This window comes from Roseobacter sp. HKCCD6576-2, assembly GCF_013179285.1.
Classification (GTDB): Bacteria; Pseudomonadota; Alphaproteobacteria; order Rhodobacterales; family Rhodobacteraceae; genus Rhodophyticola; species Rhodophyticola oceani.
In genome coordinates, this window is sequence record NZ_WVNW01000004.1 from 163,914 (window position 1) to 275,262 (window position 111,349).

The window sequence follows — 111,349 nt, forward strand, 5'->3', positions numbered from 1 at the left end:
ACCTCATCAATCCCTTGAGACATCAGATATCCCGTTGATTTCTCGCAGCGGATTCCCCCGGTGCAGAACATCGCGATCCTTTTGTTATGGAACCGATCCGCATTCTTGGCCCACCAAGCCGGGAAATCGCGGAAGGTCTCCGTGCCGGGGTCGACCGCACCCTCGAAGGTCCCGATGGCGATTTCGTAATCGTTCCGCGTATCGATCACCGCCACATCCGGCGCACTGATCAGCGCGTTCCAATCGGCCGGCTCTACATAGCGGCCCACCGCGCAGGTTGGGTCCACATCCGGCTGGCCCATCGTCACGATCTCGCGCTTCAGACGCACCTTGAGCCGCCCAAAGGGCATCTCGGCCGCGTGGCTCTCCTTCCACTCCAACCGGTCGAAGCCCGGCAAGCCGCGGATATGCGCCAACACCGCGTCGATCCCCTCCCGAGGCCCCGCAATCGTGCCGTTGATCCCCTCATGCGCCAGAAGCAGGGAGCCTTTGACCCCGCCAGCCTCGCAAAGCGCAAGCATGGGGCCACGAAACGCCGCCGGGTCGTCGACTTTCGTGAAATGATAGAGTGCAGCAACCGTAAACATGCGGGGCAGATACGCCGTTGTGTCCTCCGGTTCAACGGGTAGGCTGGCCGCACGCAAGCAAAGCGGAGGCCCATATGCGCGATGCAACCCATGCCCTGATCGTTATCGACGTCCAGAATGACTTCTGTCCCGGCGGCGCACTGGCCGTCCCTGGCGGAGATGAGATCGTCCCCGGGATCAACACCCTGATGGATGAGTTCCAGGCCGTGATCCTAACGCAAGATTGGCACCCCGCCGGTCACTCCAGCTTCGCCAGCGAACATGATGGCCAAGAGCCCTATTCTGTCGTCGACTTCCCCTATGGTCCACAAGTCCTATGGCCGGATCATTGCATCCAATCCTCAACAGGCGCCGCGTTCCATCCCGATCTTCGCACGACCCCGGCGCAACTCATCATCCGAAAGGGCTTCCGACAGGAAATCGACAGCTACTCGGCCTTCTTCGAAAATGACCACCAAACGGCAACTGGGCTCGATGGGGCTCTCCGGTCCCTCGGCCTCACACAGCTCACATTGGTCGGTCTGGCGACAGATTTTTGCGTCAATTACTCCGCCGTCGACGCCGCGAAATTGGGGTTTGGCGTGACAGTCCGACAAGACTTGTGTCGGGCGATTGACCTAGACGGCTCTTTGGCCGCAGCGATTGATGGCATGCAGGATGCTGGCGTGACGATCCAAAGCTAGGTCGAACGACCGAAACCCAAGGCAATTTGGGGATGCTCCTCAAAACGGTCATGCAGCAATCCGGCGGCTTGGAAGAATCCATCGCGCCCATCGGAAAAGACCGTCCAGACAGCCGCTTAGGATCCATCCTCGCTAAAAAACGGCGTCATCTGCGCGACAATCACGGCGTTCTCCGCCAAGGCGCGCGCCATCAGCTCACGTTCCTCCGCCTCGATCTCATGCCCTTGGGCAGCCCGTTCCTCGGGCGTGCCATAGCCGGTCACATCCAGCGGCGCCAATTCCGCCTGTTTCAGGATCGCCACGGTTTCACGCACCGCCTCGGCCTCATCAACGCCGGAGGCGTAGCAAAGCAACGCCGCCCCTGTCGCGTTTTCGGGCAATCCGTCGCCCTCTTTCCGACCGACCTCCACAAGCAGGGTAAAGACTTGCTGGCGGCGCTTTGGTTTCTTTTCATCGCTCATGGCCCGCGTGGTGCGCCGAGGGGCGAAACAAGTCAAGCCGGATACCGGGGCAGAAAACCGACCGCCGGGCAGAGACGGGTTTTGGCCTGTCGCTCGCATAAGACCTGCGCCCTCAGCGCAGCGGCGAGATCAGGGTGGGCCGCTGTTCGGACCAGGTGCAAAGCTGATCTCCACCCCGCGCGCCTTGCATTTGGGTCTCAGAGGCATCGGCCTTTTGAGCAAAAATCCCCAAGCTGATCGCCAAGATCAACAAGACTGCCCGTATCATCGCTTCAATCCTCTCTTTGCCGGTGTCGCAACGTCACACGCGGCAAATCGAAGACTCCGTCGCATTATTTTGGCACAGCGTCAGCGGCGCCGAATGGCCCGCGCCGCCCAGATCAAGATGCATGCGCCGATCAACCCGACAATTCCCTGGCTGATCAATGTCGCCGAAGCGGTGATTCCAACCAGCCCCAGCAGGAAGTTCGCCAGAATCGCACCGACGATTCCCAAAATTACATTCATCAAAAGACCGGTCCTGGCCTTCATGATCGAACTGGCCACCCATCCGGCCAATCCGCCAACGATGATGGCCGAAATCCATCCCAATCCTTGCATACTCAGAACCTCCTCAAGCTGTCGCTCAAAAGCTTATCACGCGGCGTCTCAGCGGCAACCGAAGAAGGCTCTGACATAGGCTCTGTGATCGGCTAGGCTCTGCTCAAACGATCCGCTCGGAGACGCCAGCACCATGGCTGAACAAGAAAAATTCAGCATCGCCCGCGCGGCAGCCTCGCTCCCCACCCTACCGCCGCCAGACCCGATCCGGGGGCCAGACCTCCACCAGGCACAGTTCGGCAATTGCACGGTGAGCTTGCTGAGCGATGGGTCGATGTCCCTTCCCTTTCGCGCCCTCGCCCCCGCCGCGCCGCAGGATGCCCTTGCAACGCTGTGCGGGTTGCGCACCGCGCCGGAGCTTGCGGCGGGCGAGATGAGCCACACGCTGATCCGGGCCGGTGACGACCTCATCTTGATCGATACAGGTGCGGGCGCCGGCTGGCAAAGCGGCACGGGGCGGTTGCGCAAGCACATGCAGCTTTTGCAGATCGATCCAAACGCCATCACGAAAGTGGTGCTCACCCACCTGCATCCCGATCATGCCTGGGGCACGCTCGATCCGGCGGGCGGGCTCGTCTTTCCCAATGCGATCTACAGTGTCGGTCGCACGGAGCGCGACTTTTGGGGCGCGCCCGACCTTGCAGACCGTCTGTCGCCGATCGCCCGCCCCGCTGTCGATGGCGCACAATCCGTGCTGCGCGCCATCGGCGACCGGTTGCAAACCGTTCGGGACGGGGACGAGATCGCGCCGGGCATCACGGTGCTTGAAACGCCGGGCCACACGCCGGGGCATATCTCGATCTTGCTCAACGACGGCGACGGCCTGATCGTCACCGGCGATGCCCTGGTGCATGACATTGTCAGCTTCGCGAAACCCGATTGGGCCTTCGGATTCGACATGGATCCAGACACCGCGATCCGATCACGCCGCAGGCTGCTCGACCTCGCAACGCGGAAGGGCCATGCCATGGTCGGATATCATTGGAATTGGCCCGGAATTGGATATGTCGATCAGGACAAAGACGGCTATCGCCTGATCCGTCGGCAATAGGTCGCCTATGCCTCCCAAATTGGCCGAAAGACGGATTCTCTCTTGAGTCTCCATGCGTTAGGGCTATCTCGAAATTTAACTCTCGTATTACAGACTTGATTGGAGATTGCTTTGTCCGCTTTGGTGTATCGCGTCGCGACGGCCGCTGTTTTTACCTTCGTAGCTGTAGCCGCCCATGCGCAAGACGGGCCGCAGGGGTTTAGCGCGGGTTTGGCCGCTGGCATCTCAAGCTCGCCCTATGTCGGCGAAGATGATGAGTTGGGGGCGGTGCCATTTCTCTCTTACCAGGGAAATGGGTTTTCTGTCGGCACCAACGGCGTTTTCGTGACCGTGTTGAACCAGCCCAACGGACAGTTGGAGGCGGTCCTTACGCCGCGCTTCACCGCCTTGTCCGATCCCGACTCGAGCGCCCTTCAGGGGATCGATCGCGATATTACCGCCGATATCGGCCTGCGCTACACTTGGTCATTGGCGCCCGAAACGGAGGTTCGCGCCACATTGCTGCAAGAAGTGACGGGAGAGCATGACGGCCAAGAAGCGGATCTGCAGATCACGCAAAGCCTCATCGCGGGCCGTCTGCCGATGCAAGTCTTCGCGGGCGCAACCTGGCGGAGCGAAGAGTTGTCCGAATACATGTATGGCGTCCTGCCCGGAGAAGCCCAGGCCGGTCGGCCCGCTTATGCGCCGGGTTCGACGGTCGTGCCCTATATCGGGGCCTCGGCGGCTTTCCCACTGTCTGACAGCACTTCGCTCTTCGGCGCGGTGCGGGCTGAATTTCTACAAGATGCGATCACGGACAGCCCGATTATCGACGACAGCGCGTCGGTCGGCGTGCAACTCGGTCTCCGCTTCGCGTTCTGATCCCTGCGCGCGAAATCCGGTCGCGCTGCGCAGCATGCGACCAGGCACGACCAATGCCGCAAGCTCTGAAATGATGAAGGCCGCCACCTCTGGCGGCCTCAACTTTGTCCCAAGGTTTGGGCCGCGGGACCCCTCCCGTCAGTCGCGCAACAACTCGTTGATCGAGGTCTTCGCGCGGGTCTTCTCATCCACCCGTTTCACGATCACCGCGCAATAGAGGTTCACGCCGTTCTTCGACGGCATCGAGCCTGCGACCACGACCGAGCCGGATGGCACTTCGCCATACATGACCTCGCCAGTCTCCCGGTCCACAATCTTGGTCGATTGGCCGATGAACACGCCCATGCCCAAAACCGAACCCTCGCGGACGATGCAGCCCTCGACCACCTCAGAGCGCGCGCCGATAAAGCAATTGTCTTCGATAATTGTCGGCCCCGCCTGCATCGGCTCCAACACGCCGCCAATGCCAACGCCGCCGGAAAGATGCACATTCTTACCGATCTGTGCGCAGGACCCAACCGTGGCCCAGGTATCAACCATCGTGCCCTCGTCGACATAAGCGCCCAGGTTCACAAAAGACGGCATCAGCACCACACCGGGCGCGATAAAGGCGGATTTCCGAACCACGCAATTCGGCACCGCGCGGAACCCCGCGGCCTGCCACTGGTTCTCGCCCCAGTCTTTCCACTTGCTGTCGACCTTATCCCACCACGCGCCGCCTTGGGCCGAACCGCCCTGCATCTCCATGTCTTTCAGGCGGAAGCCCAACAGCACGGCTTTTTTGGCCCATTGGTTCACATGCCAAGAGCCATCCGCCTGCCGCTCCGCCACACGCAAGCCGCCGCCATCCAGCGCATTCAGCGTATCTTCAATCGCCTCGCGGGTCTCGCCTGTGGTCGCGGGCGTGATCTGATCGCGGCTTTCCCAAGCGGCCTCGATGGCGGTTTCAAGTTGAGCGTTCGACATGGGCGTCCTCCGAGGGTCCGTATTGGCCCTCGCCTATAGGCAAGGCGCGCCGGTTTCGCAATCCGATCACAGGCATTCCATTGGCACCGCCCGCCACAGGTCGCTAGGGTTGATCAAAAGATTGCGCCAAAAGGACATTGAACCCAGATGAAAGACGACCAGCGCCAAGGGCCATTTCGCGACGCCCATCAAGACATCGAGTCGAGCCAGATCGTGGCCGACAGCCCACAGGCCCGCTCCCCCGCCTATCGCCTCGCCTTCGCCGACCCGGATTTTCTCTGCCGCGACGAGTTGCGCCCCGTGCGCCTGCAATTGGAGCTTCTGAAGCCGCAACTCGAGATGGATGAACGCGGCATCGAATCCACTGTGGTGATGTTCGGCGGCGCACGTATCCCCGCGCCAGGGCAAGCCGCCCGCTCCGCCGCGCTGCAAGACATGAGCCGATATTACGAAGAGGCGCAGAAATTCGCACGTCTAGTGACCGAACGCTCGGTCGCGACCGGCTGCACCCATGATGTGGTCGTCACCGGCGGCGGCCCCGGCGTGATGGAGGCTGGCAATCGCGGCGCATCCGAGGCTGGCGGCTGCTCCATCGGGCTCAACATCGTGCTGCCGCATGAGCAGGTGCCCAACGCCTATATCACCCCCGAGTTATGCTTCAATTTCCACTATTTCGGCATTCGCAAGATGCATTTCCTGATCCGTGCCAAGGCGGTCGCGGTCTTCCCCGGCGGCTTCGGCACGCTGGATGAGCTGTTCGAAAGCCTGACCCTGATCCAAACCGGACGGATGGAACAGGTGCCGGTGATCCTCTTTGGCGAGAGCTTCTGGCGCGAGGTGGTGAATTGGGACGCGCTCGCAGAGGCGGGCACCATCGCCCGCGATGATCTCGACCTGTTCCGCTTTGTCGAAACCGCCGAAGAGGCGATGGCGGTGATCGACGGCTGGCGTCTCACCGGCAAACGGGGTGAAATCCCAGGGCGCTAAACTTAGTCCTCTGCCAGACGGTATTCTTCAATCTGGGTGCGAAACAGTGCCCGGAAATTGTCATCGGAGACCAGGGTCGCGACCAATCCGCCCGCCGCATCCCGCCATAGACCCAGCCCCTCGAAATTCACCCGGGCGCTGGTGCCAAACTCCAGCAGAGTCTGCGCCGCCTCCATACCTGCCTCGCCAATTTCGAACCGCCTGAGCCGGGTTGTGAAGCCGCTCAGACCATTAAACCGGCGTTCCAAGACGTAGAGCCGCCCGCGATCATCCATATCCAGACCGACCGGCGCAAAATCGTCGCTGCGCGGGAACTGCAAAGACAAGTCCCATCCCTCCGCCCGCAAGCGATAAAGCGGCGCGGGTCCATCCTCCCCATCTTCCGTCAAGGTGTAGAAGGTCCCGTCTGGTCCCTGGGCAAGCCCTTCGAAAGAGCCATTGTCCGCAAGCCGTGATGTCTCTGGCGGCGCAGGGAACTGGTCAAGCTCAACACCATCAGCACCATGTTCCGAAATACGGTGATGACCTTCATAAGAGATGAAGATCCGGCCATCGGCCGTGCGGACCAACCCCTCGCTGTCGCGCGCCGCCCGTCTCCCCGCGCGCTGACCTTGCGTATCCAGCAGCGGCACGACATCCGTAATCTGGAGCCGCGAGATCGCGCCACCGAGGCGCAGAACATCCGCCGTGATCAAAAACCCACGATCCGAAAGCACCCAAAGCTGGCTGCCATCCTCCGAGATTTCCAATCCTGACAAGCCGCCCAACTCCGGCGCGTCATCCCGCCAGGTCAGGGCGCTCAGCCTCTCGGCGCTGGCCGGAGACCCAACCAGCGCGAGACAGAGGAAGATGAAACGGATCAGGGCGACAGAAGCGCGGCGCATTGCCGGGGCAAATCGCCCAGGGTCAGTTCTCGGCGTGGCTGAGGTGGCGGGGCGTTCGGGTCAGGCGGCGGCGGGTTCAGGATATTTTGCACCCATTCGCGCGCCTCGGCGCAGCCATCGCCAGGCGGTGGTGCGGCCTGATCTTCGCAACCCGCCATGCCCGCCGGGCAGGACAGCCGCACGTGGAAATGATAGTGATGCCCCCACCAAGGCCGGATATTGCGCAGATAACTCCGGTCGCCGGTCTCGTTATCACACATCCACACCTTGGCCCCCGGGAATACGAAAATCCGCGCGACACGCGGGTCCGACGCGGCGGCGCGCATCACGCGCCAATGATCCGCAGTCCAAGCGTCGTTGACATAGGCGCCATTGGCCCGCCGCATGGAGATCGAAGACAGATTTTCGCGCTCGGTCACACTGAGGTTCAGGTTGGTCGCAGGTCGCATCCAGATGTCGATATCCAGCCCGGATTGATGGCTCCGGTGCCCGGTCAGCATGGGCCCCCCCCTCGGCTGGCTCATATCGCCCACATAGATCCCGTTCCAAGAGGTCGTGCGCGCCACCTCACGGCTCAGATCGCGCACATAATCCAACGTGACCGGCAGCGCCCAATTCCGGTTCCGGGAAAGCCGCATCGCCTGCCATGTCGGGCCGGTCTCGGCCAACTGCTCCGCCCCCGCGACGCAGCCGCGCGCATAGCCGCCATAGGCCTCAGGTGTTCCGGTCGAGCCCTGATCCTCCGCACCGAAAAGCTGCCGCGCTTCTTGCCGGGATTGGGTGACATCCAAGGGTGGCAAAGCCGGCCCACTCGCGGCCCGATCCGGCGCGGCACTGTTGCACGCGGCCAAGAATACAAGGCCAAGCGCGGCCAGGGTTGAACGGGTCAGGGTCATGCACGGGACTCCTCGCGGCCATTCGGATTGACCCAGAGTAGCAGAATGAGCCCGATCAGGAATAGGCCAATGAGCGGCGTGATCCCCATTTGCTGGCTGCCGGTTATCTGCGTCGTCACCCCGATCAACAGGGGCGCGATGAAGGACGTCGCCTTGCCCGCCAGCGCATAAAGGCCAAAGCCCTCGGTGATCCGATCCGAATGCGCCTGGCGGACCAGCATCGTCCGGCTGGCCGATTGCAACGCGCCACCGGCAGCCCCGATCATCGCGCCAAAGATATAGAACGCGATATCGGGCAATGCCGACTCGGGTCCGGTCGGGATGCCAAACACGCTCTCGCGCGAGATGAACACGATCCCGATCCCGACCAGCGTCAGAACCAGTACATTTACCGTGATCACCGGCTTCGGCCCAAACCGGCTATCGGCCTTGCCGCCGAGCCAGGCAAAAAGCGCGCCTGTGAGTACCGCCAGGATGCCAAAAATCCCCACATCGACAACCGACCAGCCCAAAACGCCCGCCGCATAGATGCCGCCAAAAACATACATCCCGTTCAACCCGTCGCGATAGAACATCGACGAGCCGAGATAGGCGAAGAGGCTCCGCTCCTGCGGCAGCGCTTTCAGATGCCGCATCAGTTCCGGCAAGGCCGTGCGCACCGCGTGACCCATTGGCACGGCGTCTGGCATCCGCGGCTCCCGCACCCAAAGAAAGAACGGGATCATGAAGACCGCAAACCAGATCGCGGTCAACGGACCGACAGCGCGGGTGCCCTCACGGGCCGCTGCATCAAGCCCGAAGATCGGATCAATCCCGATCAGGGTTTTGCCCGTCTCGGCATTCTCCGCCAAGAGCAACAACATAATTACCAAGGCGAGGAACCCGCCCAGATACCCAATCGCCCAACCGGTGCCCGAGATCCGCCCAAGATCCTGGCGCGGCCCCAGTGAGGGCATCAGCGAATTGGTGAAAATCGTCGCAAATTCCATCCCAATTAGGCCGATGGCGAAAAAGCAGAGAGTGAAGACCAGATTGAAATCATCCGGCGCCGCCAGCCACAGCCCCGCCGAGCCCAGCACATACATCCCGGAAAACAGCCAGATAAACGGCATCTTATGCCCGGCCCGATCAGCAATCGCGCCCAGGATCGGCGCGAGCAGCGCGATCAGAATGCCAGCCGCCCCAATGCCATAGCCCCAGGCGGTCTGCGCCTGGGTGCCATCCCCCAACAAATCATTGATATAAGGCCCGAAAATGAAGGTCAGCAGCAACGTGTTATAGGGCTGACTGGCCCAATCAAACGCCCACCAGCCCCAAATCCGCTTGCGCAGTACGGTTTCCGCCATACACGTCCCCTTGGCCAAAATTGCGCGCAGCATCGGTCGCCTGGGGCGATTTGGCAATGAAAATGGCGGGCGCGCCTACATCTTTGGCGGCCAAGGCCGCGTCGCATCGGCGTCTATCCAGGCTTGCGCCCAATCGGGCATATCGGGCGACGAGGCGGTCTCACCCAGCGCGTCCAACACCTGATCTGTCGGTACAATACTGCCATGCTCGGTCACTGCCGTGCGCAGCAGGATATGGTTGCAGCAGGTCTCACCCCGCCACATCGACTGCTCGATATAGATAAACCGTTTGTCCCAGGCGAGCGCCCGGCTCCGAATCTCAAACTTCTGAAACGGTCGGATACGGGCCCGATACCGAACCGACGCCCCGGCGACGACCAATCCCCAGCGCTTTTCGCGCAACACCCGGATCAATCCCATCCGGGCGGCCAACCCGAACCGGCCAATGTCGAAAAGCGACAAGGTGCGCCCGTTGTTCAGTTCCAGAAACAGGTCGATATCCCCGGGCCAGCAGCGCATCGGCGTCTTATGCAGACCCAACAAAGGCAATGGCGCGGCGCGGCGAGCGCGTAACAATTCGGCGGCGGTGCGGAGGATCGGTGTCATGACGGCGCAGATGGCCCGGACGCGTGTCAGCGTCAAGCGAGGCGTCGCGTCACATGGCTTGCAGTGGCCAAGCTTCGCGCTTAGGTCTGTGCCCTAGCTGAAATCATAGGCAAAAAGGCCACGCCCCATGACCTCGCTCTTTCAAATCCTGATGCTGCTGATCGACGTGGCGTTCTTCATCGTCATCATCCACATCATCATGAGCTGGCTGATCAATTTCGGCGTGCTGAACATGCGCCAACCGATCGTTGCGCAAATCTGGGACGGGCTGAACCGGTTGCTGGAGCCTGTCTATGCCCCGATCCGGCGCATGTTGCCGCAAATGGGTGGGCTTGATCTGGCGCCGCTGATCGTGATCCTCGGGCTTTATGCGCTTGAGATCATCTTGCGGAACAATGTGGCGCTGTTTCTCTAATGGGTGAAGGCGGCGGCGCTGCCCCAAACTTCCTGCACCCGCGCATCGCGACCGCAAGACTGCCGATAAAGCTGATAGGCCACTGATTTCCGGCGCGGGCCGAACCGCGTCACGATCAGATCCTCGCTGCGATAATAATCCTGGTGATACGCCTCGGCAGCGTAAAACGGCGCCGCATCCAGGACCGGCGTCACCACAGCCCGCCCCAAATCCGCGCTCGCTTGCGCAATCGCCGCTTCGGCAATGGCGCGTTCCTGCGCATTTTCGACAAAAATACCCGTGGTATAGCTATGCCCCCGGTCGCAGAACTGCCCCCCCGCATCCAGCGGGTCGACCGAGCGGAGGAACATGTGCAAAAGCTGGTCATATGGCAGCCGATCAGCATCATAGGTAATCTCGACCACCTCCAGATGCCCAGTGCCGCCACGCACCACCTGCCGATAGGTCGGATTGGCCACCGTGCCGCCTGCGAATCCCGAGACGACCTCGATCACGCCCGGCACGCTCTCAAAATCCGATTCCACGCACCAGAAACAGCCGCCTGCAACAACGGTGGTCTGAATGTCGCGGGCATGGGCTTTGCCATGTTGCAGCGCGACGCCAGCCAAGATTGCAAAGCGCAACAGCACGGTTTTCATCGTGTGGCGGATCGGAAGTCGGGACATGGGATCGGTCTCCTTCTGCACGTGATCCATTTTTGTGATGCAAGGGCATTGAAATACAACGCACATGGGTGTGAGGTCACGCGGCGGTGAACAGGAGGTGAGGCCCATGGATGATGCAGTGACGACCCATCAGGCGGAAGAAGATGCGCGCAATGACGCCATCCTGATTTGGGTGAATGGGGCGTTGAAACCGCGGGCCGAAGCCTTGGTCAGCGTCTATGACAGCGGCTTCATGCTCGGCGATGGGGTTTGGGAGGGCTTGCGGCTCTATGACGGAACCTGGGCTTTCCTGGACGAGCATCTCGACCGGTTGTTCGAAGCCGCGAAAGCCATCGATATGGATATCGGCATGGATGCCGTCGCGCTCGCGGCCGCGTTGGAAGACACCCGCGCCGCGAACGGGATGGAAACGGATGCGCATGCCCGGCTGATGGTGACGCGCGGCGTCAAGCAGCGCCCGTTTCAGCATCCGGCCCTCTCGGTAACGGGCCCGACGGTTGTGATCATCATGGAGCATTCGCGCCCGTCCTTGCCGCGCCCGATCCGGCTGGCCACCGTGCCGCATCTGCGCGGGATGCCGATGACGCAGGACCCGAAGCTGAACTCGCATTCCAAGCTGAACTGCATCCTCGCCTGTATCGCGGCGGAGAAAGCCGGGGCGGATGAGGCGCTGATGCTCGATGTCCATGGCTTTGTGAACACCACCAATGCGTGCAACTTCTTCATTGTGCGGAAAGGCGAGGTTTGGACTTCCACTGGTGATTATTGCATGAACGGCATCACGCGGCAGAAGGTGATAGATGTCTGCCGCGCCGATGGCATTCCGGTATTTGAGAAGAACTTCTCGCTGGTCGAGACCTATGGCGCCGAAGAAGCTTTTTTGACCGGCACGTTTGGCGCGCAGACCCCCGTGGGCGAGATCGATGGCCGGAGGATCGGTGATGGTCAGATGGGGGAGATGACCAAGCGGATTCGCGGACTCTACAAAGACCTGGTGGCGCGTGATGTGGTTGGATGACGAAGGGGGCTTTGCCCCCCGGCCTGCGGCCTCCCCCCAGGATATTTGTGAAGCAGAGAAGCAGGCGGCACGCCGGTCTGCGTATGTATCATTTCCATACCGGTTCCATACGGAGTCCATATCATGAAAATCGCTATGTGGTCTGGCCCCCGCAACCTTTCGACAGCCATGATGTATGCCTTCGCCGCACGCGGCGATTGCGCGGTTTGGGATGAGCCCTTTTACGCCGCCTATCTCCGCGAAAGCGGTTCCGCTCACCCTTTGGCCGCCGAAATCATCGCCGCCCATGAGGCCGATCCAGCCAAGGTCGCGGCGCGCTGCGCGGGGGTGATCCCTGACGGCAAAGCGCATTTCTATATGAAGCATATGCCGCACCATATGCTGCCTAGCTTCCCGCTCGATTGGGCGGATGATTGCGTCAACATTCACCTGATCCGCCATCCCTCCCGGGTGATCGCGAGCTATGCGGCCAAGCGCGAGACAGTGACGCTCGACGATATCGGCTTTCGGCAACAAACCGCGCTTTATCAAAAGCTTGGCGGCGTGATCATCGACAGCGATGAAATCCGAAAGGCCCCCCGCGCGGTTCTGGAAGCGCTCTGTGAGACCATTGGGCTGCCCTTTACCGGCGCCATGCTGCACTGGCCCAAGGGCGGTCATCCGAGTGACGGGGTTTGGGCGAAACACTGGTATGCGGCGGTTCATGACAGCACCGGGTTTGCCGGGGCCGAAGGGCCATTGCCGGTGACGGCGGAGGCCCATAAGCCGCTTCTGGTTGCCGCCTTACCGCATTACGAGCGGATGCGTGCCGAGGCGCTGACCATCTGAGCCACCGTCATGGAAATGTCGCTTGAAGCCCGCCAGTTAGGGTGGGAAACTGCGCCATGGAAATGCTGAAGACTTGGGCCGACTGCGCCGCTGATCTGATCGCCGTCGCCGCTGGCCGAAAACCCGCAGATTTGGTGTTGAAAAACGCCCGCCTAGTGAATGTGCAAAGCCGCGAAGTGCTCGATGGCTGGGATGTGGCCGTGGCCTGTGGCCGCTTCGCTTATGTCGGCCCTGATGCGGAACACACCATCGGACCCGACACGCAGGTCGTTGATCTCCAAGGGCAATATCTAATCCCCGGTCTCTGTGACGGGCATATGCATATCGAGTCGGGCATGTTGACACCGGCGGAGTTCGCCCGCGCCGTCATCCCGCATGGCACCACAACCATGTTCACCGACCCGCATGAAATCGCGAATGTGTTTGGCTTGCGCGGTGTGAAGCTGATGCATGACGAAGCGATGCTGCAGCCGGTGAATATCTGTACGCAAATGCCGTCCTGCGCCCCCTCTGCACCTGGCTTGGAGACCACCGGTTTCGAGATCGGCCCCGAAGATGTGGCCGAGGCGATGACCTGGCCCGGCATCATCGGGTTGGGCGAGATGATGAACTTCCCAGGCGTGGTTGCGGGCGACGACATGTTGCTGGCCGAAATGGCGGCGACCGCGCGGGCCGGCAAGGTGATCGGCGGGCACTATGCCTCCCCCGATCTCGGGCCCGATTTCCACGCCTATGCGGCCGGTGGCCCGGCGGATGACCACGAAGGCGTGGCCGAAGACGACGCGATTGCGCGCGCGCGCCAAGGGATGCGGGCGATGCTGCGGCTCGGCTCCGCCTGGTATGACGTCGAAAAACAGATCACTGCGGTGACAGAACGTGGGCTCGACCCACGCAATTTCATTCTCTGCACCGATGATTGCCATTCCGGCACGTTGGTCAACGAGGGCCATATGAACCGGATCTTGCGCCATGCAATCGAATGTGGCTGTGACCCGTTGATCGCGCTGCAAATGGCCACGATCAACACGGCGACCCATTTCGGGCTTGAGCGCGAATTGGGCTCCATCGCGCCAGGGCGGCGGGCCGATATGATCGTGACCTCCGATCTGCGCAGCCTGCCGATTGAGACCGTCTACGCCCGTGGTCAGAAGGTCGCGGAAGACGGTGCCTGCCTCGTCGATTGTCCGCATCTGGACTGGCCCGCCGACACCCGCGCCTCGGTCCATCTTGGCAAAGAGATCACGGCGGCGGACTTCGAGATTGCCGCACCCGACGGGGCCAATCAGGTGAAAGCCAAGGTCATTGGTGTGGTCGAAAACCAAGCCCCGACGCAGGCGCTCACCGCTGATTTGCCGGTGCGTGACGGGATCGTCGAAGGCCAAGGCCCGGTCTGCCAGATTGCCCTGGTTGAGCGGCACAAAGGCACCGGCGGCGTCGTCAATGGCTTCGTTTCCGGCTTCGATTACAAGGGTCAGATGGCGATTGCATCGACCGTCGCCCATGACAGCCACCATATGATTGTCGTCGGCACAGACCGGGAGAACATGGCGAAGGCTGTGATGCGGCTGGCCGAGATCGGCGGCGGGGTCAGCGTCTTCAAAGATGGCGAAGAACTGGCGCTTGTGGAACTGCCCATCGCAGGTCTGATGAGTGATGACCTTGCGTCCCGTGTGGCCGATAAAGCGCAAAACATGGTCGAGGCGATGGCCGCCTGTGGCTGTACGCTCAACAATGCCTATATGCAGCATTCGCTGCTGGCGCTCCCTGTGATCCCGGAACTGCGTATTTCCGATCTCGGCCTGGTGGATGTCACCCGGTTCGAGCTCACCGAATTATTTGAAAAGGATAGCCTATGACCGCCCCGACACTGCATCTTCCGGTGGATACGCCCGCCGATGCGGGCGCGAAAAGCTTCACCGACGCAGCCGAGGCCGTTGCCTATCTGCAAGAGCTCTATGAGGGCGCAACCGGATTTCTCAGCAAGCATTTCGCCGAAGTGATCCTGGGCGAGATGCCCGACAAACGCTTCCGCGCCTTCTACCCCGAGATCCGGATCACAACGACCAGTTTTGGCCAGATCGACAGCCGCCTGTCCTTTGGCCACGTGTCGGAACCCGGGACCTACGCCACGACGGTCACACGCCCCGATCTGTTCGAAAACTACCTCACGCAGCAGATCGCTTTGTTGCTCGAAAACCACCAGGTGCCGGTGACAATCGGCCCGTCGACCACGCCGATCCCCGTGCATTTTGCGGTTCTGGGCGATGCCGAAATGCAAGTGCCGCAAGATGGCGCATTGGCATTTCCGTTGCGCGACGTGTTCGACGTGCCCGATCTCGGCACCACAAATGATGAGATCGTCAACGGGTTTGGCTATCACAACGAAGATGGCTCCGGCGCGTTGGCGCCCTTTACGGCACAGCGGATCGACTACTCCCTGGCGCGTCTGGCGCATTACACGGCCACCGCGCCCGAGCATTTTCAGAACCATGTGCTCTTCACCAACTACCAGTTCTATGTCGAAGAGTTCGTCGCCTTCGGCCGCGCCGCGCTCCGCGACCCCGAAAGCGGCTACACGGCCCTGGTTGGCCCCGGAAATGATGTGATCACCGACCCGGAGCAGCCGCTCAACACGCCACTGAAACTGCCGCAAATGCCAACCTATCACCTGAAACGAGAGGGCGGCGGCGGCATCACTTTGGTTAATATCGGGGTTGGTCCGTCGAACGCCAAAACCGCGACCGATCATATCGCGGTTCTGCGCCCGCATGTCTGGCTGATGGTCGGCCATTGCGCGGGGCTGAGAAACTCGCAGAGTCTGGGCGATTTCGTCCTGGCTCATGCCTATCTGCGCGAAGATCACGTGCTTGATGACGACTTGCCGGTTTGGGTGCCGATTCCGGCGCTGGCCGAGGTCCAAATCGCGCTTGAAGACGCGGTGGCGGATGTGAGTGATGTGGAGGGCTATGACCTGAAGCGCATCATGCGGACCGGCACGGTTGCCACCATCGACAATCGCAATTGGGAGCTGCGCGACCATAGCGGCCCGGTGCAACGCTTGAGCCAATCGCGCGCCATCGCGCTTGATATGGAAAGCGCCACGATTGCCGCCAATGGGTTCCGATTCCGTGTGCCCTACGGCACGCTGCTTTGCGTTTCGGACAAGCCGCTTCATGGCGAGTTGAAGCTGCCCGGGATGGCCAGCGCCTTCTACAAAACCCAAGTTTCACGGCATCTTTTGATCGGAATCCGGGCGATGGAGAAGCTCCGCGAGATGCCTCTGGAACGTTTGCATTCCCGCAAATTGCGGTCATTTGAAGAGACTGCCTTCCTCTGAATCGGCAAAAAAGCCCGTTTTTCGGGCTGAAATTGCAGAATTCGGCACACTAAGCGTTGTGTGTTCCTACAATATTCGGGTAGTTTTGCCGCAACGAGCCCTAGGGTTCGGGCAGTATAGGAGAATAAGACCATGGCACAGAAACCCATGACCAAGACCCAACTGGTTGCCGCACTGGCCGATGAGATGGGCAGCGACAAGAAAGCCGCAGGCGCGGCGCTGGACGCGATTGCCAATGTGATCACCAAAGAGGTGTCCAATGGCGGTGCCGCCACCATCCCCGGTGTGGGCAAAGTCTATTGTCGCGAGCGGCCCGCACGTATGGTGCGCAACCCCGCCACCGGCGAGCAGATCCACAAAGACGCCGACAAAGTGGTCAAGGTGACCATTGCCAAGGCTCTGAAGGACAGCGTGAACGGCTAATCGCCCACGTTTGCAAAGACCAAAGAGGGTCGCCGATGAGGCGGCCCTTTTTCATGTCCCGATGTTCCGTTTCTTGCGCCTAGTGCCACTGTGCATGTGAGTCTCGCAAGAACCGGGTCGAGCCACCCAAAGCGCGCTGCCATAGCCCCCTGATCATTCATCCTTCAGGAGGCTTTCATGCAACTCGAAAACAAAACCATCCTCATCACTGGTGCCAGCAGCGGGATCGGCAAAGCCGCCGCGCATCTCTTCGCTCGTCAGGGTGCGCGACTCGTCCTGGGTGCGCGGCGCGCGCCAGAACTGTCAGAGATCGCCGATGAGATTTGCAAAAACGGCGGCAAAGCCGTTCCGCTGGCCGGCGATGTGACCGATGAAAGCTACGCTCAAGCCCTCGTAAGCTTGGCTCAATCTAAATTTGGCGGACTCCATGGCGCATTTAACAACGCGGGCCTGATGGGCGAGATGGGTCCGGTTGCCAAGATGGCGACGGCCACTTGGCACACTGTTCTCAACACCAATCTGACGAGCGCGTTTTTCGCGGCCAGGGCCCAGATCCCGGCCTTGCAATCGCAGGGCGGCGCGATTCTTTTCACCTCTTCTTTCGTTGGGGTCAGCAATGGCGGAATGCCGGGAATGGCCGCTTATGCCGCCTCGAAGGCCGGATTGATCGGGTTGGTCAAGACGCTCGCCATGGAACACGGGCCCGAGGGCATCCGCATCAACGCCCTTCTTCCAGGTGGCACGCGCACGCCGATGGCGGGCGATGACCCGGACGGTCATGCCGTCGTCGCAAGACTGCACCCCCTCAGACGTCTGGCCGAACCGAAGGAAATCGCCGCGACGGCCGCTTTTCTGCTCTCCGATGACGCTTCATTCATTACAGGCGCCCCCATCTTGGCCGATGGGGGTGTGTCGACCCAACTCCTCTGATCTCGGGACGCGTTGCATCTCCGGCGCAAATCGGAAAGGGTCGCCACATCAGGCGGCCCTTTTCACGAGACAGATCATAAGATGGACATACGCGCGATCCTGCTTGGGCTGAGCTTTGCCATCATTTGGTCCTCGGCTTTCACATCGGCGCGGATCATCGTCGAGGCGGCCCCGCCCCTGACCGCGCTCGTGCTGCGCTACGCGCTTTCCGGTGCGGTCGGCGTCGCTATTGCGTTTTGGCTCGGACAAAACTGGCGGATTACACGCGGGCAGTGGCGCGCCGTGCTCATCTTTGGCGTCTGCCAGAATGCCATCTATTTGGGGCTGAATTTCGTTGCCATGCAGTGGATCGAGGCCTCGCTCGCCGCGATTATCGCCTCGACCATGCCGCTTATGGTGGCCGCCGCCAATTGGATCGTTTTCCGCGAACGCCTGCCGATTATGGGCGTTTTGGGCCTTGGGGCTGGGTTCGGCGGCGTGGCATTGATTATGGGGGACCGGCTGACGGTTGGTGCCGATGGCCTTGGCATCGCCCTTTGCTTGATCGGCGCGGCGGCACTCACGATCGCAACACTGGCGGTGCGCAGCGCCTCGTCGGACGGCAAGAATCTGTTGATGATCGTGGCCCTGCAAACCCTGGTTGGCGGCCTGGCCCTCTTGCCCTTCGCGGTTGCCCTAGAGCCTTGGGACGTGACCTGGTCCTGGCAGTTGGTCGCAGCGTTCCTTTACACCAGCTTCGTGCCGGGCCTTTTGGCCACCTGGATTTGGTTCATCCTGGTGGGCCGCATCGGTCCGACCCGCGCGGCGACCTTCCACTTTCTCAACCCGTTTTTCGGCGTCGCCATCGCCGCACTTTTGCTCAGCGAGCGGTTGACCTTGGCCGATGTGATCGGCGTGGTGATCATCGCGGGCGGCATCCTAGCCGTGCAACTGGCCCGTCAGCGATCGTAACACGGCCTCACGCAAAGGTTGGGTGACTTTAGCCACCACCTGTCGCAGATCAGGTTTATGGAGTTTGTCTTCGCCTTCGGCGCAGGCCTGCTGACGCTGATCAATCCTTGCGTTTTGCCGGTTTTGCCCATCGTCCTGGCCAGCGCGCTGCAAGCCAGCCGTTGGGGACCTTTGGCTTTGGCTGCGGGTATGGGGCTGACCTTTGTCGGGCTTGGTATGGCCGTCACGGCCGCTGGTCATCTGATCGGGTTGACGGTCGAGACTGTGGCACAGGTTGGTGCTGTGATGATGATCCTCTTTGGCCTCGTCATGCTGGTCCCACGCTTTTCCGAAAGGTTCGCAACCGCCACCGCCGGGTTTTCCGCCCGCGCCGATACCGGGATGGATCAGATTGACCGCCAAGGCTGGCAAGGTCAGTTTCTGGGCGGCATGTTACTGGGCGCAGTGTGGTCGCCTTGCGTTGGGCCGACCCTTGGTGGGGCGATCTCTATGGCCAGCCAGGGCGAGAGCCTCCTTCGCGCCGGCGCCATCATGCTGGCCTTTGCTTTCGGGATCGGGGCTGTGATCGTGGCGCTTGGCTATGGCGCCCGCTCGGTCCTGCAAAGACGCCAAGCGCTGATGCGCCGTATTGCGACCAGCGCCAAACCCGTTCTCGGCGCGGCCTTCCTCTTTGTCGGTGTCGCGATCCTCATGCGCTGGCATTACATAGCTGAGGCTTGGCTTTTGGATATTCTACCGATTTGGCTGCAAGACCTATCGGTCGCTTTGTGAAGGAGAACAATTATGAACCGTCGAGAATTGTTGATCATGGGTGCCGCATCTGCGGTGATGTTCCCCAACCTGGGCCACGCCACCACCTTAAATTACACACCTGGTCTCGCTCAGGAACGCCTCGCTGCCGGAGAGACAGTGCTGTTGGACTTCGCGGCCCATTGGTGCACCACCTGCCGCGCGCAGGAACGGGTGATTGGTCAATTGCGCGGTGACAACCCTGCCTATGAAGATGCGATCACATTCATCCGGGTCGATTGGGATCAGTATAGCGGCGCGGAAATTACCCAACGCCTTGCCGTGCCTCGCCGGTCAACACTCATCCTGTTGCGCGGGGATGAAGAACTTGGCCGGATCGTCGCGGGCACCCGTACCGCCGATATTCAGGCTTTGCTGGATTTGGCGCTGACCTAACGCGGGGCGTCCGTCGAGATAATTTGAACATTATCGACAGCCCAACTGGCGGTTTCGATCCCGCCCGCGAGGGTAGACCCGAAGCCGATCCTGAGAGTCTCGCCCGGGGTTTCTGCCGTGATCCGCACGTGAACCGTTTGATCTTCGGTCGCGGGTCCGCCATTGACGAAGCCGCGGTGGCGGCTTGAGGTCTGGTCCACTGTCATCTCGACGTCGACGTGCGCAAGCTCTTCCACATGCAGCATTTGATCCGCCATCAAATCTGGACGGGTCGAAAAACTGCGTCGTGTGACAGGCGTGCCATTGATGAAGACGACGATCTCCTCCAACGCCCAGTCATCTATCGCATGAAGATCAAAGCTGATCACCACATGCGACCGCGCAGGATCGATTTCATAGGTTCGGGACACGGCTTCTTCGCCACCGGTGCCGCCAAAGCGACCAAGTATCCCACCGAACCCAACAGCGCTCTCATCGGTCGCGCCGCCGATCCACCCCGGGGCGCCACGCGCAAAATCCTCCGATGAGATCAAGCGATCTGCCTCGGTGAGAATTGAGACGCCTTCCAAGCGTAATCCCATGGCTGGACCGGTCTCACCAAACCCAGATTTGATGAAGGCCCCCGAAGCCAAACCCAAAGCGATCAGTGCGGCGATGGTCAAAGACCAGTCAACCGAAACGGACCGAATGCGCCAAGCAAGGCCGCTGAAAAACGACATAAGACATCCTTTAAATTTCCCCAATTTCGACGTTTTTCGTCGAATTATGGCAGAAAAAAGGCAGCTTGGTGAAGCTTTCGAAGCACTGTCTCCGAATTGGAAACCGTCCGCCATTCGCACGCGAACTGTTCCGATTCAGACAGGGAATGATGCATTTTTGATCAGGCCGAACCTCAAGTCGCCCCTAAATGGGCACCAGAATCGGATCGCCTGATTTCGCTACAATACTTTGTTTTTCAGTGGAATTGTTGACTTGAAATGAGGACCGTCCAGATCACGCAGGCGTCGGTTTTGGATCAGCCGATGGGTCCGACCGTTGTGCCGACCTGTCCACGATGAAGCAACAAATGGTCCAAAACCACGCAGGCCACCATCGCTTCACCCACCGGAACAGCTCTGATTCCGACACATGGGTCGTGCCGTCCTTTTGTCACAATCTCCGCCGCCTCGCCCGATTTGGTGATGGTCTTTCTGGGCGTCAAAATGCTCGATGTCGGCTTCACCGCGAAACGAACGATCACATCCTGACCGGTGGAAATTCCACCTAGAATACCGCCTGCATGATTGGAGCTATAGACCGGACCATTGTCGCCCATGCTGATCTCATCTGCATTCTCGCTCCCGGTAAGGGCCGCGGCCGCCATCCCGTCGCCAATCTCGACGCCTTTGACAGCGTTGATCGACATGCAAGCGGCGGCAAGATCGGTATCAAGCTTGCCATAGATCGGCGCGCCCAACCCTGCAGGGAGGCCCGAGGCGACAACTTCGATCACAGCGCCCACGCTATCGCCCGATTTACGAAGCCCGTCGAGATATCCGGCCCATTCTTCAGCGGCCATCGCGTCGGGCGTCCAAAACGGGTTCTTCTCGATCTCCGCCAGGTCAACCCGCGACCGATCAATCTGATGCGGTCCCATCTGCACCATATAGCCGGTGATTTTGACGCCGGGCATCAAGGCATCCAACGCCGCCCGCGCCACGCCGCCCGCCGCCACACGCGCCGCAGTCTCCCGTGCCGAAGACCGGCCACCGCCGCGGGGGTCGCGGATCCCGTATTTCTGCCAGTAGGTGATATCCGCATGCCCGGGCCGGAACTTCTCGGCGATATCACCATAGTCTTTCGAGCGCTGATCGGTATTGCGGATCATCAACTGGATCGGCGTGCCGGTGGTTTTCCCTTCATAGACGCCAGAGAGGATTTCCACCTCATCGGCCTCGCGCCGCTGCGTGGTGTATTTGTTCTGGCCGGGTTTCCGCCGGTCGAGCCAGTGCTGCAACCCGGCGGCGTCAATCGGCACGCCTGGCGGGCAGCCATCCACCGTCGCGCCAAGCGCGGGACCGTGGCTTTCACCCCAGGTGGTGACGCGGAAGAGATGGCCGAATGTATTAAATGACATGGACCGCAGCCTTTCTATGGTCCGGGCGGGTTAGCCCGATCCTACGCGATTGCCAAGGCTTGTCACGAAGCAGGCCGCGAACGCTCATTTTGTTTAATGCTAAACTATTTCCCAATAGCCCATAATTTACCTTGCAGCCTGTCGGCTCACCAGATAGGCCTAGCGCTACCTCGGGGTGGTCCATTGGACCTGAGATGCATGATGCGGACCCGTAGAACCTGACCCGGTTAAGACCGGCGGAGGGAAGGTAAAAGACCAACGGTCTCAGCCTCACTTCGCCCGTCGCAATGGAGGCGTGAGATGAGACACACCATCATGGCAACGGCGTTTTCCCTGATCGCAGCATCGGCTGCGGCAGACACACCCGTTTTGTCGATTTATACCTATGACAGCTTTGTTGCCGATTGGGGGCCTGGCCCGCAGATCGAGGCGGCCTTTGAAGAAACCTGCGAATGTGACCTACAGTTCACCGGCGCGGGTGATGGCGCGGCGCTTTTGGCCCGCATCCGGCTTGAGGGTGCAAATTCCGATGCCGATATTGTTTTGGGCCTCGATACCAATCTGACCCATGCGGCGACCGAGACCGGCCTTTTCGCGCCGCACGGTATCGCCGATCCCGCACTGACGTTGCCCATCGCCTGGGACGACGAGACGTTCCTGCCCTTCGATTGGGGCTATTTCGCTTTCGTCCACAACACCGACATGGCCGATGTCCCGACCAGCTTTGCCGCATTGGCGGAGAGCGACGCAAGAATCGTCATCCAAGACCCTCGATCCTCAACCCCGGGTCTGGGCCTGCTGATGTGGGTCACCGCTGCCCACGGTGATGAGGCAGGTACGATCTGGGAAGGTTTGGCTGATAACATTGTCACCGTCACCCCCGGCTGGTCGGCGGCCTATGACCTGTTCTTGGAAGGAGAGGCCGATATGGTCCTCTCTTATACCACCTCGCCCGCCTATCACCTTATCGCGGAGGAAGACCCAAGTAAGGCTGCCGCCGCGTTCGATGAAGGGCATTACATGCAGATCGAAGTGGCTGGCATGCTCGCCAATAGTGATCAGCCCGAGTTGGCACGGCAATTCCTGGCCTTTATGCTCACTGAAGAATTCCAAAATGTCATCCCCACCACCAATTGGATGTATCCTGCGGCACTCGCACCCGAGGCCTTGCCCGATGGGTTCGACACTTTGATCAGACCCAACCAGGCCCTGCTTCTGGCCCCAGAAGAGGCCGCCGCCCTCCGCGCATCGGCCCTGGACATATGGCTGAACGCGCTCAGCCAGTAACTGGCCTGCAAAGCCTAGGGGCCGGGATCGCCACATTGGTGGCCCTGGCCCTTTTGGCGCCACTTGTCGCCGTCGCGCTGCGGGCAGAGGCCGCCTCGGCCCTTAACAGTTCCGATTGGGCCGCGATCCGCTTCACAATCCTGCAAGCGCTTCTCTCAGCGGTCCTCAGCGTCGCGCTCGCGATCCCCGTGGCCCGCGCCCTCGCGCGCCGCCGCTTCCTGGGCCGCCGCGTCTTGATCACGCTCATGGGTGCGCCATTTCTCCTCCCGGTGATTGTCGCGGTGTTCGGCCTGCTCGCAGTCTTTGGCCGAAACGGCTGGATCAGCCAAGCGCTTGGCGCCTTCGGCCTGCCACCTCTGGAAATCTACGGCCTCCACGGTGTGGTTCTGGCCCATGTCTTCTTCAACTTGCCCCTGGCAACACGGCTGTTCCTACAAGGCTGGCAAGCCATCCCGTCGGAACGGGTCCGCTTGGCGGCGTCGCTCGGCTTCACACCGCGCGATATCTGGCGCCATTTCGAGATGCCGATGTTGCGCGCCACCGCCCCGGGGGCCTTTCTGGTGATCTTCCTGATCTGCACCACCAGTTTCGCGGTGGCGCTCACCCTTGGCGGTGGTCCGCGTGCCACGACGGTGGAGCTCGCGATCTACCAAGCCTTTCGCTTCGACTTTGATCTCAGTCGCGCCGCGATGCTCGGAGCCGTCCAGGTCCTGATCTGCGCCAGCGCAGCCATCCTGGCCTTCCGCTTCGCCGTGCCCCGTGTTTTGGGCAGTGGGCTTGATCGACCCGCGATGCAGTGGGAGGCCTTTGCCGAACGCGCCAGGGTCACTGATGCCGCCTTTCTGACCATCGCCGCTTTGTTCTTGATCCTGCCGATGGCCGCGCTTGTGGCCAAAGGTTTGCCGGCGATTTGGTCCCTGCCACCATCCGTCTGGCAAGCCGCGCTTCGCTCAATCCTGCTGGCCGTTAGCTCGGCCATGCTGGCTTTGCTCGTGGCTCTGCCGATGGCGGCTGTGATGGCCCGCAGACACCAAACTGGGCTTGAGTTGGTCGGCACGCTTAGCATCGCCATTTCACCACTTGTGCTCGGCACGGGTCTGTTCCTGATCTTGCAACCCATTGCGAACCCGGTCGCTCTGGCGCTGCCTGTCACGGGGTTGGTCAACGCCCTGATGAGCCTGCCGTTCCTCCTCCGCGCGCTGACTCCGGCTTTCGCAGAGGCAGAAGCCACGCAAGGGCGACTCGCGGACGCTCTAGGCCTGCAAGGGATGCACCGGCTTCGGCATGCGATTCTGCCCCGCCTCCGCGCGCCCCTTGGGTTTGGCGCGGGCTTGGCCGCTGCGCTTTCGATGGGCGATCTGGGTGTCATCGCCCTCTTTTCCTCTCCCGCGCAGGGCACCTTGCCGCTGGAGATGTATCGCCTGATGGGCTCGTACCGCACCGATGATGCCCAAGGCGCGGCTCTTCTGTTGCTGTTTCTGAGCCTCGGGCTGTTCTGGATCTGTGATCGTGGAGGCCGTCGCCGTGTTGGAGCTTAAATATCTCACCGTTCAGGCGGGTGACTTCACCCTTTCCGCCGATCTCACCCTTGCTGCCGGGCAGCGGCTCGCGGTCATCGGCGCATCCGGTGGCGGGAAATCGACCCTTTTGAACGTCATCGCCGGGTTTTTTCTGCCCGATAGCGGCCAAGTCATCATCGACGGGGTGGATCGCAGCCGGGCCAGGGTCGCAGAGCGCCCGCTCAGCATCCTCTTCCAAGACGGCAATTTGTTCCCGCATCTGAGCGTTTTTGACAACGTGGCTTTGGGGGTCCGGAGCAATCTGCGGCTGACGGACGCCGAGCACGCGCGTGTGGAGAAGAGCCTTATTCAGACAGGGATGGGCGGCATGGGTGCCCGGATGCCTGCCTCCCTCTCTGGTGGGCAGCAATCGCGCGTGGCGCTTGCGCGGATGCTGGTGCGCGATACGCCTCTCGCGCTGATGGATGAGCCGTTTTCAGCCCTCGACCCTGGGCTGCGGCGTGAGATGCTGGATCTGGTGACGCAGCTTTGCGACGAGTCGGGCCTGACCCTCGTTTTGGTCACCCATGACCTACGCGAGGCCGCGGCCCTCTGCACCGACTTGTGTCTCTTGGAAGATGGCCGGATTACAACTCAGGGCCCGATCAAGACACTGCTCACTGATCCGCCAGCCACCCTGACACCCTGGCTCTAACGAAAAACGCGCCCCGGAGGGCGCGTTTTCCAGATTGATTTCGGTGATGCGTTATTCCGCAGGCGTCCCAGATTTGGCGCGTGCCTTGACCGGCGCCCAGATACGCTTGTTGGTCAGGTACAACAGCACTGTCAGGAAGCTGAGAATAATGATCGCGGTGAAGCCCATATTCTTGCGCGCCATCATCTGCGGTTCGGCGGTCCACATCAGGAAGGCGGCGACATCCAGAGCCATCTGCTCTTCGGTCGCAACGGTGCCATCGTTATACTCAACAGCCCCTTCCCAGAGCGGCGGCGCCATCGAGATCAAGCCGCCAGAGAATGTCTCGTTTTCGTAGAAAATCGTCCCGGCCTGCTCAACCTCTTCACCGGTGTAATAGAGCAGGAGCGACGTGATGTATTCCGCACCACCGATCCCCCGGAAGAGCTGGTTCAAGCCCAACCCATAGGGCCCATGGAACCCGGCGCGAGCTTTGGCCATCAGGCTCAAATCAGGTGCCGTGTCCAGGTTCGAGCCCGGGAAATTGTCGTTCGGTGTGGCCGCGCGCCAATCATCCAAATCGGGGTCGAACACCTCGAAGAATTCGGCATAGGCCCGCACTTGGTCCTCAGGCATGCCAAGGCCGTTTTCATCCGACAGGGTGCGGATCGGCACATATTGCAGCCCGTGGCAGGCGGCGCAGACCTCGGTATAGACCTGCAGCCCGCGTTGCAGCTGGTTCTGGTCATAGGTTCCGAACGGCCCCTCGAAAGAGAAGCTGTAATCGGTCACATGACCGTCTCCGCCGGCCGCCATCGCCCCTCCAGTCGAAAGGGCCAGCGCGGTCAGGGTGCTTAGAGCAAGGTTCCTGAACATGTCAGTATTGTCCTTTCTTCACTCAGCCGGGTTCGAAACAGGAGCGGACGCGCCGCCTTTGCCTGCCTCGGGGCCGTAATGGGCGTTGAAGTCGTCTTCGATGGTCTCGGGCTGAGGCAGCGGTTTCTCGATCACGCCGAGGATTGGCAAGACGACCAAGAAATACGCGAACCAGACAGCAGAGCCGATCAGCGCGATATAGGGGTAGATCCCTTCCGCCGGTCGCGCGCCCACCCACATCAACACGAAGAAGTTGACGATGAAGACCCAGAACCACCATTTGAACATGGGCCGGTAGCGACCCGAGCGGACCGAAGAGGTGTCCAGCCACGGCACCAGGGCCATGACCAGGATCGCACCAAACATCGCCAAGACGCCGAAGAACTTCGCGTCGATGATGCCGCCGGTGATCCAGCTTGTCGCAATCACGACCCAAACCTCACCATCGAAGGCGCGCAGGATCGCGTAGAACGGCAAGAAGTACCATTCGGGCACGATATGCGCCGGCGTGGCCAGCGGGTTGGCCTCGATATAGTTATCGGGGTGGCCTAGATAGTTCGGCATAAAGCCCACAACCGCGAAGAACGCGACCAGGATCGCCGCCAGGGCGAAGAGGTCCTTCATCACGAAATAGGGCCAGAAGGGCAGCGTATCCGCATCCGCCTCTTTCCGCGAGGTCCGACGTACTTCAACACCGGTCGGGTTGTTGTTGCCCGTGGTATGGAACGCCCAGACATGCACGATCACCAGACCCAAGATCACGAAGGGCAGCAGATAGTGCAGCGACAGGAAGCGGTTCAGCGTGGCGTTGTCGACCGATGGCCCGCCAAGCAGCCATGTCTGGATCGCATCGCCCACGAAGGGGATCGCGCCGAAGAGGCCGGTGATCACGGTCGCACCCCAGAAGGACATCTGACCCCAAGGCAGAACGTAACCCATGAACGCGGTGCCCATCATCATCAGATAGATCAGCATGCCGACGATCCAGGTGATCTCACGCGGGGCCTTGTACGACCCGTAGTAGAGACCCCGGAAAATGTGCAGATAAACCGCGATGAAGAACAGCGATGCGCCGTTTTGGTGGATATAGCGCAGTGCCCATCCGCCGTTCACGTTGCGCATGATGTGCTCGACCGAGGCAAAGGCCAGGTCCACATGCGGTGTGTAATGCATCACCAGGATTATGCCGGTGATGATCTGCATCACCAAGCAGAACACCAGAACGATGCCCCAAATCCACATCCAATTGAGGTTCTTGGGGGTCGGGATCATCAATGTGTCATACATCAACGAGACAATCGGCAGCCGCTTATGCAGCCACTTTTCGCCGTTCGATTTCGGTTCGTAATGGTCGTGGGGAATTCCAGACATGCGCGCGTTCCTCCTTAACCCAATAGGATTGTGGTTTCGTCCACGAAGGACGCGGTGGGGACCGGAAGGTTCTCCGGCGCGGGTCCACGACGAATGCGGCCCGAGGTATCATAGTGAGAGCCGTGGCAGGGGCAGAACCACCCGCCGAAATCGCCAGCGCCATCACCAAGCGGAACGCAGCCCAGATGGGTGCAAACGCCCCACATCACCAGCCACTCGCCCGTGTTCTCGCCGTCGCCGAAGGGCGCCAGGGCCCGGTTCTCATCGGCGGCGTCCAACTCTTCGGCGGAGTTCGCGTTCCGCGCGATGGGGTCCATCAGGTCGGAAATCTCGACCGCACGAGCCTCGTCGATCTCTTCTTGGCTCCGGTGGCGCACGAAAATCGGCTTACCCAGGAACAAAACCGTCAGCTGCGAGCCGACCGGCAAATCGCCGACATCCACGCGAAGTGTCGATGCGGCTTGCACATCGGCTGACGGGTTCATCTGGTTGATCAGTGGCCAAACAGCGGCACCAACCGTGACAGCACCCATACCCCCTGTTGCGTAGTACAGAAAGTCGCGGCGCGAGCTGGGATGATCTTCTGCGTGTGACACCGAGCACGTCTCCCTCATCATTGGTTCAGGATCTCTGAACCGTAAAATCCCTCAAGGCCGCGGAATCCCCCCGCAGCCGATCTCGGGCGTGTTTATGAAATGGAAGGGTAGGCGTCCAGTGGACAATCGCCCGCAGTCAGGCCGAAGTGTCGCAGGGAAAACTGCGCGATTTCCCGCGAAATACGATCCGAAAGGGGGAATGTGATGGCGAATTGTCTTGTTGATGCGCTCTTGGCCGGCGCCGAAACCGCGCCCAAGACACCGTTTGCGACGGCGGCGGATGGCACGGTCTATGACCGCGCAGCGCTTGCGCTTGGGGCGCGAAAAATGGCGACCGCCTTGATTGATCAAGGCATTCTGCCCGGGGATCGGGTCGCTGTTCAAGTTGGCAAAAGCCTTGCTTCGCTTGAGCTTTATCTTGGCACGGTCATGGCGGGTGGCGTCTTTCTACCGCTCAACACGGCCTATACCGCGGCCGAGGTCTCCTATTTTCTTGGCAATGCCACGCCCCGCGTATTCGTCTGCGACCCGGCGGAGCAGGCAGGTCTGATCTCCGTCGCTGAAGCCGCTGGCACCCAGACCGTTCTCACCCTTGATGGTAAGGGCGAGGGCACACTGGCCGACGCGCAGTCACGGGCAATCCCCTTAGAGCAGTCCATTCCACGCCGTCCCGACGATCTAGCCGCGATTCTGTACACCTCGGGCACCACGGGCCGTTCCAAAGGCGCGATGCTCAGCCATCACGCGCTTCTGTCGAACAGCCAGACCCTGACAGATCTCTGGCGCTTTACCGAGGCGGATGTGCTGATCCACGCGCTGCCGATCTATCACACTCATGGGCTTTTCGTGGCGACCAATGTCGCGCTGCTCTCCGGTGCATCGCTGGTCTTTCTGCCCGGATTCGATGCGGATGCGATCTTGGAGGCCATGCCGCAGGCGACCGCGATGATGGGCGTGCCGACATTCTACACGCGCCTCCTCGCTGATCCGCGCCTGACACCTGACCGGACGGCCAATATGCGCCTGTTCATCTCCGGATCCGCGCCGCTTTTGGCAGAAACCCATCGCGACTGGGAAGCGCGCACCGGTCACCGCATCCTCGAACGCTATGGGATGACGGAGACCAATATGAACACCTCCAACCCTTATGAGGGGGAGCGGCGCCCGGGAACCGTGGGTTTTCCGCTGCCAGATGTGACGTTGCGGATTATGGGTGAGGATGGGGTTGAGGTTGCGCCGGGCGAGATCGGTGTGATCGAGGTGCGTGGCCCCAATGTCTTCTCGGGCTATTGGCAGATGCCGGAAAAAACCGCCGAAGAGCTGCGCCCCGATGGGTGGTTCATTACAGGCGATCTTGGGCGGGTCGATGCCGACGGGTATGTCACCATTGTCGGGCGCGCCAAGGATTTGATCATCTCAGGCGGCTTCAACGTCTATCCGAAAGAGGTCGAGAGCTTGATTGACGATCTTCCCGGTGTGTTGGAAAGCGCGGTGATCGGTGTGCCGCATCCGGATTTTGGCGAGGCTGTCATCGCCCTTGTCGTGCCGGACGGCTCAGGGGCCGTATCGAGAGACAGCATCCTAGCAGGCATTGCCGATCAACTGGCGAAGTTCAAACGGCCCAAAGAGGTACTTTTCCTCGACGCTTTGCCGCGCAACACGATGGGCAAGGTACAAAAGGCCGCGCTTCGCGCCGACCATAGTGATCTACTCAAAGACTAAAGCGGGCGTGTCATATAGCGGTGCATGATCCCCGCATCCTCGAACTCCGGCCCTTCGGCGGCGAAGCCGAGACGCTCATAAAACGGAATCGCATAGGTCTGCCCGTCTAACGCGGCGGTTTTGAACCCCTCCGCTGTCAGGTCCTCCAGTACCGCTTGCATCAGTTGCATGCCCAGACCCGTCCCGCGATGCGACGAGAGCACCGCCACGCGCTGTATCTTCGCCACGCCATCGGCCAGCGGCAAGACCCGCGCGGTTCCCGCCGGGCCGGCCTCATCTTCGGCCAGGAAATGCAGGCATTGGTCGTCCAGGCCGTCCCATTCCTCGGCCGCAGTCACGCCCTGCTCTCCCATGAACACGGTCTGGCGCACCAAATGGCACCCGACCATCCCATCGGCATCCGCGACCCGGAAGATTCTCATGCCGCGGGCGGCATCGTCGACTGCATCGAGGGGCGTTTTGAGATTTTGCCACACCACGCCGCAAGGCTATCCCGCCCGGCGCGCCAATCCTTGTCGCCATGGCGGAAATCGAGATAGCTGAGCGCGCATCCAACCGCGAGCTGTCCCATATTAAGCGGCCCGTGGAGATGGCTCATCCAACGGCTCTCCAAGGCGTCCAATGCCCCATTAACCTTGCCCCATTGCGCGTCGAGCCAGGGCTCGTACCAGAATTCTTCGGGCCGCACGCGCTTCTCATAGACCATGAGCACGGCTGCCTCCATGATCCCATCCGCCGTTGCCTCCAGCGTCAGCACATCCCAAAGCCGCTCTTCTGGGTAGAGGCCAGCTTGCGCCCGATGATCCAGAAACCGGGTGATGACTCGGCTGTCATAAAGCGCAGGGCCACCATCGCGCAGAAGCGCCGGGATCTTGCCAAGCGGATTGGCCGCCGCGGCTTCGGGCGCGGTGTTCACCGGCGTGGTGCTCACATCGATGATCTCCACATCATCCTGACCGGTCTCGGCCAAAACCACACGGCATTTCCGCACGAAAGGAGAGGGCGGCGAACCCACAAGCTGCATCATTTCAAACGTCTCACTTTGATCCGGGCGAAGCCCGTTGCATCGATTTCTACCCCCGGCCCACGCCGACCAATCCGGTAGACGCGCCGCCAACGGGCACTCGCGTTCATCTGTTCGGGGTCGCGCCGGAGGGTCAAGCCCTCTGGTGTCTCATCCATCGCATCTTCCACCCGTTGGTCGCGGCGTCCGGGCAATGCATAACGAGTTGCGGTATAGACCAAAAGCGCCACCGCGCCATATCGAAGCGCTATCCCGGCAACCGGGGCAAGTTGGATCGGCATCGCGTCCTCCCACGCTGATCTGCTCTTAGAGATAGGAAGCTGCATCCGGCCTGTCTATTCCGGGTCGCTGATTGCCAGCATCAGGGCGGATAACAGTGTGGTCTCCTGACCGATGGGCGACATATTCATATGTGACGCCGCTGCTTCGCGCATCTCGCCGGTTTTGTTCTGGTTCAGCTTCCAGGTCCCAGTGATCTCGGCGACCTCAAAGCGAAATGGCAAGATCATCCGCATAATCCGGTCAAGGGCATCGGTGGGCATCTTCTCCGCCGTCCAGGGCAGTTTCGGCGCAAGTCGCGTCTCGAAACTCTCTGAAAGCCGGTCCAAATGGGCCCTCAGCGTTTCTGGCGGCGCGGGGCAAATCTGTCCTCGCAGATGCACCGCCACATAGTTCCAGGTCGGTACCTGCGCCGGATCGCCATACCAATCGGGGGATACATAACCATCGGGGCCCGTCACAGCGATCACCGCCGGGGTCGACGCGGTCACCGCGCGGGCAATCGGGTTCGACCGGACCAGATGCAACTCCGCTTGCGTGCCCACCGCATCGATCACGAACGGCACATGCGAAATCAGCGGCGCGGGGTCGGCATTGATCGACAACACGCCGAAGCCGCGCTCGCGGGCAAAGGCCAAATTGCGGTCTCGGGGTTCGCCGCGAAAAGCTGGATTTGGATGCATCTGGCTGGTCTCCGGTTAGCGTCCTGTGACCATGCCCATCGGCATAGGATTGACAAGAGATACGACTCTAAGGAAACCGTGTCTCCGCATCGCCAGGAGCCCATGGCGGGTATTTTGTCATCACGGCGGCCAGTCGATCAGAGACCAGGAACCGATCCAACCAACCGACAACGCTTTCCCCCGCTTCCGCGTCGAACCGCGCCTTATCGATCATCGCAAATTGCCGGACGAAGGGCAGGATTGCGAAATCCGCCAGTTTTGGCGCGGCCCCAAACAGCCAATCTCGCCCGGCGATCTGCGCATCCAGCTTAGCAATGAAGGTCATTGCCCTGGCGCGCTCCACCTCGGCATCCAATTCCGGGTGCCGGCTGGCGTATTTCGTGTGATCAAGCGCAGCTTTGAACGGTCCATCCGCCTCGGCAATCAGCCCTTCGCCCATATTAACCATGTCCAGAAGCCCCTCAGGATCATTCTGGCCGAGCGCCCATCGCATCACATCATAGCTTTCGTCGATGCTCTCGCCCCCAACCGTTGCCAAACACGGCACGGTGGCCGAAGGCGATACGGCAAGAAACGCCTCCGGCTTATCCCGCAGCAGAATCTCGCGCAGCGTCACCTCGACCCCGGCGCTCGCAATCGCCAGGCGGGCGCGGATCGCATAAGGGCAGCGGCGGAAGGAATAGAGGATCGCGCGGGTCATGCGCCTAAGCCGTCAACTGCGTGCCCGCCACGCCGGTGATCTCAGCGGTCACGATCTGGCTCTCGGGCTGATTGCTGGCAAACCCCACCTCGGTGAATTGCGCCGTGCGACCCATGCGGGGCGATTCCATCAAAATCTGATGGGTCTTGCCGATCTGCGCCTGCAAATGCGCTTGAACTTGCACCTGACCCAGAGCACGCAGTTTGGCGGCACGCTCCTTGATCGCGGCGCCATGAACCTGCGGCATCCGCGCGGCAGGCGTGCCCTGGCGCGGGGAGTAGGGGAAGACGTGCAGCCATGTCAGATCGCACTCCTCGACCAGGCGCAGCGAGTTTTCAAAATGCGCCTCGGTCTCGGTCGGGAACCCGGCGATGATATCCGCGCCATAAGTCATATCCGGCCGGAGCCGCCGTGCCTCTTCGCAGAACGCTATGGCATCATCGCGCAGATGACGGCGCTTCATCCGCTTCAGGATCAGGTTATCGCCATGCTGCAGGCTCAGATGCAGATGCGGCATCAGACGTGGCTCGGTTGCGATCGCCAGCATCAGGTTCTCATCCACCTCGATAGAATCGATTGACGAAATCCGCAGGCGCGGCAAATCCGGCACGAGTTTCAAGATTCGCATCACCAGATCGCCCAGCTTCGGCTCGGACGGCAGATCGGCACCCCAAGAGGTCAAATCGACCCCTGTCAGCACGACCTCATTATAGCCGCGATCCACCAGGCGTTTGATCTGATCAACCACCACACCGGCGGGGACGGAGCGCGAGTTGCCCCGACCATAGGGAATGATGCAGAAGGTGCAGCGGTGGTCGCAACCGTTTTGCACTTGCACATAAGCGCGGCTCCGCGTGCCGAAGCCATCGATCAGATGACCGGCCGTTTCGGTGACGGACATGATGTCATCAACCTGCACCTTCTCGGTCGCGCCAATGAAGTTCGCGCCGGCCAGATTGCGCCAGGTCTCCGGCTGCATCTTCTCGGCATTGCCGATGACCCGATCGACCTCACCCATCTGGGCAAAGGTCTCGGGCTCGGTCTGCGCCGCGCAGCCGGTCACGACCAACGTCGCGTCCGGGTTCTCACGGCGGAGCTTGCGAATTTCTTGCCGCGCCTTCCGCACGGCCTCGGCGGTCACGGCGCAGGTGTTGACGACCACCGTGTCGCCCAGCCCTGCACTGGCCGAGAGCTCTTTCATTGCTTCGGTTTCATAGGCGTTCAGCCGACAACCGAGCGTATGGAAAACGGGTACGCGGCGGTCCATTAGGTGAGGTTCCTTAAGAAAGTATCGGTCAGAACGCCCGAGAACACATGCGCGCTCGGCCCGGTCATCCTGACCCCATCCTCGCGCCACTCGACCTCAATCTCGCCGCCATCCAGCGTCAACCGCACCTTGCGCCCGGTCAATCCCCGCCGCGCGGCGGCCACAGCCACAGCGCAGGACGACGAGCCCGATGCCAGCGTGATGCCCGTGCCCCGCTCCCAAACCCGCATCCGCAGATGGTCCGGCCCAATCACGTGGCAGAACTGGACATTGGTCCGTTCGGGGAACAACGGGTGATGCTCCGTCTCCGCTCCGCGGACTGCCAAATCCACTGCCTCAGCGTCGTCGACAAAAAACGTGCAATGTGGGTTGCCCATGCCTGTGGCGACAGGATCGCCGTCGATCGGCAGATGATCCGTTTCCATCGCCTCGGCCAGAGGTATGTCGGGCCAATCCATCTGCGGCTGGCCCATATTCACTGATGTCAGCCCGGCGCCCATATCGCGGGCCTCCAGGAGGCCGCGCTCTGTCTTCAGTGTCATCTCGGTTTTGCCGGAAACATCCATTTCATAGCGCGCGATACAGCGGGTGGCATTACCGCAAGCCGCAGACGGGGAGCCATCTGCGTTGAAAAACCTCAACGCCAGATCGGCCTCGTCATCGGGCGAGATGACGGCCAGTTGATCAAACCCAACCCCGCGATGCCGATCCGCCAGCGCACGCGCCAAAGGCGCAGTGATCTCCGCCACGGCCACCCGCGCGTCGATCACCACGAAATCATTGCCGAGCCCATGCATTTTCATGAAGGGCAGGCCGGAAGGGGCAGCCGTGTCAGACATGGGACGGGCATATAGCGCCTCATTGACCACAATGAAATCCCCACGGGTCCGATTTCCGCTTGACGCCTCCGGCAGGCATTTATACTGAGACGTCCTCGAGTGGGCCCTTAGCTCAGTTGGTAGAGCAACTGACTTTTAATCAGTGGGTCGCAGGTTCGAATCCTGCAGGGCTCACCACTTCAGCCGATTTGTGACGACAATTGACCATTCGGGTCATGTTTTCGGTCATTCGCGCGATGCATGAAATAGGGATGTTGTCTGGCACCGGGATCAAAGCTCTCTCTAAGGTATGGCCTTTGATGAGGGGCACTGCTGCCTAAGCTCATTGCTCAGAGGCAGGGCAGCGCTTCACGAAATCTACCGCCCAGGCGATCGGGTCGGCGACATTCCTTTTTGATTGGCTGTCGCTGCCTGGGGCTAAGGTCTTCGGCTGCGTGGGCCTGTTTCTGATCTCGCTTCGATGCCGTCACTATGTGAACTCCGCCTATCTGAAGCGGTTGGCTCAACCAGGTCGCGCAGTCGACCTTTAGAACGGAGTCGGACCTGGCGATGGGGTCGAGGTCATCTTTCGTCCCCGGCGGCGTCTAATGCGGTTGCTGCTTGGGCGAATTATAGCGGTGCGAATGCTGGCGCGATATAGGTGGTAATCGGAACGGTCATGATCTCATCCGCCATCACCATGGTTTTGATTTAGACATACGAGGCTCTGCGCGGCCCGAGCAGCGCGCCGCCGGCACGCACTGGCTCCGCGGCAGGGCTGAGGTGCTGAATATGGGTGCTCCTGCTGAACCGTTTCGACGCATTTTTCGCCTGGCTCAAAGTGATCCGGGTGGTCTTCGTTGAAACGCATGGCGGCGCGTTTGGTCGCTGGTTTGAGACGCGCTTCAAATCGCCGCATCGTTGACCATGCTGTCCGCCAGTTGATCTGGCCGCAACGAGGTCGCGCCAATTTGCGCAAGGGTGATGCTCGTCTCATCACAAAGAACCTCCCATAGCCGGTGCAGCCCCTCTTCACCGCCGGCTGCGATGGCGAATTGAAGGACGCGCCCGAGAAAGGTGAACATCGCGCCGCTGGCGTAGGCTTTCACCACATCTTCCCCGGATCGCAGGCCCGTGTCGAAGAACAGCGGCATCTCTTTGCCAACGGCGGACCTGATCTCGGAGAGAACATCGATCGGCGCAGGTGCACTTTCAAGCTGCCGGGCCCCATGGCTTGAGACCTGTATGGCATCGACGCCCGCTTGCTGCAGAAGGACTGCGTCTTCGGTATCCAACACGCCTTTCACGACCAGACGGCCCGGCCACATGTCGCGCAGTTTTGCCAACGCGCCCCAATCCGCCCGCGCGCGGCTGGCGGTTCGGTCGAAGGCGTAGCCAGGCATCTGGAAATTAGCCATCTCTGGCCGCCCTTTGACCAGCGTCGACAGCGACCATCGCGGGTGTAAAGCGAAATCGATGAACTGTTTCGGACCGATCCGGAACGGCATAGTGAACCCGTGCTGCAACTCGCGCGGACGGCGACCGACTTCGGGGACGTCTACCGTTAGGATGATCGTTTCATAACCAGCGGCCTTAGCCCGCTCGACGAGTTTGAATGTGCCCGTCCCGTCGCCCGTGAAATAAAGCTGGAACCACGCGTTGCCCTCGGCCGCCTCGATCAGCGGCTCCATCGCGGTTGACGCAACCGTGGACACTCCAAGTGGAACCTTCTCACGGGCGGCCAGACGGGCCAGCATGAGATCCGCACCTGGCCCGGACAGATCGCATAGTCCCATCGGGCTGATTCCAAACGGGGCATTGGTCTTTTTACCGAAAACCGAGACCGAGATATCCCGCGCGCTGACATCCCGCAGAATCCGAGGCCGAAGGGTCAGCGCGTCAAAAGCGGCCCGGTTGCGCGCGGCTCCGGTCTCCCGACCAGCCGCGCCATCAATGTAATCGAACACCATCCAAGGCAGACGCCGCCGCGCAAGACGGCGTGCGTCTTCACTAGAGTGAATGCTCGGTGGCATTCTAGCTCGCGACAGCATTCATGAAGCGGTCGCGGATGACGACGGGGTCCATCGTGATCACCGGCATCTTGGCGTTGCCGCTGTCACATTTGACCACGATGATATGCATCTCTCCGCTCTCAAGGGCTTTTTGCAGTACCGCGCCGGTGTCTTTGTCCTGGCACTCGATCACATTCTCACAACCGCAGGCCTCCGCCACTTTGCTGAGCGAGGTTTTCTTGCCCGTGTAGGTCGGCTGATCGCCAGTCGAGCCATAGGAGCCGTTGTCGATGATCATCAGGATGAAATTGTCGGCCACATTGTTCGCGATGGTCGGCAAGGTGCCCATATTCGTCAGGATCGAGCCGTCGCCATCGATCACGATGACCGGCTTGGGCTGCGCCAGGGCCAGGCCAAGCCCAATCGAAGACGCAAGCCCCATCGTTCCCAGCATGTAGAAATTCGTCGGTTGGTCATCGATAGCGTGCAGTTCTTGCGACGGGATGCCGATGTTACAGACGACAAGCTGGTCACGCAGGATCGGGGCGATCTCTCGCAGGATTTCGGAGCGGATCATTGGTCGCCATAGCCTCCCCAGAAAGACGCATCCGTCAGGATCGCCACAGGTTTGTTGCACATGAAGGTGTATTTCAGAATCGTGTCGAGCTCGTCAGCATCGCTTTCCGTGTGGAAATGATAGGTCGGGATATGCAGTTGGTTCAGCAGTGCCTTCGTATGCACGGCCATTTCCACCTGACATGCCACCGGTTCGCGCAATTCGCCGCGATAGCTGATCAGCATCGGCAAGGGCATCCGGTAGTATTGGGTCAGCGTCACAAGCGTGTTGATCGTCACACCAATGGCAGTGTTCTGCATGATGATGGCGGGGCGCTTGCCACCCATATAGGCCCCGGCGCAGAGACCCATGCCCTCATCCTCTTTGTTGGACGGGATGTGGTAAATCTCGGGCCGGGTGTCGACCTCATCAATCACACCGGCCAGTTGTTTGCAGGGCACGGTTGTGATGAAGGACACGTCATTGGCGACGAAATCATCAACAATCTTCTTTGAGATACTCACGGGCTGAAGGGCTCCTGTATTTGGCAACCGGTTGCCGGTTGCGGATGATGGTATGTTACGTTTCCGGCGGGGCTATTCGGCGTCGCGCAGGACATGCACCGCACATGGGGCGTGACGGACAACCCGCGCAGCGGTCGAGCCGAGCAGATAGTCGATTAGACCAGGTTTGTGAGACCCCATCACAATGCAATCGGCCCCTTGAGCCGTCGCGTAATCGATGATGGTGCGGCCGCTATGCCCCTTCTCGACGACGGGTGTCACATTCGCTTGCCCGGCAACCCGCTCGCTCAGCTTCGCTTTGGTGGCAGCAAAGGCTTGGCGCACAACCTCTTCGTCCAGATAGGCGCTGACCGAGCCTTGCGGGGCTTCGTAGACATGGAGCGCGGTGATTTTGCCGTTCTCATTCAAGAGCTTGTTCGCCAGGGCCAGGGCGGTTTTGCCAAACCCGTGGTCGAGCGCCATCGGAACGATGATATGGTCATACATGGCGGGGTCCTTCCAAGGAATATGCGTCTTCACGCATGAGGGTTCAGAACAATCTTCGGCGCGGCGGAGCGCCCGGCGCGTATATCAGCGAAGGCCGATGCGCCATCAGCCAGCGGCCGGGCCTCGGTCCAGTGCAGCGACCCTAGGCGTCCGTCGAAGATGGCCGCCGCCGTCTTGCGGAAATCCTGCGCCGTGTAGGTATAGGTGCCGAAAAAGGTGATCTCTTGCAACGTCATGCGACGAATATCGAGGCCGCCTGTCGCCTCACCGAGGCCAATATGGGCGATCACGCCGCCGGGCCGGGCATGGGCCGAAGCGGTCGCCCGGGTGGCGGCATACCCTACCCCATCGACAACAAGATCGAACTGGGCGCCGCTGGACAGCTTATCGGGTGCCAAGGCCGTTTGGTTCCCGAGGCCGGTCAGGACCTCGCGCCGCGCCTCATTCGGCTCCAAAATCGTCACTTCTGGCACGCCTTGCGCCGTCAGAGACAGGGCCGCGCCCAATCCGATCGCGCCGCCACCAATCACCAGCGCGGTCTCTGCCACGCCCGCCAACGCATGTTTCGCGAGCCGCACCGCGTGCCAGCCACAGGCAATGGGTTCGGCAAGCGCGGCCATATCGAGCGTCACATGGTCGGGCACAGTCACCAGATTCTCATCACGCATGGCGACATATTGCGCAAAAGCGCCTTCCCGGGGCGGCATCGAGATGATCGAGCGCGCGGCGCAGAGATTATCATGACCGCTGGTGCAGGCCGCGCAAGTGCCGCAGGTTACGAGAGGGTTCAACGTCACCCGTTCGCCATCTCGCGCCCCGCCGACCACAATGCCCGCAGCCTCATGGCCTAAGATAAGCGGCGCGGGGCGGCGCTCGTCATGGCCCAAGAAGGCATGCATGTCGGAGCCGCAGATCCCGACCGATAGGATCTTGATCAGCTGTTCGCCCTGCCCCGCCACCGCGTCTGGCACATCGCGAAACGCAAGCGTCTCGGGGCCGTCATAGACCAGCGCTTTCATTTTGCGGTGTACCCTCCGTCAACCATCAGAACATGACCCGTCACATAGGCCGATGCCTCCGAGCAGAGGAACAGGAGCGGTCCGTCGATATCCTCAAGCGTGCCATTGCGCCCGATACAGGTTTGCGCCGCATTGCGCGCCGCGCGCTCCTCATCGACGAAGACTGGTCCGGTCAGTTCCGTCGGAAAAAAGCCCGGCCCGATGGCGTTTGCGTTGATCCCATTGCCCGACCAGGCCTCGGCCATGGCCCGGGTCAATTGACCGATCCCGGCTTTCGACGTGCCATAGGCAATGCCGCCCGGGAAAGCGCGCGTGGTTTGTAGCGAGGCGAAATTGACAATTCTGCCCCACCCTTTGGCCTTCATCGCGGGCACAAGCGCTTGGGTCAGGAAGAAGGGGGCGGCAAGGTTAAGCGCCATGGTGACATCCCACCCCTCTGGCGACACATCATCCGCCGGTTCGCGTGTGTTGATGCCTGCGGCATGGACCACGATATCGGGGGCGCCAAACGGCTCAGCAACCTGTTGCGCAATCTGTGAGAGGCTGTCCCTCTGGGATAGATCTGCCGCCACGACGGCCGCATTGGCGCCGGTTTCCTCGGCCAAGGCACGCAAGGCGTCCGCGCGCCGCGCGACACCAACCACGCGCGCCCCTGCAGCGGCCAGGGCCATCGCGGAGCGACGTCCGAGGCCAGAGCTGGCCCCGGTGACACAGGCCACCCGGCCTGCCAGATCAAACATGCCGCGTGGGTCAGCCATCGGCAGTGAGATCAAACTGCTCGTCCGGGAAGTACTTGGCCAGGCGCGCGTCGGCGGCCCGTGCATGGCCTTCCATCCCCTCCAAACGCGAGATGCGCGCCGTCGCCTCAGCCACGTCTTTGGCGCCTTCACGAGTCGCCTGCTGCCAGGTGACGATCTTCATATATTTATGGACCGATAGGCCGCCGGTATAAGACGCCGCCCCCGATGTGGGCAGCACATGGTTCGTGCCGCTGGCCTTATCGCCATAGGCCACGGTTGTTTCCTCGCCCAAAAACAGCGAGCCATAGCAGCTCAGCCGGTTCTTCCACCACTCCAGATCTTCCGCCTGCACGGTCAGATGTTCGGGTGCGTATGCGTCGGAACAGGCGGCCATATCTTCGCGATCGGCGCAGAGGATCACCTCGGCATAATCGCGCCAAGCAGCAGTCGCGTTTTCGCGGTTCACCTCAGGCAGATCGTCGATCAGAGCCGGAATCCGGGCCATCACGTCTTCGGCCAAGGCCCGGTCATCGGTCACCAGCCACACCGGCGAGTTATAGCCATGCTCGGCCTGGCTCACCAAATCGGTGGCCACGATATGCGGATCGGCCGTACGATCAGCGAGGATTAGGCTATCGGTCGGTCCGGCGATCATGTCGATGCCGACGCGCCCAAAGAGAATGCGCTTGGCCTCGGCCACGAACTGGTTGCCAGGGCCCACGAGGATGTTGGCTTCTGGCAATCCGAACAGCCCGTAGGTCATCGCCGCGACGCCTTGAACGCCGCCCAAGGCCATGATCGTGTCTGCGCCACAGATATGGGCGGCATAGACGATGGCCGGGGCCACGCCGACGCCCGGACGCGGTGGAGATGTCGCCATGATGTGCTTACACCCGGCAACCTTCGCGGTCGTCACTGTCATGATCGCGCTCGCGATATGGCTGTAGCGCCCACCGGGCACGTAACAGCCCGCCGCATTCACCGGGATCGCCTTCTGCCCTGCGATCAGGCCTGGCACCACCTCCAACTCCAAATCACTAACCGTCGCCTTTTGCGCCTCCGCAAAGCGGCGCACATTGTCATGAGCGAACTGGATATCGGCCTTGAGCTTATCGGGGACCAACGCGCTGGCGGCCTCAATCTCCGCCGGTGTCAGGATGATATTGCCGTCATATTTGTCGAACTTCGCCGCATACTCGCGCGCCTTCTCATCTCCGCCGGCTTCGATATCGGCAAGGATGTCACGCACCGTTGCATGCACATCCGAGGCATCCGATTTCGAGGTGAGTGGCGCTTTCTTGAGGTACTCTCGTGTCATCTTTAGGCGGTCCTATCGGTAGATCTCTGGAAGGAGGGAGGTGGAGATGGCTGGGATATAAGCGATCATCAGTGTCACGATCAGCATGAAGAAGACGAACGGAACAGCCCGCGCCGCGATTTTGAGGATGGATTCGCCGGTTATCCCGGACACAACGAAGAGGTTCAGCCCAAGCGGCGGTGTGATGAAGCCCACCCCAAGCGCCGTGATCATCATCACGCAGAACTGGATTTCGTTCATGCCGATGTTCTGAGCCAGCGGGAACAAGATCGGCGCGAGGATCACGATATTGGGTGTGGTTTCCATCACGCAGCCTGCGGCGATCAAGATCAAGATCATCATCAGGATCAGGACCCTCGGATCTTCGCTCACCGATGTGGCCGCCGCGACGAAGCCTTGCGGCACGCCCAAGATCGCCAGCGCCTGGGCCAGCGGCAGGGAAAACGCGATGATCGGCAGGATCACCCCATTCACCTTGGCCGAGCTAACCAGCATCGCGGGGAAATCCGAGAGCTTCAGTGTGCCGATGATGAAGCCGATGATGATGGTGACAACAACGGCGACCGCCCCCGCCTCGGTCGGCGTCAAACGGCCAGAGAAGATGCCGTAAAAGATGATGCCGGGTACAAGAAACGCGTACCAGCCGGAGCGGATCGTCTTCCACAGGTTCGCACCCCATTCGCCGACGGTCATCAGCCCGCCACCTTCATAAGCGTGGCGGCGATTAACGATCGTGTTGGTGATCAAGATCGCGACAAGCACCAGAAGGCCGGGAATGACGGCGGCCAGGAACAGGATCGAGACATTCACACCCAGAACCAGGCCGATGATGATATAGGCGATCGAGGGCGGGATCAGGATGCCGGTACAGGCCCCCGCCGCGACCAGGGCGCAGGCATAGGGGCGCGGATAGCCACTTTCGACCAGCCGGTCGATGGTCATCCGGCCAACGGCGGCCGCCCCCGCCGCATCGGAGCCCGAGATCGCGGCGAACATGCCGCAGACCAGCACCGTGGCCGAGCCAAAGCCGCCTTTGGCCCAACAGGTGATCGCTTCGGCCACGTCGAGGAATTTCTTGCTGAGACCGGTTCGAACCAGCACGTCGCCGGTCAAGATGAACAAGGGCACGGCGGTCAGGGCGAAGTGGTCAATGCCGTGAAACAGGCTCTCGCCCACAAGCGAAAGAGGCAAGGCGCCCGACAGCATCAGCATCAAGATCGCGGCTGAACCGATGGCGGCCCAGACCGGCACCGCAAGTGCCACGAGGATTACGAACGCGATGATCGGAATGTAGAAATCCCACCCAAGCACGACTGTCTGGTTCTGGAGTTGTTGCCAAAGCATGATCTGGCCCCCTCAGTCGAAGAGCTTGTCGCCTTCGTAAACGGGGCGCCCGTTACGAAGGTCGGAAACATCACGAAGGAAGGACTGGATCAGCCGGAACAGAACCAGGGCGAAGCCAAACGGGACGGCAAACAGGAAAAACACCTGGCTGATCCGCAACCCATGCGTGACCGAACCGAAGGTCCAGGAGACATGGACCGCCTCCCAAGACCAATAGAGCGCGATGATCGCGACTACGAACATCACGATATCGCCAAAGATATAGAGCAGCGCTTTGGGGGTCTGCGGGACGTAATTCATGATCACGTCGATCCGGATATGGCCCCGCTCTTTCACTGCCGAGGCGGCCCCGATCCAGGCGAGATAGATGAAGGAATAGCGGACGATCTCTTCGCCCCAGATCGAGGAATAGGAAAACACCTCGCGCCGGACGACTTCGATGAACATCGTTCCGACCAACATCACATAGAACACAAGCAGCAACCAACGCTCCGCGTTCCGATCCAGGTTTTGGTAGAATTTCGACATGATATCCCTCCCCACGGGTGCCCGGCGATGTCACTGGGGTTGCACGCTGTCCGCATGGCTGGCGGTGTCCGGCGCCGCCAAAAGACAGCGCCGGTGTGAGTACGCTTAGGCGTCGTGGACGTAGTAGCGACCCATCGTGCCAGCGGCTTCTTCAAGACGCGCGAAGGTGTCCATGGATCCCGCAAGATCGGTCTTGAACTCATCCCAATCGCTGAGTTGATAGCCACCAGCAGCCTGCCACTCCGCAAGTTGATCATCGCTGAGCGAATGGAACTCGACCCCGTTCGCGGTCAGTTCAGACATCGCATAGCCACGCGCGGCGGGCACTTTGGCCAGGTTCTGCGCCTGGGTGATCTCGCCTGCGAACTCAATGCCTTCCTGCACGTCCATCGGCAGCGAATTGAACCACTCCAGATTGACCGAATAGACCTGACTGTCCGGCACGGCCTGGGTGAAGGTCACATGGCTAAGGATTTCGCCGAAGCCAAAGACATGCAGCGCGCCGACCGAGGGGTCGAGCGCGTCGGCCACGCCCTGCCGGATCGCCGAGGGCGTCTCGCCCCAGGCCACTGGCGTCGGGTTGGCTCCAACCATGCGGTAATACTGCTGCAACATCGCCGAGCCCGGCACGCGGAACTTCACACCCGACATGTCAGCAGGCGTGATGATCGCATTGCCGCCCTGGCGCACGGCCACAACCCGCGGGTCGATCACGATATAGAACAGCGCTTTAAAGCCGGAGTCGGCAATCCGCGGGTCGACCTCCTGCTTCCAGGCTTCCGACGAGGTCAGATTGGTGAAACGCTGATTGGAGCCGCAGAAATAGGGCAGATTGATCAGATCGACAACCGACGCAAAGGGCGCGAAGTTCGACAACGAGTGCTGCGCGCACTGGATTGTGCCCGACTGCACCGCTTGCGCCAATGCACCGCCCGCGCCAAGCTGACCGCCCGGGGCCAGACGCACATAGACCTTGCCGTTGGTCATGTTCTGAATGTTCTCTTTCAAATCCAGCTGCATGATCGGATAGCTGCGCGAGGCGCCAAGAACATAGGCCGTCGCCAGCGTCATGATGTGATCTGCGGCGGCTTCGCGCGCGTTTTCTTCCTGCTGCGTTTGGGCGGCCGCTTCGCTTGACCACAACGTCCCGGCGGCCCCCGCAACCATGGCGGCGGTAAAGCTGCCGCTTCCCGCGAGCTTAAGGAAGTTTCGGCGCTCTGCCGACTTCAACTCCTGAGTATCATTATCCAATGTTGTGTCCTCCCTGGACGTTGTGGTGCCGCCTATTTCTTTGCGTCGGCTTCTTTTTTCAGAATCGCGATGACGAAGAGAATTGAGGCAGACAACAGCAGAAGCATCTCGCCTACATCGCCTAGAAACGCGCTGTTGGACGTCGCACCCAATGCAACGTTCAGAACGAAAACAGCGAGCAAAATCACCGATCCAATGAGTGCCATCGTTCGTCTGCCCCTCCCGACATACGATTCCAATGTGATGATGTAAGCCTTTACATGCATCAAATGCAAGCCTTTACATTCGATGGTTCAAGCAACGATGATAGGCGCGGGATTTTTTTTCGTGTAGTCGAGGAGCCACGAACACACCGGAAGACAGATGAAAGACAGCCGACCATCGCCAACCCTTCACGATGTCGCCAAACAGTCGGGATTTTCGACAGCGACCGTTTCGCGCTGCCTGAATTTTCCCAAGCAGGTGTCGGAAAAAACGCGCGAAAAAGTCATGGCGGCAATCGAGGAGCTTGGCTACACGCCCAATTTCGGGGCGCGCGCCATGGCCTCACAGCGGACCAACACGATTGGCGCGATTATCCCGACGATGGAGAACGCGATCTTTGCGCGCGGCATTCAGGCCTTCCAGGAGGAGCTTGACGCCCATGGCTATACTCTCTTGGTGGCAAGTTCTTCCTACAGGCCCGATCTAGAGGAACAGCAGATCAGATCTTTGGTGGCACGGGGGGCCGACGCCCTACTGCTGATCGGGCATGAGCGGGACCCGGCTGTCTATAAGCTGTTGGAGGCCCAGAACATTCCAGCGCTCGTCACTTGGGCGTTCGACCGCACTCAATCGCGCCCGTCAATCGGCTTTGACAACCGATTGGCCATGCGAGAGATGGCCCGGGAGGTCTTGCGGCTCGGCCATAGGAGACTGGCGTTGATTTCCGCCGATGTCAGTTCAAATGACCGGGCCGCAGCGCGGTTGGAGGGCATCTGCGAAGCACTCCGCGAGGCCGGTTTGAATGAGAGCGATCTCGCCGTGATCGAAACGCAATATGGCATTGAAACCGGTGCCATCGCCTTTGAAACGCTGATGAGGGCACCGGCCCAACCGACTGTGGTGTTTTGCGGCAACGATGTTTTGGCCGTGGGCGCGCTTGGCCAGGCACGCGAAATGGGGTTTGACGTGCCGGGCGACGTTTCGATTGTCGGCTTCGATGACATTGAACTGGCGCAGGTCGCTTATCCGAAGCTGACGACTGTTCATGTCCCGCATCGCGAAATGGGTCGGCACGCAGCGCGGGCACTGATTGATGCGGTACAGACTGGACGGCAAATCGAATCGCGCGAGCTGAATGTGGAGTTGCGCTTGCGTGACTCTTTGGGGCCGGTGCCAAAGACCAGCGACAATTGAGCAACTCGCGCGGCAGGAACTGGTCGAGCGCTTCAACCATCATCACATAAGGGCGAAGATGGCCTAGATGGTTTGGCGCGCCGCTTCAGTGCAGTCGCCAGTTCGACGCCGTATTATGCCACCGATGGGCATCTGGCTGACAGCCACGATCCGTGTTGTTATCGAGACGTCGGGCCGGACTGACAGTGACGTCATTCAACAGCTTAACGTAATGTGTTCGGCCCCAAAGGCAAAACACAAAGCCGGAGGAGACTTAGGTGCCTGTAGACATTCTTGCGCTCGGCGAACCCCTTGCCGAATTTGTTGCGCAACCCTCCGACGAAGATGCGTCACCGCTTTACCGGCAGGGGTTTGGGGGTGACACATCGAATGCGCTCGTCGCCGCTGCGCGCCAAGGCGCGTCTGTCGGGTATTTGAGTGCGGTCGGCGATGATCCGTTTGGCCGGGGCCTGCGCAAGCTATGGGCGGATGAAGGGATTGATGACCGCCATGTAATCACCCGGCCAGACGCGCCAACGGGTGTCTACTTCGTGCGGCCACACGCCTCCGGGCGGGAGTTTTGGTACGCCCGCCGCGGGTCAGCCGCGAGCCTTTATGGACCTGATGATCTTCCCGAAGCTGCGATAGCCGAGGCGAAGATCTTACATGTCACCGCGCTGAGCCAGGCGATCAGCCCGAGCATGCGCGCCGCCGTAACCCGCGCTGCCGAGATTGCCCGCGCACATGACACGCTTGTTTCTTATGACACAAACCTTCGATTGAACCTCTGGTCTCTCGATGACGCCCGCGCGGCAATCGACGCCTTCTTGCCGCTTGCCGATATTGTCATGCCCAGCGATGACGAAGCCGAGCTTTTGACGGGGCTGCAAGATCCGGAGGCATTAATCGCGTATTTCCAGGCGCAGGGGGCAAAGATCGTCCTCCTGAAACGCGGCGCCTCTGGTGCGATCTTGGAGGAAGGTGGCGGCCCTATCTGCATCGCGCCCGGCTCCTCGTCACCGGTCGATTCTACGGGGGCGGGTGACAGTTTTGCGGGCGCGTTCCTCGCCTATTTCCTCGAAACCGGCAGCGCGGAAGTAGCCGCCCGGCGCGCCGCACTCGTGGCGGCCCAAACAGTGAGCGGATATGGCGCGATATCCCCGATACCTCGGAGAGACGAGCTTATCGATTTGTTATGAAACAGGCACTGCCTGGACCTGAAAAACGCTCCGGCAAGCCGCCGGTGCTTTGAGCGATGCACCGATGTCAAATGCGTTTCACCAAAGGATGTGCCGCATCCCTCCTGATCGTCTTGCTCAACAAGGAATAGCCAGCAAGGCCGTCATAATGAGAAGGAGAAGCATCGAAAGACTGATCACGATTGTTCTTTCATCGCCGCCGCCATCACGCGACGGAGCTTGGCAAGCTTTGGGTCGATATAGGTCTGGCAGAATGGGCGCGTCGGATCGCGTTGGTAATAATTGTGGAACCGCGTGTCGGATTCTTTGAAGTCGCGATGGGGCAGCACACGGGTGACAAATGCCGCGCCTGTGCCTGCGGCGAGGCGCGCCAAGATCGCTTCGGCCTGCGCCGACTGATCTGGGTCGAATGTGTAGATCGCGCTGCGGTATTTTCCCCGCATTTTGTGATCGGCCTCACTGGCATGGGTGATCAAATGAGCCGATATCAGCGTCTCAAGAGAAAGAGCAGCGGTGTCAAACGTGACGATAACGGCTTCGGAAAACCCGTCATCCGGTGCCAGTGACGCAATGAACCCCTGCCGAACATCCGCGACACCGCGCAGAGCTTGAAACACCGCTTCGGTACACCAGTGACAGCCGCCGCCAAAGCCGATCCGGGCATTCATTTCGCCCTGCCTGAGAGCGGTGGCTTTGATCCGAACCGCAGCGCACCCTCTGCCGAAGCAAGGACGTTGAATTCCGTTGTAGACCCATCCATCTGCCGCATTCATGACCCTCCCATCACTGTATGGGGCAGATGGGCAGCCGCGCAAACCAATGCGATGGGTTAGGCAATCAGAGCCACATCACTCTCTCGCGATCACGGGCGGGTTGACCCTCGGACGAAACCACATCAGGGTCGGCATTCTGCGACAGAGCCGCCACACCGCACGGCCAACGCAGACAGATAGCTCAACAAGCAAGACTGATAGCGAGATGACCGCGCCATTTCACATCGAGGGGGAGGCCCGACCAGGCCGGTGGGTGATCACCTGCGATCATGCGTCAAATCGCATTCCACCCGAGGTGAATGGGGGCGATTTGGGGCTGCCAGAAGCGGATATGAACCGCCATATCGCCTATGATGTTGGGGCGCTTGGGGTGGCGCGGGTCTTGGCGGAGGCCTTGGACGCACCGATGATCGCGTCGGATTTTTCGCGCCTTGTGATCGACCCGAACCGGGGCGAGGATGATCCCACGCTCTTGATGAAAATCTATGACGGCACAATCATCCCGGCCAATCGCCACGCCGATACGGCTGAGGTCGAACGTCGGCTAAACCGCCTCCACCGGCCTTATCACACCGCACTCGACCGGCTTATCCAAGCCCGCCCGGACCCGGTCGTCTTGGCGGTGCACTCCTTCACCAAACAATTTGTCGGTCGCCCGCCGCGCCCCTGGCACGTGGGCGTGCTTTATGCGGGTGACACGCGCTTGGCGTTACCTTTGGTGGCACGGTTGAACGCCGAGCCAGACCTCTGCGTCGGCGATAATGAACCTTATTCCGGGCATTTGCCGGGCGACAGCATGGATCGCCATGGCGTGGGCCCGCACCGGCCGCATGTGTTGATCGAAGTGCGCAACGACCTGATTGAAACAGAGGTCGATCAAGCAGCTTGGGGCCGTCGCCTGGCCCCGCTTCTTGACGCCGCACTGCGCATTGCACAGGTATGAGATCAAATGGAGGATGCATGATGGATGACCAAACCCGGATCGAATTAGAGGCCGCCACCTTCCGCCGCCTTCTGCAACATCTCGATGAACGCAAGGATGTGCAGAATATCGACCTGATGAACCTCTCAGGCTTCTGCCGAAATTGTTTGAGCCGCTGGTATGGCGAAGCCGCCGCCGAAAAGGGTCTTGAGATCGACAAAGAGGCCGCGCGCGAAGTGGTCTATGGCATGCCTTATGCCGAGTGGAAGGCGGCCTATCAAACCGACGCCACGCCAGAGCAGAAAGAGGCTTTTGCCAAGTCGCATCCCGACCATTAACGCCATCAGGCGGCAACAGCCTCGGCGCGCAGAAAGGCCGGTTTCTCCGGTGTGCTAAGATCGGCCGCATAGCGATAGCCACCGAGGCTGAAATCGCTCAGATGATTGGGCGTGGTGAGCCGGTTTTCGATGATGAACCGCGCCATCGCGCCCCGCGCCTTTTTCGCAAAGAAACTGACGATTTTCGGGCCACCAGGGCGATCTTCAAGGAAGTTTGGCGTGATCACGGGCAGTTTCAGCGCTTTCGGGTCCACGGCAGAAAAATACTCGACCGAGGCGCAGTTGATCAGCGTGTCCGCACCCAACATCTCCGCTTCGTCGTTTAAAGCCTGCGCCAAACGATCCCCCCAATAGGCATAAAGCGACGGCCCTTTTTCGGTCTTCAACCGGCTACCCATCTCCAAACGATAGGCCTGGATCGCATCCAGCGGGCGAAGCAAGCCATAAAGACCCGAAAGAATGCGCAGCCGATCTTGCGCGAAACGCAAATCTTCCGCATCCAGGCTCCCCGCCTCAAGCCCGGCATAGGTATCACCCGCGAAAGCGAGTGCCGCAGGACGCGTGTCGTCTTTCTCCTCAGCGAAACGTTGAAACCGCTCATGGTTCAGCCTGCCCAGATCTTCGGAAATCGCCATGAGCTTGCGCAGGTCCGGCACGCTCAACTCGCGCGCCACGCTTGCCAAATGATCGGCATCGGATTGGAACACCGGTGTCGTCACCTCGACATCGCGCGCATTCCAATCCAGGCGTTTGGCGGGAGAAATCACAGTGAGCATAAGCGTGTCCTATTTATCAGAGCCATGGTGAAATCTAGGGGGAGATGTGTCAAAGTCACCCAAGTTTTGTCTACCGCGAGGGCGTCATGGTGACCGACTATTCTCCTTGGTTCCTTGAGCCAAGTTTCGTTCTCTATTTGGCGATTGATCAACCTCTTCTGGGCACGGTCTTCTTCGCCAGTGCCTTCGTTCTGGGCGTCTAGCTCGCCTCTCGCAACACCTCCAGAAAGGCCGCGCCAAATCGCTCCGCATGACGGTCGCCCAAAAGGCGTGTGAGCGCACTGAGGTCGTCTGGCCTGACCTCCGCCACCTTTGCCAATTGTGATGAGGAACAGCTCATCGGCTTATCGGCCCCCTCCGGTCCGCGGGTGAGATCCGTCTGCACGGCCAAAAGCTGGTCATAGAGCGCACCGGCCTCCCGACCCGCCAATTTCCGCCGCGCCGGATGCGCTGGTGCGGGTGTCTCGCCGGTTATGACGGCCAGAAAGGCCGCGCCAAAACTCTCCAGCTTCTTCGCGCCCACACCGCTGATCCGGGCCATGTCGTCCAGCGTCTGCGGTCGGGTCTCGGCCATCTCGATCAAGGTGCGGTCGGTGAACACCACATAGGCCGGCACGCGCGCCTCCTCTGCCAAGGCGCGGCGTTTGGCCTTCAGCGCCGAGAGCAGCGGCGCATCTTCTTCGCTCACCAGCGTCTTGACGGCAGGGCGGCGCGGCGCTTTGGCGATACTGTCTTTTCGCAGCGTGATCGACGCTTCGTCTTTCAAAATCGGGCGCGCGGCTTGCGTCATCCGCAGCGCGCCAAACCGCTCCGGGTCGGGCCGCACCAAATCATGCGCCGCCATCTGCCGAAAAACCGCCTGCCAGCCGCGTTTGTCAAACTCGGTCCCGACGCCGAATGTGGGCAGTTCATCGTGCCCGCGTTGACGGATCTTATCTGTCTCATGGCCCATCAGAATGTCGATCAGATGGCCTGCACCGAAATGCTCGCCAGTGCGCAGAATCGCAGACAGCGCTTTGCGCACCGGTTGCGTGCCATCGAAGGTGTCCGGCGGCGTCGCACAGAGATCGCAATTGCCACAAGGGTCCGCATCTTCGCCAAAATACCCGAGCAAGACCTGACGGCGACACCCGAGCGCCTCGGCCAGCCCCAAAAGCGCGTTCAACCGCCCATGATCCGCCGATTTCCGTTCCGAAGGCGCGAGACCCTCATCGATCTGTTGACGACGAAACCGGATATCATCCGGGCCAAACAGCGTGAGCGTATCGGCCGGTGCCCCATCGCGCCCCGCGCGACCGATTTCCTGATAGTAGCCTTCGATGGATTTCGGCAAATCCGCATGGGCGACCCACCGAATGTCTGGCTTATCCACGCCCATGCCGAAAGCGATTGTGGCGACCACGATCAACCCGTCTTCGCGCGAAAATCGCGTCTCGACGATGCGGCGGTCCTCGGCCTCCATCCCGGCATGATAATGGCAAGCTGCATGCCCTTCCTCGCGGAGCGCTTTGGCAAGCGTCTCGGTCTTCGCGCGGGTACCGCAATAGACGATCCCAGATTGTCCTTTCCGGGCCGCGGCGAAGCTGAGGATTTGACGGCGCGGGTTGTTCTTGACCTCAAAGGCCAGCGCGAGATTGGGCCTGTCAAAACCGCGCAGGAAGGTGTCCGGCACAGTACCATCAAACAACCGCTCGACGATCTCGGCGCGTGTCTCGGCATCCGCCGTCGCGGTGAAAGCCGCCAGCGGAACATTGAGCAATTTCCGCAAAGCGCCGATGCGCAGATAATCGGGGCGAAAATCATGGCCCCATTGGCTGACACAATGCGCCTCGTCCACCGCGATCATCGCAACGCCGACGCGTTTCAGCATCCGCTCGGTGCCCGATGCCGCCAGCCGCTCTGGCGCGATATAAAGCAGCTTCAGCGTGCCCGCTTCCAACCCATCCCATACGGCATCGGTTTCATCCGGCGTGTTGCCAGAGGTCAGCGCGCCCGCCTCAACACCAACCGCCCGCAAAGCTCGCACCTGATCTCGCATCAGGGCAATCAACGGCGAGATGACCACGGTCACGCCATCTTGCATGAGCGCGGGGAGCTGGAAACAAAGGGATTTCCCGCCGCCGGTCGGCATGATGGCCAGGGTGTTTCGCCCGGCTGCGACGGCCTTCACGATCTCTTCCTGCCCGGGGCGGAAGCTTTCAAAGCCGAAGACGGAAGACAGAAGTCTCTCGGGGTCCTGCATGGCAGTGCTGGGGCCTGTTAGGTTATGTGAAACGCTCGATTTTTTCAGACTGTCCCATATTGCGTTGGGGTTCACAAGGCGCGGGTGCGACCATTCGCTCTTGCGAATGAGTTGCAATATCATTGATAGAGCTTACCTATCTCGAGCCGCTGTGAAAGCAATCGGCGCGTCAGGACTCTATCAAAAGGAGGGCGCGACATGTCGTTCGTTAAGTCCCTAGCACTTGCCGCCACCACCCTTACCGCAGCCTCAGCGCTGTCAGCCCAAGAGGTAACCCTCAGGTTTCAGCATTTCGTCTCGCCGCTCTCGGCCAATCCCGTCGGGTTTATGCAGCCTTGGGCTGAAGCGATTGAGGAACAATCCGAGGGCCGCATCCAGGTCGAGCTTTACCCGTTTATGCAGCTCGGTGGCTCGGCGCAGAGCCAATATGACCTGATCCGCGACGGCGCAATCGACGGCGGGTGGGTGATCCCGGGCTATCAACCTGGGCGTTTCCCCGAAGCCGAAGCGTTGGAACTGCCCTTCATGACGCCAAAAAACGCCGAGGCGGCGAGCCGTGCGGCCTGGCATTTCACGCAAGAGCATCTGATGGATGACTTTGCCGATGTGCATGTGATCGCCGCCCATATGCACGGGCCCGGCATCGTGCATCTGAGCGGGGATGCGATTGACGAAGTTGACGACTTCAATGGCATCTCGCTGCGCGGCCCCTCACGTCCCGCAACGCTTCTCTTGGAACAGCTTGGCGCGACGCCTGTCGGTATGCCTGTGCCCGCTTTCCCCGAAGCGCTGTCACGCGGCGTGGTTGATGGCGGCGTGATCACCTGGGAGATGGCCCCCTCCCTCCGGCTCGACGAGTTGACCAGCAGCCATACCGATGTCGCCGGTGACCGCTCGATGTATAACCTCTATTTCATCTGGGCGATGAACCGGGAAGTCTATGAGGGGCTGCCAGACGATCTGCGCGCGGTGATCGACGCCAATTCCGGACTGATGGCGTCGGCTTGGGCAGGTCGTGCGCATGACGAAGGTGATCTGCGCGGACGCGACGCGATGGCGGCGGCAGGCAACGAGATCGCCGAGATGTCGGAAGACGTGACCGCACAGATCAGTGCTTTGGGTGAGACCGTCACAGCCGCCTGGATCGAAGAGGCCGATGGGAAAGGCCTCGATGGAGCCGCCTTGGTCGCTGATGTCCGGCGGCTGATGGAGGCCGAAATGGACAGCGGATCAACCGGGCTTAGCCAATAGCCCGTGCCAAAGTGATCAGCGTATCGCCGTAGCGCCGCTGATCAAGCAAGTCACACCCTTCCGGCAGAACCGGGGGGGTGTTTTCTTCCCAGATGATCAGCGCGTCCGGTGCCAACCAACCGCCGCTTTGCGCAGAGGCCAGCGCCTTCTCGCCCAGGCCCTTTCCATAGGGCGGGTCGAGAAAGACCAAATCGAAAGGCTTGCCCTGCGCCTCCCCAAGCCGGGTGGCATCGCGGCGAAACACCTTTGTCACGCCCTGGGCCGCGCAGAGCCCGATATTTTCTCGGAGCAACGCCCGCGCTTTCGTGCCGTCATCGACGAATGTCACATGCGAGGCTCCGCGCGACAATGCCTCTAACCCTAAGGCTCCCGTACCTGCGAACAGGTCCAAAACCCGCGCATCTGTGATCGGGTCACCATAGCCGCCATTCAGCAGCAAGTTGAACAGGCTCTCCCGCACCCGGTCCGAGGTCGGCCTGAGATGCGCGCCTGCATCCCCTTTGCCAACCGAGGCCAGCCGTTTCCCGCGATGCGCCCCCGCGATGATCCTCATGCGCGGAGCAGGGTTTTCAGATCGGTCTCGGTATCCGCGATCACGTCCGCCGCTGGCGATTTTCCCGCCTCCAGCAAACGCTTACCAACCATGTAGGCGCGGGGGTCATTCATCGCGTCCACGGCGAGCAATCTCTCACCCGCGTAATACCAATGCGACACCGAGGGCGCTGCGCCCCGCACAACAACCCGATCATAGCCGGTGTTCAGCCCTGCGATTTGCAGCTTCACGTCATACTGATCTGACCAGAACCAGGGATGCGGATCATACGCCTCCCCCGCGCCCATCATGTTGCGCGCCACGAGTTCCGCCTGATCAATCGCGTTCTGGACACTTTCGAGGCGGATGCGATTGCCCCGAAATGGGAACGAGGCGCAATCGCCTGCAGACCAAATGGACGGGTCCGAGGTCTGACCCAGAGCATCCACTTTGATCCCGTTGTCGATCTCCAACCCTGCCGCTTCGGCCAGGCTGGTCGCCGGGCTGATCCCGATCCCGACGATGACCATGTCGAAGGGCAACTCTGCGCCATCGGAGAGAGCGGCACCGGTGACATGGCTCTCGCCAGTCAGCCGCGCCAACCCGATACCCTCGCGAATATCGACGCCACGGCTCCGGTGCAGATCCCCGAAATACGCCGACGTCTCCGGGCAGGCGACCCGCTGCAAAATCCGGTCCGCCATCTCGATCAGCGTGACCTGCATGCCCCGTTTTGCGCAAACCGCCGCTGCCTCAAGCCCGATATAGCCGCCGCCGACGATCAGCACCCGCCGGCCCTCCAAAGCCTCGGGCGCCATCGCATCGACATCGGCCAGCGTGCGCACCACATGAACACCCCTGAGCTCGCCGCCAATCGACCCCGGCAGCCGCCGTGGCACCGACCCGGTCGTCAGCGCGAGTTGATCGTATTTGCTCTGATGCCCGCCCGCGATCACAACCTTATCGGCCCGGTCAATCGCGTTCACCGTTTCGTCGAGATGCAGATCAATCCCGTTCTCGGCATAGTAGCTCTCAGGCCTGAGATAGAGCCGTTCGAGCGCCATCTCTCCCATCAGATACGCCTTGGAGAGCGGCGGGCGTTGATAGGGCGGCACATGCTCCTCACCAATAAGCGTAATCTGCCCGCCAAACCCTTCGCTCCGCAGCTTCGCCGCCAAGGCGGCGCCGGCCTGCCCGGCCCCGACAACGACGATATGCGACATGCCCGTTTCCCCGTTTTACATCTGGCACAAAACCTGCCGCACCCTATATGCGGGGGAGCGAACAGTACAAGCGAGGGAGACCGCGACATGACAATTTCCGTTGGCGACAAACTACCAGAGGCAAACCTGCTTCGGATTGGGGAAAACGGGCCAGAGGCCGTGTCGCTCTCCGACAAGCTGGCCGGGCGCAAAGTGATCCTCTTTGGCCTTCCTGGTGCCTTCACCGGCACCTGCACCATGGCCCATGTGCCCAGCTTCATCCGCACCAAAGATCAGTTCGACGCCAAAGGCGTCGAGGAGATCATCTGCGTGTCGGTCAATGATCCGTTTGTGATGGAAGCTTGGGGCGAAAGCACCGGTGCGACCAGCGCGGGGCTCACCCTCCTAGGCGATTCCGCCAGCGAGTTGACCACTGCGATCGGCATGGATTTTGACGCGCCGCCCGTGGGCTTCAGCAAACGCTCGAAGCGCTATGCGATGTATGTCGAAGACGGTGTCGTCAAAGTGCTGCATGCCGAAGAAAACCCCGGCGTGTGCGAGGCATCCGGCGGCGAAGCCATGCTGGCTGAAATCTAAGACGATTTGGGGCGGGCAGCACCGGTGGTGTTGCACGTCCCGTTTTCCTTGAAGGAAAACGTGTGTTTTCCGGCTCCGCTAGCCCGCCAACCGATCCATCTTCGTCGCCATGGCGATGTCCAGCGCGCTCAAGCCGCCCACATCATGGGTCCTCAGCGTCACGTCGACGGTTTTATAGACATTCGACCATTCCGGATGATGGTTCATATGTTCCGCGATCATCGCCACGCGGGTCATCCAGCCAAACGCCTCGTTGAAATCGGCAAACTCGAAGCGTTTCGAAATCGCGTCCCGCCCCTCGACCATCTGCCAGCCATGGCCGGTCAACTCTGGCAAGGCGGTCTCACGCTGCTCCTGGCTCAACTTCTCCGGTTTGATCATTCCTGTTCCTCCACATGGGCCGTTTTGAATGGGCCATACGCCGTCAGCACCTCTATCTCTTCATCTACCGCCGCGCGTTCCGCGTCCAAATAGGCTTCGATCGCGCGCCTAAACCCCTCATCTGCGACCCAATGCAATGAATGAGTCGTCACCGGCATATAGCCCCGCGCGAGTTTATGTTGCCCTTGAGCACCGGCCTCGACCCGGCTCAACCCACGGGCAATCGCCGCCTCGATCGCCTGATAGTAGCACAGTTCAAAATGCAGGCAGGCATGGTGTTCGACACAGCCCCAATAGCGGCCATAGAGTACGTCCCGCCCGATGAAATTCAGCGCCCCGGCGACCGGCACACCGTCTCGCATCGCCAGGACCAACAACATATCATCGCGCAGTGTTTCTTGCGCGATGTCGAAAAACGCCCGGCTCAGATAGGGTTGCCCCCATTTCCGGGCCCCGGTGTCCTGATAAAACTCCCAAAACGCATCCCAATGCTCCGGCTGAAGCTGATCGCCGCTCAGCGAGACAATCTCGCCGCCAAATCCTTGTGCTGTCTCGCGCTCTTTGCGGATGTTTTTCCGCTTGCGGGAGCTGAGCCCGGCCAGGAACCCGTCAAAATCCGCATAGCCCGGATTGGTCCAATGGAATTGCTGGCTGACGCGATGCAAGAGCCCCATCTCTGCCCCGGCAGCGGCCTCTTCGTCGGTGCAGAAAGTGATGTGGACGGAACTCAACTGATTTTCTGCCGCGATTTGCACCGCCGCTTGCAGCAAGGCCGACCGTCCGATCCCCTCCCATCCCGGCTTGGTCAAAAACCGCCGCCCGGTCGCCGGCGTGAACGGCACCGCAAGCTGTAGCTTTGGGTAATACTGCCCGCCTGCCCGCTCATACGCATGGGCCCAATTGTGATCGAAGATATACTCGCCCTGGCTATGCCCCTTGGCGTAGAGCGGCGCGACGGCGATCACCTCGTCACCGGCGCGGACAAGCAAATACCGCGGCTGCCAACCTGAGCCTGGCCCCACCGATCCACTCTCTTCCAAAGCGGAGAGAAACCGATAGGTCGTGAACGGGTCAAATGGCGCGCCGCCATCGGCGGCTTCCGGGCAAGCGCACGCATCCCACGCGCCGGGGTCGACCCCGCGCAGGCTGTCCAATGCGGTTACTTCGATTTGCACGTCATCGCGCATGAGGCCACCTTTGGGGATGCACGCTCAACAAGTGGGGCCGGATCACACCGCGTCAAGCGGCGGCAGATAGCCTTCGAATGTCACGTTGTCGGCAATCTTACGCGCTTGAGCCTCCGCCTCGGCGGAGCGGATCGTCCAACACAGAACCGGAACATCCCGTGCCTTTAGAGCCGCCACATGTGGGCTGTGCAGATCAGTTCGATCATGGCTGATGAACTGTGCACCGACTCGGTCGAAATCGCGAATCTCACGAAGATGCGTCGCGACTTCCGGCGGCATCCCCGGCCAATCCTCCGACCGATAGCCAGACGTGACCAGACCGCGCGGCAGGTCCGGCGCAAGCTCGGCCACACGCGCAACCATATAAGGATTGAAGGACATCAAAGCCACCGGCCCGTCATATCCGGCAAGGGCCGAGACGACCGCCCGTTCCAACGTGTCATCATCGGATGCTCCGACGCCGCCCGACTGGTCCTTGATCTCAACCAAAAGCGGCACGCGGCCTGCGACGATGCCCAAAACTTCGGTGAGCGTCGGTGCGCCCGCATCGCTGCCAACCAAGCGGAGATCGGCCAACTCAGCTACCGTCCGGTCCCGAATTGGCCCTGTTGTTTCGGTAAGTCGATCTAGTGTCTCATCATGAAACACCATCGCCACGCCGTCGGCGGAGGGCTGGACATCAATCTCGATGCCATACCCCCGCGCGACCGCGCGGCGCACGGCCTCGGCGCTGTTTTCCGGCACACCTTGGGCCGCATCATGCAGCGCCCGATGGGCCAGCGGCGGCCCAAGGAAGACAGCAGGCAGGCTCATGGCTTGATCTGAAAGATCCCTTCGATCTCCACCGCCACGCCAAGCGGCAAGGCGCCAGCGCTCACCGCCGAGCGGCTGTGCCGACCCGCATCACCGAGGGCTTCGACGAGGAAATCAGAGGCACCGTTCACCACTTTTGGCTGCTCAGTGTAATCTGGGCCGGAATTGACGAAGCCGGTCAGTTTCACAACCCGCACCAAGCGCTCCAAATCTCCACCGCAGGCGGCTTTGGCCTGCGCCAAGAGGCTGATCGCACAGGTTTTCGCCGCTGCCGCGCCCTCTTCGGTGGTGAGGTCTACCCCAACTTTCCCAGTGATCAACCCATCTTCATTCATCGAAATCTGACCCGATACAAAGGCGAGATCACCGACGACCACAAACGGCACATAATTGGCCGCAGGTTCAGGGGCGTCGGGCAAGGTCACACCCAGTTCCGCCAGTTTTGCTTCGAACCCATTGCTCATCGACTCTCTCCTGTAGGACATATTCGCGCGCACGCTACCGACCTGTGGAGGCAGTGGAAAGACCCCGATCAGCTTTCGCGGAAGGCGCGGTTGAAATAGTCAGTCAATGGGCGCAACAAATAGGCGATCGGGGTGCGATCATCCGTGCGGATAAACGCCTCCACGGGCATGCCGGGCAAGAGCGTGACATCGCCGAGAAGCTCGATTTGACCGTCATCCAGCACAATCTGTGTCTCGTAGAAACTCGCGCCTGTGGCTTCATCCACAAAGGCATCGGCCGAGACACGGGTGACCAACCCATAGAGATCTGGCGTGGTCTGCATATCGAAGGCCGGGAAGCGCAAGAGCACCTCTTGACCGACAAAGACTTGATCCACGTGGATTGCCTCAACCCGGGCAGAAATCACCAATGGACGGTCCTGAGGCACCAGAAACAGCACGGGGTCCGCGGGACGCACAACCGAGCGCGGTCCAAAGACCGTCATTCCGTAAACGATACCCGCCACCGGCGCGCGCAAATCCATCTGATCAAGCTGCCGGGCCAAGGCGCGGGCCCGTTCGGCAAGCTCTTCTTCTTGCACGCGCACCTCGCGCAACTCGGCAATCGCCTCTTCGCGGCGCTGTGTTTCCAACTGGAGAATCGACAACTCGATCTCTGTGATACGCCCCTCCGCCTGAGCAGCGCTCGCATCGATCTCGCCGAGACTGCCGAGCAGATTGGCTTCCTCCCGCTGCAAAGTCAGCACGCGAGCGGCCTGTGCCAGCCCGCGCTCCAGAAGGTCTTGTTGCGCGATCAGTTCCTCGCCCACGAGGCCCTGCTGCCGCTCCAGTGCAGTTCGCTGCGCGATCATGCCGTCAATTTGGCTGGCGATCTGCTCTGTGCGGCGGGTCAATTGATCAATCTCGCGGTCCAGCGTATCGCGCCGTGCCGCGAAAAGGTTCAACTGTCCGCTCAGAATATCGGCCAGTTCCGGATCGTTGAGGGCTGTCTGCTGCAGGTCGGTGCCGAACTGCAGCTCCGATAGGCCGTCCCGCTCCGCCTCAAGGCGGGCGCGGCGGGCCCGCACCTCGTTCAACTGACCACGCACCACCGCATAGCTCGACGCGATATCGGAGGCGTCGAGGCGTAGTAGGATCTCACCCTCTTCGACCTGTTGACCTTCATCAACCGCCAATTCAGCGACCACCCCGCCTTCGGGATGTTGAATGGCTTGGCGGTTCTGATCCACCTCAATCTGCCCTGACGCGATGATCGCGCCAGCGATATTCGACGTCACCGCCCATGTGCCAAACCCGCCGACCAAGACCACAAGCGACAGAAGGCCCAAAATCATCGGGGCGCGAACGGACCAAGCGGGGTGCGACGTCTCTGCCATCAGCTCACTCCTCCGGCGGTGCCGCCCGCAGCGATTTGTGCGTGGTTCTGCACCGTTTTCTTCAACACCTCATCTCGCGGCCCGAAGGCCTTCGGCATCCCGCCATCCAACACCAACAACATGTCGCATTCGCGGATCGCCGCCGGGCGATGCGCCATGATCAAAACCGACCGACCATCGGATTTCATCTCGCGAATGGCTTGGTTCAACGCTTCACTCCCGTCGTTGTCGAGATTTGAGTTCGGCTCGTCCAAAACGAGGAGCACCGGGTCACCATGAAGCGCCCGCGCAAGTCCAATCCGCTGAATCTGTCCACCGGAGAGACGTGAGCCGACCGCTGTCACCTGGGTGTCATAGCCTTTGGGCTGATTCAAAATGAGGTCATGCGCTGCCGCTTTCCGTGCGGCGGCCACAACAGCGTCAGGATCAGGGTTCGCCGACAGCCGCGCAATGTTTTCGGCAATCGTTCCGTCGAAGAGCGTCACCGTTTGGGGCAGATACCCGACCAAGGAGCCAAGAACATCCGGATCATATTGGTCCAACGTGGCACCATCGAGGCGGATTTGCCCTGCCGCCGGGCTCCAGACCCCGGTTAGCGCCTTGGCCAAGGTCGATTTTCCGGCGCCCGATTGGCCGATGACACCGACCGCTTGGCCTGGCTCGACCCGGAAACTCACCATCCGGAGTGTTGCTTGGCTCTCCCCCGGTGGCACAACCGCCAACTGATGCACATCGAGCCGCGCCTCTGGCCGCGGCAGCGGCAAACGCTGCGGTTCGGGTGGTGTGTCAGCCAACAGCGTGCGCAGATTGGCCCAGCCTTCCCGGGCGCGCTGGATCATGGCCCATTGGCCGATGGCCAATTCGATTGGTGCGAGGGCCCGGCCAAGCAGGATCGATCCCGCGATCATCGCGCCCGCAGTCAACTCGGCCTGCAACACCAGATACGCCCCCAAGCCCAACATCGCGGATTGCAGGAACAGCCGCAGCGTCTTGGTCAGCGTTGTGAACCCGCCAACCCGATCACTCGACCGGATCGACTCACCAAGCGCGGTCTCCCGCTGCCCCCGCCACCGGCGGAACGCGGCACCTTGCATCCCCAAACTGCGGATCAGTTCCGCCTCGGACTGTAATTGACCAGCCATCCGGTCGGCACGCATCGTCGCTTGCCCAGATGCTTTGAGCGGCGCGCGCGTTGTCGCTTGGTTGATCAAGGTGATCACAATCAAGAGCGCGCCGCCCGCCAGCGCGAGCCAACCAAGCCATGGATGGAAAATGAAGATCGCAGCCAGGAAGATCGGCGTCCAAGGGATATCGAAGATCGCCAAAAACGCGGGCGTCGAGAGCAGGCGTTGCACCGCCTCTAGATCTTGCAACCCGGTTTGCGGCCCGCCCTCGCGGCGCGCACGGGTCAAAGCCGCGCCAAACACTCGGGAGTCGAGACCATCCTGCAGCCGGGCACCAACCCGCGCCGCGACCCGACCGCGCACGTAATCCAACACGCCCATCATCACGAACAGAAAAGTCACCAGAAGCGACAAGGCGAGCAATGTCTCTTCCGATCGGCTCCCAAGCACGCGATCATAGACCTGAAGCATGTAAAGCGGCCCGGTCAGCATCAACAGGTTGGTGAACATGCTGAACAAGAGAATCGACCACAACAGACCGGAATTGGCCCGCCGCTGTTGCGCCAGTTCATCTATGTCAGTTTGCCCGGGCAAGGATTTCGCGGCAGCCATATAATACTCCGATTACGTGTCGCTTCGTCGCTCTTCGCAGTCCATAGACTTGACTCTATGGTCACGCACATCCTCTAAAACGCTCAATATCGCCGATCGCAGGATCAAAACCTTTTTCAAACCCTACCGGCACGAGATCGTGTTGGGTACATGAAACCTATATAGGTCGTCAATTGCCGCTCTTTTCCGAACTGCGCGCCCCTGTCTGGCCCGCCCTCCTTCTTCTTGCAACCCTGTCGGCCTGTGGCCCCGCTACCTTGCCGTCAGGCGCCACGATTGATGATCCGTATGAGGCACAAAACCGCGCGGTGCACGAGTTTAACCGCGATGTCGACCGGGCTCTGGTCCGGCCAGCCGCTTCATCGCTCGGCACAGCAGTCCCAGACCCGGTTTTGGTCGGGATCGGACGGATGTCCTCGAATCTGAGTCACCCCAGTTATGTGGTGAACGATGTTTTGCAGCTTCGCCTCGCTGACGCGATCCACAACACCTCGCGCTTTGTGATCAATTCAACGATCGGCATTTTGGGGATTTTCGACCCCGCCAGCGCCATGGGCCTCGACGAGCGCGAGACCGATTTCGGCGAAACACTCCATGTTTGGGGCGTACCGGAAGGCTCTTATGTCGAGTTACCCATCTTTGGACCGTCGACCTCGCGCGACACGGTCGGTCGGGTGGTCGATATTGCCCTCAACCCGCTCAGAGGGTTGGAGCCTGACGCGGCCAATACGGTGCGTGGCATCAACGTGACGTCACGCTTTGGTGACCGGCATCGCTTTGGCGGAACCATTGATAGCATCCTATATGAAAGCGAAGACAGCTATGCCCAGGCCCGGCTGCTCTATTTGCAGAACCGGCGATTTGAGCTGAGAGGCGATGCCGAGCCGGAGTATTTCGACCCTTACGAGGACCCTTATGACGATCTCTTTTTCGAACCAAACGGCCAATAACGCGGGCATGAAGATGAGTCGGCGCCAATTTGGTGTCGCCGGTTTCAGCGCCGGATTGGCCGCTATCACCGCGCCGCATATGGCACTCGCACTCAATACGGTGGAGGCGCGCGCGCTTGTCGACCGTCTCGTCGCCGAGATATTCCAGGTGATCAATTCCGGCCAGTCTGAAGCTGCCATGCTCCGCGAGTTTGAGCGGATTCTGGCCCGGTATGCCGATGTGCCGATCATCGCTCAGTCGGTCTTGGGGCCGCCCGCTCGAAGCGCATCACGGGCCCAGATGCGGGCCTTCACCGAAGCCTTCCAAGGATATATCGCGCGCAAATATGGCCGCCGCTTTCGTGAGTTCATCGGCGGGCAAGTTGTGGTGACCGATGGCCGCCAGGTGAACCGTTATTTCGAGATCATCTCGACAGTACGACTCCGCAATGAAAGCCCGTTCGAGCTGCGCTGGCTGGTTTCGGACCGCTCGGGCCAGGACCGGTTCTTCAACCTGATCATCGAGGGCGTGAACTTGATGACCACAGAACGTGCCGAGGTTGGCGGCATGCTCGACCGGCGCGGCGGCGATCTGGATGCGCTCATCGCCCATCTGCGCACCGTCGGCTAAAGACCAGGGTTCATGGGGCAGGCCTAGTTGTTCTGCCCCAAGATCCCGCCCAGGACCTCCATCAAAATCTGCTCGGCCAAATCCGGCTGACGGCCTTGCGTACGAGGCGCTTGCTGTTGCGCCTGCGGCTGTGGCGCGGGGCGGGCTTCGGCCACCGGGTCGATCATGGGCAAGGGGCGCGGTGGAATATCGGTGTGGATGCGCTCCATCGTCTGCCGCCAAAGCTCAGCCGGCAAGCCGCCGCCAGTCACACCGGATAGCGGCGTGTTGTCATCATACCCCATCCAGACACCGGCCACATAATCGGCGGTAAAACCGATAAACCACGCATCTCGGGCCGAATTGGTCGTGCCGGTTTTTCCCGCCACGGGCCGACCAGGCAGTTGCGCCCGCTGCCCCGTACCGCTGGCCACAGCCTGCGCCATCATATAGGTGAGCTGCCGCGCGGCCCCTTCCGAGATCACCCGCTCCTGAATACCGCCCTCTTGTCCAATGAGCGGCGTGTCGTCGCCAAGGAACCTGAGTTCGGTCAGCCCATAGGGCGCCACGGCGGACCCGCCGTTCAAAATCCCGGCATAGGCTCCGGTCATTTCGATCAGGCTGGCCTCCGACGCGCCCAAAGCAATGGCTGGGCCAAGCGCCAGATCGCTCTCAATGCCGAACCCCTCGGCAACGGCAACCGTTGCCTCACGCCCGACAGTCTCAGACAAACGCACCGCCGCCGTGTTCAACGAGGCGCGCAATGCGTCGGTCAAGGTCACCTCACCATAAAACTCACGGGAGTAGTTTTCCGGGCTCCAAGGGCCCGATCCGGGCACGTCAATCGTCAACGGTCCGTCATAAATCAGATCATCAAACCGCCAGCCCAGATCCAGCGCCGCCGCATAGACAAACGGTTTGAACGAACTGCCGGTCTGCCGCATCGCTTGCACCGCGCGGTTGAACTGTCCGGCAACCTGGGTTTCGCGGCCACCAACCATGGCACGTACCGCGCCATCGGCCGACATCACCACAATCGCGGCCTGCGCGGTGGAGCCCTCTCGCACCTGGTTTTCGAAGACGTCGACCAGTGCCGCCTCCGCGGCATCTTGCATTGCCGGATCGAAGGTGGTGCGGATGATCACATCTTCGGTTGTGTCATTGGTCAGGAAGCCCGGCCCGGCCCCCATGATCCAATCGGCGAAGAACCCGCCGGTTTCCTGCCGCGCCGCAGCTGATAGTGTGGCCGGGTTGGCGCGCGCCTGATCCGCCTCGGCAGAGGTCAGATATCCCTGCTCTTCCATCAGGTTCATGACCAGATTGGCCCGGCGCTGCGCCCGCTCCAGATTGCGGGTCGGCGCATAATAGGACGGCGCCACCAGCAGCCCGGCCAGCATCGCGGCTTCCTGCGGTGCCAGATCAGCGCTGGAATGACCGAAATAGCGCTGTGATGCCGCTTCGAAGCCCCGCGCACCGGCGCCCAGATAGGCCCGGTTGAAATAGATCGCCAGGATTTCATCCTTGGTGTAGCGGAACTCCATCGCCAGCGCGAAGGGCACTTCAGTGATCTTGCGCCAGAGTGTCGTGCGGCGACAGTCGGTCTCGTACTCCGCCTCACTCTCCCATTCCGACGGGTCATAGGCCACGCCGAGACACATGAGCTTGGCCACCTGTTGCGTGATCGTCGATCCGCCATGGCCTTCAAGCGGCCCGCGACCCTCGCGCATATTGATCCGAATGGCGCTCGCGATGCCACGTGGGCTGACGCCCAAATGGCGATAGAAACGCCGGTCTTCGGTGGCGACCACGGCATTGGTCAGATGCGGGCTCACTGTATCGGGGTCGATCATCCCGCCAAATTGCTCACCGCGCCAGGCAAAGACATTGCCGTCGCGATCCAGCATCGTCACCGAGCCCCGCGCGCGGGCATCGACCACCTCACCCACATCGGGCAGAAGTGTATAATAGTAGGCCGACGCGCCCAGAATGATCAGGGCGACCACAGCAGTAACACGCCAAACAATGCCGAAGATCAGGCGCAACACAAACCGGAACAGCGCCCCGAACCAACCCAAAATCCCGGGCCTGCGGGCGCGCGACCGTGTCTGGCGGCGGGCATTGCGTTTGGGTTTCGCCGATGATTGCGTTCTTGTGCGTTTGGTTGTGCTCTGTGTCCGGCGGTCTGCCACAAGCCCACGTTGGCTTTTGCGGGGCGGACGACCTCCACTTCCTGATCGGCTCATGATGTTCCTGCCTTCTTTTGCGCCAAGATACGCAATAACGACTCGTTTGTGGAGGGCACATCCTCGCTTTTCTTCCCCGCATATGCTGCACTGCCGCATCCAGCTTCCGCACAAAAAATAGGCACATGCCAGAAATCGCGCCGAAAATTTCGGTATACAACCTGAAGTTGTGAAAACCCCTTACCGTGCCGTTGCCCTAAAGCCCGCCCCGGCCTGTCTTAACCCCCGTGAGTTCCTCTGGGGGACAGACAACAACCGGAAGGGTATCAACGTGAAACTCATCATCGCAGCAATCAAGCCGTTCAAGCTGGAGGAGGTCCGCGAAGCCCTGACCGCCATCGGTGTGCGCGGCATGATGGTGACCGAGATTAAGGGCTTCGGCTCGCAATCCGGCCACACAGAGATCTATCGCGGCGCCGAATATGCCGTGAATTTCGTGCCGAAAGTGAAGCTGGAAATCGTCGTCGCGGCCTCAATGGCCGATCAGGTGGTCGAAACCATCCAGACCACCGCCAAAACCGACAAGATCGGCGACGGCAAAATCTTCGTCCTCGACGTGAACTCCGCCGTGCGCGTGCGGACCGGCGAGACCAATGACGACGCGCTTTGACGCGCGGCCCTTTCGACAAAAGGACATGACACTCATGAAAACCAAGTATCTTTTCCCACTGGCCGCCGTGGCAACCGCCGCCGCGCTGCCGTCGGTGGGCCTGGCGCAAGAGGCCGGCGTAGAAGCCGCGGCCCACACGTCTTACATTCTGACCACGCTGCTGTTTTTGGTCGGGGGCTTCCTCGTCTTCTGGATGGCCGCGGGCTTTGCGATGCTCGAGGCCGGTTTGGTGCGCTCAAAGAACGTCACCATGCAGTTGACCAAGAACATCTCCCTCTTTTCCATCGCGGCGATCATGTATTGGCTCGTCGGTTTCGGCATCATGTATCCCGCCGATTGGGTGATCGAAGGCTGGCTCGGCCCGTTCTTCGCGATCACTTCGCTCGAACCCGTGGGCGTTGCCCCGGCGGATACCTCGCTTGACTATGCCTCGGTTGGCTCGGACTTCTTCTTCCAGTTGATGTTCTGCGCCACCACGGCCTCGATCGTCTCGGGCACGCTGGCTGAGCGCATCAAGCTCTGGCCCTTCCTGATCTTCGTGGTTGTGCTGACCGGCTTCATCTACCCGATCGAAGCCTCCTGGCAGTGGGGCGGCGGCTGGTTGGCCGAAGCGGGCTTCTCCGATTTCGCTGGCTCGACGCTGGTGCATGCCGCAGGCGGCGCTGCGGCTTTGGCCGGGGCCATCGTGCTGGGACCACGGATCGGCAAGTATGGCAAGGACGGAAAAGTGAATCCGATGCCGGGCTCCAACCTGGCGCTCGCGACGCTTGGTACCTTCATCCTGTGGCTGGGTTGGTTCGGCTTCAATGGCGGCTCGCAACTGGCCATGGGCACCGTGGGCGATGTAGCCGATGTGTCTCGGATCTTCGCCAACACCAATATGGCAGCTGCTGCCGGTGCCGTCGCGGCTCTGATCCTGACCCAGCTCATCTATGGCAAAGCCGACCTGACGATGGTCTTGAACGGCGCGCTGGCCGGTCTGGTGTCGATCACTGCCGAGCCGCTGGCCCCGTCGCTCTTCCTCTCGCTGATCATTGGGGCGATCGGCGGTCTGATCGTGGTCTTCACTGTCCCGCTGCTCGATAAGATCAAAATCGATGACGTGGTCGGTGCCATCCCGGTGCACTTCTTCGCCGGCATCTGGGGCACGCTCGCCGTGGTCCTAACCGGCGGCTACCATGGGGAGGCGACCCTTGGCGCACAGATCATGGGGATCGTGGCGATCATCGCCTTCGTCTTCATCACCTCGTTCATTGTCTTCTATGCACTGAAGGCGACAATTGGCCTGCGCCCAAGCGAGGAAGACGAGATCAACGGCCTGGACGTCTCCGAGCTTGGCATGGAAGCCTACCCGGATTTCGTCAACACGTGATCTCGCCGGATAACGCAAAGAGGAGGGCGCCTTTGGGCGCCCTTTTTCTTCGCAACAGGCATTGGTACATTCTATCGCTGCACCGGCACAGACCCATTTGAAGGTCGCATCAACGGGCCCATATCTCGTTCAGGTCCCAAATCGGAGGCATCACATGTCAAATACGCCGAAGCCCGACCCGAAACCTGACCAAACATGGCAAGCCTGGTTGACGACCGAAATCACCACCAGCCTGCCGCGTTGGGCGTATCTTGCGGCTATTGGGGGCGCTATTGTTCTCTTGCTCATCGCGCTCGACTAAAATGCTATATGGAGTGCGACGTCTGATTGTTGTCGCGGCAGTCGTCACCCTATTTGCGGCAGCGCCATTCGCCACGGGCCAATCCGCCAGAGCCGATTCTGTGACGGCTATGGTCGATCCCATCGCAAACCTCGCACCTGGGCAAGCAGTTACGCTGCTCGGCACGGTCGACCGGATCACAGATGACGATGAGTTCTTGCTGCGGGACGCGACTGGCGCGGTGCCAGTCTATGTTGGGCCAAACCCCATCCCAGCCGCCGTGGGCGACAGAGTCACCGTGATCGGCGTGGTGGATGACGACGGGCCGATCGAGATCTATGCCACAACGATTGTCTTAGCCGATGGCACTGAGGTCGCGCTTTCAAACCGCTACTGACCGGCTGAAAACGAAAGGGGCGCATAGTTGCGCCCCAGACACCCATATCGAAATAGGATCGCAGCCTGTCTCAGATCGACTCTTCAATCCATTTCTGAAGCGCCGCTTTCGGAGCCGCGCCGACTTTGTTCGACACAACTTCACCGTCTTTGAACATGAACAGCGCCGGAATGCCGCGCACACCCAACTCCATCGGCGAGCTGGGATTTTGATCCACATTCACCTTCACGATCTTGACCCTGCCACCGTAGTCGACGGAAAGCTCCTCCAGAGCCGGGCCAATCTGTTTGCAAGGGCCGCACCATTCGGCCCAGAAATCCACCACAACGGGGATCGGAGATTGCCGAACTTCGGCGTCAAACGTGTCATCGGTGACGGGAACGGTGCTCATAGGTCGCTCTCCTCAAAGGCGCGGAAATTGTGCTTGGACGCTGAAGGTATGGACGCGTCCGCCTGAGGTCAAGCAGTGGCCGCCCTTTGCAACGCTGCCATGACAGAAGCGTGAGGCAAAGGCATCAAGGTCGCTGTCCGGGTCCACAAAATCGCCGTCTCGATTCTGCGGGCCGGGTACAAGAGCGCCAACATCTCGGCATAGGCCCCCATCTGGCGCAGCAATCCTTCCGGAACCTCATCTGCGCCGACTGGCACCGACGCATTGGATTTGAAATCGACCGCCAGCACCCGGTCGTCTGTGATGATCAGCCGGTCGATCACGCCGAGCACCTGCGCGGAGAGTGTCTCGCTCCAAGCCGTCAAAGGCACCTCCGCCAACGCCTCCGGCGCAAACACATCCGACAAGCTCGGATCGGTCAGGACCCGCACCGCTTCCTCCAGCAATGCTGTCGCCTCGACCTCGGCGACTTCGTCCTCCAGCGCCAAAATCCCCGGTGCCGCGGCTATCCATCCCGGCTCCGGCACGCCTGGCAGGTGTTCCAGCAGCAGATGGATCAGCCGCCCTCGCCGCAGGGCGGCCTCTTCCTCAAGCCCACCTGCATCAGAGGCCAGCGCCTTCGCCCCGCCCAGATCAGATGGGCTGCGGGCGGGAACCATCCTTCCATCATCTACTGCGGGCATCAAAGCCCAAGCCGGTACAGCTGGCACTTCGGCTTGAACCATCGGCGCGAACTCCCCCGGAGCCGACCAATCTCCGCTTTCCAATCGTAAACCCGTCTCACCAAACATCGCGCAGGGTTCAGCCCCCAATGCCTCAGCGCTTTCGCGAATCATCCCATACCAACTCTGGTCCGCATTCCGCCCCAAGGTGCCCGCTGCCGCAACGATCAACCAACTCTCCGCTCGGGTCATCGCCACATAAAGCAGCCGGTTCCGCTCCTCCGCCTCTGCTGCTGTGGCCGCCTCGAACGCAGGGCGTAGGAGCGTCGGCGCATCCGCTTTCGGCATCGGCCAGACCAATGGCCCGCCCGCGGGTTCCAGCAGGGTCACACCCCGGTTCCCGGCGCGGCGCTGCGCACAATCGGGCAAGATTACAATCGGCGCTTCCAGCCCTTTCGCCCCATGGATTGACATCACCCGGATCTGATTGCCCGCACTTCCGGGATCGCGCTTGATGGTGACGTCATCGGCCTGCAACCAGCCGACAAACCCGGTCAGACTCGGCACTTCCATCCGCTCATAGGCCAGCGCCTGACCCAACATCGCGTCGATGCCGTCCTCTGCCTCCTGCCCCAAGCGTGCCAAAAGCCTGCGCCGGGCGTCATGGCGGATCAGAACCCGTTCCAACAAATCGTAAGGGCGCAGAAAATCTGTGTGATCGCGGAGATCTTCCAGCATAGCCACCGTTTCGGCGAACTCAGCGGCGCGGCTTTGCAAGGCCCGCCACAAAAACCCCTCCCGTCCATGGGCCAAGTCGAAAAGCTCCGCTTCCGACCAGCCCAAGATCGGCGATCGCAACACCGCCGCCAGCGACAGATCATCCTCCGGTGTCGCCAAAAATGCCATCAACGCCACGAGATCTTTGACGGCCAGCTCCGCCGCAACACGCATCCGGTCCGCCCCCGCGATCGGCAGGCCGGCCCCTTTGATCGCAGCGATCATCTCGTGAAACAGGTCCGAGCGCCGCTGCACCAGGATCAGGATATCCCCCGCGCGCACTGCCCGACGCGTGGGCCGCCCTGCCTCCTCCACCTCGATAGTCACCTTGCCATCCAGCATCTCCTTGATCGCGGTGGCGACACGTCGAGCAAGCCGTACATGGTGATGGTCTTCTTCTAGAAGATCGACGGGGTTCTCCCAGTTCGATGGCTCAAGTTTTTCGGATTTCGGGATGTGCGGCCAGACATCCACCCGCCCAGGCAATGCCGATTTGAACGCCGTATGGGTGACATCCGGACCCACACCGGCCGCTCCCAACCCACCTGCCACATGATCGACCAGAGCCAGGATCGGTTCCGCAGACCGGAAAGAATAGATCAACTCCCGCGATTGAAACGGCGCCTCAATCTGCGCCAATCTCTCGGCAAAATGATCGCGCATCCGATCAAATCCAGACGGGTCCGCCCCTTGGAACGAATAGATCGACTGCTTCTTGTCCCCGACCACAAAGATCGTCCGCGACGTTTCGGCCCGTGCACCCTCGCCACTCGCGAACTCTTCGGCCAGTTTTGCGATGATCTGCCATTGCGCGGGCGCCGTATCCTGCGCCTCATCCACGAGGATATGGTCGATCCCACCATCCAGGCGGAACAGAACCCATTGCGCCACACCCGGCGCCATCAAAAGCGACCGCGTATGCCGGATCAGATCATCGAAATCGAGCCAGCCCCGCGCCTGTTTCGCCGTGTCATAGGCGGGCAGAAACGCCGCCGCGAAGCGGTGCAGGGCGTCGGTCTTGCGCGCCGTTTGCAACGCCCGACGTAACGGTCGCGCCGCCTCGAGCCGCAACATGAACGCCTCCAGCGGCGCCAGATCCGCCCCCATCGCCGTGCGAATTGCGGCATTACCAAATGTGCCGATCTTGGCCGCATCCGGCGTCTTCGTGGTCGGTCCGCTCAGGAAGACCTCTTCAATCTGCGCCAAATCCTCCAACCCAGGAGACGCCCAGTTGAACCCAGACAAGATGCGGTGGCTCTTGCCCAAATTACGGCTCTCAGGGTCTAGGAGCGGTACGAGGCGGTCGCACAGGACTTGCTCGCCGCCGAGAAAGGCTTGGCTCAAAATATCCGCGTCACTCAGATCGGGATTGATCCCAAACCAATCGAAAATCGCCTCCCGCTCACGTTGCGGTTCCACCTCATCGCGATGAGCCAGAAGCGCGCGGACAAGCCCGGCCATGTCATCGCCCGAGAGATACGCGGCGACTCCATCGATAGACGGAACGTCCTCCCCATCGGCCAACATATCAAGCACATCATTCGCCAAAAGAAGCTGCGCCCGCTCATCCATTTCCGTGAAGCCCGGCGAAACTCCTGCCTCCAACGGAAAGCGCCGCAGCACCCCGCCGCAGAACGAATGGATCGTCTGGATCTTCAGCCCACCAGGCGTCTCAATCGCACGCGCAAAAAGCGTCCGCGCGCGGGATAGAAGCTCGGGCGTAATCCGCTCGGCCTCCAAACCCAAGGTCGCAAGGGCGGTCGCCAACGCACCATCTGGTTTCATGGCCCACTCGCCCAATCGGCGGAACAGCCTGTTCTGCATCTCCGACGCGGCGGCTTTGGTATAGGTCAGGCAGAGGATCCGCTCCGGCGGCACTTCTTCTAAAAGAAGTCGCGCTACTCGGTCGGTCAGCACACGAGTCTTGCCACTGCCCGCATTGGCCGAGAGCCAAGTGGATTGCCCCGGATCGGCGGCGATCACCTGCGCGCGCGAGGCGTCGTTGAGGGTCATGCCCCCACCTCCTCTGCTGTTGGCGCGGTTGTCTCATCCCACTCCCCGTATCGGGCCAGATGATCGTAGTCGCCTGCATAGCGCAGTTCGGCCATCGCGCGGCGCGATGTGTAGCCATTCGCCGCGTCTGCATAATGTGCCAGAAGCGTCTCGAACTCCGCAGCGATCTGATCGATCTCGTCTGGCGTCGCATCATGGCTCAACACGGTTCCGCCGTTGCCAAGCCCAATATAGGCGATCCGGGCCACATCCGTGACCTCTCCGAAGGCACCGCCGCGCGCCATCATCGCCTCAAGCCAAAGCTGTTTGTTGAAGAACCGTTCCTGATCGGCAGACGGAACAGCCCCGGTCTTATAGTCATAAATCGCGAGCGCGCCCTCGGGCGTCAGATCCAATCGGTCCGCTGTCCCGGTTAGCGTAAACGACTTATCTTTTATAAGAAGCTCTGCCGAGAACTCCAATCGATGCGGCGTTGCAAACGCACGCCGCGCCCGCTCACTCGCGACGAACCACGGTGCAGCCCGCGTCAGACGCGCTTGCCAAAGGCGTCGCGCCACGGGCCAGGGCACCTCTTGGCGAAGCGCCGCTTCGGCAAGCCGCGTGAAAAGCGCCTCCGCATCCGCTGGCAACCCATCGCGTGTGATCTCCACGAAACTGCGCAGCATCGCATGCAGCGCCGTACCGCGCAGCCGTGCGTCGGGCGCTTGCCTCAGTGGGTCCAGTGGCCTCAACCGCAGAACCTTCTGCGCGTAGATTGCATAAGGATCGCGCACCAGTTTCTCGATTTGGGTCACTGAGAGGCGGTTTGGCCTGGCCGTTACCGGCGGCCTCGGCGATGGCCGTGGCGCGGGCGGCACCGGCGTTTCGGGTGCGCCCAATGCCTCAGCCATGGCCAGCCAATCCTGGCCCCGCGCCCGCATTTCCGCCAGGGCCGCGCGCGCCTCGGGCCCGGTCCCCTCCATCAGGTTCACCAATCGGTTCACCCAACGCGATGGCACCGTTTCGGTTTCCGCATCTCGTTTCGCCCGGCTGAGCCAAACCTCGCGGGCTGCCACCGCTTGCTGAAAATCATGAGCCGAGAGGCCGATCTGCCGATCCGGCAGGCGCAGCCCGGCCTCGGCCCGCATCGCCCGGTTCAGCCATGGGTCGGCCCCGGGCGCGGCTGGCCAAACACCTTCGTTCAACCCCGCTAAAATCAACAGATCAGCGCCCTGAACCCGCGCCTCCAACGCCCCCCAAATCATGATCCGCGCATGGGGGCGGACCGGGTTGCGCGCCTCTGCATCGTCCAGAACCGCGCCGATCAGATCGCGATACTCGGACGGGCTCAACATCCCCCCCGCATCCGCATCTGCCACCACAGCTTGCATCAGACGCTGAACCGCCTGCCCATCTTCCCGCGCCCAAAGGTTCCCCGCGCCATCCGCACCGGGCCCCGCAGCCAGGGCCTCAGCCAATGTCAGATGCCGCGCGACATGATCCGCGAGCGAAACCGACTCCGCCTCCCGCGAAGAGAGCAGGAGGTCGGAGACCCAACTGGCCCATGCGACCGCGCCGGAATCCGTTTCCCGTTTGGCCGCCCAATCCAGAAGATCGCCAGGTTCCGGATAGGGGCCACCGCCTCTTAAGATTTGCAATTCCAAATCCCGCGACCGCAGCAGATGCGCGCCGCGATCTTCGCGCGCCGAATGCGTCAGCGGATGTTTCAGCAGCACCAACAGCGCCTCTGCGGTCGGGCGCGCACTCAACAGCTCTACGACATGGCGCAAGAGCCGTCCCGCCGCGGTCAAAGACAAAGGTTGCCCGGCACTGTCATCGGGCAGGATACCCCACCGATCCAGAGCCGCCGTCACCTGCCGGGTCAGCGTACGATCGGGGCTGATCAACGCCGCGCGCTGCCCTGTTTCCGCCGCCTTCCGCAACCGAAGCGCAATGGCGGCGGCTTCGGCTTGCGGCGTCGGCGCCTCGATCAAACTCATATCGGCGACAGCGGGGGACAGATTCCCCAGTTTCGGCCCCTCCTCACGCCATTGATCGGTGACAGGCGCTGGCCGCAACGCCAGAGAGATCAAGCGGTTCCGGCGCGGATGAGCGCGCGGGGTTCCACTCCATTCGGGGATCGCTTTGGGCGCCAATCCGAGGCGTTCGGCAAACTTCCCAAGCCGGAACTGCGGGTGATCTTCGCCCCCCAAGCCAACAGCACGACCATGTAGCAATCCGGCCCAAACCTCCTCCGGCATGTCACCGTCCAACCCTGGCAGCACCACTGCCCCTTGCGGAAGTGCGGCAACGGCCCGCATGAAGCGCGCAGTCGCCCCGCGCGACCCTGTAGAGCCTGCAACGATGATCGGATGTGTCGGTGGTACGCTTTGCCACGCTTTTGCCAGCCGGTCGACCAGGGCGGAATGACGGGCTTCGACCGTCAGGCTGTCTTCGCCCGCGAAAAACGGTGCCACGATTGACAAAAACGCCTGGCTGCGCTGCCAATGTTGCGCGTGCTCGGCCACGTCCAGGCGCTGCACGGCCTCGGGTGTCACCCGTTCCTCCTGCATCTCCCCCATCAAATCGGCGAGGCTATCCGCCAGTGGATAAAGCGCGGCACGGGGGGCCAGATCAGGGCGCTGGTCCAGCAATTTGGCGATCAGCTGGCTCAATTGCAGCCTCAGGCGCAGGGGGGACATCGCGGGCGGCAAACCGGCCATGTCGGGACGCGCGGCGAGATCGGTCACTGGGCGAATGCGTGGCAAAAAACTCGCCTGACGCTCAGCAAATTGGGCGGTCAGGCGACGCTGCATCCGGGCCGTGTTGACATAAATCTCAACCCGCGCGAGCGCCTCTGGTGGCTGCCTTTCGAGCCGGGCTTCCACCCCCTCGATCAAGGCCGATGTGAAATCGACTCCCAACGGGGTCGCAAAAACCCGCGGCCCCGCGCTCGGCTCAAACATCATCGGTTTGGCCTAACATTTCTTCAGCCAGCACGATTCCGGTCGGATGCCCAACATCGGCCCAAAACCCTGGATAGACTAGGCCGTAGAGCCGCCGGTCCGCCATCAGATTGCGCCAAATCACCCACATCGAGAACGGACCTTCAGGCGTATCTTGAAACACTGCCGGGTCGAGTATCTGCGCACCAGTCCAGACCTGGCCCGTCTTATCCGGTGTCAATTGGCCACTCTCCAGCAGACGAAAATCACCCCCACCTTGACGACCAACCGCTCGCTCAGGGGGGACCAGCAACATCAAACCGCCCATCTTGCGCGGTGTCCAAGCCTCCGCCAAGAGGCCAAGTGGGTTGCTCCCTCGCCAAACCGCGTCGGAATTCAGTGTCCAAAACGGGTTTTCTCCCAAAACCGGCAACGCGTTCCGAACACCGCCACCGGAGTCCAGAATATCCGGGGTCTCGTGAAGAAACTGAACATCTGGAAGATCCGCCAAATGCGCCGCGATCTGTTCGGCCTGGTAATGCCCATTCACCACGATCGGCCCTGCGCCAGCCGAGCGGGCGAGATCCAACGCATGGTCGATCAAGCGGCGCCCGGCGACTTCGATCAACGGCTTTGGCCGCTCCGCCGTCAGCGCACCCATCCGGGTGCCGAACCCGGCGGCCAGGATCATGCAAGCTTTCGGGGTCATGCAGGCGCCGCCCAATGGTCCAGAAGCTGAATAACCGGCGCGCGGAGATCCGCCAGCTCTGGATGATCGACGGCCCGCCGAATATGCCCTGCCACGCGCGGGATATGGCGCAGATACATGGTCTTCCCCTCGGTTCTGGCCAGCCTGGAAAAGACGCCCAATATCCGCAAGTTCCGCTGTACCGAGAGGATGGCGCAGGTGAGCATGAACCGGTCTGGCTCAAGCTCCAAATCTGTCGCCTGCCTCTGGATCAACTGCCGCTTCAGCGCCTCTGGCACATCCCGGCGGGCATCATCCAAAAGCGAGATCAGATCATAGCCCACAGGGCCGAAAACCGCGTCTTGGAAATCCAACAGCCCGACACGAGCCAATCCAGCGCGATCGGGCAGCCATATCAGGTTCTCCGCGTGATAATCCCGCAAAATCAGTGTTTCGTAGCCGGTCAAATAGGCCCCGAAAGCAGACAAAAGTGCCGCCGCCAATCGGTCGCGCAAGGTTTCTGTATCATCAACGGGTTCCAGGCTCTCGAAGGTGATATCGATCATCTCCACCATGCGATGCGGCGTGAGCGTCACCAAAGCCGGGGGAGGTGTGAGCCCGGCCAAATGCGTCGTCAGATCACACGCCGCGGTATAAAGCGCGGTCGCTGTGCTCGGGTTTTCGGCCACTTTTCGGGCCATGAGGTCGTCGCCCAAATCTTCGATCAGCATCAGCCCGGACTCGGGATCTGCGGCCCAAATCTCTGGTGCGGAAAGGCCTTGATCGGTCAGATATCGCGCGATCGCCCCGAACGCCTCGAAGCTGGTGCGATCTTCTGGCGGGGCCAACATCACGACCGCGCGCCTGTCGCGCGCTCTATCGTGCAACCGGAGATATCGCCGGGCCGACGCATCACCTGCCAGAGGCGTCCGCGTCGCTTGGGCCCAACCCTCCCGTGCCAGAAACGCGTTCAGCGATGGAGTCATAGGGCCTCCAAATGGCACATCAGCTGCTCAGCCAACGGTGTCATTTCCGCTGCATGCAAGGTGATACGCCGAGCTTCAGCGGCATCCGGGTCCGCTGAGAAGGTCAACCACACTGCGTCTCGAGGCCGGAGGCCATTCAATCGCTCGGGCCATTCGATTAAGCACACCGCCTCGCTCAAAGCGTCATCTAAGCCCAGTTCAAGCACCTCGTCCGGCCCGCTGAGCCGATATAGATCGCAATGCCAGATCTCCAGATCGCCCGCATGATAGGTCTGAACCAGCGTGAAACTTGGGGATGGCACATCTTCGACGGCGTCGAATGCCGACAAACGTGCCTGAATAAGTGCGCGTGCAAAATGGGTCTTGCCGCTGCCCAGGTCACCGCTCAGGAGGACCGTGTCACCTGCCTCCAGTTCCGGCGCCATACGCGCCGCAAGCGCAGCGGTTGCAGCGGGGCTGGAACTGACCCGCTGTAGCAGCGCAGGCGGACAATCCATCGAACGGAGGGGAAGCTCGGACATGACGACAGAGTTTAGCCATGGCCTCGCCGCCCGCAACACTTACCTCTGCTGAAAAAGCCTTTGGCCTAGTCGGCGACAGCCAAGGTCCGTTGTGTGACATCAACCAACTCCGTCGCCCTAGAGACCGGCTGAAAGGTCACAACCATCGAGCCACCTTTCAAGGGTGCAACGCGGCATTCGAGCATCCGCCCATCCGCCAATGTCACATCGTCAGACCAGGCGGCCCGTTCAGCCTCCTGTCCCGCGAAGGCACGTATGTCGCCCCAGACCGGCGACGGGTTTGCCAGCCTCTGCCAAGTCCGGGTTGCCTCGACCAAGCTCATAGTGCTGAGCATCTCGCGCGGATCTACGCCCCAAAGCTCGGCATAAGCAGCATTGCTGAGGATCAATCGACCGTCCTTGGAGAACACCGCAAGCGCGCCATCACTTTCGTCCAAGACCCATTGGTAGAGCTCCAGATCGGACCGAAACTGCCGCGTCAGAGATACTTCAGAACTGATATCTTCGAACATGAACGCAACCGCACCATCGGGGTGCGGCTTGCCGATGACCCGATAGGTTTGCCCCGTCGGCAACGTCCATAACTCTTGATAGCTGCCGTCCTGCGCCGCCTGCTCCAGTTCCGACAAACTTGCCCGCCACGCTTTGTAGTCCTTGGGCTCGGGCATGCGTTGCCGTTCACGCAGTTGATCAAGGAACGAAAACAGGCTTGGCCGCGATGACAGCCATTCTGGATCGAGGGTCGAAAGCGTCAAAAGCGCCGGGTTAAACAAGACCAACTCGCGCTTCTTATTGAAGATCGCCAGACCAATCGGCAGATGAGCAAAGGTTTTGGAAAGTGTCTGAACGAAGTTCCGCAGATTCGTCTCAGCCGCGACCAGCTGATCAATAGGCCGTGCGGCGAAGAGCGTGTTCTCGCCCTGATCTGTCATCGAGACGTCAAACCAACTTGGCTCCTCCTGGTCATGCATGATCAACTGACAACGGCGAAACGCGCCAGGGTCTGGCAAGGGGTCCAACTGCTCGGCAAACAACCTACGGATCGGCCACACCAGCGGGCCATCGATGTCATTGGCCCGCTCGAGCAGTCGATAATAGGCGCCATTGGCCCAGGTGATCTGCCCATCGCTGCGTTCGCGCCACATCGGCACTGGCAAAAAATCCACCGCCGCGCGCAAGCCCTGCATTTCGTCGTGGAACCCGTCTAGGCTGTCCTTGTGTATCGCATGGCGAGCCCTGCTTTCTTCGACGCTGGATACCGTAACGGTCACAACTTCGCCCTGGGCTCGCCCGGAAACGGAAAGCGCATCACTGCCGACTTGAGCGATCAGCAGGAACCCCTCCCGACGGTCCGCCAGCGCCCGCATCGAGGTCGCAATATCCGGGTTAAGCGGCTTCAGGCCCTCGACCAGACCCGCCCAGGCCCGCGCCCGGTCGGACGGATCGGCGATGAAGTATTCGTCCTCATCATGTTCTGACACCAGATAGCCATCGTGGAAAACGTAGCTTCGCGGCGTATCAAGTGCGCCCAAGACCATATGAGGACTACGCCGGGTGCGACCGCGAAACACCCACTGGTTGAGAATCAGCGCCAAAGACGCCGCCAAGATGCCAACACCGATCAGCATCACAACCATATAGGGTTCGAAAAAATACATCTTTAACCTTTTGCGGAGAGCCGTGCCACGGACCACCAAACGGCAGAAGCCTTAATGATCCGTTAAACAGAAATTGGCTGGTTCTCGCCAAGCGGTGCGCTGGCTTCGTCCGCCAGCAGACCAATCGCCTCATGCGGCCAGGTCACGCGAACTATGGCGCCGCGCTTCTCGCCTTTGTCTTCAACCGACAAGAACGGATCGGAGGCATTTAGGAACTCGACAGTCGCGCCAGACCGCTCAAGCAGCGTCTTTGCGATAAACAAGCCAAGGCCCATACCTTCATATCCAGGTCGGGGATCGATTGCTGGCCGCGACCGGCGGCGCAAAAACGGATCCCCCAAGCGGCCCAAGAGATCGGAGGGAAATCCATCGCCATCATCGGTCATCTTCAAACTGATGAGACCGTCACCCCACTGACCTTCGATCCAAACCTGACCATCCGCGAAATCAACCGCGTTTTGCACCAAGTTGCGCAGGCCATGAATAATCTCGGGCTTGCGTCGGATGATCGGCTGCCCGCTTGGCGCATCGGCCCCTGCCTCGAAGTCGTAGTGTATCGCAATGCCGCGATCTTCGTGGGGTTCTGCCGCTTCGCGGACCACCGCCCCGAGGGGCGCACTGCGCATATGTAGATCGTCTTTCCCGACCTGGCCCATGGACCGCAGGATGTCGCGACACCGATCCGCCTGATCACGGATCAATATGGCATCCTCACGCAATTCCGGGCGATCCGACAGTTCTTCGGCCAATTCGGTCGAAACCAGTTTGATCGTCGCCAAAGGTGTGCCCAACTCATGGGCTGCCGCCGCAACCACGCCGCCCAGATCGGTCAGTTTCTGTTCACGCGCCAACGCCATCTGTGTTGCCAACAAAGCCTGGCTCATCGAGTGGGTCTCGCGCGTCACCCGGCGGGCATAGGCCGACAAAAAGATGATCCCGATCACGATCGCCAACCAGAACCCGAGCACAAACAGGGCTGGTAGCTCTAATATGACTCCCTCAGCCGAGCGAAGCGGGATGTAAAAATAGGCCAAAAGCGAAATCATCACGATTGCGACCCCGCCCAGAAACAGGGTTGAGCGCAGGGTCAGCGCCGTAGCCGAGATGGTCACCGGTGCCAAGATCAGCAGCGCGAACGGGTTGTGCAGCCCGCCCGTCAGGAACAACAGAAACGACAACTGCGTCAAATCGAAGAGCAGCGTCAGCATCGCGTCTCGGTCACTAAGCCTCTGATTCTCTGGGAAAATCGTCATTGCGATCAGGTTGGAGATCACGCTCGCCCCAATCGCCAGGAAACACAGCCCCAACTCGACCCTGAGCCCGAGATAGAGGCTGACAATCACAACCGTCACGGTCTGCCCCAAAATCGCCAACCAGCGCAGGACCAAGAGCGTTCTTAGCCGCACCCAATCGCTCCGCGCATCGCGGGTCAGAAGATTTATGGACGGATCGGGGAGAGAGGCCATCGGCGGGAGGGGCTTTCTGTCACAGGTACAGGGTCGTGAATTGATAGTCGGTCGGAACTAAGTGATCAACGGGACGCGATTAACTGGGAGGTTAGAATGACGCGAGTCTATGCGATAAGCGCTGTCGCGCTGATTGTTGCAATGCTGACCGCCATCGCGGTCACGATCTATATGGGTCAAGGGCGCCAAACCGCCGATGCCGACCCGTTTGGTCAATGCCGTACCACACAGATTGCGGGCGGTGCGGGCTCGATCGGCGGGCCGTTCGAACTGGTCAATGCCGCTGGTGAAACCGTGACGGATACGGACGTGATCACCGAACCGGCCTTGCTCTATTTTGGCTACACCTTCTGCCCCGATGTCTGCCCACTCGACACCGTGCGCAATGCCGAGGCCGTGGATATCTTGGCCGAACGCGGCCAATCGGTGACGCCGGTCTTCATCTCCGTCGATCCGGGCCGAGACACGCCCGAGGTGGTCGAAGCCTTTGCCGCCAATATCCACCCCGACATGGTGGGTCTAACCGGCAGCCCGGAGCAAACCCATGCCGCCAGCCAAGCTTATCGGACATACTACCGGATTCACGATACCGACGATGAATTCTATTTGGTCGACCACTCCACCTTCACCTATCTGGTGTTCCCAGAACATGGGTTCGTGGAGTTCTTCCGCCGGGAACTGTCACCGGCGCAAATGGCGGATCAAGTCGCGTGTTTTGTCGAGGCGGCTTCATAGAGCCGCTTCGGCGACCGATCATCAATGCCTGCAAGTGGTCTGACAGAGTCTACTCCTACTCTGTCAGCCTTCTGAGGTGCCGCCTACTTTGCGTTTCAACGTCAGACCGCGTGCCGCAAAACCTTCATTTCCTATGAGCTGTCCCTCAACCCGCTTATCTACCGCGAACCCCTCGGATTCATAGAGTTTGAGGGCGGGGGCATTGCCCTCTAAAAGATCGATTTGCATCTCGCCCGGCGCATTGGCCGCAGCATGCTGAACCAAGGCCCGCCCAAGACCGCGCCGATAAAATGACGGTTCAACATACAGCCAAGTCAGCTCATCTTCGCCAAACGCAACAAACCCTCGAACGACCCCCTCCATCTCGGCGACAGACAGCTTGTCATCAAACAACCCTTCATTCTCATAAGTGTCTTCCAAGCTTAGGAACGCGTCCTCACCGACGCTAAGCCGTAATTCGTCAAGCCGGGCGGCATCATGGATCTCGCAGAGCCTTGGCCAGTCGGCCTTTTCATAGGGCCGTATTCTGATTTCGCGCGACACGCCACTCATCTTATCGGTCCCCTTTAATCGCCATATCGGCCGTCGTTTGACATGTCAGGATTGGGTCGGTTTGTCCCATGGATTTGGCCGCCACAATAAGCGTTTCGAGATCGGATATGGGAGGGAAATCCAAGAATATGAACCTGCAAAACGATCGCCTCTTAGTGGCCGTGACACAACGACATCTGACACGCGTCCTTGACGAGAAAACCGGGATCGAGACCCTGTTCAGCGCGATGCTTCAGATCGCATAGGTGCGAGGGCGTACAGGCCATAAGTCGGTATCTCCCAGATTTGGTTGTTCCTGAACCATTACCTCGCTTGGAACCGGGGAAACTCCACGGCCATATCGCAACGGTCAAAATTGACCTCTCCCTGTAACTAAGTCTAAGAAGGCTGAATTGTTGCAGAACCGGAGGATGGCGCATGTTCCAGGAACGGACGCTACGTGATATCGGGCCAGATAAATCCCTGCTTCTCGTGGATGACGACGAGCCGTTTCTGCGACGACTGCAGCGCGCCATGGAGAAACGTGGTTTCGAGGTGGAGGCCGCTGGCTCAGTTGCTGCAGGCACCGCAATTGCCACTGCCCGCCCGCCCGCCTATGCCGTAATCGATCTGCGCCTGGAAGATGGCAACGGCCTCGACGTGGTCGAGACCTTACGCGAAAAACGCCCCGATAGCCGGATTGTAGTCCTAACAGGCTATGGCGCGATTGCGACCGCCGTTGCCGCAGTTAAAATCGGGGCAACGGACTATCTCTCAAAACCCGCAGACGCCAATGACATCACCGCCGCGCTTCTGGCCGCCGAGGAAGAAATGCCGCCGCCGCCGGAAAACCCAATGTCGGCTGACAGGGTCCGGTGGGAGCATATCCAGCGGGTCTATGAACTCTGTGACCGCAACGTTTCCGAGACGGCGCGGCGACTGAATATGCACCGGCGGACACTCCAACGTATCTTGGCGAAACGCTCCCCACGCTGATGCGTCGCGCGCTTGTGGTTGCACTCCTTCTGACGGGTTGCGTATCGGCCGAACCACCGGTTGAGCCGACCTCACTCGCACCTATCCCCTTTACCTTGGACGCAGGCGGTATCCAGCCCGCGGGCACCGATCTGCGCATCGATTTTGGTCGGGCGCAGGCGGGCGTGATTGAGACCGTCGACCGGTTACAGGGGGGCGCGTTGATAGAGGTCGCGACTCAAGGGAACTGCGGCGCTGGGCCGGTGACCGCCGCACAGTGGGCGGATGGGCTGGTGCTCAACTTCCAAGACGGTGATTTCCGGGGATGGGTCGCCACCGACGCCGGCGGACCCCTCGTTACAAACACCGGTCTCGCTATCGGCACGCTTCGGTCAGATATCCCCGCCGCCGTCTTCACCGAAACATCGCTCGGTACCGAGTTTCAAACTGCCGGGGTTTTTGGCTTGCTGGATGACAGCGGGGATCAAGTCGCTTTTCTCTGGTCGGGCCTGACCTGCTTCTTCCGCTAGCACTCCGCCGCGCAGGTGATCAGCCAATCAGTGAACACCTTCACCCGTGCCGGGACCGGACCAGGCGAGCGAATAAGATAATAGCCGAGCTCGGCATCGCATTGCTCCAAAAGCAGCACCAACCGCCCCTCTTCCACGTCCCGCTCAATCACCGCATGGGGTTGCATGCTGACCCCTGCGCCCGCGCGACAGGCCGCCAGCACCAGGGTATTGCCCGCCAGCCGCGTGCCCGTCAGATCGTCTTGGTTCAATCCCTGCGCGGACAACCATGACGAGAACTCTCCATACCCCTCGTCGATCACCCAGGGCAGCGTGGTCAACATCTGCGCCGCGCCTGGCGCCGTCGCGGCATAATCTTCGGGCAATTGCGCGGCCAGGGCAGGATGCGCGACGACCGCCGTGTTCGCCGAGGTTAGAAATCGCGCCTCGACGCCCGGCCACACGCCACGCCCATAGCGGATGCTCAGATGATGCCCGGCCCGGCGCAGATCCTGCAGCCGATCGTCAGGATGGATCGTCAGTGGAATATCCGGGCAGCCTGACCAAAACCCCGATAGACGTGGCATGAGCCAGTTCTCAGCAAATGTCTGCGTCGTGGTCAGCGAAATCGGGCCATCACCCCGTGCTTCCGTCAGGGTCCTGACCCCTGCTGCAATCTCGGCAAAGCCATTCGCCAAGTCATTGGCCAAACGGCGACCGGCATGCGTCGGCACCATCCGGCGGCCTTCCCGGTCCATGAGCGACTGGTCGAAATGGGTCTCAAGCGCGCGCACATGCTGCGCGATCGCCGCATGGGTAACGTTCAGGCTCTGCGCCGCGGCTGAATAACTTTCCAACCGAGCTGCCGCCTCAAACGCGCGGAGCGCCGAGAGCGAAGGGATGTCGCGCCAATCCAAACTGTTACCTCAGCTTACACATTGTAGATATTGCTGACTCGCGTGCCGGGGTCAAGAGCGACTAGGTTGAGAGCAGATCACAGAACAGGAGATATCCAATGTTCCGCGCCCCCTCGAACCGAAGAAACGCCAATAAAATTTGGGACGCTCCAAGTTATTGGTCTCGTATGGAAACCACGCCCGCGCCGCGGTTTCCGGTGAAGGGTCACAACCGGCGTCTCCTCCGGCGGTGGCTGCGAGATACAGGTATCCTGTAATCTTGCTTACACTTGGCAGCGTTGGGGATCAGCGCAGATCATAGCGTTTTAGGCGCTTGTCCACCACGCTGCCATCTTTTAGCCGAATGCCAATGATCGTGTTGTAGTCTTCGAAGCCTCGGCTTTGATAATAGGTCAACCCACTCTCATTATCGGCCCGGATATTGGCATTGATCCAACCATATCCCAGATCGCGCGCCGCGATCTCGGTCGCCTGAAACAGCCGCGATCCGATACCCAATCCATGGCTTTTCGGCGTTACAAATGTCGCGATTTCGGCGGCGTCTTGCGGCAGGTAATCAGCCGGCTCAATCCATTGAAACCCCAAGATGCGCCCGGTCTCTCCTTCGGCCACGTGCCACGCACTTTGGCTGGCGTCTCGCGCCATCCATTCCGCGAGGTCTTGGCTCATCACCGGCTCGGTATGGGCAGTTGTGCCGCCAATTGCGATGATCTGATTGAGCAAGTCCGCCATGCCCCGCGCATCAAGTGCATGTGCGGCACGAATGTGAATCTCCTGGGTCATAGCCCGGCCAAAAGCGCCGCATGGCGGGTGGTAAACTCCGCCCGTACTTCGGCAGGCGGGCGCAGGCGTAGTGTCAGCCCGTCGATCACATCTTGCTTCGGTCGGCCAAAGAACTTATCGGCCTCCGCCTCCGCAAAGCCAGCCAATTGCGTCGCCTCCAGCCAAGCCGAGATTCTGTCGGCCCGCTTGATTTTCGCCTTCACGGTTTTCGGTATTGCCGCCGGGAGGCCAAACCGCAAATGGATCGCCGCACTCAGACGTTCATCCAGCGCGCCATAGCCAGGCCCAACTGCCGCTTTCACGGGCGAGATCATGTCACCGATCACATATTCCGGGGCATCATGGAGCAGGGCCGCCAGACACCATTTCACCGGCGCATCAGACGCAATGCGACGAAAGATTTCTTCGACAAGAAGGGAGTGCTCTGCGACCGAATACGGATAGTCCCCTGCCGTTTGCCCGTTCCAGCGCGCGACAAACGCAAGGCCATGGGCGATGTCCTCAATCTCGATATCGACGGGTGTTGGGTCCAGCAGGTCTAACCTGCGACCCGACAACATGCGCTGCCAGGCACGGGGAGGCTGTTTCGGCATTGTTTGGTCCGGCGGTTGCTGTTCCCGATAGGGATAGGCGGCAGAAGCGCAAAGAACAACGGGCGACTGAACGGAAGAATTTTCTAGGCATGTAACGGGTTTTGCGCTTACGCTTTTCCTTCAACGTGCAATTTTAGGGAGAATTTCAATGTCCAAAGACGGCGGAAAAGACGGCAAAGGCCCCGGCACCACCCCGGGTGGTGGCAAAGGGGACGAAAAGGGCGGCAAAGGTAAGTAAGCCGATTTGTTAGGTTCTTATGTTCAGAAAGGGCCGCGTTCCGTGACGCGGCCCTTTTTGTATGCGGCAGTCTGTACGATCAGTCAGCCGAGGCACTCAGGGCATTGCCTAGGGCAAAGACCGACGCCGCCAGCAATACAACATCTTTGAGCAGGAACTGCCCCGGCACGACCGAGATCGCCAAGCGGCCATGCTCTGGCAGAAACACGCCGGGCGTCGAGACGAAGAAGCTGAGCGTCAGCACGAATGTGGCGATCGCCCCGAGTGCCCCGATCACGGCCAGTTTCGGCGCGAAGAACCGTGCGGCAAGCAACGCGGCGATGATCAGTTCCACAGTGCCGATCAGACCTGAGACAGCAGTTTCTGACCAGGCGGCATAGGTCCAGCCCAGAAACGGCGAGTTTTCGGCCAGTCCGCGGATGGCGGCGGCCTCATATGCGGTGAATTTCATACCCCCGAACCAGAGAAAGACGAGGATCAGCCCCGCAAAAATCGCTTTGCCGGCGAGGTCGGTGATCTGTGCGCCCAAATCGGCCCGGGCGCCTGTTGCGATGAGTGTGGTCATGGTGTGGTTCCTTTTGACATATTTCGTTGGTGTTCTGGGTGGCTGCCTCGGCGGAGTTGCCAACCGCTGCGGCCTGGGATAAAAGTTACGGACCGTTCGGTTAACAATAATTACGGACCAATCGGTAACATACCTGTGACCGTGAGGAGACCGCAATGGCCCGCCCCCGCGCCTTTGACCCAAAAGAAGCCCTGGATCAGATACTGTCGCAGTTCTGGGCGGGCGGATATCACGCCACCTCGCTCCAGGATCTGGAGCGGGTGACCGGATTGAAGAAACAGTCGCTCTATAGAGAATTCGGCAACAAAGACGCGATGTTCGCAGCGGCGCTCGGCCTCTACGGAGATCGGGAAATGGCGGTGATTTCAGAGATACTGCAGTCGCAGGACACCCCGCAGGCCCGGATCAGCGCCCTCTTCGACGCCATCCTCGCCCCGGTTCACCATGGCGACAGGCGCGGGTGTTTCTTGTGCAACACGGCGATTGAGCACGCCCCGGATGATCCGGAGGTGCAGGCATATACGGCGGCAGGAATCGCAGCGACCAAGGAGTTGTTTGCCCAAGCGCTGAGCCTGACGCCGAATGCGGAAGCAAAAACGGAGGCCGACGCCCGTCGCCTCACGTCAGGCTATTTCGGGATTCGCGTCATGGTGCGCGGCGGCGTGCCTCTGCCAGAGCTTCAGGCCACGGCAGAGGCATTGGTTGCCGGGATCAAATCTTGAGCACGATCCGCCCGTCGATGTGACCCGCGCGCATCCGATCAAAGATCGCGTTGATATTCTCCAACTTGTCCCAAGCGAAATGCGACGCGACTTTTCCTTCGGCAGCAAACTCCAGTGACTCGCGCAGATCGTTCCGCGTCCCGACGATTGAGCCGCGCACAGTGATCCGTTTCAGGACGATCTCAAAGATTGGCAGCGGGAAATCGCCTGGCGGGAGACCGACCAGAGACATGAACCCACCCCGACGCAGCATGCCAACAGCCTGGCTGAAGGCGCTATTTGAGACAGCGGTGACGAGCACACCACGGACGCCCCCCATCTGGCTTTGCAACTCGCCCACCGGGTCATCATCCACCGCGTTGAAGGTCAGATCGGCCCCCAAATCGCGCGCCAGTTTCAGCTTATCCTCGGCAATATCGACGGCCACCACATGCAGCCCCATCGCCTTGGCATATTGCACCGCCATATGACCAAGCCCGCCAATACCTGAGATTGCCACCCAATCGCCCGGCTTCACCTCCAACTCCTTTAAGCCCTTGTAAACCGTGACCCCGGCGCAGAGCACGGGCGCAGCCGGGCCGAACTCCAGGCCAGACGGGATGAGACCGACATAATTCGCATCCGCCCGGACAAACTCAGCATACCCGCCATCGACAGAATAGCCGGTCATCTGCTGGCTCTCGCACAGCGTTTCCCAACCGCCTACGCAGTGTTCACAGCGCCCGCAAGCGGTATGCAGCCATGGCGCCCCGATGCGATCGCCTTCCTTCAGATGGGTAACGCCTGCCCCGACAGCAGCCACCTCGCCCACACCCTCATGCCCCGGCACAAAGGGCGCGGTCGGCTTCACCGGCCAATCCCCTTCGGCCGCATGCAAATCGGTATGGCAAACACCAGAGGCATGCACCCGCATCAACACTTGGCCGGGTCCAACCTCTGGCACCGGCAGTTCGCGGATTTCCAACGGTTGACCAAGGGCAGGGACCACAGCGGCTTTCATCGTTTTGGGCAGGGACACAGGCGTTCTCCTATAAGTTGCGCTTAGACGCAGATTACAGGTTCTAGTTGTCAGCTGTTTGACACGGATCAAAGCGGAGGGTTTTCCACCCCAGTCTCGGCATTGCCGCGCCCCGGGCCGCCTGCTATGTGCGCGGCAAAGCTGATATGCCCGAAGGAGGCGAGGACGTGACCGACTATATCGTCAAAGATATTGCCCTGGCCGAGTATGGCCGCAAAGAGCTAGATATTGCAGAAACCGAAATGCCAGGCCTGATGGCGCTCCGCGAGGAATATGGCGACAGCAAACCGCTCAAAGGCGCGCGGATCGCAGGCTCGCTGCATATGACGATTCAGACCGCAGTTCTGATCGAAACGCTGGTGGCCCTTGGTGCCGATGTCCGGTGGGCATCATGCAACATCTTCTCCACGCAAGATCATGCCGCCGCCGCAATTGCCGCCGCTGGCGTTCCGGTCTTCGCGATCAAAGGCGAGACGCTGGAAGAATACTGGGATTACGCCGACAAAATCTTCCATTTCGAAGAGGGCGGCTGCAACATGATCCTCGACGATGGCGGCGACGCGACGCTGTACATCTTGATGGGCGCCCGCGTTGAAGAAGGTGAGGAAGACCTCATCGCCGTCCCCACCAGCGACGAAGAGGTCGCGCTGTTCGACCAAATCCGCAAGCGGATCAAGGAAAGCCCGGGCTGGTTCGTGAAGCAGCGTCACATGATCCAAGGCGTGACCGAAGAGACCACGACCGGCGTGCATCGCCTCTATCAGATGATGGAAAAAGGCCACCTGCCCTTCCCAGCGATCAACGTAAATGACAGCGTCACCAAATCGAAATTCGACAATAAATACGGCTGCAAGGAATCGCTCGTCGACGGCATCCGCCGCGCCACCGATACGATGATGGCCGGCAAGGTTGCGGTCGTGTGCGGCTATGGCGATGTGGGCAAAGGCTCCGCAGCATCGCTGCGCGGCGCGGGCGCTCGGGTGAAAGTGACGGAAGTCGACCCAATCTGCGCGCTGCAAGCCGCGATGGACGGGTTCGAAGTCGTCGTTCTAGAAGATGAACTGCCAAATGCGGATATCTTCATCACCACCACTGGCAACAAAGACGTCATCCGTATCGAGCATATGCGCGAGATGAAGGACATGGCGATCGTCGGCAATATCGGCCATTTCGACAACGAGATTCAGGTCGCGGCGCTGAAGAATCACAAATGGACCAACATCAAAGAGCAAGTGGACATGATCGAGATGCCCTCGGGCAACCGTCTGATCCTGCTCTCCGAGGGCCGTCTGTTGAACCTCGGCAATGCCACCGGCCACCCGTCCTTCGTGATGTCGGCGAGCTTCACCAACCAAGTTCTGGCGCAGATCGAGCTCTTCACCAAGGGCGAGGAGTATCAAAACGAGGTCTATGTTCTGCCGAAGGTGCTCGACGAGAAAGTCGCGCGTCTGCATCTGAAAAAGATCGGCGTGAAACTGACCGAGCTTGCCAAAGAACAGGCCGACTATATCGGTGTCGCTCAAGAAGGGCCGTTTAAACCCGAGCATTACCGCTACTGATTGCTGACAGAGAACAAGTAAGGCTGGCCCTCGAGCCGGCCTTATTTGCACATGACCGTGTTGAGCCCATCTAATCACTCGGACACCATCGGCGGACATCACATCGATACTCGCGTGTGGTCCCGTTTTCTGACGACAGATGAGCAACGAAACGCGCGTCACCCAGGCCGCGGCATGATCCCGAAACCCTGAGGAGTCTGGTGCTGCCTCGCAGCTTGGCTTGTTCGGAGCAGATATGAAGCCACGATCCGGTTTGCGGCAAAGCCTTTCGCCAAACCGCGTGATATACCGCGCATCGTAATGCCCAGTTTTGGCAAAACTCCCGATAGACTCTCGGAGAAAGGAACCAATGCGGCGGATCGGACGGGTCTTGGTGTCTTTGCTCTGGCTGACCTTGCTTGGCGCGGGCGGTCTGTGGTTGATGACCGATCCGCGCAGCCCTCTGCCGGATGCCTGGAATCCGATTACGCCTTTGGATGTCTCAGCGCCGCCATCATGGCTCACGCCGGTGAAACTCCGCGCGGCGCTGGCAACCTCTGAGACATGTATCGCGGCGCTCGAAGGACATGCTGAGTTTCAGCATCTCGACCCGCTCCACGACAGTGACCAGTGTTATATCGACCCTCGGCTGCGTGTGTCATCCGTTGGATCGGTGGCGCTTGAGCCGCTGGAGACCACCTGCGCCGTCGCGCTCCGACTGGCGATGTGGGAGCGGCACACACTCCGCGCGGCAGAAGGAACGCTTGGGCAAGAAGTCACTGCGCTGCGCCATCAGTCGAGCTATAATTGCCGCCGTATTCGAACCCCATCGGGCGATGGTCGGCGGATGAGCAGCCATGCTACCGCCGAGGCGATAGACATTCGTGGGGTGGTTTTGGCAAATGGGCAGCGGCTCGATCTGCTCGAAAATTGGCAAGGAGAGAGCACAGAGGCGCAGTTTTTCCGCGCCTTGCGGGATGGAGCCTGTCGCTGGTTCGTGACCGTGCTCGGGCCGGAGTTCAATCGGCTTCACGCCGACCATTTCCATTTTCAATCAACGGGCTGGGGAGCCTGTCGCTAAGCGGTCAGAGCCGAAACATACCCCTCGCAGATCACATCCGGATCATAGGCTTTCCGCGCAAAGACCTCGCGCACCAACGGCTCGAAATGCGCAAGTGGCATCGGCTCATAACCCGGATCGAAACTCGACTGATCCCAACGCTCGCAGAACGTCGCGCAGCTCTCGAAACAGGGATGGTCTTTGAACCGCTCCCGGGCATTCCGATCCCAGCCATAATGATGCGCGTAATAGAGCATCTGGAAAATCCCGTGATGCTCGACGACCCAGGCCACGTCCCACCGAACGAAAGGCCGGATCACTTCCGCCGAAAACCGGTCATGGTTCTGGGGCGCCAGCCCGTCGCCAATGTCATGCAGAAGCGCGCCGACGATCCAATCGAGATCGGCCCCGTCGCGTTCGGCTCGGGTCGCGGCTTGCAGCCCGTGATCCAGCCGGGTGATCTTGTAGCCTTCGAGCGACACCTCCCCCTGGCGACGAAGCTCATCCAGCACACGATCAGCCGTTAGCGCCAAGTAGGGTTTCTCCAACTCTTCCAGCAGCGCGTAATCCTCAGCCGTGCCATCTTTCATCTGGGTGAAGCTGACTGTTTTGCTCATTTGCTGTCTCCGACGGCATAAAACCCGATATCTTGCGCGGGGCCTGCGGACAAAATCGTCGCTTGGGCCGCCAGCACCTCATCATACAGACCCAACGAGGCAGGGTCTAACAATGTCGATGGGGCAGCATATTGATCCGGCTTTTCTCTGCATCCCGCCACCACGCCAACATCGTATAATCCCGCGCCATACTGGCTTGGCGCAGCTCAGGTGTGACAGAGCGGATTGCCACACCAATGCATCGTCTTCTCCCCATGCGACGCACAATAGGGCGCATTCCGCGCCATATCCGAAGGCGGATTCGCGCAGGGCTGATGTGTGCGTTCGCCATTTCCCCTTTCTTTTTTTAGCACTTCGCGCCACTCTCCGCCCGCCAAAAGGGGGAACCCCCAACCACAACAACAGGGAGTATGTGATGGGCAAGAGAGACGATTTGATCGCCGTCTATGCGGACGATCTGCGCAACAAATGCGGCATGACGCCGGATATGGATCTTTTGACGAAAGTGACGATCGGCTGCGGTCCGGCGATTTATGACGCTGATGCATCGACCGTCGCTGGCACGCAAGCAAGCGAGCTGGAGACCGTAAAGAACAATTTTCTGATCAAGAAACTCGGCCTCGCCGATAGCCCGGCTTTGATGGAGGCGATCAACAGCGTGATCGAAACCTATGGCAAGTCCGAGCGCAACAAATACCGCGCGGTGGTCTATTACATGCTGACCAAACATTTCGGCAAAGAGAGCGTTTACGCTTAAGCCTGACAAATCGGCAGAAATGCCAGAAGGCCCGCCCGTGCCGCGGGCCTTTTGCATATCTTGGTTCGCAGATCATTTAGCTCAAATTCTCAAGGCAAATCCTTTGGGTCCGACATTGGAATCCGCTATCTATGCCTTGACGCCCAGCCAGTATGGCGGGCCCTCAAATTGAACACGTGCGGAGCGAGGTAAGCGCGTGGGTGTTGGAGGGTCCCGGGGGGTCGGGGCCCTCCATTCTTTTGCGGTTGTCTTAGCGTCCCTATTCTCCGACATTGACCAGACTTCAGATGAACGGCCCAGATGTGGGAACGGTCAGATGAACCCGCCCGACATCCGAGACCTGCCAAATCTGATCGCGACCTCTTTCATGCGAACCCGCCCTCTGGCCGACCATCTGATCCTAATCCTAGGCTGCGCCTTCATGATGGGGCCGGTGGCGCTTTTGGTGCTGGCGTCCTTGGATATGAGCGCGATCCTTGGGACCGGCATGCTGGAGCGCGGCTCCTGGGCCGCTGTGTTCGGACCGTATAACCAAGTGCTCTTTACCGAAGACCTGTTTGGGAATGGCGTCGACGGGACTGGCATGTTGATCAATTCGGTCATCGTCGCGGGTGGCATCGCGATCTTGAAAACCGGGCTTTCGCTACTGGCCGCCTTCGCGCTTGTCTGCTTCCGACTGCGCGGGGCCACGTTTCTCTTTGGGCTGATCCTTCTGCCGATGTTCTTCCCGATTGAAACACGCATCCTGCCGACATTCCTGGTGACGGATGATCTGGGTCTTTTGAACTCCTACAGTGGGATGATCCTCCCAATTGTGGCGACGGGGCTTGGTACCCTCGTATTCCGCCAGTTTTTGCGTCAGATTCCCGGCGAACTCTTTGAGGCCGCACAGCTGGACGGTGCGGGCCCGATCCGATTCCTGGTTGATATCTTGATCCCGCTTTCCCTGCCGATGATCGCCGCGCTCTTTGCGATGCTCTTCGTGCTCGGCTGGAACCAGTACCTTTGGCCGTTGATGATCAACACGACCGCTGAAGAGTATTATACAATTGTGCGCGGCATTCAGCGCGCGGGAACCGGCTCAAGCACCGGCATGGCCCTCGGTGTTTTGGCAATGCTGCCGCCGGTTGTGGTGATGCTGATCGCGCAGAGATGGATCTTGCGCGGTCTGGCTCAAGCGCTGCAATAAGCACGGCTCAGATCAGGACGGAACGCCCCCCATCTCGCAGATCACGGCCCATTCATCTGCGCTGACCGGTTGAACCGAAAGCCGCGAGTTTTTCACCAGAACCATATCGGCCAGGCGCGGATCGGCTTTGATCTGCTCCAATGTCACCGGGTTCGGCACAGCGGTCACCGCCTTGATGTCCACGCATTCCCAACGTTCGTCATCTGTCGTGCTGTCGGGATGCGCCTCAGCGATCACCTCAACCACGCCGACGATCTCTTTGTCCTTCTGCGAGTGATAGAAAAAGCCGCGATCCCCCATCTTCATCTCACGCATGAAATTGCGCGCTTGGTAGTTGCGGACCCCATCCCATTCTTCGCCTACATCGCCTTTCGCCACTTGTTGATCCCAGGACCAGGTGGAGGTTTCGGATTTGAACAGCCAATAGCGCATCGGGGTTACTCCGGTTTCAAAGGGCGGGTCAGCAACGTCTCGATGACAGCTTCCAGCGTTGCGGCCCCGCTGGCAAGGGCTGCGACCGCCTCGGCAATCGGTGTGTCGAGATCGGGCCGGGCGGCCAGTTCCTGCGCCGTCGCCAGACCTTCGACCGTGATCTTTGCGTCAAACCTCTCGCCCCGCGCCAGGGCCATGCCAAAGCGCATGTTGCGGGATTTCTCCGACGTACAGGTCAAAACCAGATCGCCAAGGCCGGAAAGCCCAGACAGCGTTGCATCCTCCGCCCCCGCCGCACTGGCCACCCGGCGCATCTCGGCAAAGCCCCGCGCCATCAACGCCGCGCGCGCGCTTTCACCCAAACCCGCGCCGATCACCGCGCCAGCCGCAATCGCGATCACGTTTTTCAGCGCCCCGCCAAGTTCGGCCCCAATCACATCGGTGCTGCGATACAGGCGGAGCGCCGGGGTGGACAGCGCCGCTTGCAGCGCAGCGCCGGTGGAATCGTCGGCACAAGCCAAGGTCAGCGCGGTCGGGAGCCCGCTGGCCAAATCTTGAGCGAAGCTTGGGCCAGTCAGCTGCGCAACCTGCGCCTCGGGCCGCGCCTGTGCGATCAATGCCGTCGGGCCAAGCCCCGTCGCGCGATGAATGCCTTTGGCGCAGGAGACGAGAGTCCGGACTCTCGCGGTGTCGCCCGCGAGAAAGTCATCAAGCTTCTGCGTTGGGATCGCGATGATCAGGATCTCGGCGGTGAGATCTTCCAAAGCCCCGGTCACACGAACCGTCTCTGGCAAGCTGTGTCCCGGCAAGCGCGCCGCGTTTTCGCGCGCCGTTTCAATCGCGGCCGCCCCTTGCCGAGCCCAAAGTGTCACCGGATGGCCGGCCCGGCCCAACGTGATCGCCAAAGCTGTGCCAAAGGCCCCTGCGCCCGCGATATCAACCGGTACAGTCATGCTTTTGCGCCTTTTTTACCTGAGCCGAGAAGTGCCGGGCGGCTTGTGTCGAGCGGCCAGCGTGGGCGCGCGGCAAGGTCCATGCCATCGCGGCGGCCTGCGCGATAGGCCTCCAACCCTGCATAGGCAATCATCGCCGCATTGTCGGTGCAAAGCGCCAGCGGTGGCGCGATGAAGGGCAGATTGGCCTCAGCGGCAACCGCCTCAAGCGCGGCGCGCAAGGTCTGGTTTGCGGCAACACCTCCGGCCACGGCAAAACCGGTGAGACCGGTTTGCCCCGCCAAAGCCCGACGCGACTTCTCGGCCAAGACATCGCGCACGGCGGCCTGAAACCCGGCACAGATATCCGCCCGATCTTGCACCGTTAGGCCGCCTGCCTCCGCCACAAGAGCATCGCGGGTGCGCAACACCGCGGTCTTCAGACCGGAAAAAGAAAGGTCGCACCCGGGCCGGTCCAACAGGGGGCGCGGCAGGGCGAACCGCTTTGTATCGCCGGCCTTCGCCTCGGCCTCCACCGCCGGGCCGCCAGGTTGCGACAGGCCAAGAATGCGAGCGATCTTGTCGAATGCCTCGCCCGGCGCGTCGTCAATCGTCCCGCCAAGCCTTGAGAAATTCTCCGGCCCGTCGACGCGCAAGAACTGGCAATGTCCGCCCGAGACCAGCAGCATCAGATATGGATACGCCAATCCATCGGTCAGCCGTGGGGTCAGCGCATGACCCGCCAAGTGATTGACCCCGATCAACGGCTTCCCAAGACCAAAGGCCAGCCCCTTGGCCGCCATCACCCCCGACAGCACCCCGCCAATCAGCCCTGGCCCGGCAGTGACGGCGATGGCGTCAATCTCGCTCAATGTAACGCCCGCCTCCGCCAGAGCTTGCTCCACCAGATGATCGAGCCGCTCCGCATGGGCGCGCGCCGCGATCTCGGGCACCACACCGCCAAAATCCGCATGCAGATCGGCCTGCCCCCAAACCACCGAGGCCATCACGCGCGGCGTACCATCGTCGCGCAGCACGGCTGCGGCCGTATCGTCGCAGCTGCTTTCCAGGCCAAGAAGGATGAGAGGCGTCGTCATGATCGGCTTCGTTGCTAGGGCGTGAGATCGCAGGTAACACTCGGGTCCATGCCTGACAATGCCGCCCCCTTGTTGCTTCTGACGCGCCCGACCCAGGTCGCCGAACGGTTTGCCGCCCGGTTTGACGGCCAGATCGAGGTGGTGATCGCCCCCTTGCAAGAGATCGTACCGCTTAAGGCGACGCTGAACTTGGCCGGTGTCGGTGCCTTGGCATTCACCTCGGGCCACGCTGTGGAGCGCTTTGCGACCCTGTCCGCCCGGCGCGACATGCTGGCGTTCTGCGTTGGAGATCGGACAGCCGAGGTCGCCCAAGACATCGGACTCGCCGCAAAATCGGCCGCAGGCACAGTGGATGATTTGGCGGCACTGATCTTGGCGACCGCTCCAAAGGGCGAAATCTTGCATCTGCACGGGCAGCATCTGCGCGGCGATCTGACAAGCGCGCTGCAACAGGGCGGCCTCGCTGCAAGAGGGCTGGCGGTCTATGCGCAGACGCCCTGCCCGACCCCCCCGGCGTTCATCGCAGCGATCACAAGCCCGCGCCCCATCATCGCGCCGCTTTTCTCACCCCGCAGCGCCGAGCTCTTTGCCCAAGCACTTGGTGAGACGCCGGTCGATAGGCTGGTCTTGCCCTGTCTCAGCCCCGCCATCCGCGCGGCCTTGCCAAGCCATTTGCAAGCCTTTGCCGACCCTGCCGCAACACCCGATGCCGAGGCATTGGCTGCGGCAATATCGAGACATATTTCCCCCTAGCGGCGCCTTGAGGGGCATGCGACCCTTGGCTAAGCTGACTCGGGTGCTCTGTCGGGCTCGACAATTAGACACGTGCTTTGCAATTGAAGGAATGGCGTGGTGGCAAGGAAGACCTCAAACCGCTCGGGCGGTAGCGATCAGACGGATGAGGATCAAAAAGACGCCGGTGCCGCCGACGATGTAACCACCGAGACGGAGCAGGCGGCCGCCGAAGACAGCGCCACCGCAGACGAACCGGGACAAGTCGAAGCTGCGCCGACCGAAGAGCCCCCCGAGGCCACGGAGGCATCCACCGACGATAGCGCCGAGTCAGGGCCGACACCCGAACCGGCGGCGGACCCTACGCCCGCGCCCCAGACGGTGATCGAACGGCGCGGGCCGGGATTCCTCCCGCTTGTCTTTGGCGGCGTGGTCGCGGCGGGAATCGGCTATGGCGCGGCCTATCTTGGCTACCTGCCCGTGCCGAGCGATGACACCGCGCTGGTGGCGCTGAGCGATGCGGTTGACGGGCAAGGCACTCAACTCGCCGCGCTCGACACCCGGGCCAGCGGGATCGAAGCCCAGATCGCGGGTTTGCCAGAGATCCCCGAGGTCGATTTCTCGCCGCTAGAAACGCAAATCGCTGATCTAAACGCGACGATGCAAGAAATGGCGACCCAAATCGCCGCATTGGAAGCGCGCCCGATCTTGTCTGGCGAGGGTACAGCTGATGAGGCCGCTATGGCTGCGGCAATGGCCGAGTTGCAGGCCAACCTCCAGGAACAGCAGACCGCCAATGCCGCGCTGGCGGAGCAAATCGCCGCTGCCGCTGCGGATGCCGAAGCCCGGATCGCCGCCGCCGAAGAACGCGCGCAATCGCGCGTCGGCACTGCCACCGCTCAAGCGGCCCTGAGCCAGCTCAGAATCTCTGTCGCGGCGGGGAACCCCTTTGCCGACGCGCTGAACGATGTGGCCGCAAATGCCGGGGTCGACGTACCAGATGGCCTCGCCGCCGCGGCGGAAACCGGCGTTCCGACCTTGGAAGAGCTGCAAGCAGGCTTTCCCGCTGTGGCCCGGGCGGCCCTTCCCGTCGCCCTTAGAGAGACCGCAGGGGACGACACAATGGGCCGCCTCGGCGCCTTTGTTCGTGGTCAAGTGGGCGGACGTTCCTTGGAACCGAGGGAGGGCCATGACCCCGATGCGATCCTCTCGCGCGCCGAGGCAGCCGTTGCAGCGGGCGACCTGACAAGCGCCCTTGGCGAGTTGGAGGCGCTGCCCGAACCCGCGCGCGACCAGATGGCCATCTGGATTACCGAGGCCCAGACCCGTCTTGCCGCAACCGAGGCGCTTGATGCGTTCTCCGCCGCGCTTGACGGCACGAATTGAGGAGCTGCGGCGATGTTATGGTCCCTGCTCAAAATCATCGTGTTCGTGGTTATCGTGGCCAGCCTGACGCTTGGCGCGGGATATCTGCTGGAACTGGGCGATCTGGTCCTGATCACAGTTGCTGGCCGGGAATATGCGCTGACCCCGCTGACGGCTGTTTTCGCGGCGCTGATCTTGCTGCTCGCCGTGTGGCTTGTTCTGCGCATTGCTGGATTTCTGGTCGCGACGTTGCGGTTCTTCAACGGCGACGAAACCGCGATTTCGCGTTATTTCAACCGTCGTGGAGAGCAAAAAGGCTATCAGGCGCTGGCCGATGGCATGCTGGCGTTGGCAGCCGGTGAAGGCCGTCTGGCAATCCGCAAAGCGCAGAGGGCGGAGGGGTATCTCCACCGGCCAGAGATTACCAATCTGATCGTCGCACAGGGCGCCGAAATGGTGGGCGACAGGGCCCTGGCCACGGATACCTTGAAAGAGCTTGTGCAAGACGATCGCACCCGGTTCGTTGGCGTACGCGGCTTGATGAAGCAGAAGCTCGACGCTGGCGATACCGATACGGCTTTGAAACTGGCTGAGAAGGCGCTGGCGCTGCGGCCTCAGCATGAGGAAGTGCAAGACACGCTGCTGCAACTGCAAGCGCAGGCCGAAGATTGGCGCGGGGCGCGCGCAACCCTGACCGCCAAGCTGCGCGCCGGCAATCTGCCACGTGACGTGCACAAACGCCGCGATGCCGTTCTGGCCTTGGCCCATGCCCGTGAGGCGCTGGCCGATGGCAAGATCGAGGAGGCCCGACGCGACGCCTCCGATGCCAACGGTAAATCACCCGATCTGGTGCCCGCCGCAGTCATGGCAGCCCGGATGGCGATTGACGAAGGCAAACCCCGCTTCGCGACCCGGATCATCCGCAAAGCCTGGGACGCCGCGCCACATCCCGACCTCGCAGCGGCCTTTGCCGCAATTGAGCCTGAGGAGACCTCATCGGAGCGGTTGAAACGATTCCGGGTCTTGCTGGCCCGTCATCCGGGCCATGCGGAAACGCGCCTCTTGGAGGCCGAATTACAAATCGCGGCTGAGGATTTCCCGAAAGCCCGCGCAGCATTGGGCGATCTGGCAGAGAGCCAGCCAAGTGCCCGCTCGCTGACCATTATGGCCGCGATTGAGCGCGGCGAAGGTGGTGAGGATCAACTGGTCCGCGCTTGGCTGGCTAAAGCCGTCACCGCCTCGCGCGGACCTCAATGGACCTGCTCCGCCTGCGGCCATGTGCATGGTGACTGGCAACCCATCTGCGGCCATTGCGATCGGTTCGATACGTTGAGCTGGGAAGAAGCGCCGCAAAGCGAGGCGGCCCTCTCGGGTCCAACACAGATGCTCCCCCTGATCGTTGGCGCGTTGGAAAACCAAAGCAGCGACACCGAGGTGACAAGCGAAGATATCAGCCAAGATGGCCCAACTGACCAGGACGCGCCAGACACTGACATCGTCGATATCGAGCCGACCAACGGGACCGAGACCGCGGACGTGCCGGCCCGAAATTAGGGCTACCCATTGCCGAACAAGCTTGCTAACAGAACGCCTGGATGCCGCTGTAGCTCAGCTGGTAGAGCACGTCATTCGTAATGATGGGGTCGTAGGTTCGAGTCCTATCAGCGGCACCACTTTTCTTCATCATAACCGTGCAAACCGGGTCATGCCGGTGCAAGCAGAACGACGCTTAAGCCGCGACACGTCTGTGCTGCGCGATGAGTGACAAAAGACTCTGCGCCGCAGCGCGGTCTAGAGTTGGGTAATCCGGGCTCGCATCTGCTGCGGCCAGTTGACCGGTGCTGCGGCCATTGGCACTCAACATATCGCCAAGAAGAAGCGTCTCCAATCGGCACCGCCCAACACTTACACAGTCATGATTATCAAGAAGGAAATGATGGAACACACGCGTCGGCTGCGTGTAGTCCCGCTTGGCGGAGACGCCATTGACCAAATCGCCGGCACGAATGAACACACGTTCCTCGCCAAACAGGTATTCCACATCGGTGCCGTCCATCAAAATCCGATGCTGCGGTGACACTCGGCAATCCTGCGTCAGGCCGAAATAGGGCGCGCGCAACAAAACCGGCGCCATAGATCCCTGACAGAGGACTTCGCGCTGTCCGGCCCACCGGACGGTTTGCGGGCCACGGTTCAACGTGTTGACGATCATCCCCGGGCGCAAATCCTCAACCCGAACAGGCCCGGCGGGTGTGTTGATCGGTGTGCCGCTTTCGAAACAGGGCAGTGGGCCAACAGGAACCGCATGCGTGGCGACGGCCGCCAGGGTCAGCGCCTCCAGATACCGTTCGGTCTGCGGCATGAAATCGGCCAAGAGCGGACGCGCGCTCACATGCGGGCGCAGCAACAATCGCAACCCGCGATCGGGGTTCTGAATATCGACCAGCGCTTCGCGCCCGTCGGCATCAGCATGATAGTGCAGCAGGAAGGTCTCCCCCGGCTCCAACATGCCCGGCTCCGTCGATATCTCAAGATCCCGATGGTAGATGCGGATCGCTCCGTCAGGCATCCGATAAAGCCCAAACTGTTCGGTCGCATCGCCATGTCCGGCCCAGAGCCGCACAGGCCGGGCACCTCCTCGGGTCAAGCGACCTTCGATGATCAAAGTGATCGGATGGCGTGGATGATCTGGCAAGCTGGGCCGTGACGCAGAGACCTTCTGGCCTCTGATCTGCCCGGGCGCATCCCAAATGGCGATCCAACTCATCTTACCCACCTCAAACATCTTCTTCTTGCCACCAATCTCGCATGGGATTGTGGGTGGATTTGACCGGAACTGCGGCAATTTCAGGGCTCATGCAAACAGCGCCCGTGCCTCATATCCACGGAGGCTGGGCAGAGCGGAGGCCCCATAGCCCAAACCTGTCTCCGGGTCGATTTCGGGAAACAGCGCCAAAAGCTCAGATCGGATACCATCATCAAGCCCCGGGAGGGTCTGCGGCCCCGGCAAGAAGCTCTCAGTCAGCAGCCCATTCGACCAAATGACCTCATGCGCATCAAAAAGCAGGTGGAAATACTCCACGTTGCCGCCTTCTTCGATCCGCACACTGCAGTCATTGACCAGATCCTTCGCCGCCACCAAAACCTCATCTTCGCCAAACAGAAGCTCGGCCATGTGATGTGTCATCATCACCCGATGCTGAGGCGATAGGCGCAAGGTGCCATGCCGACCAAAGGTGCCAGCCTCGATCACAACCGGCGCAAAGCGGCCCTCGGCGGCCACCTCTCGGCTGCCGATCCAGCGAATGGGCTGTACGCCATGATCGCGCGTCACCACCATGTCGCCAACACGCAGATCTTCGACCAAGACGTCTCCGCGATCGGTCAAAATCTTGGTCCCGCGCACAAAACAGGGAATCGTCGTGATCGTGACGAAGGCCGTATCCGAAATCCCATCGGCGTTTTCTGATGTGTAGCTGAAATTCACCACATCCGGGTCGGTCAACCCAACCAGATCGGCAGGCGGCGCAACCGCCAGTGTGCCATCGGGCTGCAATGTGATCACATGGCCCGAACTGAGGTCAACGCTCTCCCCTGGAAGCACTTCTTGGCCGTTGATATGCGTAACGATTGCCACGCCAACCCCGTCTCCATCATTCGCCAAGACATCGACGATGGCGGTCTGCGTCTCAAAGACCGTCTGCGCGTCATCGCCCGCGATATATTCGCCCTGGATACTGTTGCCCGCGATGAGCAAAGCTGAGTCGTAGTTGCTATCGCCCACATCGGCGATACCAAACTTGATCGTGTTCACCTCGCCCTCATTCACCGGGATCAACAACCGTAGGGTGACAGTGAACCCGTCCATCTCGGTGTTGTAATCATCGCCAGTGTTGTCGACGAACAGTGTCTCGTTTTCCGTCTGGTTGACCGAGTTGATCTGCGTGACCTCGAAAATCGGCGAGGTCACCAATTGGCCATTGATCCAGACCGCCACCACATCGTTGTAGAGCGATCCAGTAAACTCCGGATACTCTTCCGACGCGAACGTGAACTGCATCGACAAGATATCCGTGTCGGGGATGAAATCGACCTCCATCACCGACGCGTCGTAGGTCCTACCTCCGGCCACCGAGTTGAAATCGGATCGGTTGTTGTCACCGCGTGTGTTGGTCGAGGTGTTGGTGCGCGTATTCGGGTCACCCCCACCATCGCGCGTGATATCGCGGACGCGACCGGTCGACAGAACCAAGCCGCTATCCGACGGGGTCAACCCGCCAGAGATACTGTCGCCATTGCTCCAGATCCCCGAGGAATTGCGATCCCCATCGTAATCCGCATCCACAATCGTGATATTGCCGCCAAAAATCGCCTCCGCCATCTGCATTGCGGATGCATTTGTGCGAATCGTCAGCTCGTCTGCTGTCGCCATATTGGTCTGCCCATGCCTCTTCCAGGCTTGGCAGACTCATCCCAAAAAACCTCGCATCTCCTGCGTAGGTTGGGAAAACTCGATACAAATGCGGTCGTTGCCGCCAGCCTGCCTCAGCCGTTTTTTCTATTTGAGACAAAATCTGGGCAAAAATGGGGCAAAGCATTGCAACCCAGTGTGAAAGGCCGCCGCTTGTGCCGATCTTGCCGCGCCGTTATCGCTAGATTTGCCGACAATCGCCCCCAAGGACCCCGCCATGACCGACGCCATTGACCCCCAGCGCTTGACCGCTGACCTGATCCGCTGCCCCTCGGTCACGCCCGAAGAAGGCGGCGCGCTGCATCTGCTGCAGGACGCCCTGGCCGATGCAGGATTTATCAGCATTCGCGTGGATCGGAACAGTATTCCCAACCTCTTCGCCCGATGGGGCGGGAAGGGACACGCCAAGACCCTCGGTTTCAACGGTCATACCGATGTGGTCCCCGTCGGCGATGAGGCCGCTTGGACCCATCCACCCTTTGGCGCGGAAGAGGCCGATGGCTGGCTCTATGGCCGGGGCGCGACCGATATGAAATCCGGCGTCGCGGCCTTTGTCGCCGCCGCGATTGATTTCGTGCGAGATACGCCCCCTGACGGCGCAATCATCCTGGCAATCACCGGCGATGAAGAAGGCACCTCGACCGATGGCACCATCGCCATTCTCGACTGGATGGCCGAAGAGGGCGAGGCGATGGCGGCTTGCATCGTCGGCGAGCCCACCAGCCTGGAAACCATCGGAGACATGATCAAAATCGGCCGTCGAGGGTCGATGACCGCGTTTTTCACGGTCACCGGCAAACAGGGCCATTCCGCCTATCTCGACCGCGCGCTGAACCCGATGCCCGCCGTCGCGCTCCTTGCCCATCGCCTTTCGACCCATACGCTCGACGAGGGCACCGATCATTTCGACCCGTCCACCTGCGCGGTGACCACAATCGACACCGGCAACACCGCCTCCAATGTGATCCCGGCGCAAACCCGGATGACCGCGAATCTGCGCTTCAACGATACCCATTCCGGCGCCTCGCTCACCGATTGGCTCCAATCTGAGGCAAACAAAGTCGCTGCCGAAACCGGCACCACCATCACCATGGAGGTCAAGATCTCCGGCGAACCGTTCCTGACCCCGCCGGGCCCCCTTTCGGACCTTGTGGCGCATGCCGTCACCGTAGAGACCGGCCAAACACCCACCCTCTCCACAACCGGCGGCACCTCGGATGCCCGGTTCGTCAAATCGCACTGCCCGGTTGTTGAATTCGGCCTGGTCGGGCACCGGATGCACCAGGTTGATGAACGCGCCTGGATTCAGGACATCCACGATCTCAAACGCGTCTATGCCCGGGTGCTGACCGATTACTTCGCCTGAAACCACACAGACTGCCCTTCGAACATCCCGCCTACGACTGACTTCGCGCATGACGCGCCCGGTTGCGCGTGCTACCTCCTGATCATGAGCCGTATCCCCTCCAAAGCCGACATCCTCGCCTGGATCGCTGACCACCCCAGTCAGACCTCCAAACGCGACATCGCCAAAGCCTTCCACATCAAAGGCGCGGCGCGGATCGACTTGAAAAAGCTGCTCCGGGAGTTGGAGGAGGAGGGGCACCTCGAAAAGCGCCGCAAAACTTATCGCGACCCTGACAAGTTACCACCTGTCTCGGTGTTGCAGGTGCTGCCACCCGATGATCTGGGCGATCTCTTCGCCAAACCGCTCGAATGGCACGGCGAGGGGCCAGAGCCACGTATCCTCTTCTCCGCCCGCGCCACCGATCCTGCGCTTGGCGGCGGTGACCGAATCCTCGCCCGCCTGCAAGAGGTGACGGGCGAAGATCACCAATATGTCGCCCGTCTGATCCGCCGGATCGGCACCAACCCGCGCAAAATTCTCGGCGTCTTTCGCAAAACCGCCGAGGGTGGACGCATCCTGCCCATCGCTAAGGGCAATGACAAGGAATGGTCCGTCGCCTCCGACGCCACTCATGGCGCCAAAGATGGTGAGCTGGTCGAGGCGGAACAGGCCGGGCCGAAACATCGGATGGGCCTGCCCCGCGCGCGCGTCACCGACCGTTTGGGTGACCCCGGCGCACCGAAATCCGTCTCGCTCATCGCGATCCATGAACATGGCATCCCCGACAGCTTCCCCGATGCGGTGATCGCAGAGGCCGATGCGGCCAAACCCGCCGGCCTGTCGGGGCGCGATGACCTGCGCGATATGCCCTTGGTCACGATCGACCCGGCCGATGCCCGCGATCATGACGACGCCTGCTATGCGCATGCCGATGACGACCCGAAAAACAAGGGCGGGTATGTGATCTGGGTCGCGATTGCCGATGTGGCGCATTACGTCCGCCCTGGAACGGCGCTTGATCGCGAGGCGAAGAAACGCGGCAATTCCAGTTATTTCCCCGACCGCGTCGTGCCTATGCTGCCCGACCGGCTTTCCGGTGATCTCTGTTCACTGCATGAAGGCGTGCCGCGGGCCTGCCTTGCCGTCCGCATGGTAATCGACGCCGAAGGTAACAAGCGCGACCATAGCTTTCATCGGGGCCTCATGCGTTCCGCCGCCTCGCTGAATTACCAAGAGGTGCAAGAGGCGCAAGACGGCACCCCCAACGACAAATGCCAACCGCTGCTCGACCCGGTGATCGCGCCGCTCTACGCCGCCTATGCCGCGCTGAAACGCGCCCGCGCCGCGCGCCAGCCTTTGGAGTTGGACCTGCCGGAGCGCCGGATCGCCCTGGCCGAGGACGGCACAGTGACCTCCGTCGCCTTTAGAGACAGGCTCGACGCTCACAAATTGATCGAAGAATTTATGGTGCTGGCCAATGTCGCCGCCGCCGAGACGCTGATCGCCAAGCGCACCCCGCTCCTGTTCCGGGTGCATGAGGAGCCGGACCCGCAAAAGCTGGAATCCTTGCGTGAGACGGCCCAGGCCAGCGGCTTCAACCTCGCCAAGGGTCAGGTGCTGCAGACCCGGCATCTGAACACGCTTCTGAACGCCGCCCATGACACCGATTTCAGCGAGCTGATCAGCATCTCCACCCTGCGCTCTATGCAGCAGGCCTATTACAACCCGGAGAATTTCGGCCATTTCGGCCTGGCGCTAAAGGCCTATGCCCATTTCACTTCTCCGATCCGGCGCTATGCCGATTTGATCGTCCATCGCGCATTGGTCTCCTCACATGGTTGGGGGCGTGACGGGCTCTCCCCCGAAGAGATCGAGCATCTAGACGCAACCGCGAAACACATCTCCGACACCGAGCGCCGCTCGATGATGGCCGAGCGCGACACAACCGACCGCTATCTCGCCGCCTATCTGTCGGACCGCGTCGGGGCCGGGTTCACCGGACGGATTTCCGGCATCGCCCGGTTTGGGGCTTTCGTGAAGCTCGACGAAACCGGCGCAGATGGTCTCTTGCCAATGCGAGCGTTGGGCCGGGAATACTTCCACCATGATGCCGAGGCGCAGACGTTGATGGGCGCCGATACCGGCCTGGTCATCGGGATCGGGCAGGAGGTCACGGTGAAACTCGCAGAAGCGGTGCCGGTGACCGGCGGTCTGACGCTGGAACTGGTCTCCATCGATGGCGAAACCATCCGCCACAGCGCCACCCGCACCCGGCGCGGCAAAGCGCCGAGACGGAAGGCTGGGCAGGCCCGGGCCAAAGCCGCAAAGGGCAAAAAGAAGGCTCTGCGCAAGCGGCGCTGAAAAGGTTAACGAATTGTTACGAAAACGCCTGATACAGTTGGGTTTTTCGAGAATTCTGGATTTTTTGTAACCTATCGCGCCCGGCAACACCTCGCCCATCATCCGCATTCTGCTTCTTACGTCGCTCTATTCACGCTATAGTCCGATCTGAGCAGAGCAGCGATAAAACAGGTAAAACCATGCGGGGCGTTCTGGCCGGTTTCGGCATATTTTTCGGCTTATTTTCAACGGCTTCCCTAGCCTTGCCACCGGATGCATCGCTTCGACCTCTACCGCGCCCAGTGCCATCGGTCACTGTCTCGACCCAGCAAACCGACCTGGCAATCCGCAGTTCACTCCGCCCGATTGCGCGCGGCGTCACACCTCCGGCCCAGACCGTGTCACTGACCCAATCGAGCGCAAACGACGCCAGTTTTCGCCAATGGATTCAAAGGTTTCAGACCCGAGCCCGCGCGGCAGGCATCTCGCAAAATACCCTCGACCGCGCCTTTCGCGGTGTGCAGTTGAACGAAACCGTCATCAACCGGGACCGCAACCAATCCGAATTCAACCGCACGCTGTGGGACTATCTCGACACCGCTGTCTCAGATACGCGGGTTCGCAATGGCCGCAGCGCCGTCAGCACCCATCAACGTGTCTTACAGCAGGTGGAGCAGACCTATCGCGTCGAGGCCGAAGTGGTCGCCGCGATCTGGGGGTTGGAGAGCGCCTATGGCAATATTCGCGGTGATATCAACATCATAGAAGCGATGGCCACGCTGGCCTATGAGGGCAGGCGGCAGGATTTCTTCGAAGCGCAACTGCTCGACGCGCTCCGCATTCTGCAATCCGGCGACGTACAACCGGACCAGATGACCGGCTCTTGGGCCGGTGCGATGGGCCATACCCAGTTTATGCCCAACAGCTATCTGCAACACGCCGTCGACATCACCGGCGATGGTCGCCGCGATATCTGGTCTGACAATCCCGCCGATGCGCTGGCCTCCACCGCCAACTATCTGCGGAGTTTTGGTTGGACCTATGGTCAGCCTTGGGGCATGGAAGTGACGCTGCCGACCGGTTTCGACTATGCGCAAACCGGCGAACGCATCAAACGAAATGTAAGCCATTGGAACTCCATGGGGGTTCGCCTCCCCGACGGCAGCCGTATCCCCAACCATGGCCGATCTTCGATCCTCTTGCCCGCCGGGTCGCAAGGCGTGGTTTTGGTGATTTTCGACAATTTCCACGTGATCGAACGCTACAACCCTGCCGATGCCTATGTGATCGCCGTTGGCCACCTGTCGGACCGGATCATCGGCGGCGCCAGCTTCCGCGGAACCTGGCCGCGCGGAGATCGCGCCCTGACGCGAGACGAGCGCGAAGAACTTCAACGTCGCCTGACCCGGGCCGGTTTCTCGACCAATGGGATCGATGGGATTGTCGGCCCAGAAACCATCGATGCGGTGCGCCGTTATCAAGCCTCCATCGGCCAGACACCGGATGGCTACGCGTCGCTCCGGATTTTGGACCGTCTTAGATGAGCCGGAACTTCAAAATCCGCGCGCTTGGCGAGATCGCCATTCGCTGCAACGACTTGGGCCCGATGGTCGCGTTTTACGAAGAGACGCTCGGGCTTGAACGCATGACGGGCAATGCCACATCTGGCATCGTGTTTTTCCGCATCGCCGAAGGGTTTGGCGGCCACACCTCAGTGCTCGCCCTATTCGACAAAGCCTATAATGCACGCCCGGGCCTCCACCCTGCAGGTCCCGCGGCACCAGAAACCGGCGCGCGTTCTTCTCTCCACCATATCGCGCTCAGCCTGCCCTATGCTGAGCAGGAGGCCGTCATGGCCTGGTATGAAGAGCAAGGCCTGCCCTATCGGGTCGAGCATTTTGAGTGGATCGGCTGGCGCGGGATTTTCACAGAAGATCCTGAAGGCAATACGGTCGAATTGGTCGCGTATGATTCGTCTCTTTTGAAAGAGAATTGAAAAAAGACGCTGCGATCGTTTCGAGTTCTTGGACGGTCCACGCCGTGCGATATTATTGTCCTCGAAACAGTTGATTAATAGGAGAAATCCGATCAATTTGTCCAGTTTTCAATAGCATAGAGCTCCCTCATATTGGCTTGGAGTATTAACACCTTGGGGGCTTAAAAATGCTTGGTGGAGTTTCAATTCTTGCTCTCCTTCTGGGAGGGGTCGCACTTACCGCACTGATAAATGATGACGATGATTCGTCGAATGACGGTGCGGAAGACCCGACCGTCGAGGAACCGCCCGTCGCAGACGGGACCGTTCTTGGCACGCCCGAGGACGATCTTTTGCAAGCCACCTTGGATCAGAACACAGTTTTTGGGCTCGAAGGTGACGACATTATCACCGGCTCGGGCGAAGCAGATTCACTCCATGGAGGGGATGGAAACGACACCATTGATGGCGCCTTTGGCAATGATGCGTTGTTTGGCGGCGAGGGTGACGACTACCTGAATGGCGAGCTCGGCAATGACAGCATCCGCGGCGGGCTGGGTGACGACCAACTGGCCGGAGATCTCGGCGCGGATACGTTGGTTGGCGGTGCCGGGAACGACGGTCTCTTTGGGGAAGAGGGCAACGATTCTCTTTCGGGGAATGACGGCGACGACCTCCTGTTCGGTTCTTCCGGGAATGACATACTCAGCGGCGGCGACGGTAATGATGACCTATTTGCGGGTACCGGCGACGACAGTCTCAATGGCGGCATCGGCAATGACACATTAGATGGTGGATTCGGCAATGATCTGCTGCGAGGTGGTGAAGGGGATGATTTGGTCTTCGATTTCTTTGGGAATGACACACTCTTCGGTGGCGACGGCAATGATATCCTGGACGCACGGGACGATGCCGGTAGCTTGACCACGACCTCAGACTCGCTGAGTGGCGGTGAAGGCGATGACACCCTCGTTGCCGACAATGGCGATGTGCTGACTGGCGGCGCAGGTGAGGATGATTTCCGCGTCGCGCATGTCGATGGCACTAGTGATGTCACGATCACCGACTATGAGACCCTGGGAGACGAGCTCATCATCGACGCGGTCTTGCCAAGCTCAATCAATGCGATGGGCCCCTCAAATCTCAGCTATCAGGATGGAGCTGGCGAGTTGGAGGTATTGCTGAACACGCCGGACGGTGTGAGCGTCGTTGTCGCGCGCCTGACAGGGCTGACAACCGCCGACACAATCAACGCAAACTTGATGATCACGACCGTTCCATAAGACAGGTCAGATCGCGGCTTTCCGGCTTTCGTCGAGATAAATCTCGCGGAGCCGGGAGGCCACATTCCCTGGCACGCCGGCGCCAACAGCTTGCCCGTCGATCTCAACAACCGGCATAACGAAAGTCGATGCCGAGGTCACAAAGGCTTCGTCCGCGGCTTTCGCCTCATCCATGGTAAAGGCGCGCTCCTCGACCTTCATCTGCGCTTCTCGCGCAAAGCGCAAAACCGCTGCGCGTGTGATCCCATGCAAAATCTCATTGCCCAGATGCCGGGTAATGATGGTGTTGCCCTTGACGATATATGCATTGTTGGAGGTGCCCTCGGTCACTGCGCCATCCTCAACCATCCAGGCGTCATCCGCCCCCGCCGCCTTGGCCATCATTTTGCCCATCGACGGGTAGAGCAGTTGCACGGTTTTGATATCGCGGCGCCCCCACCGTTGGTCTTCGATCGAGATCACCTTAATCCCCGTCTTCGCCGCCGGGCTTTCCGCAAGGCCGGGTTTGTTCTGGGTGAACAGCACAATAGTCGGAGGGGTATCCTCGGCCGGATACGCAAAGTCCCGATCCGCCGCTGCACCGCGAGTGATCTGCAGATAGACAAGCCCGTCGGTGATCTCGTTCCGCGCGACCAATTCGCGGTGAATCTCCAGAAGCGCGTCCATCGTCACCGGCGTCTGCATCTCAAGCTCATTGAGCGACCGCTCGAGCCGCGTAGCATGGCCTGCGAAATCAATCAGCTTGCCATCCAGGACCGAGGTCACCTCATAAACCCCATCGGCAAACAAGAAGCCGCGGTCGAAGATCGAGATTTTGGCCTCGGTTTCCGGCAGATAATCGCCATTCACATAAACGATGCGAGTCATCGGTCTGATCCTTTCAGCCCCAAAGATCGGGTAGGGCAGGGTGGACGCCGGAGGCGTCAAACTTCAACGGGGTGTCCCGGTCTTCGGCCAGAAGCAGCGGCCCGTCAAGATCAGTGATGGCCACGCCCTGAGCCAGCAACACAGCGGGTGCCATCGCAAGCGACGATCCGACCATGCAGCCGACCATGACATCGTAGCCTTCTGCCAAGGCCGCCGCGCGCAAGGCAAGCGCCTCAGTCAGCCCGCCGGTCTTATCAAGCTTGATGTTCACCATATCGTATTTGCCGTTCAGCCCGGGCAAGCTGGCCCGATCATGGCAGCTTTCATCGGCGCAAACCGGCAAGGGGCGCTCAATCTCGACCAAGAGATCATCCGCACCCGCTGGCAGCGGCTGTTCCACCATCTCAACCCCAAGACGCAAAAGATGCGGGGCAAGATCGGTGTAAACCTCAGCGCTCCAACCCTCATTGGCATCGACGATGATCCGCGATTTTGGCGCACCCTCGCGCACGGCTTCCAAGCGTGGCATGTCTTCCGGCGTGCCCAGCTTGATCTTCAGAAGCGGGCGAGACGCGTGTTTTGCGGCGGCGGCTCGCATATTCTCCGGGGTGTCAAGCGACAAGGTGAAGGCCGTAATTTCGGGCTTCGGGCGCGGCAGCCCGGCCAATTGCCAGACCGGCACACCGGTCTGTTTCGCCTGCCAATCCCAAAGCGCACAATCCACCGCATTCCGCGCCGCGCCGGGCGGCAGGGCGTCCTGCAAATCCTGGCGCGAGATATCCGGTGGCAAGCTTTCGATCTCCGCCGTCACACTTTCGAGCGTCTCATCATAGCGGGCATAAGGCACGCATTCGCCAAGACCTACGACACCATCGCGGATCACCCGAATGGTCAGCACCTTCGCCTCAGTCCGTGACCCACGGGCGATGGTAAACACCTCCGCCAGGCGAAAGCTCTCTGGCGTGACCGAGATCACAGGGCGGCCAGCGCGTCGACCAACCGGCCAGCGCCTTGCCGGAACGGATCCACCGTCGGCAGGCCCATGCGTTTCTCCACCTCGGCCAGATAGGCCATCGCTTCATCTTCGCCCATCGCCGCCGTGTTGATCGAGATGCCAACCACCTCGCAGGCCCGGTTTGCGATCCGCGCGAGCGGCAGGGCGGTGTCGCGCAGAGCCTCAAGACTCGGCAAATCATAGGTGGGAAGCCCGCGCATATGCGCACGGGTCGGCTCATGACTGAGGATCAGCGCATCCGGTTGACCGCCATGGATCAGCGCCATGGTCACGCCGGAATAGGAGACATGGAAAAGGCTGCCTTGCCCCTCGATATGGTCCCAATGGTCCTCGTCATTGTCGGGCGTCAACCATTCCACTGACCCCGCCATGAAATCAGCCACAACCGCATCAAGCGGAATGCCGTTACCAGTGATCAAAATCCCGGTCTGGCCGGTCGGGCGGAAGTTCGATTTCAGCCCACGCGCCTTCATCTCCGCATCCATTGCGAGACCCGTATACATCTTCCCAACCGAGCAATCGGTGCCCACGGCGAGACAGCGCTTGCCGCTCCGCTTAACACCATTCGCGATTGGGAACTCGACCTCCGGCACCCGCACATCATGCAGCGCCTGGCCCGTGGCCTCGGCTACAGCCGCCAGATCAGGCTCATCGCGCAGCAG

Annotated in this window: 114 protein-coding genes, 2 tRNA genes and 1 riboswitch (2 of these 117 only partly in view); of the genes, 48 read left to right on the plus strand and 68 right to left on the minus strand. The window is 60.8% G+C overall.

The features are described from left to right. Positions 1-587, minus strand: the 5' portion of a protein-coding gene (locus GTF44_RS15560) for a rhodanese-related sulfurtransferase (RefSeq protein WP_171560163.1). Its footprint begins 325 nt before the window's first position; 587 of the gene's 912 nt are visible here — the first part of the coding sequence; its start codon is at positions 585-587; its stop codon lies beyond the left edge, outside the window. Positions 588-661: 74 nt separating this feature from the next. Between GTF44_RS15560 and pncA the strand changes: the two genes are divergently transcribed. After that, the gene (gene pncA / locus GTF44_RS15565) at positions 662-1,270 is read left to right on the plus strand and encodes a bifunctional nicotinamidase/pyrazinamidase (RefSeq protein ID WP_171560161.1); all 609 of its coding nucleotides are present in this window, start codon (positions 662-664) and stop codon (positions 1,268-1,270) included. Between the two features lie 116 nt (positions 1,271-1,386). Here pncA and GTF44_RS15570 read toward each other — a convergent pair whose 3' ends face one another. The 3 genes from GTF44_RS15570 to GTF44_RS15580 form a co-directional block, all read right to left on the minus strand. Next, positions 1,387-1,731 carry a hypothetical protein gene (locus tag GTF44_RS15570; RefSeq protein ID WP_171560159.1) on the minus strand — a complete coding sequence of 115 codons (345 nt, stop codon included), beginning with the start codon at positions 1,729-1,731 and terminating at the stop codon, positions 1,387-1,389. Positions 1,732-1,843: 112 nt separating this feature from the next. Continuing rightward, a complete protein-coding gene (locus tag GTF44_RS15575; RefSeq protein ID WP_171560158.1) occupies positions 1,844-1,999 on the minus strand; it encodes a hypothetical protein in 156 nt (51 codons plus the stop codon). Between the two features lie 80 nt (positions 2,000-2,079). Further along, positions 2,080-2,331, minus strand: a complete 252-nt coding sequence (locus GTF44_RS15580) for a GlsB/YeaQ/YmgE family stress response membrane protein (RefSeq protein ID WP_171560156.1) — start codon at positions 2,329-2,331, stop codon at positions 2,080-2,082. Positions 2,332-2,464: 133 nt separating this feature from the next. Here GTF44_RS15580 and GTF44_RS15585 point away from each other — a divergent pair, with 133 nt between their 5' ends. Continuing rightward, on the plus strand, positions 2,465-3,382 hold the full coding sequence (locus tag GTF44_RS15585; RefSeq protein WP_171560155.1) for an MBL fold metallo-hydrolase: 918 nt from the start codon (positions 2,465-2,467) through the stop codon (positions 3,380-3,382). 111 nt (positions 3,383-3,493) lie between these two features. Then, a complete protein-coding gene (locus GTF44_RS15590) occupies positions 3,494-4,243 on the plus strand; it encodes a MipA/OmpV family protein (protein ID WP_171560152.1) in 750 nt (249 codons plus the stop codon). A gap of 138 nt (positions 4,244-4,381) precedes the next feature. Here GTF44_RS15590 and dapD read toward each other — a convergent pair whose 3' ends face one another. Then, positions 4,382-5,209 carry a 2,3,4,5-tetrahydropyridine-2,6-dicarboxylate N-succinyltransferase gene (gene dapD, locus GTF44_RS15595; protein WP_171560150.1) on the minus strand — a complete coding sequence of 276 codons (828 nt, stop codon included), beginning with the start codon at positions 5,207-5,209 and terminating at the stop codon, positions 4,382-4,384. A 147-nt stretch (positions 5,210-5,356) separates the two neighbouring features. On the opposite strand from dapD, the gene GTF44_RS15600 reads away from it, so the two are divergent. Next, the gene (locus GTF44_RS15600) at positions 5,357-6,196 is read left to right on the plus strand and encodes a TIGR00730 family Rossman fold protein (protein ID WP_171560148.1); all 840 of its coding nucleotides are present in this window, start codon (positions 5,357-5,359) and stop codon (positions 6,194-6,196) included. A 2-nt stretch (positions 6,197-6,198) separates the two neighbouring features. Here GTF44_RS15600 and GTF44_RS15605 read toward each other — a convergent pair whose 3' ends face one another. From GTF44_RS15605 to GTF44_RS15620, 4 genes are all read right to left on the minus strand, one after another. After that, a complete protein-coding gene (locus tag GTF44_RS15605) occupies positions 6,199-7,080 on the minus strand; it encodes an esterase-like activity of phytase family protein (protein WP_171560146.1) in 882 nt (293 codons plus the stop codon). Continuing rightward, entirely contained in the window at positions 7,056-7,976 is a 921-nt protein-coding gene (gene mepA / locus GTF44_RS15610) for a penicillin-insensitive murein endopeptidase (protein ID WP_171560144.1), read from the minus strand. Before mepA ends, GTF44_RS15605 begins: the two co-directional genes overlap by 25 nt. Beyond that, positions 7,973-9,322: an MFS transporter gene (locus GTF44_RS15615; protein WP_171560143.1), complete on the minus strand. Its 1,350-nt coding sequence runs from the start codon at positions 9,320-9,322 to the stop codon at positions 7,973-7,975. Before GTF44_RS15615 ends, mepA begins: the two co-directional genes overlap by 4 nt. Positions 9,323-9,397: 75 nt before the next feature. Beyond that, positions 9,398-9,928, minus strand: a complete 531-nt coding sequence (locus tag GTF44_RS15620; protein WP_171560550.1) for an acyl-CoA thioesterase — start codon at positions 9,926-9,928, stop codon at positions 9,398-9,400. 127 nt (positions 9,929-10,055) lie between these two features. Here GTF44_RS15620 and GTF44_RS15625 point away from each other — a divergent pair, with 127 nt between their 5' ends. After that, on the plus strand, positions 10,056-10,343 hold the full coding sequence (locus GTF44_RS15625) for a YggT family protein (protein ID WP_171560141.1): 288 nt from the start codon (positions 10,056-10,058) through the stop codon (positions 10,341-10,343). On the opposite strand, the gene msrA is transcribed toward GTF44_RS15625, so the two are convergent. Further along, positions 10,340-11,008, minus strand: a complete 669-nt coding sequence (gene msrA / locus GTF44_RS15630; RefSeq protein WP_253261226.1) for a peptide-methionine (S)-S-oxide reductase MsrA — start codon at positions 11,006-11,008, stop codon at positions 10,340-10,342. The genes GTF44_RS15625 and msrA overlap by 4 nt on opposite strands. A 106-nt stretch (positions 11,009-11,114) precedes the next feature. Here msrA and GTF44_RS15635 point away from each other — a divergent pair, with 106 nt between their 5' ends. The 9 genes from GTF44_RS15635 (at position 11,115) to GTF44_RS15675 (ending at position 19,680) form a co-directional block, all read left to right on the plus strand. Next, positions 11,115-12,026: a D-amino acid aminotransferase gene (locus GTF44_RS15635; protein ID WP_171560138.1), complete on the plus strand. Its 912-nt coding sequence runs from the start codon at positions 11,115-11,117 to the stop codon at positions 12,024-12,026. A gap of 123 nt (positions 12,027-12,149) precedes the next feature. Continuing rightward, complete coding sequence (locus GTF44_RS15640) at positions 12,150-12,854, plus strand: HAD family hydrolase (protein ID WP_171560136.1); 705 nt, start codon at positions 12,150-12,152, stop codon at positions 12,852-12,854. A gap of 56 nt (positions 12,855-12,910) precedes the next feature. Beyond that, positions 12,911-14,710 (plus strand): adenine deaminase, encoded by a 1,800-nt coding sequence (gene ade, locus GTF44_RS15645; RefSeq protein ID WP_171560134.1) that lies wholly within the window; start codon positions 12,911-12,913, stop codon positions 14,708-14,710. Further along, entirely contained in the window at positions 14,707-16,191 is a 1,485-nt protein-coding gene (locus tag GTF44_RS15650) for an AMP nucleosidase (RefSeq protein WP_171560133.1), read from the plus strand. Before ade ends, GTF44_RS15650 begins: the two co-directional genes overlap by 4 nt. A gap of 132 nt (positions 16,192-16,323) precedes the next feature. Further along, positions 16,324-16,614: an HU family DNA-binding protein gene (locus tag GTF44_RS15655; RefSeq protein WP_145214352.1), complete on the plus strand. Its 291-nt coding sequence runs from the start codon at positions 16,324-16,326 to the stop codon at positions 16,612-16,614. A gap of 177 nt (positions 16,615-16,791) precedes the next feature. Further along, complete coding sequence (locus tag GTF44_RS15660; protein WP_171560131.1) at positions 16,792-17,544, plus strand: SDR family oxidoreductase; 753 nt, start codon at positions 16,792-16,794, stop codon at positions 17,542-17,544. Between the two features lie 81 nt (positions 17,545-17,625). Then, positions 17,626-18,495: a DMT family transporter gene (locus GTF44_RS15665; protein WP_171560129.1), complete on the plus strand. Its 870-nt coding sequence runs from the start codon at positions 17,626-17,628 to the stop codon at positions 18,493-18,495. A gap of 57 nt (positions 18,496-18,552) precedes the next feature. Further along, a complete protein-coding gene (locus tag GTF44_RS15670; protein ID WP_171560128.1) occupies positions 18,553-19,266 on the plus strand; it encodes a cytochrome c biogenesis CcdA family protein in 714 nt (237 codons plus the stop codon). 12 nt (positions 19,267-19,278) lie between these two features. After that, the gene (locus GTF44_RS15675) at positions 19,279-19,680 is read left to right on the plus strand and encodes a thioredoxin family protein (RefSeq protein ID WP_171560126.1); all 402 of its coding nucleotides are present in this window, start codon (positions 19,279-19,281) and stop codon (positions 19,678-19,680) included. Here GTF44_RS15675 and GTF44_RS15680 read toward each other — a convergent pair. Beyond that, positions 19,677-20,399: a hypothetical protein gene (locus GTF44_RS15680; protein WP_171560124.1), complete on the minus strand. Its 723-nt coding sequence runs from the start codon at positions 20,397-20,399 to the stop codon at positions 19,677-19,679. The genes GTF44_RS15675 and GTF44_RS15680 overlap by 4 nt on opposite strands. A 296-nt stretch (positions 20,400-20,695) precedes the next feature. Then, positions 20,696-21,796, minus strand: coding sequence for a chorismate synthase (aroC, locus tag GTF44_RS15685; protein ID WP_171560123.1), 1,101 nt, complete (start codon positions 21,794-21,796; stop codon positions 20,696-20,698). A 161-nt stretch (positions 21,797-21,957) separates the two neighbouring features. Then, positions 21,958-22,058, plus strand: a riboswitch (TPP riboswitch). A 38-nt stretch (positions 22,059-22,096) separates the two neighbouring features. On the opposite strand from aroC, the gene thiB reads away from it, so the two are divergent. The 3 genes from thiB to GTF44_RS15700 are packed head-to-tail and all read left to right on the plus strand — an operon-like array spanning position 22,097 to position 25,297. Beyond that, positions 22,097-23,083: a thiamine ABC transporter substrate binding subunit gene (gene thiB / locus GTF44_RS15690; protein WP_171560121.1), complete on the plus strand. Its 987-nt coding sequence runs from the start codon at positions 22,097-22,099 to the stop codon at positions 23,081-23,083. Beyond that, entirely contained in the window at positions 23,059-24,621 is a 1,563-nt protein-coding gene (locus GTF44_RS15695; protein WP_171560119.1) for a thiamine/thiamine pyrophosphate ABC transporter permease ThiP, read from the plus strand. Before thiB ends, GTF44_RS15695 begins: the two co-directional genes overlap by 25 nt. Beyond that, positions 24,608-25,297, plus strand: coding sequence for an ATP-binding cassette domain-containing protein (locus GTF44_RS15700; protein ID WP_171560117.1), 690 nt, complete (start codon positions 24,608-24,610; stop codon positions 25,295-25,297). Before GTF44_RS15695 ends, GTF44_RS15700 begins: the two co-directional genes overlap by 14 nt. Positions 25,298-25,348: 51 nt before the next feature. Here GTF44_RS15700 and GTF44_RS15705 read toward each other — a convergent pair whose 3' ends face one another. Genes GTF44_RS15705 through petA form a run of 3 tightly spaced genes read right to left on the minus strand, consistent with a single transcriptional unit; the run spans position 25,349 to position 28,119 of the window. Further along, complete coding sequence (locus tag GTF44_RS15705) at positions 25,349-26,152, minus strand: cytochrome c1 (RefSeq protein WP_171560116.1); 804 nt, start codon at positions 26,150-26,152, stop codon at positions 25,349-25,351. An 18-nt stretch (positions 26,153-26,170) separates the two neighbouring features. Beyond that, a complete protein-coding gene (locus GTF44_RS15710) occupies positions 26,171-27,523 on the minus strand; it encodes a cytochrome b N-terminal domain-containing protein (RefSeq protein ID WP_171560114.1) in 1,353 nt (450 codons plus the stop codon). 14 nt (positions 27,524-27,537) lie between these two features. Next, positions 27,538-28,119, minus strand: coding sequence for a ubiquinol-cytochrome c reductase iron-sulfur subunit (petA, locus tag GTF44_RS15715; RefSeq protein ID WP_145214323.1), 582 nt, complete (start codon positions 28,117-28,119; stop codon positions 27,538-27,540). A 204-nt stretch (positions 28,120-28,323) separates the two neighbouring features. Between petA and GTF44_RS15720 the strand changes: the two genes are divergently transcribed. Next, positions 28,324-29,841, plus strand: a complete 1,518-nt coding sequence (locus GTF44_RS15720; protein ID WP_171560112.1) for a malonyl-CoA synthase — start codon at positions 28,324-28,326, stop codon at positions 29,839-29,841. On the opposite strand, the gene GTF44_RS15725 is transcribed toward GTF44_RS15720, so the two are convergent. The 7 genes from GTF44_RS15725 to dapF form a co-directional block, all read right to left on the minus strand. Next, positions 29,838-30,263: a GNAT family N-acetyltransferase gene (locus GTF44_RS15725; RefSeq protein ID WP_171560111.1), complete on the minus strand. Its 426-nt coding sequence runs from the start codon at positions 30,261-30,263 to the stop codon at positions 29,838-29,840. The two genes, GTF44_RS15720 and GTF44_RS15725, sit on opposite strands and share 4 nt — an antisense overlap. Then, positions 30,260-30,865: a glutathione S-transferase gene (locus GTF44_RS15730; RefSeq protein WP_171560547.1), complete on the minus strand. Its 606-nt coding sequence runs from the start codon at positions 30,863-30,865 to the stop codon at positions 30,260-30,262. The genes GTF44_RS15725 and GTF44_RS15730 overlap by 4 nt, the downstream gene beginning before the upstream one ends. Next, entirely contained in the window at positions 30,865-31,146 is a 282-nt protein-coding gene (locus tag GTF44_RS15735) for a hypothetical protein (protein ID WP_171560109.1), read from the minus strand. The genes GTF44_RS15730 and GTF44_RS15735 overlap by 1 nt, the downstream gene beginning before the upstream one ends. A 54-nt stretch (positions 31,147-31,200) precedes the next feature. After that, a complete protein-coding gene (locus GTF44_RS15740) occupies positions 31,201-31,827 on the minus strand; it encodes an FMN-binding negative transcriptional regulator (RefSeq protein WP_171560107.1) in 627 nt (208 codons plus the stop codon). A 67-nt stretch (positions 31,828-31,894) separates the two neighbouring features. Beyond that, complete coding sequence (locus tag GTF44_RS15745) at positions 31,895-32,527, minus strand: glutathione S-transferase (RefSeq protein ID WP_171560105.1); 633 nt, start codon at positions 32,525-32,527, stop codon at positions 31,895-31,897. A 4-nt stretch (positions 32,528-32,531) separates the two neighbouring features. Then, positions 32,532-33,794 (minus strand): tRNA (N(6)-L-threonylcarbamoyladenosine(37)-C(2))-methylthiotransferase MtaB, encoded by a 1,263-nt coding sequence (gene mtaB / locus GTF44_RS15750; RefSeq protein WP_171560103.1) that lies wholly within the window; start codon positions 33,792-33,794, stop codon positions 32,532-32,534. Beyond that, positions 33,794-34,633, minus strand: a complete 840-nt coding sequence (dapF, locus tag GTF44_RS15755; RefSeq protein ID WP_171560095.1) for a diaminopimelate epimerase — start codon at positions 34,631-34,633, stop codon at positions 33,794-33,796. The genes mtaB and dapF overlap by 1 nt, the downstream gene beginning before the upstream one ends. Positions 34,634-34,734: 101 nt before the next feature. On the opposite strand from dapF, the gene GTF44_RS15760 reads away from it, so the two are divergent. Further along, positions 34,735-34,810: transfer RNA gene (locus GTF44_RS15760), tRNA-Lys, on the plus strand. Positions 34,811-35,517: 707 nt separating this feature from the next. Here GTF44_RS15760 and GTF44_RS15765 read toward each other — a convergent pair. The 11 genes from GTF44_RS15765 to GTF44_RS15815 form a co-directional block, all read right to left on the minus strand. After that, the gene (locus GTF44_RS15765) at positions 35,518-36,645 is read right to left on the minus strand and encodes an alpha-hydroxy acid oxidase (RefSeq protein WP_171560093.1); all 1,128 of its coding nucleotides are present in this window, start codon (positions 36,643-36,645) and stop codon (positions 35,518-35,520) included. 1 nt (position 36,646) lies between these two features. Further along, positions 36,647-37,201, minus strand: a complete 555-nt coding sequence (gene comE, locus GTF44_RS15770) for a sulfopyruvate decarboxylase subunit beta (protein ID WP_171560090.1) — start codon at positions 37,199-37,201, stop codon at positions 36,647-36,649. Next, positions 37,198-37,704, minus strand: coding sequence for a sulfopyruvate decarboxylase subunit alpha (gene comD, locus GTF44_RS15775; protein ID WP_145214292.1), 507 nt, complete (start codon positions 37,702-37,704; stop codon positions 37,198-37,200). Before comD ends, comE begins: the two co-directional genes overlap by 4 nt. Positions 37,705-37,776: 72 nt before the next feature. Then, the gene (locus GTF44_RS15780) at positions 37,777-38,190 is read right to left on the minus strand and encodes a universal stress protein (RefSeq protein ID WP_145214289.1); all 414 of its coding nucleotides are present in this window, start codon (positions 38,188-38,190) and stop codon (positions 37,777-37,779) included. Positions 38,191-38,219: 29 nt separating this feature from the next. Next, a complete protein-coding gene (locus GTF44_RS15785) occupies positions 38,220-39,209 on the minus strand; it encodes a zinc-binding dehydrogenase (protein ID WP_171560088.1) in 990 nt (329 codons plus the stop codon). Then, positions 39,206-39,967, minus strand: a complete 762-nt coding sequence (locus GTF44_RS15790) for an SDR family NAD(P)-dependent oxidoreductase (protein WP_171560086.1) — start codon at positions 39,965-39,967, stop codon at positions 39,206-39,208. The genes GTF44_RS15785 and GTF44_RS15790 overlap by 4 nt, the downstream gene beginning before the upstream one ends. Further along, on the minus strand, positions 39,960-41,267 hold the full coding sequence (gene hisD / locus GTF44_RS15795; protein WP_145214280.1) for a histidinol dehydrogenase: 1,308 nt from the start codon (positions 41,265-41,267) through the stop codon (positions 39,960-39,962). Before hisD ends, GTF44_RS15790 begins: the two co-directional genes overlap by 8 nt. Positions 41,268-41,279: 12 nt before the next feature. After that, the gene (locus GTF44_RS15800) at positions 41,280-42,611 is read right to left on the minus strand and encodes a TRAP transporter large permease (RefSeq protein ID WP_145214277.1); all 1,332 of its coding nucleotides are present in this window, start codon (positions 42,609-42,611) and stop codon (positions 41,280-41,282) included. A gap of 12 nt (positions 42,612-42,623) precedes the next feature. Further along, complete coding sequence (locus GTF44_RS15805) at positions 42,624-43,139, minus strand: TRAP transporter small permease (RefSeq protein WP_171560085.1); 516 nt, start codon at positions 43,137-43,139, stop codon at positions 42,624-42,626. 105 nt (positions 43,140-43,244) lie between these two features. After that, positions 43,245-44,390 carry a TRAP transporter substrate-binding protein gene (locus GTF44_RS15810; protein ID WP_171560083.1) on the minus strand — a complete coding sequence of 382 codons (1,146 nt, stop codon included), beginning with the start codon at positions 44,388-44,390 and terminating at the stop codon, positions 43,245-43,247. 32 nt (positions 44,391-44,422) lie between these two features. After that, positions 44,423-44,596: a hypothetical protein gene (locus GTF44_RS15815; RefSeq protein ID WP_171560081.1), complete on the minus strand. Its 174-nt coding sequence runs from the start codon at positions 44,594-44,596 to the stop codon at positions 44,423-44,425. Positions 44,597-44,753: 157 nt separating this feature from the next. Between GTF44_RS15815 and GTF44_RS15820 the strand changes: the two genes are divergently transcribed. After that, the gene (locus tag GTF44_RS15820; RefSeq protein WP_171560079.1) at positions 44,754-45,788 is read left to right on the plus strand and encodes a LacI family DNA-binding transcriptional regulator; all 1,035 of its coding nucleotides are present in this window, start codon (positions 44,754-44,756) and stop codon (positions 45,786-45,788) included. A gap of 257 nt (positions 45,789-46,045) precedes the next feature. After that, entirely contained in the window at positions 46,046-46,966 is a 921-nt protein-coding gene (locus GTF44_RS15825; RefSeq protein WP_171560077.1) for a sugar kinase, read from the plus strand. Positions 46,967-47,142: 176 nt separating this feature from the next. On the opposite strand, the gene GTF44_RS15830 is transcribed toward GTF44_RS15825, so the two are convergent. Further along, positions 47,143-47,634 (minus strand): peptide-methionine (S)-S-oxide reductase, encoded by a 492-nt coding sequence (locus tag GTF44_RS15830; protein WP_171560076.1) that lies wholly within the window; start codon positions 47,632-47,634, stop codon positions 47,143-47,145. 310 nt (positions 47,635-47,944) lie between these two features. Here GTF44_RS15830 and GTF44_RS15835 point away from each other — a divergent pair, with 310 nt between their 5' ends. After that, positions 47,945-48,682 carry an N-formylglutamate amidohydrolase gene (locus tag GTF44_RS15835; RefSeq protein WP_171560074.1) on the plus strand — a complete coding sequence of 246 codons (738 nt, stop codon included), beginning with the start codon at positions 47,945-47,947 and terminating at the stop codon, positions 48,680-48,682. Positions 48,683-48,702: 20 nt separating this feature from the next. After that, positions 48,703-48,999, plus strand: a complete 297-nt coding sequence (locus tag GTF44_RS15840) for a DUF1244 domain-containing protein (RefSeq protein WP_171560545.1) — start codon at positions 48,703-48,705, stop codon at positions 48,997-48,999. Positions 49,000-49,004: 5 nt separating this feature from the next. Here GTF44_RS15840 and yaaA read toward each other — a convergent pair whose 3' ends face one another. After that, entirely contained in the window at positions 49,005-49,775 is a 771-nt protein-coding gene (gene yaaA / locus GTF44_RS15845) for a peroxide stress protein YaaA (RefSeq protein ID WP_171560072.1), read from the minus strand. Between the two features lie 199 nt (positions 49,776-49,974). After that, the gene (recQ, locus tag GTF44_RS15850) at positions 49,975-52,017 is read right to left on the minus strand and encodes a DNA helicase RecQ (RefSeq protein ID WP_171560070.1); all 2,043 of its coding nucleotides are present in this window, start codon (positions 52,015-52,017) and stop codon (positions 49,975-49,977) included. A gap of 198 nt (positions 52,018-52,215) precedes the next feature. Here recQ and GTF44_RS15855 point away from each other — a divergent pair, with 198 nt between their 5' ends. Further along, positions 52,216-53,268, plus strand: a complete 1,053-nt coding sequence (locus tag GTF44_RS15855; protein ID WP_171560068.1) for a TRAP transporter substrate-binding protein — start codon at positions 52,216-52,218, stop codon at positions 53,266-53,268. On the opposite strand, the gene rsmD is transcribed toward GTF44_RS15855, so the two are convergent. Both rsmD and GTF44_RS15865 read right to left on the minus strand, forming a co-directional pair. Continuing rightward, the gene (rsmD, locus tag GTF44_RS15860) at positions 53,258-53,821 is read right to left on the minus strand and encodes a 16S rRNA (guanine(966)-N(2))-methyltransferase RsmD (RefSeq protein WP_171560067.1); all 564 of its coding nucleotides are present in this window, start codon (positions 53,819-53,821) and stop codon (positions 53,258-53,260) included. The genes GTF44_RS15855 and rsmD overlap by 11 nt on opposite strands. Next, a complete protein-coding gene (locus GTF44_RS15865) occupies positions 53,818-55,023 on the minus strand; it encodes an NAD(P)/FAD-dependent oxidoreductase (protein WP_171560065.1) in 1,206 nt (401 codons plus the stop codon). The genes rsmD and GTF44_RS15865 overlap by 4 nt, the downstream gene beginning before the upstream one ends. An 87-nt stretch (positions 55,024-55,110) precedes the next feature. Between GTF44_RS15865 and GTF44_RS15870 the strand changes: the two genes are divergently transcribed. Then, positions 55,111-55,599: a peroxiredoxin gene (locus GTF44_RS15870; protein ID WP_171560063.1), complete on the plus strand. Its 489-nt coding sequence runs from the start codon at positions 55,111-55,113 to the stop codon at positions 55,597-55,599. Positions 55,600-55,677: 78 nt separating this feature from the next. On the opposite strand, the gene GTF44_RS15875 is transcribed toward GTF44_RS15870, so the two are convergent. The 6 genes from GTF44_RS15875 to GTF44_RS15900 all read right to left on the minus strand — a co-directional run bounded on the left by GTF44_RS15875 (position 55,678) and on the right by GTF44_RS15900 (position 61,556). Then, entirely contained in the window at positions 55,678-55,980 is a 303-nt protein-coding gene (locus GTF44_RS15875; RefSeq protein ID WP_171560061.1) for a 4a-hydroxytetrahydrobiopterin dehydratase, read from the minus strand. Further along, positions 55,977-57,167 carry a GNAT family N-acetyltransferase gene (locus GTF44_RS15880; protein WP_171560060.1) on the minus strand — a complete coding sequence of 397 codons (1,191 nt, stop codon included), beginning with the start codon at positions 57,165-57,167 and terminating at the stop codon, positions 55,977-55,979. The genes GTF44_RS15875 and GTF44_RS15880 overlap by 4 nt, the downstream gene beginning before the upstream one ends. 42 nt (positions 57,168-57,209) lie before the next feature. Beyond that, the gene (locus GTF44_RS15885) at positions 57,210-57,980 is read right to left on the minus strand and encodes a glycerophosphodiester phosphodiesterase family protein (RefSeq protein ID WP_171560058.1); all 771 of its coding nucleotides are present in this window, start codon (positions 57,978-57,980) and stop codon (positions 57,210-57,212) included. Then, on the minus strand, positions 57,977-58,444 hold the full coding sequence (locus GTF44_RS15890; protein WP_171560056.1) for a RidA family protein: 468 nt from the start codon (positions 58,442-58,444) through the stop codon (positions 57,977-57,979). The genes GTF44_RS15885 and GTF44_RS15890 overlap by 4 nt, the downstream gene beginning before the upstream one ends. A gap of 68 nt (positions 58,445-58,512) precedes the next feature. Further along, positions 58,513-59,820: an HlyD family type I secretion periplasmic adaptor subunit gene (locus GTF44_RS15895; RefSeq protein WP_171560055.1), complete on the minus strand. Its 1,308-nt coding sequence runs from the start codon at positions 59,818-59,820 to the stop codon at positions 58,513-58,515. Next, positions 59,820-61,556, minus strand: a complete 1,737-nt coding sequence (locus GTF44_RS15900) for a type I secretion system permease/ATPase (RefSeq protein WP_171560053.1) — start codon at positions 61,554-61,556, stop codon at positions 59,820-59,822. Before GTF44_RS15900 ends, GTF44_RS15895 begins: the two co-directional genes overlap by 1 nt. A 173-nt stretch (positions 61,557-61,729) precedes the next feature. Here GTF44_RS15900 and GTF44_RS15905 point away from each other — a divergent pair, with 173 nt between their 5' ends. Beyond that, on the plus strand, positions 61,730-62,506 hold the full coding sequence (locus GTF44_RS15905) for a VacJ family lipoprotein (RefSeq protein WP_216365050.1): 777 nt from the start codon (positions 61,730-61,732) through the stop codon (positions 62,504-62,506). Between the two features lie 7 nt (positions 62,507-62,513). Next, positions 62,514-63,116 (plus strand): phospholipid-binding protein MlaC, encoded by a 603-nt coding sequence (locus tag GTF44_RS15910; protein ID WP_171560539.1) that lies wholly within the window; start codon positions 62,514-62,516, stop codon positions 63,114-63,116. Between the two features lie 23 nt (positions 63,117-63,139). Here the strand turns inward: GTF44_RS15910 and GTF44_RS15915 are convergent, their stop codons facing one another. After that, on the minus strand, positions 63,140-65,338 hold the full coding sequence (locus GTF44_RS15915; RefSeq protein ID WP_171560052.1) for a transglycosylase domain-containing protein: 2,199 nt from the start codon (positions 65,336-65,338) through the stop codon (positions 63,140-63,142). A 271-nt stretch (positions 65,339-65,609) separates the two neighbouring features. Here GTF44_RS15915 and GTF44_RS15920 point away from each other — a divergent pair, with 271 nt between their 5' ends. The 4 genes from GTF44_RS15920 to GTF44_RS15935 all read left to right on the plus strand — a co-directional run bounded on the left by GTF44_RS15920 (position 65,610) and on the right by GTF44_RS15935 (position 67,997). Then, positions 65,610-65,948, plus strand: coding sequence for a P-II family nitrogen regulator (locus GTF44_RS15920; RefSeq protein WP_171560050.1), 339 nt, complete (start codon positions 65,610-65,612; stop codon positions 65,946-65,948). Between the two features lie 25 nt (positions 65,949-65,973). Beyond that, positions 65,974-67,320, plus strand: a complete 1,347-nt coding sequence (locus GTF44_RS15925; RefSeq protein WP_171560048.1) for an ammonium transporter — start codon at positions 65,974-65,976, stop codon at positions 67,318-67,320. Positions 67,321-67,474: 154 nt separating this feature from the next. Continuing rightward, positions 67,475-67,621 carry a hypothetical protein gene (locus GTF44_RS15930; RefSeq protein WP_171560047.1) on the plus strand — a complete coding sequence of 49 codons (147 nt, stop codon included), beginning with the start codon at positions 67,475-67,477 and terminating at the stop codon, positions 67,619-67,621. A gap of 13 nt (positions 67,622-67,634) precedes the next feature. Next, positions 67,635-67,997: a NirD/YgiW/YdeI family stress tolerance protein gene (locus GTF44_RS15935; RefSeq protein WP_367383382.1), complete on the plus strand. Its 363-nt coding sequence runs from the start codon at positions 67,635-67,637 to the stop codon at positions 67,995-67,997. A gap of 70 nt (positions 67,998-68,067) precedes the next feature. Here the strand turns inward: GTF44_RS15935 and trxA are convergent, their stop codons facing one another. From trxA to regB, 8 genes are all read right to left on the minus strand, one after another. After that, the gene (gene trxA / locus GTF44_RS15940; protein ID WP_145214202.1) at positions 68,068-68,388 is read right to left on the minus strand and encodes a thioredoxin; all 321 of its coding nucleotides are present in this window, start codon (positions 68,386-68,388) and stop codon (positions 68,068-68,070) included. 68 nt (positions 68,389-68,456) lie between these two features. Beyond that, on the minus strand, positions 68,457-71,840 hold the full coding sequence (gene addA, locus GTF44_RS15945; protein ID WP_171560042.1) for a double-strand break repair helicase AddA: 3,384 nt from the start codon (positions 71,838-71,840) through the stop codon (positions 68,457-68,459). Then, positions 71,837-74,788 carry a double-strand break repair protein AddB gene (gene addB, locus GTF44_RS15950; RefSeq protein WP_367383383.1) on the minus strand — a complete coding sequence of 984 codons (2,952 nt, stop codon included), beginning with the start codon at positions 74,786-74,788 and terminating at the stop codon, positions 71,837-71,839. The genes addA and addB overlap by 4 nt, the downstream gene beginning before the upstream one ends. Further along, the gene (locus GTF44_RS15955; protein ID WP_253261225.1) at positions 74,778-75,473 is read right to left on the minus strand and encodes a nucleotidyltransferase family protein; all 696 of its coding nucleotides are present in this window, start codon (positions 75,471-75,473) and stop codon (positions 74,778-74,780) included. Before GTF44_RS15955 ends, addB begins: the two co-directional genes overlap by 11 nt. Next, positions 75,470-76,438 carry an aminoglycoside phosphotransferase family protein gene (locus GTF44_RS15960; RefSeq protein WP_171560040.1) on the minus strand — a complete coding sequence of 323 codons (969 nt, stop codon included), beginning with the start codon at positions 76,436-76,438 and terminating at the stop codon, positions 75,470-75,472. Before GTF44_RS15960 ends, GTF44_RS15955 begins: the two co-directional genes overlap by 4 nt. After that, the gene (gene tsaE / locus GTF44_RS15965) at positions 76,435-76,935 is read right to left on the minus strand and encodes a tRNA (adenosine(37)-N6)-threonylcarbamoyltransferase complex ATPase subunit type 1 TsaE (RefSeq protein WP_171560533.1); all 501 of its coding nucleotides are present in this window, start codon (positions 76,933-76,935) and stop codon (positions 76,435-76,437) included. The genes GTF44_RS15960 and tsaE overlap by 4 nt, the downstream gene beginning before the upstream one ends. 89 nt (positions 76,936-77,024) lie before the next feature. After that, the gene (locus GTF44_RS15970; protein WP_171560038.1) at positions 77,025-78,617 is read right to left on the minus strand and encodes a PAS-domain containing protein; all 1,593 of its coding nucleotides are present in this window, start codon (positions 78,615-78,617) and stop codon (positions 77,025-77,027) included. Between the two features lie 62 nt (positions 78,618-78,679). Further along, complete coding sequence (gene regB / locus GTF44_RS15975; RefSeq protein WP_171560037.1) at positions 78,680-80,083, minus strand: sensor histidine kinase RegB; 1,404 nt, start codon at positions 80,081-80,083, stop codon at positions 78,680-78,682. A 96-nt stretch (positions 80,084-80,179) separates the two neighbouring features. Here regB and GTF44_RS15980 point away from each other — a divergent pair, with 96 nt between their 5' ends. Beyond that, positions 80,180-80,818 (plus strand): SCO family protein, encoded by a 639-nt coding sequence (locus tag GTF44_RS15980; protein WP_171560035.1) that lies wholly within the window; start codon positions 80,180-80,182, stop codon positions 80,816-80,818. 63 nt (positions 80,819-80,881) lie between these two features. Here GTF44_RS15980 and GTF44_RS15985 read toward each other — a convergent pair whose 3' ends face one another. Further along, the gene (locus GTF44_RS15985; RefSeq protein ID WP_171560033.1) at positions 80,882-81,370 is read right to left on the minus strand and encodes a GNAT family N-acetyltransferase; all 489 of its coding nucleotides are present in this window, start codon (positions 81,368-81,370) and stop codon (positions 80,882-80,884) included. A gap of 417 nt (positions 81,371-81,787) precedes the next feature. Here GTF44_RS15985 and GTF44_RS15990 point away from each other — a divergent pair, with 417 nt between their 5' ends. Both GTF44_RS15990 and GTF44_RS15995 read left to right on the plus strand, forming a co-directional pair. After that, positions 81,788-82,345 (plus strand): ActR/PrrA/RegA family redox response regulator transcription factor, encoded by a 558-nt coding sequence (locus tag GTF44_RS15990; RefSeq protein ID WP_171560031.1) that lies wholly within the window; start codon positions 81,788-81,790, stop codon positions 82,343-82,345. Beyond that, complete coding sequence (locus GTF44_RS15995; protein ID WP_171560030.1) at positions 82,345-82,854, plus strand: hypothetical protein; 510 nt, start codon at positions 82,345-82,347, stop codon at positions 82,852-82,854. Before GTF44_RS15990 ends, GTF44_RS15995 begins: the two co-directional genes overlap by 1 nt. Here GTF44_RS15995 and GTF44_RS16000 read toward each other — a convergent pair. From GTF44_RS16000 to GTF44_RS16015, 4 genes are all read right to left on the minus strand, one after another. After that, complete coding sequence (locus GTF44_RS16000) at positions 82,851-83,750, minus strand: LysR family transcriptional regulator (protein ID WP_171560028.1); 900 nt, start codon at positions 83,748-83,750, stop codon at positions 82,851-82,853. The genes GTF44_RS15995 and GTF44_RS16000 overlap by 4 nt on opposite strands. A 285-nt stretch (positions 83,751-84,035) precedes the next feature. Beyond that, on the minus strand, positions 84,036-84,533 hold the full coding sequence (locus GTF44_RS16005; RefSeq protein WP_171560026.1) for a GNAT family N-acetyltransferase: 498 nt from the start codon (positions 84,531-84,533) through the stop codon (positions 84,036-84,038). Beyond that, entirely contained in the window at positions 84,530-85,126 is a 597-nt protein-coding gene (locus GTF44_RS16010) for an HD family hydrolase (RefSeq protein WP_171560025.1), read from the minus strand. The genes GTF44_RS16005 and GTF44_RS16010 overlap by 4 nt, the downstream gene beginning before the upstream one ends. Before the next feature lie 317 nt (positions 85,127-85,443). Continuing rightward, complete coding sequence (locus GTF44_RS16015) at positions 85,444-85,929, minus strand: DUF417 family protein (RefSeq protein ID WP_171560023.1); 486 nt, start codon at positions 85,927-85,929, stop codon at positions 85,444-85,446. A 155-nt stretch (positions 85,930-86,084) separates the two neighbouring features. On the opposite strand from GTF44_RS16015, the gene GTF44_RS16020 reads away from it, so the two are divergent. Then, positions 86,085-86,651, plus strand: a complete 567-nt coding sequence (locus GTF44_RS16020) for a TetR/AcrR family transcriptional regulator (RefSeq protein WP_171560022.1) — start codon at positions 86,085-86,087, stop codon at positions 86,649-86,651. Here the strand turns inward: GTF44_RS16020 and adhP are convergent. Then, entirely contained in the window at positions 86,641-87,669 is a 1,029-nt protein-coding gene (gene adhP, locus GTF44_RS16025) for an alcohol dehydrogenase AdhP (protein ID WP_367383384.1), read from the minus strand. The genes GTF44_RS16020 and adhP overlap by 11 nt on opposite strands. 167 nt (positions 87,670-87,836) lie before the next feature. On the opposite strand from adhP, the gene ahcY reads away from it, so the two are divergent. Together ahcY and GTF44_RS16035 are read left to right on the plus strand one after the other, a co-directional pair. Then, entirely contained in the window at positions 87,837-89,228 is a 1,392-nt protein-coding gene (gene ahcY, locus GTF44_RS16030; protein WP_145214158.1) for an adenosylhomocysteinase, read from the plus strand. 349 nt (positions 89,229-89,577) lie between these two features. Further along, the gene (locus tag GTF44_RS16035) at positions 89,578-90,288 is read left to right on the plus strand and encodes an extensin family protein (protein ID WP_171560021.1); all 711 of its coding nucleotides are present in this window, start codon (positions 89,578-89,580) and stop codon (positions 90,286-90,288) included. Here GTF44_RS16035 and GTF44_RS16040 read toward each other — a convergent pair. Beyond that, positions 90,285-90,884, minus strand: coding sequence for an HD domain-containing protein (locus GTF44_RS16040; RefSeq protein WP_253261224.1), 600 nt, complete (start codon positions 90,882-90,884; stop codon positions 90,285-90,287). The two genes, GTF44_RS16035 and GTF44_RS16040, sit on opposite strands and share 4 nt — an antisense overlap. Before the next feature lie 415 nt (positions 90,885-91,299). Between GTF44_RS16040 and GTF44_RS16045 the strand changes: the two genes are divergently transcribed. Both GTF44_RS16045 and GTF44_RS16050 read left to right on the plus strand, forming a co-directional pair. Beyond that, complete coding sequence (locus GTF44_RS16045) at positions 91,300-91,641, plus strand: DUF2853 family protein (RefSeq protein WP_145214152.1); 342 nt, start codon at positions 91,300-91,302, stop codon at positions 91,639-91,641. A gap of 316 nt (positions 91,642-91,957) precedes the next feature. After that, positions 91,958-92,830 carry a carbohydrate ABC transporter permease gene (locus GTF44_RS16050; RefSeq protein ID WP_253261223.1) on the plus strand — a complete coding sequence of 291 codons (873 nt, stop codon included), beginning with the start codon at positions 91,958-91,960 and terminating at the stop codon, positions 92,828-92,830. 12 nt (positions 92,831-92,842) lie between these two features. Here the strand turns inward: GTF44_RS16050 and GTF44_RS16055 are convergent, their stop codons facing one another. From GTF44_RS16055 to tsaD, 3 genes are read right to left on the minus strand one after another with little or no spacing between them, the layout of a single operon-like run. Continuing rightward, entirely contained in the window at positions 92,843-93,262 is a 420-nt protein-coding gene (locus GTF44_RS16055) for an EVE domain-containing protein (protein ID WP_171560020.1), read from the minus strand. A 5-nt stretch (positions 93,263-93,267) separates the two neighbouring features. Next, a complete protein-coding gene (locus GTF44_RS16060) occupies positions 93,268-94,215 on the minus strand; it encodes an NAD(P)H-dependent glycerol-3-phosphate dehydrogenase (protein ID WP_171560019.1) in 948 nt (315 codons plus the stop codon). Next, positions 94,212-95,291: a tRNA (adenosine(37)-N6)-threonylcarbamoyltransferase complex transferase subunit TsaD gene (gene tsaD, locus GTF44_RS16065; protein WP_171560018.1), complete on the minus strand. Its 1,080-nt coding sequence runs from the start codon at positions 95,289-95,291 to the stop codon at positions 94,212-94,214. The genes GTF44_RS16060 and tsaD overlap by 4 nt, the downstream gene beginning before the upstream one ends. Before the next feature lie 48 nt (positions 95,292-95,339). On the opposite strand from tsaD, the gene GTF44_RS16070 reads away from it, so the two are divergent. From GTF44_RS16070 to GTF44_RS16085, 4 genes are all read left to right on the plus strand, one after another. Continuing rightward, positions 95,340-96,044 carry a uroporphyrinogen-III synthase gene (locus GTF44_RS16070; RefSeq protein ID WP_171560017.1) on the plus strand — a complete coding sequence of 235 codons (705 nt, stop codon included), beginning with the start codon at positions 95,340-95,342 and terminating at the stop codon, positions 96,042-96,044. Between the two features lie 99 nt (positions 96,045-96,143). Continuing rightward, complete coding sequence (locus GTF44_RS16075) at positions 96,144-97,409, plus strand: hypothetical protein (protein ID WP_171560015.1); 1,266 nt, start codon at positions 96,144-96,146, stop codon at positions 97,407-97,409. 12 nt (positions 97,410-97,421) lie between these two features. After that, a complete protein-coding gene (locus tag GTF44_RS16080; protein WP_171560014.1) occupies positions 97,422-98,942 on the plus strand; it encodes a heme biosynthesis protein HemY in 1,521 nt (506 codons plus the stop codon). Between the two features lie 43 nt (positions 98,943-98,985). Further along, positions 98,986-99,061: transfer RNA gene (locus tag GTF44_RS16085), tRNA-Thr, on the plus strand. Positions 99,062-99,117: 56 nt separating this feature from the next. On the opposite strand, the gene GTF44_RS16090 is transcribed toward GTF44_RS16085, so the two are convergent. Together GTF44_RS16090 and GTF44_RS16095 are read right to left on the minus strand one after the other, a co-directional pair. After that, positions 99,118-100,155, minus strand: coding sequence for a Hint domain-containing protein (locus GTF44_RS16090; protein ID WP_171560012.1), 1,038 nt, complete (start codon positions 100,153-100,155; stop codon positions 99,118-99,120). Positions 100,156-100,242: 87 nt separating this feature from the next. Next, a complete protein-coding gene (locus GTF44_RS16095) occupies positions 100,243-101,820 on the minus strand; it encodes a Hint domain-containing protein (RefSeq protein WP_171560011.1) in 1,578 nt (525 codons plus the stop codon). 256 nt (positions 101,821-102,076) lie between these two features. Between GTF44_RS16095 and dapE the strand changes: the two genes are divergently transcribed. The 5 genes from dapE to GTF44_RS16120 all read left to right on the plus strand — a co-directional run bounded on the left by dapE (position 102,077) and on the right by GTF44_RS16120 (position 108,805). Continuing rightward, a complete protein-coding gene (gene dapE, locus GTF44_RS16100; protein WP_171560010.1) occupies positions 102,077-103,225 on the plus strand; it encodes a succinyl-diaminopimelate desuccinylase in 1,149 nt (382 codons plus the stop codon). 84 nt (positions 103,226-103,309) lie between these two features. Further along, positions 103,310-105,568 carry a ribonuclease R gene (gene rnr, locus GTF44_RS16105; protein WP_171560009.1) on the plus strand — a complete coding sequence of 753 codons (2,259 nt, stop codon included), beginning with the start codon at positions 103,310-103,312 and terminating at the stop codon, positions 105,566-105,568. Between the two features lie 179 nt (positions 105,569-105,747). Then, the gene (locus GTF44_RS16110; RefSeq protein ID WP_171560008.1) at positions 105,748-107,091 is read left to right on the plus strand and encodes a lytic murein transglycosylase; all 1,344 of its coding nucleotides are present in this window, start codon (positions 105,748-105,750) and stop codon (positions 107,089-107,091) included. Next, positions 107,088-107,543, plus strand: a complete 456-nt coding sequence (locus tag GTF44_RS16115) for a VOC family protein (protein WP_171560007.1) — start codon at positions 107,088-107,090, stop codon at positions 107,541-107,543. Before GTF44_RS16110 ends, GTF44_RS16115 begins: the two co-directional genes overlap by 4 nt. 167 nt (positions 107,544-107,710) lie before the next feature. Further along, complete coding sequence (locus GTF44_RS16120; protein WP_171560006.1) at positions 107,711-108,805, plus strand: calcium-binding protein; 1,095 nt, start codon at positions 107,711-107,713, stop codon at positions 108,803-108,805. A gap of 6 nt (positions 108,806-108,811) precedes the next feature. Here the strand turns inward: GTF44_RS16120 and GTF44_RS16125 are convergent, their stop codons facing one another. The 3 genes in view from GTF44_RS16125 to dgcN are tightly spaced (at most 13 nt apart) and all read right to left on the minus strand, a layout consistent with a single transcriptional unit that may run on beyond the window. Further along, a complete protein-coding gene (locus GTF44_RS16125; protein WP_171560005.1) occupies positions 108,812-109,672 on the minus strand; it encodes a D-amino-acid transaminase in 861 nt (286 codons plus the stop codon). Positions 109,673-109,685: 13 nt separating this feature from the next. Further along, a complete protein-coding gene (dgcA, locus tag GTF44_RS16130) occupies positions 109,686-110,648 on the minus strand; it encodes an N-acetyl-D-Glu racemase DgcA (protein WP_171560004.1) in 963 nt (320 codons plus the stop codon). Next, on the minus strand, positions 110,645-111,349 hold the 3' portion of the coding sequence (gene dgcN / locus GTF44_RS16135; protein ID WP_171560003.1) for an N-acetyltransferase DgcN. Its footprint extends 297 nt past the window's final position; only the last 705 of its 1,002 coding nucleotides appear in the window; its start codon lies off the right edge, out of view — the gene reads right to left on this strand; it ends in the stop codon at positions 110,645-110,647. Before dgcN ends, dgcA begins: the two co-directional genes overlap by 4 nt.

What these genes read in the sequence shown, in the direction of transcription:
- GTF44_RS15780 (WP_145214289.1), bottom strand. Translation starts at nt 38,190, where the DNA reads ATGTATGACCATATCATCGTTCCGATGGCGCTCGACCACGGGTTTGGC.
- GTF44_RS15785 (WP_171560088.1), bottom strand. Translation starts at nt 39,209, where the DNA reads ATGAAAGCGCTGGTCTATGACGGCCCCGAGACGCTTGCGTTTCGCGAT.
- comE (WP_171560090.1), bottom strand. Translation starts at nt 37,201, where the DNA reads ATGATCCGCTCCGAAATCCTGCGAGAGATCGCCCCGATCCTGCGTGAC.
- GTF44_RS16020 (WP_171560022.1), top strand. Translation starts at nt 86,085, where the DNA reads ATGGCCCGCCCCCGCGCCTTTGACCCAAAAGAAGCCCTGGATCAGATA.
- ade (WP_171560134.1), top strand. Translation starts at nt 12,911, where the DNA reads ATGGAAATGCTGAAGACTTGGGCCGACTGCGCCGCTGATCTGATCGCC.
- GTF44_RS15830 (WP_171560076.1), bottom strand. Translation starts at nt 47,634, where the DNA reads ATGAATGCCCGGATCGGCTTTGGCGGCGGCTGTCACTGGTGTACCGAA.
- GTF44_RS15740 (WP_171560107.1), bottom strand. Translation starts at nt 31,827, where the DNA reads ATGCATCCAAATCCAGCTTTTCGCGGCGAACCCCGAGACCGCAATTTG.
- rnr (WP_171560009.1), top strand. Translation starts at nt 103,310, where the DNA reads ATGAGCCGTATCCCCTCCAAAGCCGACATCCTCGCCTGGATCGCTGAC.
- GTF44_RS16095 (WP_171560011.1), bottom strand. Translation starts at nt 101,820, where the DNA reads ATGGCGACAGCAGACGAGCTGACGATTCGCACAAATGCATCCGCAATG.
- GTF44_RS15910 (WP_171560539.1), top strand. Translation starts at nt 62,514, where the DNA reads ATGAAGATGAGTCGGCGCCAATTTGGTGTCGCCGGTTTCAGCGCCGGA.
- GTF44_RS16080 (WP_171560014.1), top strand. Translation starts at nt 97,422, where the DNA reads ATGTTATGGTCCCTGCTCAAAATCATCGTGTTCGTGGTTATCGTGGCC.
- GTF44_RS15820 (WP_171560079.1), top strand. Translation starts at nt 44,754, where the DNA reads ATGAAAGACAGCCGACCATCGCCAACCCTTCACGATGTCGCCAAACAG.
- tsaD (WP_171560018.1), bottom strand. Translation starts at nt 95,291, where the DNA reads ATGACGACGCCTCTCATCCTTCTTGGCCTGGAAAGCAGCTGCGACGAT.
- GTF44_RS16040 (WP_253261224.1), bottom strand. Translation starts at nt 90,884, where the DNA reads ATGAGCAAAACAGTCAGCTTCACCCAGATGAAAGATGGCACGGCTGAG.
- GTF44_RS15815 (WP_171560081.1), bottom strand. Translation starts at nt 44,596, where the DNA reads ATGGCACTCATTGGATCGGTGATTTTGCTCGCTGTTTTCGTTCTGAAC.
- GTF44_RS15970 (WP_171560038.1), bottom strand. Translation starts at nt 78,617, where the DNA reads ATGTATTTTTTCGAACCCTATATGGTTGTGATGCTGATCGGTGTTGGC.
- GTF44_RS16125 (WP_171560005.1), bottom strand. Translation starts at nt 109,672, where the DNA reads ATGACTCGCATCGTTTATGTGAATGGCGATTATCTGCCGGAAACCGAG.
- addA (WP_171560042.1), bottom strand. Translation starts at nt 71,840, where the DNA reads ATGACCCTCAACGACGCCTCGCGCGCGCAGGTGATCGCCGCCGATCCG.
- dapF (WP_171560095.1), bottom strand. Translation starts at nt 34,633, where the DNA reads ATGTCTGACACGGCTGCCCCTTCCGGCCTGCCCTTCATGAAAATGCAT.
- dapE (WP_171560010.1), top strand. Translation starts at nt 102,077, where the DNA reads ATGACCGACGCCATTGACCCCCAGCGCTTGACCGCTGACCTGATCCGC.
- GTF44_RS16090 (WP_171560012.1), bottom strand. Translation starts at nt 100,155, where the DNA reads ATGAGTTGGATCGCCATTTGGGATGCGCCCGGGCAGATCAGAGGCCAG.
- mtaB (WP_171560103.1), bottom strand. Translation starts at nt 33,794, where the DNA reads ATGGACCGCCGCGTACCCGTTTTCCATACGCTCGGTTGTCGGCTGAAC.
- regB (WP_171560037.1), bottom strand. Translation starts at nt 80,083, where the DNA reads ATGGCCTCTCTCCCCGATCCGTCCATAAATCTTCTGACCCGCGATGCG.
- GTF44_RS16110 (WP_171560008.1), top strand. Translation starts at nt 105,748, where the DNA reads ATGCGGGGCGTTCTGGCCGGTTTCGGCATATTTTTCGGCTTATTTTCA.
- GTF44_RS16070 (WP_171560017.1), top strand. Translation starts at nt 95,340, where the DNA reads ATGCCTGACAATGCCGCCCCCTTGTTGCTTCTGACGCGCCCGACCCAG.
- GTF44_RS16120 (WP_171560006.1), top strand. Translation starts at nt 107,711, where the DNA reads ATGCTTGGTGGAGTTTCAATTCTTGCTCTCCTTCTGGGAGGGGTCGCA.
- rsmD (WP_171560067.1), bottom strand. Translation starts at nt 53,821, where the DNA reads ATGAGGATCATCGCGGGGGCGCATCGCGGGAAACGGCTGGCCTCGGTT.
- GTF44_RS16060 (WP_171560019.1), bottom strand. Translation starts at nt 94,215, where the DNA reads ATGACTGTACCGGTTGATATCGCGGGCGCAGGGGCCTTTGGCACAGCT.
- GTF44_RS16015 (WP_171560023.1), bottom strand. Translation starts at nt 85,929, where the DNA reads ATGACCACACTCATCGCAACAGGCGCCCGGGCCGATTTGGGCGCACAG.
- GTF44_RS15880 (WP_171560060.1), bottom strand. Translation starts at nt 57,167, where the DNA reads ATGCGCGATGACGTGCAAATCGAAGTAACCGCATTGGACAGCCTGCGC.
- GTF44_RS15890 (WP_171560056.1), bottom strand. Translation starts at nt 58,444, where the DNA reads ATGAGCAATGGGTTCGAAGCAAAACTGGCGGAACTGGGTGTGACCTTG.
- GTF44_RS15835 (WP_171560074.1), top strand. Translation starts at nt 47,945, where the DNA reads ATGACCGCGCCATTTCACATCGAGGGGGAGGCCCGACCAGGCCGGTGG.
- GTF44_RS16045 (WP_145214152.1), top strand. Translation starts at nt 91,300, where the DNA reads ATGGGCAAGAGAGACGATTTGATCGCCGTCTATGCGGACGATCTGCGC.
- yaaA (WP_171560072.1), bottom strand. Translation starts at nt 49,775, where the DNA reads ATGCTCACTGTGATTTCTCCCGCCAAACGCCTGGATTGGAATGCGCGC.
- GTF44_RS15870 (WP_171560063.1), top strand. Translation starts at nt 55,111, where the DNA reads ATGACAATTTCCGTTGGCGACAAACTACCAGAGGCAAACCTGCTTCGG.
- GTF44_RS15585 (WP_171560155.1), top strand. Translation starts at nt 2,465, where the DNA reads ATGGCTGAACAAGAAAAATTCAGCATCGCCCGCGCGGCAGCCTCGCTC.
- GTF44_RS15650 (WP_171560133.1), top strand. Translation starts at nt 14,707, where the DNA reads ATGACCGCCCCGACACTGCATCTTCCGGTGGATACGCCCGCCGATGCG.
- msrA (WP_253261226.1), bottom strand. Translation starts at nt 11,008, where the DNA reads ATGTCCCGACTTCCGATCCGCCACACGATGAAAACCGTGCTGTTGCGC.
- dapD (WP_171560150.1), bottom strand. Translation starts at nt 5,209, where the DNA reads ATGTCGAACGCTCAACTTGAAACCGCCATCGAGGCCGCTTGGGAAAGC.
- GTF44_RS15705 (WP_171560116.1), bottom strand. Translation starts at nt 26,152, where the DNA reads ATGTTCAGGAACCTTGCTCTAAGCACCCTGACCGCGCTGGCCCTTTCG.
- GTF44_RS15980 (WP_171560035.1), top strand. Translation starts at nt 80,180, where the DNA reads ATGACGCGAGTCTATGCGATAAGCGCTGTCGCGCTGATTGTTGCAATG.
- GTF44_RS15710 (WP_171560114.1), bottom strand. Translation starts at nt 27,523, where the DNA reads ATGTCTGGAATTCCCCACGACCATTACGAACCGAAATCGAACGGCGAA.
- GTF44_RS15915 (WP_171560052.1), bottom strand. Translation starts at nt 65,338, where the DNA reads ATGAGCCGATCAGGAAGTGGAGGTCGTCCGCCCCGCAAAAGCCAACGT.
- GTF44_RS15930 (WP_171560047.1), top strand. Translation starts at nt 67,475, where the DNA reads ATGTCAAATACGCCGAAGCCCGACCCGAAACCTGACCAAACATGGCAA.
- GTF44_RS15875 (WP_171560061.1), bottom strand. Translation starts at nt 55,980, where the DNA reads ATGATCAAACCGGAGAAGTTGAGCCAGGAGCAGCGTGAGACCGCCTTG.
- GTF44_RS15955 (WP_253261225.1), bottom strand. Translation starts at nt 75,473, where the DNA reads ATGACCCCGAAAGCTTGCATGATCCTGGCCGCCGGGTTCGGCACCCGG.
- GTF44_RS15640 (WP_171560136.1), top strand. Translation starts at nt 12,150, where the DNA reads ATGAAAATCGCTATGTGGTCTGGCCCCCGCAACCTTTCGACAGCCATG.
- thiB (WP_171560121.1), top strand. Translation starts at nt 22,097, where the DNA reads ATGAGACACACCATCATGGCAACGGCGTTTTCCCTGATCGCAGCATCG.
- GTF44_RS15735 (WP_171560109.1), bottom strand. Translation starts at nt 31,146, where the DNA reads ATGCCGATCCAACTTGCCCCGGTTGCCGGGATAGCGCTTCGATATGGC.
- GTF44_RS15660 (WP_171560131.1), top strand. Translation starts at nt 16,792, where the DNA reads ATGCAACTCGAAAACAAAACCATCCTCATCACTGGTGCCAGCAGCGGG.
- GTF44_RS16055 (WP_171560020.1), bottom strand. Translation starts at nt 93,262, where the DNA reads ATGCGCTATTGGCTGTTCAAATCCGAAACCTCCACCTGGTCCTGGGAT.
- trxA (WP_145214202.1), bottom strand. Translation starts at nt 68,388, where the DNA reads ATGAGCACCGTTCCCGTCACCGATGACACGTTTGACGCCGAAGTTCGG.
- GTF44_RS15990 (WP_171560031.1), top strand. Translation starts at nt 81,788, where the DNA reads ATGTTCCAGGAACGGACGCTACGTGATATCGGGCCAGATAAATCCCTG.
- GTF44_RS16035 (WP_171560021.1), top strand. Translation starts at nt 89,578, where the DNA reads ATGCGGCGGATCGGACGGGTCTTGGTGTCTTTGCTCTGGCTGACCTTG.
- addB (WP_367383383.1), bottom strand. Translation starts at nt 74,788, where the DNA reads ATGATGTTTGAGCCGAGCGCGGGGCCGCGGGTTTTTGCGACCCCGTTG.
- GTF44_RS15960 (WP_171560040.1), bottom strand. Translation starts at nt 76,438, where the DNA reads ATGACTCCATCGCTGAACGCGTTTCTGGCACGGGAGGGTTGGGCCCAA.
- GTF44_RS15725 (WP_171560111.1), bottom strand. Translation starts at nt 30,263, where the DNA reads ATGAGAATCTTCCGGGTCGCGGATGCCGATGGGATGGTCGGGTGCCAT.
- GTF44_RS15575 (WP_171560158.1), bottom strand. Translation starts at nt 1,999, where the DNA reads ATGATACGGGCAGTCTTGTTGATCTTGGCGATCAGCTTGGGGATTTTT.
- GTF44_RS16115 (WP_171560007.1), top strand. Translation starts at nt 107,088, where the DNA reads ATGAGCCGGAACTTCAAAATCCGCGCGCTTGGCGAGATCGCCATTCGC.
- GTF44_RS15680 (WP_171560124.1), bottom strand. Translation starts at nt 20,399, where the DNA reads ATGTCGTTTTTCAGCGGCCTTGCTTGGCGCATTCGGTCCGTTTCGGTT.
- GTF44_RS16005 (WP_171560026.1), bottom strand. Translation starts at nt 84,533, where the DNA reads ATGACCCAGGAGATTCACATTCGTGCCGCACATGCACTTGATGCGCGG.
- GTF44_RS15790 (WP_171560086.1), bottom strand. Translation starts at nt 39,967, where the DNA reads ATGGCTGACCCACGCGGCATGTTTGATCTGGCAGGCCGGGTGGCCTGT.
- GTF44_RS15670 (WP_171560128.1), top strand. Translation starts at nt 18,553, where the DNA reads ATGGAGTTTGTCTTCGCCTTCGGCGCAGGCCTGCTGACGCTGATCAAT.
- GTF44_RS15580 (WP_171560156.1), bottom strand. Translation starts at nt 2,331, where the DNA reads ATGCAAGGATTGGGATGGATTTCGGCCATCATCGTTGGCGGATTGGCC.
- GTF44_RS15900 (WP_171560053.1), bottom strand. Translation starts at nt 61,556, where the DNA reads ATGGCTGCCGCGAAATCCTTGCCCGGGCAAACTGACATAGATGAACTG.
- GTF44_RS15675 (WP_171560126.1), top strand. Translation starts at nt 19,279, where the DNA reads ATGAACCGTCGAGAATTGTTGATCATGGGTGCCGCATCTGCGGTGATG.
- tsaE (WP_171560533.1), bottom strand. Translation starts at nt 76,935, where the DNA reads ATGGATTGTCCGCCTGCGCTGCTACAGCGGGTCAGTTCCAGCCCCGCT.
- GTF44_RS15840 (WP_171560545.1), top strand. Translation starts at nt 48,703, where the DNA reads ATGGATGACCAAACCCGGATCGAATTAGAGGCCGCCACCTTCCGCCGC.
- GTF44_RS15605 (WP_171560146.1), bottom strand. Translation starts at nt 7,080, where the DNA reads ATGCGCCGCGCTTCTGTCGCCCTGATCCGTTTCATCTTCCTCTGTCTC.
- GTF44_RS15730 (WP_171560547.1), bottom strand. Translation starts at nt 30,865, where the DNA reads ATGCAGCTTGTGGGTTCGCCGCCCTCTCCTTTCGTGCGGAAATGCCGT.
- GTF44_RS15615 (WP_171560143.1), bottom strand. Translation starts at nt 9,322, where the DNA reads ATGGCGGAAACCGTACTGCGCAAGCGGATTTGGGGCTGGTGGGCGTTT.
- GTF44_RS15995 (WP_171560030.1), top strand. Translation starts at nt 82,345, where the DNA reads ATGCGTCGCGCGCTTGTGGTTGCACTCCTTCTGACGGGTTGCGTATCG.
- GTF44_RS15635 (WP_171560138.1), top strand. Translation starts at nt 11,115, where the DNA reads ATGGATGATGCAGTGACGACCCATCAGGCGGAAGAAGATGCGCGCAAT.
- aroC (WP_171560123.1), bottom strand. Translation starts at nt 21,796, where the DNA reads ATGTCATTTAATACATTCGGCCATCTCTTCCGCGTCACCACCTGGGGT.
- recQ (WP_171560070.1), bottom strand. Translation starts at nt 52,017, where the DNA reads ATGCAGGACCCCGAGAGACTTCTGTCTTCCGTCTTCGGCTTTGAAAGC.
- GTF44_RS15665 (WP_171560129.1), top strand. Translation starts at nt 17,626, where the DNA reads ATGGACATACGCGCGATCCTGCTTGGGCTGAGCTTTGCCATCATTTGG.
- GTF44_RS15570 (WP_171560159.1), bottom strand. Translation starts at nt 1,731, where the DNA reads ATGAGCGATGAAAAGAAACCAAAGCGCCGCCAGCAAGTCTTTACCCTG.
- GTF44_RS15895 (WP_171560055.1), bottom strand. Translation starts at nt 59,820, where the DNA reads ATGGCAGAGACGTCGCACCCCGCTTGGTCCGTTCGCGCCCCGATGATT.
- GTF44_RS15720 (WP_171560112.1), top strand. Translation starts at nt 28,324, where the DNA reads ATGGCGAATTGTCTTGTTGATGCGCTCTTGGCCGGCGCCGAAACCGCG.
- pncA (WP_171560161.1), top strand. Translation starts at nt 662, where the DNA reads ATGCGCGATGCAACCCATGCCCTGATCGTTATCGACGTCCAGAATGAC.
- GTF44_RS15620 (WP_171560550.1), bottom strand. Translation starts at nt 9,928, where the DNA reads ATGACACCGATCCTCCGCACCGCCGCCGAATTGTTACGCGCTCGCCGC.
- GTF44_RS15800 (WP_145214277.1), bottom strand. Translation starts at nt 42,611, where the DNA reads ATGCTTTGGCAACAACTCCAGAACCAGACAGTCGTGCTTGGGTGGGAT.
- GTF44_RS15695 (WP_171560119.1), top strand. Translation starts at nt 23,059, where the DNA reads ATGGCTGAACGCGCTCAGCCAGTAACTGGCCTGCAAAGCCTAGGGGCC.
- GTF44_RS15925 (WP_171560048.1), top strand. Translation starts at nt 65,974, where the DNA reads ATGACACTCATGAAAACCAAGTATCTTTTCCCACTGGCCGCCGTGGCA.
- GTF44_RS15865 (WP_171560065.1), bottom strand. Translation starts at nt 55,023, where the DNA reads ATGTCGCATATCGTCGTTGTCGGGGCCGGGCAGGCCGGCGCCGCCTTG.
- GTF44_RS15885 (WP_171560058.1), bottom strand. Translation starts at nt 57,980, where the DNA reads ATGAGCCTGCCTGCTGTCTTCCTTGGGCCGCCGCTGGCCCATCGGGCG.
- GTF44_RS15765 (WP_171560093.1), bottom strand. Translation starts at nt 36,645, where the DNA reads ATGCCACCGAGCATTCACTCTAGTGAAGACGCACGCCGTCTTGCGCGG.
- mepA (WP_171560144.1), bottom strand. Translation starts at nt 7,976, where the DNA reads ATGACCCTGACCCGTTCAACCCTGGCCGCGCTTGGCCTTGTATTCTTG.
- GTF44_RS15985 (WP_171560033.1), bottom strand. Translation starts at nt 81,370, where the DNA reads ATGAGTGGCGTGTCGCGCGAAATCAGAATACGGCCCTATGAAAAGGCC.
- GTF44_RS15625 (WP_171560141.1), top strand. Translation starts at nt 10,056, where the DNA reads ATGACCTCGCTCTTTCAAATCCTGATGCTGCTGATCGACGTGGCGTTC.
- GTF44_RS15600 (WP_171560148.1), top strand. Translation starts at nt 5,357, where the DNA reads ATGAAAGACGACCAGCGCCAAGGGCCATTTCGCGACGCCCATCAAGAC.
- GTF44_RS15805 (WP_171560085.1), bottom strand. Translation starts at nt 43,139, where the DNA reads ATGTCGAAATTCTACCAAAACCTGGATCGGAACGCGGAGCGTTGGTTG.
- hisD (WP_145214280.1), bottom strand. Translation starts at nt 41,267, where the DNA reads ATGACACGAGAGTACCTCAAGAAAGCGCCACTCACCTCGAAATCGGAT.
- GTF44_RS16010 (WP_171560025.1), bottom strand. Translation starts at nt 85,126, where the DNA reads ATGCCGAAACAGCCTCCCCGTGCCTGGCAGCGCATGTTGTCGGGTCGC.
- GTF44_RS16050 (WP_253261223.1), top strand. Translation starts at nt 91,958, where the DNA reads ATGAACCCGCCCGACATCCGAGACCTGCCAAATCTGATCGCGACCTCT.
- GTF44_RS15855 (WP_171560068.1), top strand. Translation starts at nt 52,216, where the DNA reads ATGTCGTTCGTTAAGTCCCTAGCACTTGCCGCCACCACCCTTACCGCA.
- GTF44_RS15655 (WP_145214352.1), top strand. Translation starts at nt 16,324, where the DNA reads ATGGCACAGAAACCCATGACCAAGACCCAACTGGTTGCCGCACTGGCC.
- GTF44_RS15745 (WP_171560105.1), bottom strand. Translation starts at nt 32,527, where the DNA reads ATGACCCGCGCGATCCTCTATTCCTTCCGCCGCTGCCCTTATGCGATC.